Source organism: Streptomyces sp. NBC_00440, assembly GCF_036014215.1.
Taxonomy (GTDB): Bacteria; Actinomycetota; Actinomycetes; order Streptomycetales; family Streptomycetaceae; genus Streptomyces.
Genome location: NZ_CP107921.1, coordinates 346,030 through 459,418, shown reverse-complemented (window position 1 = coordinate 459,418; position 113,389 = coordinate 346,030). Strand labels below are relative to the sequence as shown.

General features: G+C 70.5%; 101 protein-coding genes and 2 pseudogenes (2 of these 103 running past the window's edge). 57 read left to right on the top strand and 46 right to left on the bottom strand.

Annotated elements, in window-relative coordinates; translation table 11 throughout:
* The 3 genes from OHB13_RS02060 to OHB13_RS02050 all read right to left on the bottom strand — a co-directional run.
* On the bottom strand, positions 1-44 hold the start of the coding sequence (locus tag OHB13_RS02060) for a hypothetical protein (protein ID WP_328375121.1). Its footprint begins 130 nt before the window's first position; only the first 44 of its 174 coding nucleotides appear in the window; the start codon lies at positions 42-44; its stop codon lies off the left edge, out of view.
* 92 nt (positions 45-136) lie between these two features.
* Positions 137-997 (bottom strand): RNA polymerase sigma-70 factor, encoded by an 861-nt coding sequence (locus OHB13_RS02055; RefSeq protein ID WP_328375119.1) that lies wholly within the window; start codon positions 995-997, stop codon positions 137-139.
* Entirely contained in the window at positions 994-1,572 is a 579-nt protein-coding gene (locus tag OHB13_RS02050) for a carboxymuconolactone decarboxylase family protein (RefSeq protein ID WP_328375117.1), read from the bottom strand. The genes OHB13_RS02055 and OHB13_RS02050 overlap by 4 nt, the downstream gene beginning before the upstream one ends.
* A 203-nt stretch (positions 1,573-1,775) precedes the next feature.
* Between OHB13_RS02050 and OHB13_RS02045 the strand changes: the two genes are divergently transcribed.
* Positions 1,776-2,546 carry a class I SAM-dependent methyltransferase gene (locus tag OHB13_RS02045; protein ID WP_328375115.1) on the top strand — a complete coding sequence of 257 codons (771 nt, stop codon included), beginning with the start codon at positions 1,776-1,778 and terminating at the stop codon, positions 2,544-2,546.
* Between the two features lie 298 nt (positions 2,547-2,844).
* On the opposite strand, the gene OHB13_RS02035 is transcribed toward OHB13_RS02045, so the two are convergent.
* Both OHB13_RS02035 and OHB13_RS02030 read right to left on the bottom strand, forming a co-directional pair.
* The gene (locus OHB13_RS02035; RefSeq protein WP_328375114.1) at positions 2,845-3,768 is read right to left on the bottom strand and encodes a CDP-diacylglycerol diphosphatase; all 924 of its coding nucleotides are present in this window, start codon (positions 3,766-3,768) and stop codon (positions 2,845-2,847) included.
* A 486-nt stretch (positions 3,769-4,254) separates the two neighbouring features.
* A complete protein-coding gene (locus OHB13_RS02030) occupies positions 4,255-5,472 on the bottom strand; it encodes a glycosyltransferase (protein ID WP_266859894.1) in 1,218 nt (405 codons plus the stop codon).
* Between the two features lie 97 nt (positions 5,473-5,569).
* Between OHB13_RS02030 and OHB13_RS02025 the strand changes: the two are divergent.
* Positions 5,570-5,788, top strand: a pseudogene (locus tag OHB13_RS02025) (MerR family transcriptional regulator); the annotation flags it as partial.
* Here OHB13_RS02025 and OHB13_RS02020 read toward each other — a convergent pair.
* The 4 genes from OHB13_RS02020 to OHB13_RS02005 form a co-directional block, all read right to left on the bottom strand.
* Positions 5,787-6,401, bottom strand: a complete 615-nt coding sequence (locus OHB13_RS02020) for a cysteine hydrolase (RefSeq protein WP_266859896.1) — start codon at positions 6,399-6,401, stop codon at positions 5,787-5,789. The pseudogene OHB13_RS02025 and the gene OHB13_RS02020 overlap by 2 nt on opposite strands.
* A gap of 165 nt (positions 6,402-6,566) precedes the next feature.
* Positions 6,567-8,828, bottom strand: a complete 2,262-nt coding sequence (locus tag OHB13_RS02015) for a heavy metal translocating P-type ATPase (protein ID WP_328375113.1) — start codon at positions 8,826-8,828, stop codon at positions 6,567-6,569.
* A 111-nt stretch (positions 8,829-8,939) separates the two neighbouring features.
* Complete coding sequence (locus OHB13_RS02010; protein ID WP_328375111.1) at positions 8,940-9,206, bottom strand: heavy-metal-associated domain-containing protein; 267 nt, start codon at positions 9,204-9,206, stop codon at positions 8,940-8,942.
* Between the two features lie 155 nt (positions 9,207-9,361).
* Positions 9,362-10,372: a cation diffusion facilitator family transporter gene (locus tag OHB13_RS02005; protein WP_266859901.1), complete on the bottom strand. Its 1,011-nt coding sequence runs from the start codon at positions 10,370-10,372 to the stop codon at positions 9,362-9,364.
* Positions 10,373-11,269: 897 nt separating this feature from the next.
* Here OHB13_RS02005 and OHB13_RS02000 point away from each other — a divergent pair.
* The gene (locus tag OHB13_RS02000) at positions 11,270-11,920 is read left to right on the top strand and encodes a DUF305 domain-containing protein (RefSeq protein ID WP_328375108.1); all 651 of its coding nucleotides are present in this window, start codon (positions 11,270-11,272) and stop codon (positions 11,918-11,920) included.
* A 109-nt stretch (positions 11,921-12,029) separates the two neighbouring features.
* On the opposite strand, the gene OHB13_RS01995 is transcribed toward OHB13_RS02000, so the two are convergent.
* A complete protein-coding gene (locus OHB13_RS01995; protein WP_328375107.1) occupies positions 12,030-12,236 on the bottom strand; it encodes a hypothetical protein in 207 nt (68 codons plus the stop codon).
* Between the two features lie 290 nt (positions 12,237-12,526).
* Here OHB13_RS01995 and OHB13_RS01990 point away from each other — a divergent pair, with 290 nt between their 5' ends.
* On the top strand, positions 12,527-13,339 hold the full coding sequence (locus OHB13_RS01990) for a hypothetical protein (RefSeq protein ID WP_266859906.1): 813 nt from the start codon (positions 12,527-12,529) through the stop codon (positions 13,337-13,339).
* A 123-nt stretch (positions 13,340-13,462) separates the two neighbouring features.
* Positions 13,463-14,764 carry a PP2C family protein-serine/threonine phosphatase gene (locus OHB13_RS01985; RefSeq protein WP_328375105.1) on the top strand — a complete coding sequence of 434 codons (1,302 nt, stop codon included), beginning with the start codon at positions 13,463-13,465 and terminating at the stop codon, positions 14,762-14,764.
* A gap of 18 nt (positions 14,765-14,782) precedes the next feature.
* Here the strand turns inward: OHB13_RS01985 and OHB13_RS01980 are convergent, their stop codons facing one another.
* A complete protein-coding gene (locus OHB13_RS01980; protein ID WP_328375103.1) occupies positions 14,783-15,493 on the bottom strand; it encodes a DedA family protein in 711 nt (236 codons plus the stop codon).
* A gap of 353 nt (positions 15,494-15,846) precedes the next feature.
* On the opposite strand from OHB13_RS01980, the gene OHB13_RS01975 reads away from it, so the two are divergent.
* Both OHB13_RS01975 and crcB read left to right on the top strand, forming a co-directional pair.
* On the top strand, positions 15,847-16,326 hold the full coding sequence (locus tag OHB13_RS01975; RefSeq protein WP_328380196.1) for a fluoride efflux transporter FluC: 480 nt from the start codon (positions 15,847-15,849) through the stop codon (positions 16,324-16,326).
* Positions 16,327-16,423: 97 nt separating this feature from the next.
* Positions 16,424-16,798: a fluoride efflux transporter CrcB gene (gene crcB, locus OHB13_RS01970; protein WP_328375102.1), complete on the top strand. Its 375-nt coding sequence runs from the start codon at positions 16,424-16,426 to the stop codon at positions 16,796-16,798.
* A 50-nt stretch (positions 16,799-16,848) separates the two neighbouring features.
* On the opposite strand, the gene OHB13_RS01965 is transcribed toward crcB, so the two are convergent.
* From OHB13_RS01965 to OHB13_RS01955, 3 genes are all read right to left on the bottom strand, one after another.
* A complete protein-coding gene (locus OHB13_RS01965) occupies positions 16,849-17,496 on the bottom strand; it encodes a phosphatase PAP2 family protein (protein WP_266859914.1) in 648 nt (215 codons plus the stop codon).
* A gap of 229 nt (positions 17,497-17,725) precedes the next feature.
* On the bottom strand, positions 17,726-18,454 hold the full coding sequence (gene pepE / locus OHB13_RS01960) for a dipeptidase PepE (protein ID WP_266859916.1): 729 nt from the start codon (positions 18,452-18,454) through the stop codon (positions 17,726-17,728).
* A 73-nt stretch (positions 18,455-18,527) separates the two neighbouring features.
* Entirely contained in the window at positions 18,528-19,340 is an 813-nt protein-coding gene (locus tag OHB13_RS01955; protein WP_266859917.1) for an IclR family transcriptional regulator, read from the bottom strand.
* Between the two features lie 128 nt (positions 19,341-19,468).
* Here OHB13_RS01955 and OHB13_RS01950 point away from each other — a divergent pair, with 128 nt between their 5' ends.
* Genes OHB13_RS01950 through OHB13_RS01940 form a run of 3 tightly spaced genes read left to right on the top strand, consistent with a single transcriptional unit; the run spans position 19,469 to position 23,133 of the window.
* Positions 19,469-20,422, top strand: coding sequence for a DUF1177 domain-containing protein (locus tag OHB13_RS01950; protein WP_266859919.1), 954 nt, complete (start codon positions 19,469-19,471; stop codon positions 20,420-20,422).
* Entirely contained in the window at positions 20,423-21,799 is a 1,377-nt protein-coding gene (locus OHB13_RS01945) for a cytosine permease (RefSeq protein WP_266859921.1), read from the top strand. It begins immediately after the preceding gene.
* A complete protein-coding gene (locus OHB13_RS01940) occupies positions 21,796-23,133 on the top strand; it encodes a M20/M25/M40 family metallo-hydrolase (RefSeq protein WP_328375098.1) in 1,338 nt (445 codons plus the stop codon). The genes OHB13_RS01945 and OHB13_RS01940 overlap by 4 nt, the downstream gene beginning before the upstream one ends.
* A 185-nt stretch (positions 23,134-23,318) precedes the next feature.
* Here the strand turns inward: OHB13_RS01940 and OHB13_RS01935 are convergent, their stop codons facing one another.
* Positions 23,319-23,807: a MarR family winged helix-turn-helix transcriptional regulator gene (locus OHB13_RS01935; protein WP_266859925.1), complete on the bottom strand. Its 489-nt coding sequence runs from the start codon at positions 23,805-23,807 to the stop codon at positions 23,319-23,321.
* A 226-nt stretch (positions 23,808-24,033) separates the two neighbouring features.
* Here OHB13_RS01935 and OHB13_RS01930 point away from each other — a divergent pair, with 226 nt between their 5' ends.
* The 5 genes from OHB13_RS01930 to OHB13_RS01910 all read left to right on the top strand — a co-directional run bounded on the left by OHB13_RS01930 (position 24,034) and on the right by OHB13_RS01910 (position 28,067).
* Positions 24,034-24,225: a ferredoxin gene (locus tag OHB13_RS01930; protein ID WP_266859927.1), complete on the top strand. Its 192-nt coding sequence runs from the start codon at positions 24,034-24,036 to the stop codon at positions 24,223-24,225.
* Between the two features lie 52 nt (positions 24,226-24,277).
* Positions 24,278-25,492, top strand: a complete 1,215-nt coding sequence (locus tag OHB13_RS01925; protein WP_266859928.1) for a cytochrome P450 — start codon at positions 24,278-24,280, stop codon at positions 25,490-25,492.
* Positions 25,493-25,686: 194 nt separating this feature from the next.
* On the top strand, positions 25,687-26,592 hold the full coding sequence (htpX, locus tag OHB13_RS01920; protein ID WP_266859929.1) for a zinc metalloprotease HtpX: 906 nt from the start codon (positions 25,687-25,689) through the stop codon (positions 26,590-26,592).
* Between the two features lie 106 nt (positions 26,593-26,698).
* Entirely contained in the window at positions 26,699-27,286 is a 588-nt protein-coding gene (gene pspAB, locus OHB13_RS01915) for a PspA-associated protein PspAB (RefSeq protein ID WP_328375094.1), read from the top strand.
* Positions 27,287-27,473: 187 nt separating this feature from the next.
* Positions 27,474-28,067, top strand: coding sequence for a pyridoxamine 5'-phosphate oxidase family protein (locus OHB13_RS01910; RefSeq protein WP_328375092.1), 594 nt, complete (start codon positions 27,474-27,476; stop codon positions 28,065-28,067).
* Between the two features lie 63 nt (positions 28,068-28,130).
* Here the strand turns inward: OHB13_RS01910 and OHB13_RS01905 are convergent, their stop codons facing one another.
* The 3 genes from OHB13_RS01905 to OHB13_RS01895 form a co-directional block, all read right to left on the bottom strand.
* Entirely contained in the window at positions 28,131-28,637 is a 507-nt protein-coding gene (locus OHB13_RS01905) for a hypothetical protein (protein ID WP_328375090.1), read from the bottom strand.
* 205 nt (positions 28,638-28,842) lie between these two features.
* Entirely contained in the window at positions 28,843-30,711 is a 1,869-nt protein-coding gene (locus OHB13_RS01900; RefSeq protein ID WP_328380195.1) for an APC family permease, read from the bottom strand.
* Between the two features lie 398 nt (positions 30,712-31,109).
* On the bottom strand, positions 31,110-32,990 hold the full coding sequence (locus OHB13_RS01895; protein ID WP_328375088.1) for a hypothetical protein: 1,881 nt from the start codon (positions 32,988-32,990) through the stop codon (positions 31,110-31,112).
* Between the two features lie 357 nt (positions 32,991-33,347).
* On the opposite strand from OHB13_RS01895, the gene OHB13_RS01890 reads away from it, so the two are divergent.
* Genes OHB13_RS01890 through OHB13_RS01880 form a run of 3 tightly spaced genes read left to right on the top strand, consistent with a single transcriptional unit; the run spans position 33,348 to position 36,225 of the window.
* Positions 33,348-33,806 (top strand): MarR family winged helix-turn-helix transcriptional regulator, encoded by a 459-nt coding sequence (locus tag OHB13_RS01890; protein ID WP_266859937.1) that lies wholly within the window; start codon positions 33,348-33,350, stop codon positions 33,804-33,806.
* The gene (locus OHB13_RS01885) at positions 33,806-35,662 is read left to right on the top strand and encodes an MFS transporter (RefSeq protein ID WP_328375085.1); all 1,857 of its coding nucleotides are present in this window, start codon (positions 33,806-33,808) and stop codon (positions 35,660-35,662) included. The genes OHB13_RS01890 and OHB13_RS01885 overlap by 1 nt, the downstream gene beginning before the upstream one ends.
* Positions 35,659-36,225, top strand: a complete 567-nt coding sequence (locus OHB13_RS01880) for a cysteine hydrolase family protein (RefSeq protein WP_328375083.1) — start codon at positions 35,659-35,661, stop codon at positions 36,223-36,225. Before OHB13_RS01885 ends, OHB13_RS01880 begins: the two co-directional genes overlap by 4 nt.
* 57 nt (positions 36,226-36,282) lie before the next feature.
* Here the strand turns inward: OHB13_RS01880 and OHB13_RS01875 are convergent, their stop codons facing one another.
* Both OHB13_RS01875 and OHB13_RS01870 read right to left on the bottom strand, forming a co-directional pair.
* Positions 36,283-37,275, bottom strand: a complete 993-nt coding sequence (locus OHB13_RS01875) for an MASE1 domain-containing protein (RefSeq protein ID WP_266859943.1) — start codon at positions 37,273-37,275, stop codon at positions 36,283-36,285.
* Positions 37,276-37,335: 60 nt separating this feature from the next.
* Complete coding sequence (locus OHB13_RS01870) at positions 37,336-38,169, bottom strand: PP2C family protein-serine/threonine phosphatase (protein ID WP_266859945.1); 834 nt, start codon at positions 38,167-38,169, stop codon at positions 37,336-37,338.
* 566 nt (positions 38,170-38,735) lie between these two features.
* Here OHB13_RS01870 and OHB13_RS01865 point away from each other — a divergent pair.
* The 3 genes from OHB13_RS01865 (at position 38,736) to OHB13_RS01855 (ending at position 41,361) form a co-directional block, all read left to right on the top strand.
* Complete coding sequence (locus tag OHB13_RS01865; protein WP_164262258.1) at positions 38,736-38,939, top strand: cold-shock protein; 204 nt, start codon at positions 38,736-38,738, stop codon at positions 38,937-38,939.
* 227 nt (positions 38,940-39,166) lie between these two features.
* The gene (locus OHB13_RS01860; RefSeq protein ID WP_328375080.1) at positions 39,167-40,666 is read left to right on the top strand and encodes an MFS transporter; all 1,500 of its coding nucleotides are present in this window, start codon (positions 39,167-39,169) and stop codon (positions 40,664-40,666) included.
* Positions 40,667-40,686: 20 nt separating this feature from the next.
* Positions 40,687-41,361 (top strand): DNA polymerase ligase N-terminal domain-containing protein, encoded by a 675-nt coding sequence (locus OHB13_RS01855; protein WP_328375078.1) that lies wholly within the window; start codon positions 40,687-40,689, stop codon positions 41,359-41,361.
* A gap of 84 nt (positions 41,362-41,445) precedes the next feature.
* Here the strand turns inward: OHB13_RS01855 and OHB13_RS01850 are convergent, their stop codons facing one another.
* Entirely contained in the window at positions 41,446-43,872 is a 2,427-nt protein-coding gene (locus OHB13_RS01850) for a GH92 family glycosyl hydrolase (protein WP_328375077.1), read from the bottom strand.
* A 292-nt stretch (positions 43,873-44,164) separates the two neighbouring features.
* Between OHB13_RS01850 and OHB13_RS01845 the strand changes: the two genes are divergently transcribed.
* Together OHB13_RS01845 and OHB13_RS01840 are read left to right on the top strand one after the other, a co-directional pair.
* Entirely contained in the window at positions 44,165-44,671 is a 507-nt protein-coding gene (locus tag OHB13_RS01845; RefSeq protein WP_328375075.1) for a mycothiol transferase, read from the top strand.
* Between the two features lie 137 nt (positions 44,672-44,808).
* Positions 44,809-46,860 carry a SpoIIE family protein phosphatase gene (locus OHB13_RS01840; protein ID WP_266859953.1) on the top strand — a complete coding sequence of 684 codons (2,052 nt, stop codon included), beginning with the start codon at positions 44,809-44,811 and terminating at the stop codon, positions 46,858-46,860.
* Positions 46,861-46,902: 42 nt separating this feature from the next.
* Here the strand turns inward: OHB13_RS01840 and OHB13_RS01835 are convergent, their stop codons facing one another.
* Positions 46,903-47,538 (bottom strand): TetR/AcrR family transcriptional regulator, encoded by a 636-nt coding sequence (locus OHB13_RS01835; protein WP_328375072.1) that lies wholly within the window; start codon positions 47,536-47,538, stop codon positions 46,903-46,905.
* A gap of 123 nt (positions 47,539-47,661) precedes the next feature.
* On the opposite strand from OHB13_RS01835, the gene OHB13_RS01830 reads away from it, so the two are divergent.
* Entirely contained in the window at positions 47,662-48,723 is a 1,062-nt protein-coding gene (locus OHB13_RS01830; protein WP_328375070.1) for a medium chain dehydrogenase/reductase family protein, read from the top strand.
* A gap of 93 nt (positions 48,724-48,816) precedes the next feature.
* On the opposite strand, the gene OHB13_RS01825 is transcribed toward OHB13_RS01830, so the two are convergent.
* The gene (locus tag OHB13_RS01825) at positions 48,817-49,650 is read right to left on the bottom strand and encodes an aldo/keto reductase (protein WP_266859958.1); all 834 of its coding nucleotides are present in this window, start codon (positions 49,648-49,650) and stop codon (positions 48,817-48,819) included.
* A 222-nt stretch (positions 49,651-49,872) separates the two neighbouring features.
* On the opposite strand from OHB13_RS01825, the gene OHB13_RS01820 reads away from it, so the two are divergent.
* Complete coding sequence (locus OHB13_RS01820) at positions 49,873-51,063, top strand: acyl-CoA dehydrogenase family protein (RefSeq protein WP_328375068.1); 1,191 nt, start codon at positions 49,873-49,875, stop codon at positions 51,061-51,063.
* A gap of 214 nt (positions 51,064-51,277) precedes the next feature.
* Here OHB13_RS01820 and OHB13_RS01815 read toward each other — a convergent pair whose 3' ends face one another.
* From OHB13_RS01815 to OHB13_RS01805, 3 genes are all read right to left on the bottom strand, one after another.
* Positions 51,278-51,988 carry a TenA family transcriptional regulator gene (locus OHB13_RS01815; protein WP_266859962.1) on the bottom strand — a complete coding sequence of 237 codons (711 nt, stop codon included), beginning with the start codon at positions 51,986-51,988 and terminating at the stop codon, positions 51,278-51,280.
* A gap of 140 nt (positions 51,989-52,128) precedes the next feature.
* Complete coding sequence (locus tag OHB13_RS01810) at positions 52,129-52,686, bottom strand: EF-hand domain-containing protein (RefSeq protein ID WP_328375065.1); 558 nt, start codon at positions 52,684-52,686, stop codon at positions 52,129-52,131.
* 491 nt (positions 52,687-53,177) lie between these two features.
* Positions 53,178-53,876 (bottom strand): hypothetical protein, encoded by a 699-nt coding sequence (locus tag OHB13_RS01805; protein WP_328375064.1) that lies wholly within the window; start codon positions 53,874-53,876, stop codon positions 53,178-53,180.
* A 106-nt stretch (positions 53,877-53,982) separates the two neighbouring features.
* Between OHB13_RS01805 and OHB13_RS01800 the strand changes: the two genes are divergently transcribed.
* Complete coding sequence (locus OHB13_RS01800; RefSeq protein WP_328375062.1) at positions 53,983-54,642, top strand: TetR/AcrR family transcriptional regulator; 660 nt, start codon at positions 53,983-53,985, stop codon at positions 54,640-54,642.
* Positions 54,643-54,817: 175 nt separating this feature from the next.
* On the opposite strand, the gene OHB13_RS01795 is transcribed toward OHB13_RS01800, so the two are convergent.
* Entirely contained in the window at positions 54,818-56,776 is a 1,959-nt protein-coding gene (locus OHB13_RS01795; protein ID WP_328375060.1) for a glycoside hydrolase family 5 protein, read from the bottom strand.
* A gap of 457 nt (positions 56,777-57,233) precedes the next feature.
* Between OHB13_RS01795 and OHB13_RS01790 the strand changes: the two genes are divergently transcribed.
* Positions 57,234-57,449, top strand: coding sequence for a CocE/NonD family hydrolase C-terminal non-catalytic domain-containing protein (locus tag OHB13_RS01790; RefSeq protein WP_266859972.1), 216 nt, complete (start codon positions 57,234-57,236; stop codon positions 57,447-57,449).
* A 120-nt stretch (positions 57,450-57,569) separates the two neighbouring features.
* Here OHB13_RS01790 and OHB13_RS01785 read toward each other — a convergent pair whose 3' ends face one another.
* A complete protein-coding gene (locus OHB13_RS01785; RefSeq protein WP_328375058.1) occupies positions 57,570-58,421 on the bottom strand; it encodes an IclR family transcriptional regulator in 852 nt (283 codons plus the stop codon).
* Positions 58,422-58,496: 75 nt separating this feature from the next.
* On the opposite strand from OHB13_RS01785, the gene OHB13_RS01780 reads away from it, so the two are divergent.
* Positions 58,497-59,447, top strand: a complete 951-nt coding sequence (locus tag OHB13_RS01780) for an amidohydrolase family protein (RefSeq protein ID WP_266859975.1) — start codon at positions 58,497-58,499, stop codon at positions 59,445-59,447.
* 169 nt (positions 59,448-59,616) lie between these two features.
* Positions 59,617-60,093, top strand: a complete 477-nt coding sequence (locus OHB13_RS01775) for an amidohydrolase family protein (protein WP_328375056.1) — start codon at positions 59,617-59,619, stop codon at positions 60,091-60,093.
* A 164-nt stretch (positions 60,094-60,257) separates the two neighbouring features.
* Here OHB13_RS01775 and OHB13_RS01770 read toward each other — a convergent pair whose 3' ends face one another.
* Genes OHB13_RS01770 through OHB13_RS01735 form a run of 8 tightly spaced genes read right to left on the bottom strand, consistent with a single transcriptional unit; the run spans position 60,258 to position 68,546 of the window.
* Positions 60,258-60,938 (bottom strand): GntR family transcriptional regulator, encoded by a 681-nt coding sequence (locus tag OHB13_RS01770; protein ID WP_266859979.1) that lies wholly within the window; start codon positions 60,936-60,938, stop codon positions 60,258-60,260.
* A complete protein-coding gene (locus OHB13_RS01765) occupies positions 60,938-61,819 on the bottom strand; it encodes an amidohydrolase family protein (protein ID WP_328375055.1) in 882 nt (293 codons plus the stop codon). Before OHB13_RS01765 ends, OHB13_RS01770 begins: the two co-directional genes overlap by 1 nt.
* A complete protein-coding gene (locus tag OHB13_RS01760; protein WP_266859982.1) occupies positions 61,816-62,754 on the bottom strand; it encodes an aldo/keto reductase in 939 nt (312 codons plus the stop codon). Before OHB13_RS01760 ends, OHB13_RS01765 begins: the two co-directional genes overlap by 4 nt.
* Positions 62,751-63,539 (bottom strand): ribonuclease activity regulator RraA, encoded by a 789-nt coding sequence (locus OHB13_RS01755; protein ID WP_328375052.1) that lies wholly within the window; start codon positions 63,537-63,539, stop codon positions 62,751-62,753. The genes OHB13_RS01760 and OHB13_RS01755 overlap by 4 nt, the downstream gene beginning before the upstream one ends.
* 1 nt (position 63,540) lies before the next feature.
* Entirely contained in the window at positions 63,541-65,484 is a 1,944-nt protein-coding gene (locus OHB13_RS01750; protein ID WP_328375050.1) for a hypothetical protein, read from the bottom strand.
* Between the two features lie 2 nt (positions 65,485-65,486).
* The gene (locus tag OHB13_RS01745) at positions 65,487-66,323 is read right to left on the bottom strand and encodes a carbohydrate ABC transporter permease (protein ID WP_266859988.1); all 837 of its coding nucleotides are present in this window, start codon (positions 66,321-66,323) and stop codon (positions 65,487-65,489) included.
* Positions 66,320-67,300 (bottom strand): carbohydrate ABC transporter permease, encoded by a 981-nt coding sequence (locus OHB13_RS01740; protein WP_328375047.1) that lies wholly within the window; start codon positions 67,298-67,300, stop codon positions 66,320-66,322. Before OHB13_RS01740 ends, OHB13_RS01745 begins: the two co-directional genes overlap by 4 nt.
* The gene (locus OHB13_RS01735) at positions 67,287-68,546 is read right to left on the bottom strand and encodes an ABC transporter substrate-binding protein (protein ID WP_328375046.1); all 1,260 of its coding nucleotides are present in this window, start codon (positions 68,544-68,546) and stop codon (positions 67,287-67,289) included. Before OHB13_RS01735 ends, OHB13_RS01740 begins: the two co-directional genes overlap by 14 nt.
* 306 nt (positions 68,547-68,852) lie before the next feature.
* Between OHB13_RS01735 and OHB13_RS01730 the strand changes: the two genes are divergently transcribed.
* The 10 genes from OHB13_RS01730 to OHB13_RS01685 all read left to right on the top strand — a co-directional run bounded on the left by OHB13_RS01730 (position 68,853) and on the right by OHB13_RS01685 (position 81,147).
* The gene (locus tag OHB13_RS01730; RefSeq protein WP_328375044.1) at positions 68,853-71,009 is read left to right on the top strand and encodes a right-handed parallel beta-helix repeat-containing protein; all 2,157 of its coding nucleotides are present in this window, start codon (positions 68,853-68,855) and stop codon (positions 71,007-71,009) included.
* A gap of 211 nt (positions 71,010-71,220) precedes the next feature.
* Positions 71,221-71,979, top strand: coding sequence for an SDR family NAD(P)-dependent oxidoreductase (locus OHB13_RS01725; RefSeq protein ID WP_328375043.1), 759 nt, complete (start codon positions 71,221-71,223; stop codon positions 71,977-71,979).
* Positions 71,980-72,056: 77 nt separating this feature from the next.
* A complete protein-coding gene (locus OHB13_RS01720; RefSeq protein WP_328375041.1) occupies positions 72,057-72,800 on the top strand; it encodes a FadR/GntR family transcriptional regulator in 744 nt (247 codons plus the stop codon).
* A complete protein-coding gene (dgoD, locus tag OHB13_RS01715) occupies positions 72,797-73,942 on the top strand; it encodes a galactonate dehydratase (protein ID WP_266859997.1) in 1,146 nt (381 codons plus the stop codon). The genes OHB13_RS01720 and dgoD overlap by 4 nt, the downstream gene beginning before the upstream one ends.
* A 5-nt stretch (positions 73,943-73,947) precedes the next feature.
* Entirely contained in the window at positions 73,948-74,832 is an 885-nt protein-coding gene (locus tag OHB13_RS01710) for a hypothetical protein (protein ID WP_328375038.1), read from the top strand.
* Complete coding sequence (locus OHB13_RS01705) at positions 74,820-75,467, top strand: bifunctional 4-hydroxy-2-oxoglutarate aldolase/2-dehydro-3-deoxy-phosphogluconate aldolase (protein WP_328375036.1); 648 nt, start codon at positions 74,820-74,822, stop codon at positions 75,465-75,467. The genes OHB13_RS01710 and OHB13_RS01705 overlap by 13 nt, the downstream gene beginning before the upstream one ends.
* On the top strand, positions 75,464-76,333 hold the full coding sequence (locus tag OHB13_RS01700; protein ID WP_328375034.1) for an SMP-30/gluconolactonase/LRE family protein: 870 nt from the start codon (positions 75,464-75,466) through the stop codon (positions 76,331-76,333). The genes OHB13_RS01705 and OHB13_RS01700 overlap by 4 nt, the downstream gene beginning before the upstream one ends.
* Before the next feature lie 5 nt (positions 76,334-76,338).
* Positions 76,339-77,331 carry a sugar kinase gene (locus OHB13_RS01695; RefSeq protein ID WP_328380194.1) on the top strand — a complete coding sequence of 331 codons (993 nt, stop codon included), beginning with the start codon at positions 76,339-76,341 and terminating at the stop codon, positions 77,329-77,331.
* Positions 77,332-77,980: 649 nt separating this feature from the next.
* Positions 77,981-78,928, top strand: a complete 948-nt coding sequence (locus OHB13_RS01690; RefSeq protein WP_328375033.1) for an oxygenase MpaB family protein — start codon at positions 77,981-77,983, stop codon at positions 78,926-78,928.
* Positions 78,910-81,147 (top strand): serine/threonine-protein kinase, encoded by a 2,238-nt coding sequence (locus OHB13_RS01685; protein WP_328375031.1) that lies wholly within the window; start codon positions 78,910-78,912, stop codon positions 81,145-81,147. Before OHB13_RS01690 ends, OHB13_RS01685 begins: the two co-directional genes overlap by 19 nt.
* 167 nt (positions 81,148-81,314) lie before the next feature.
* Here OHB13_RS01685 and OHB13_RS01680 read toward each other — a convergent pair whose 3' ends face one another.
* Both OHB13_RS01680 and OHB13_RS01675 read right to left on the bottom strand, forming a co-directional pair.
* Entirely contained in the window at positions 81,315-82,046 is a 732-nt protein-coding gene (locus OHB13_RS01680; protein ID WP_266860009.1) for a DUF4232 domain-containing protein, read from the bottom strand.
* 222 nt (positions 82,047-82,268) lie between these two features.
* Complete coding sequence (locus tag OHB13_RS01675; protein ID WP_328375028.1) at positions 82,269-84,131, bottom strand: serine hydrolase; 1,863 nt, start codon at positions 84,129-84,131, stop codon at positions 82,269-82,271.
* A gap of 171 nt (positions 84,132-84,302) precedes the next feature.
* Between OHB13_RS01675 and OHB13_RS01670 the strand changes: the two genes are divergently transcribed.
* The 4 genes from OHB13_RS01670 to OHB13_RS01655 all read left to right on the top strand — a co-directional run bounded on the left by OHB13_RS01670 (position 84,303) and on the right by OHB13_RS01655 (position 89,805).
* Positions 84,303-85,409 carry an NAD(P)H-dependent flavin oxidoreductase gene (locus OHB13_RS01670; protein WP_266860013.1) on the top strand — a complete coding sequence of 369 codons (1,107 nt, stop codon included), beginning with the start codon at positions 84,303-84,305 and terminating at the stop codon, positions 85,407-85,409.
* Positions 85,409-86,971: an acyl-CoA synthetase gene (locus OHB13_RS01665; protein WP_328375025.1), complete on the top strand. Its 1,563-nt coding sequence runs from the start codon at positions 85,409-85,411 to the stop codon at positions 86,969-86,971. Before OHB13_RS01670 ends, OHB13_RS01665 begins: the two co-directional genes overlap by 1 nt.
* 83 nt (positions 86,972-87,054) lie before the next feature.
* The gene (locus tag OHB13_RS01660; protein WP_328375024.1) at positions 87,055-88,152 is read left to right on the top strand and encodes a calcium:proton antiporter; all 1,098 of its coding nucleotides are present in this window, start codon (positions 87,055-87,057) and stop codon (positions 88,150-88,152) included.
* Between the two features lie 111 nt (positions 88,153-88,263).
* Positions 88,264-89,805: a fatty acyl-CoA synthetase gene (locus OHB13_RS01655; protein WP_328375022.1), complete on the top strand. Its 1,542-nt coding sequence runs from the start codon at positions 88,264-88,266 to the stop codon at positions 89,803-89,805.
* A 125-nt stretch (positions 89,806-89,930) separates the two neighbouring features.
* Here the strand turns inward: OHB13_RS01655 and OHB13_RS01650 are convergent, their stop codons facing one another.
* Positions 89,931-90,404, bottom strand: a complete 474-nt coding sequence (locus OHB13_RS01650; protein ID WP_328375020.1) for an ArsI/CadI family heavy metal resistance metalloenzyme — start codon at positions 90,402-90,404, stop codon at positions 89,931-89,933.
* Positions 90,405-90,482: 78 nt separating this feature from the next.
* Here OHB13_RS01650 and OHB13_RS01645 point away from each other — a divergent pair, with 78 nt between their 5' ends.
* Together OHB13_RS01645 and arsB are read left to right on the top strand one after the other, a co-directional pair.
* The gene (locus OHB13_RS01645) at positions 90,483-90,881 is read left to right on the top strand and encodes an ArsR/SmtB family transcription factor (protein ID WP_328375018.1); all 399 of its coding nucleotides are present in this window, start codon (positions 90,483-90,485) and stop codon (positions 90,879-90,881) included.
* Positions 90,878-91,969: an ACR3 family arsenite efflux transporter gene (gene arsB / locus OHB13_RS01640; protein ID WP_328375016.1), complete on the top strand. Its 1,092-nt coding sequence runs from the start codon at positions 90,878-90,880 to the stop codon at positions 91,967-91,969. The genes OHB13_RS01645 and arsB overlap by 4 nt, the downstream gene beginning before the upstream one ends.
* Here arsB and OHB13_RS01635 read toward each other — a convergent pair whose 3' ends face one another.
* Positions 91,970-92,464, bottom strand: a complete 495-nt coding sequence (locus tag OHB13_RS01635; protein ID WP_328375014.1) for an SRPBCC family protein — start codon at positions 92,462-92,464, stop codon at positions 91,970-91,972.
* A 47-nt stretch (positions 92,465-92,511) separates the two neighbouring features.
* On the opposite strand from OHB13_RS01635, the gene OHB13_RS01630 reads away from it, so the two are divergent.
* Positions 92,512-93,120 (top strand): TetR/AcrR family transcriptional regulator, encoded by a 609-nt coding sequence (locus OHB13_RS01630; protein WP_328375012.1) that lies wholly within the window; start codon positions 92,512-92,514, stop codon positions 93,118-93,120.
* A 133-nt stretch (positions 93,121-93,253) separates the two neighbouring features.
* Here OHB13_RS01630 and paaK read toward each other — a convergent pair whose 3' ends face one another.
* Positions 93,254-94,564 (bottom strand): phenylacetate--CoA ligase PaaK, encoded by a 1,311-nt coding sequence (gene paaK, locus OHB13_RS01625; RefSeq protein ID WP_328375010.1) that lies wholly within the window; start codon positions 94,562-94,564, stop codon positions 93,254-93,256.
* Positions 94,565-94,972: 408 nt separating this feature from the next.
* Between paaK and OHB13_RS01620 the strand changes: the two genes are divergently transcribed.
* Entirely contained in the window at positions 94,973-96,187 is a 1,215-nt protein-coding gene (locus OHB13_RS01620; protein WP_266860072.1) for an NAD(P)/FAD-dependent oxidoreductase, read from the top strand.
* A gap of 132 nt (positions 96,188-96,319) precedes the next feature.
* On the opposite strand, the gene OHB13_RS01615 is transcribed toward OHB13_RS01620, so the two are convergent.
* Entirely contained in the window at positions 96,320-97,627 is a 1,308-nt protein-coding gene (locus OHB13_RS01615) for an MFS transporter (RefSeq protein ID WP_328375008.1), read from the bottom strand.
* A 70-nt stretch (positions 97,628-97,697) separates the two neighbouring features.
* Between OHB13_RS01615 and OHB13_RS01610 the strand changes: the two genes are divergently transcribed.
* Complete coding sequence (locus tag OHB13_RS01610; protein WP_328375006.1) at positions 97,698-98,792, top strand: GlxA family transcriptional regulator; 1,095 nt, start codon at positions 97,698-97,700, stop codon at positions 98,790-98,792.
* Here the strand turns inward: OHB13_RS01610 and OHB13_RS01605 are convergent.
* Positions 98,753-100,375 carry an acyl-CoA synthetase gene (locus OHB13_RS01605; RefSeq protein WP_328375004.1) on the bottom strand — a complete coding sequence of 541 codons (1,623 nt, stop codon included), beginning with the start codon at positions 100,373-100,375 and terminating at the stop codon, positions 98,753-98,755. The genes OHB13_RS01610 and OHB13_RS01605 overlap by 40 nt on opposite strands.
* A 206-nt stretch (positions 100,376-100,581) precedes the next feature.
* On the opposite strand from OHB13_RS01605, the gene OHB13_RS01600 reads away from it, so the two are divergent.
* From OHB13_RS01600 to OHB13_RS01570, 7 genes are all read left to right on the top strand, one after another.
* Entirely contained in the window at positions 100,582-101,382 is an 801-nt protein-coding gene (locus OHB13_RS01600) for a crotonase/enoyl-CoA hydratase family protein (RefSeq protein ID WP_266860080.1), read from the top strand.
* A gap of 109 nt (positions 101,383-101,491) precedes the next feature.
* A complete protein-coding gene (locus OHB13_RS01595) occupies positions 101,492-102,469 on the top strand; it encodes a Zn-ribbon domain-containing OB-fold protein (protein ID WP_328375002.1) in 978 nt (325 codons plus the stop codon).
* A complete protein-coding gene (locus tag OHB13_RS01590) occupies positions 102,469-103,515 on the top strand; it encodes a thiolase domain-containing protein (protein WP_328375000.1) in 1,047 nt (348 codons plus the stop codon). Before OHB13_RS01595 ends, OHB13_RS01590 begins: the two co-directional genes overlap by 1 nt.
* Complete coding sequence (locus OHB13_RS01585) at positions 103,512-104,711, top strand: thiolase domain-containing protein (protein ID WP_328374998.1); 1,200 nt, start codon at positions 103,512-103,514, stop codon at positions 104,709-104,711. Before OHB13_RS01590 ends, OHB13_RS01585 begins: the two co-directional genes overlap by 4 nt.
* A 128-nt stretch (positions 104,712-104,839) precedes the next feature.
* Positions 104,840-105,082 carry a DUF397 domain-containing protein gene (locus tag OHB13_RS01580; RefSeq protein WP_266860088.1) on the top strand — a complete coding sequence of 81 codons (243 nt, stop codon included), beginning with the start codon at positions 104,840-104,842 and terminating at the stop codon, positions 105,080-105,082.
* Positions 105,083-105,272: 190 nt separating this feature from the next.
* Complete coding sequence (locus tag OHB13_RS01575) at positions 105,273-105,773, top strand: hypothetical protein (protein ID WP_266860089.1); 501 nt, start codon at positions 105,273-105,275, stop codon at positions 105,771-105,773.
* Between the two features lie 241 nt (positions 105,774-106,014).
* Positions 106,015-107,346 (top strand): N-acetylmuramoyl-L-alanine amidase, encoded by a 1,332-nt coding sequence (locus OHB13_RS01570; RefSeq protein WP_328374995.1) that lies wholly within the window; start codon positions 106,015-106,017, stop codon positions 107,344-107,346.
* Between the two features lie 164 nt (positions 107,347-107,510).
* Here the strand turns inward: OHB13_RS01570 and OHB13_RS01565 are convergent, their stop codons facing one another.
* Entirely contained in the window at positions 107,511-108,650 is a 1,140-nt protein-coding gene (locus OHB13_RS01565; RefSeq protein WP_266860092.1) for an aminoglycoside phosphotransferase family protein, read from the bottom strand.
* 233 nt (positions 108,651-108,883) lie between these two features.
* Between OHB13_RS01565 and OHB13_RS01560 the strand changes: the two genes are divergently transcribed.
* Entirely contained in the window at positions 108,884-110,383 is a 1,500-nt protein-coding gene (locus OHB13_RS01560; protein WP_328374993.1) for a DNA-binding protein NsdB, read from the top strand.
* A 53-nt stretch (positions 110,384-110,436) separates the two neighbouring features.
* Here OHB13_RS01560 and OHB13_RS01555 read toward each other — a convergent pair whose 3' ends face one another.
* Positions 110,437-111,885 carry a PP2C family protein-serine/threonine phosphatase gene (locus OHB13_RS01555; RefSeq protein WP_328374991.1) on the bottom strand — a complete coding sequence of 483 codons (1,449 nt, stop codon included), beginning with the start codon at positions 111,883-111,885 and terminating at the stop codon, positions 110,437-110,439.
* 654 nt (positions 111,886-112,539) lie between these two features.
* Here OHB13_RS01555 and OHB13_RS01550 point away from each other — a divergent pair.
* Positions 112,540-112,932: pseudogene (locus OHB13_RS01550) on the top strand (hypothetical protein); the annotation flags it as partial.
* A 154-nt stretch (positions 112,933-113,086) separates the two neighbouring features.
* Here OHB13_RS01550 and OHB13_RS01545 read toward each other — a convergent pair.
* Positions 113,087-113,389, bottom strand: the 3' end of a protein-coding gene (locus tag OHB13_RS01545) for an NAD(P)-dependent alcohol dehydrogenase (RefSeq protein ID WP_328374990.1). Its footprint extends 738 nt past the window's final position; 303 of the gene's 1,041 nt are visible here — the last part of the coding sequence; its start codon lies off the right edge, out of view — the gene reads right to left on this strand; its stop codon occupies positions 113,087-113,089.

The window sequence follows — 113,389 nt, the reverse complement described above, 5'->3', positions numbered from 1 at the left end:
CCGATGGCGAGCGAGCCGTTGACGAACGGCGAACCAAGTGACAAGTGGGGTGCGGGACATCGGCAGCGTCCCGGAGGACAACGGAGCCGGCGCGGGTGTTCCGGGTACGCCATGCCCGCAACACCCGCGCCACGGTCTACCTGGTGAGGTCGGCCGGTTCATCGAGTCGCGTCAGCTTCTCCGGGTTGGACGTCGCGTAGATCCGGGTGATGCGCCCGTTCTCGACCACGAGACTGACCGCGGCCCGCCCGCTGTCGGATTCGATCCGGATCGCCGAGGCGCCGTTGAGCCACACCGCCGTGGTCTCCGAGGCGGTCCGGTCGGTGCCGGCGAGCATCGTCGCCACGAGGTCGGCCCCGTGGATGGGGGCCAGTGCGGCGCCGGACAGCCCGCCGCCGTCCGCGATGAGGACCACGTCCGGCGCCATGATCTCCATCAGGTCCTGGATGCGCCCGGTGTGCAGCGCGGTGACGAACCGGGCCACCACGGCCTTGTGCTCCGACCGGCTCACGCTGACGCGTGACTGCCGAGCGGCGATGTGGCTCCGGGCCCGCCGGGCGATCTGCCGAACCGCGGCAGGGGTCTTGCCCACGGCCTCGGCGACCTCCTCGTACGGGACGTCGAAGACTTCGCGGAGCACGAACACGGCCCGCTCGGTGGGGCCGAGCGTTTCCAGGACGGTCAGCATCGCGATGGAGACGCTTTCCGCGAGTTCAACGTCGTCGGCGACGTCGGGGTGGGTCAGCAGGGGCTCCGGCAGCCACTCGCCCACATAGTCCTCGCGGCGGCGGGAGAGTGTGCGTATGCGGTTGAGCGCCTGCCGGGTGACGGCCCGGACGAGGTACGCCCGCGGGTCCTGGACCTGCGACCGGTCGACTTCGGCCCACCTCAGCCAGGTCTCCTGCAGTACGTCCTCCGCGTCGGCCGCGGAGCCGAGCATCTCGTAGGCGACGGTGAACAGCAGGCTGCGGTGGGCGACGCACGGGTCCACGGTCATGCCGTGGACCCGACGCGGGACGTCGCCGGGCGGTTGGCCAGCGGGATCTCGCAGGCGTCGGAGAAGCCCTGCGAGGTGACCCCGTTCGCCACGTTGGCCCTGGTCGCCAGGTTGACGTAGGCGATGAACGCGGTGAGCTCCACCATGGCCGGCAGCCCGAGCCGCTCAAGAAGGGCGGCGTACTGCTCGTCGGTGACCGTCGGCGGAGTGTTGGTCATCGCCTCGGCGTACCCCATGACGTCGCGCTCCAGCGCAGTGAACACGTCCGCCTCCCGCCACCGCGGCACCTGGCTCGCCCTGGCCAGGTCCAGCTTCTCGTTCTGTGCCTGGAAATAGCCGACGTCCAGGCACCAACTGCAGCCGACCTGCGAAGCGACGGCCATGTGCGCGAACGATTTCAGGCCCGGGGCGACCGCATCCCACGCCCCCACCTTGGCTCCGAACTCCAGGTTGTCCTGGGCCGCTCGGGGGCTGTGCCACAGCACCTCGACATTCTCGGGCACGACGCCCAACTGCTTGATCATGTTCTCCTTGAGGTCGGCGGGGAGCTCGGTCTTCGGCAGACGCAGCGTCATGCTGTTCTCTCCTCGATATGCGCCCCTTGTGGGGCTGTTAGGCATGAAGACACCGCCCGGCCCCCGCGTGTGACAGCCACCGTCGCCCCCGCATGCCCCCTGGCCCGTCCACGTCCGCGCCTCCTTCTCCCTTGGGCACAGAGCCCCATGTCCATCGAGCACAGTGGTGATCATCGTCTCCGGCGCATCAGTAGTCTCGGGCCATGCCTGAGATGCCTGTGGCGCACTTCTACGACGATCTCGCTGACGACTACCACCTGATCTACTCGGACTGGGACACAAGCGTCCGCCGGCAGGGGGAGGCTCTGGATGTCCTGATCGGCCCGGATCGCGCTACGGTGCTCGACTGCTCCTGCGGCATCGGCACGCAGGCCATCGGCCTGGCGCTGCGCGGGCACCGCGTCACCGGGACCGACCTCAGTCCCCGCGCCGCCGCCCGCGCTGCCCGTGAGGCCGGCCGGCGGAACCTGAGTCTGCGCACGGCCGCCGCCGACATGCGACGCCTCCCGTTCCCCGACGGCCGGTTCGACGCCGTCGTCTGCGCCGACAACTCACTGCCTCACCTGCTGACGGAGCAGGATGTGCACGCCGCTCTCGCCGAGATGCGCCGCGTACTGTGTCCTGCCGGTCGCCTGCTGGTGAGCACGCGCTCCTACGACGACCTGCTGCGCGACCGCCCTGCTTCCACGCCGCCACAGGTCCACCGGAACACCGGCGGCGCCGGCGACGAGCGAACGGTCACCTTCCAGCTCTGGCACTGGCACGACGACGGCGAACACTACGACTTGGAACACTTCCAGCTCATCCCGGCAGGGGGAGAATGGCGAGTCCAGGTCCGCCGGACCACCTACTGGGCGCTTGGCCGGGACCGGCTGGCCGCCCTCGCAGCCGAGGCCGGGTTTGTCGACGTCGGGTGGCGACTGCCCCAGGAGACAGGCTTCTTCCAGCCGCTGCTCGTGGCCCGCGCCGGATGAGCGCCGGACGCGACACACCGGGAGTGCAGCCGTCATTCACAGTGCACGGATCACCCAACCTGAACCGGAGCCGCTTTACCTGATCGTTTCGGAACGAGTTCAGCTGCGGGTCTCGTGCTCGATGATCTTGGTCGGCAGGGCGTCCGGAGTGCGTGCTGATCTTGTTCCTGACGATCTGTGGGAGCGGGCGGCCCCTCACCCGCCGACCGCGCCGCCCCGGCTCCGAGCATCACCTGATCGTCGACCGCCAAGGGACCCCGCTCGCCGTCACGCTCATCGGCGGGAACCGGCAGAGGGCTCAGCTGTACACGAGCAGGTGGTCACATGTATTCGTGCCGTCGTGGAGCGAAGAGTCGCTGTTGAGGACGTAGAAAGCCCCGGCGAATCCCGTAGCCGTCATCTTCGGCACCACGATCAGTGTCTGGTTCGCCATGCTCAGCCCGTTCGGCTTCACCACGTACTGTTGCAACTGCGCGAAGAGATTCACCCCGAGACTGGGCAGCCTGAGGGCCCGGTACGTACGGTCCCCCGTCCCGTCCGAGCCCGTGACCGGTACCTGGTACTTCACGGCGGCCCATTGCGCGGGGTTGGTGGCCATGCGTCCCGTCATCTCCAGTTGCTGCAGCCGCCGTTGCGTGCTCGCCCGGACGCCGGCCATGTGAATGTGCAACTGGTCGAGGAACCGGGCGCTCTGCGAGTTGATCCCCAAGCCGATATTGGGATACTGCACGGGGACGCTCCCTCCGCTCCGGGCGTTCTCCCATGCGTCGTTCCAGTAATTCGGCGCGCCAGAGGTCTCGATGAACGGGCATTCGATACCGGTGATCCTGCAACTGGGGGTCAGGAGAAAGTTGTGCTGGCTCGACGGCCTGCCGTGCAGTACGACGTAGTCCGAGGTCACCTTCAGGCAGTCGGGAGGGAACTGCCCGGGGGGCAGGGGTTTGCCCTGCGTGCAGTACTGGACGTCCCGCCACAGCGGATCGTTGTCGGAAGGGCTTCCGCAGAGGGGCTGGAGCTGAGCAGGGGGGCAGGTCGGGGTGCCGCCGGGAGGTGGAGTGGGGCACGTGTCGGGGGCGGGGTCCGCGTGCATCGGGGAGGCTGCCGAAGCGGTGCGTCCGGCCGCCGCTTCCACGCCGGTCAGGAGCGTCGCCGCACCGATAAGGCCGGAGAACGCCACGAACCGACGCCGAGGCAGGTCGTTCGAAGTCTTGTCGTCATTCATGCGTGCTCTCCGATGGTGATGTCCACTGCATGGAATTCCCGGCGCGAGTCAGAAAAGGCGGCCTGCCCCATTCTGGCCTCGCCGATTCGCTCACAGGGTAGGGAGCGAGGTGCGGGTTGCCTATCGACCGGCCCGGTCAGAGTCAGGCGTTCCGCCATTCAGCGGCCATCCCGTTCAGCCTTCTCTTTCTCGGTGGATTGTCGCTGGAGACATTGCCAAACGGTCGATGCCGGTGGAATGCAAGAAGGCTGATCCGCCTATGAGAGGCCCTGGCAAAGGCGTTGGACGTGGTGGTGGGTGATGAGGCAGGTGGTACGGCCGAGGAGACTTCGCGGATGTCGTCGTGTCGCTCTCGGCGGATGCGGAGACGCGGAAGCCGTGGAACCTGGCGATCGAGCCCTCGACGACCATCGGTGAACTCCGGGGCCGGAGCCGTGCAGTACTCCGCGGCGGGCGATGGGGATGCCTGTGAGGGCGTTCTCGGTTTCATCCGTCGGACGCGACGCCGATGCGGGCCAGCACCGCGGCGGTGCCGTCCTCCGTGGCGATACGGCGCGCGAGTTCGACCGCTCGTTGCCGGTGGGCCGGATCGGCCATGCAGGCTGTGATCGCCCCGGCGAGGGCTTCGGCGGTGAGCTCGTGGAACGGCAGCGGTCGCGGGGCGACTCCGAGCCGGTGCAGCCGGGCTGCCCAGAACGGCTGGTCGGCCATGGCAGGTACCGGCACGGCGGGCACCCCGGCGCGCAGTCCGGCCGCTGTGGTGCCCGCCCCGGCGTGGTGGACGACGGCGGCCGTGCGAGGGAACAACCAGTCGTGCGGGAGGTCACCGATCGCCAGGACGTCATCGCCGACCGCGCTCAGGCCGGCCCACCCCGCCTGCACCACCGCGCGCACCCCCGCCCGAGCCACTGCCGCCGCCACCAGCTCGCCCAAGCGTTCCCCCTGGCCCGGTGCCATGCTGCCGAACCCGATGAACACCGGGGGCGGACCGGCTTGGAGGAAGTCGACCAGTTCGGCCGGCGGCCGCCAACCTCGCGGCCGGGCAGGCCACCAGTAACCCGTCACGTCGACCTCGGACGGCCAGTCCGCCGGGCGCGGTACCACCCGTGGGCTGAAGCCGTGGAGGACCTGCCGGATCTTTCCTGCCCCCGACGGCCCCTCGGCGACGGGCAGCCCGAGCCGGGTGCGCAGCCTCGTCAGGACCCCTTCCTGGAGCGTTCCGGCCTGCGCCAGCAACGCCCGGCCCGTGGCGAGGTTGACGTCCGGCCCCAAGTCGTCGGCGCCCGGCACGCCGGGCAGCGGGAATTCCCTCGTGGCAACGGCCGGCGCGAGATAGGTACCGACGACGGGGATGGCAAACGCCTCCCCGGCAGCCTGGCTGAGTGATGCGGGGCCGAACGCGGTGAGCACCAGGTCGGTGCCCTCCGCCACGGCCGCCACCACCCCATCTGCCAGCCGGTCCAAGAACGCCGAGGTCACCGCCCGCGCCTCCTCCGGTGACGTCGCCAGAGCGCGGGCGCGGATCAACTCCTGCGGATCCCCCGGCAGAAGTCGGTGGTCGAGGCCGCACTCGGCTACGAGTCCTGCGAAGGGCAGGTGCGCGGCTACGGCGGCTTGATGCCCGGCGTCCAGCAGACGCTGCCCCAGGCCCGTGAACGGTGCGACGTCCCCACGCGAACCGGCGGTGACGATCAGTATCCGCATGTGATGATCCTTCTCGGCAAGCGCTGCCCCGGGCGCCCGGACGGCGGCGGTCGCCGTGGACGCCAACGGCTCCTGCGTGGTGGAGGTTCAGCCAGCTGTGAGGCACGGCATACATGGAGAGAACACGGTGGGCATCGGCGAGCCGGCCGCGCGCACCGGGCTGCCGGTGAAGACCATCCGCTACTACTCCGACATCGGGCTGCTGCCCGAGAGCGGACGCAGCCGAGGCGGCCACCGCAGGTACACCGCGGACGCGCTGTCCCGGCTCCGGCTGATCCAGCGCCTCCGCGCGCTCCGCCCCCCGCTGCGTACCGTCAGAGGCCGGCGATGACTTCGGCCGACGTCATGGGCATGGAGAACATGGGGTAGTCGTAGGTGATCGCGTTCTCGTGCTCCTCCTGGGAAGTGGCGGCAACGCAGTCGGGCAGCGTGATGACCCGGAAGCCGTTCTCGTACCCGGTGCGCATCGTTGACTCGACGCAGCAGTTGGTGAGGAAGCCTCCGAGGACGATCGTGTCGATTCCCTTGTTCCGCAGGATGAAGTCGAGGTTCGTGCTCGCGAAGGTGTCGAGGCCGCGCTTGCCCTCGATCACGATGTCACCTTCGGCCGGGGCGAGGTCGTCCACGATTGCCGCGCCCCAGGTGCCCTTGACGAAGGCCGAGCCCTCCACGACCCCCTTGAGGATGCCGTACGGGTGCCGGGACAGTTCGCCGTAGCCGGGGGCGAAGGTGATGGGCGCGTGCATGATGGTGACGCCCGCGGCGCGCGCGGCTCCGGCCAGGGCCACGGTGTTCGCGAGCATTCCGGTCTTCTCCATCACTCCGGCCACGGCGCCGTTGAGTGCCCCGCCCTCGCTGGTGAAGTCGTTCTGGTACTCGATCAGGACAAGTGCGGTCTTCGCCGGATCAAGGTGGAAGGTCTCGGACATGACGGCTCCTTGGTGAGCTGGGACATATCAGCGGCATGGACAGCTTGCCTGACGAGGGGGCAACCGGACAGTGGGAAGCCGGATCAGCTGTCCGACACGGTGAGCCGGTCCCCTAGCGCCGGGCGCCGACGCCCGGCTCCGGGAGAGGCCGCCGTGCGGCCGGGGTTACCTGAAGGAGCGCAGCCGGAGGCTGTTGGTGACCACGAAGACGGAGGAGAAGGCCATCGCGGCCCCGGCGATCATCGGGTTCAGCAGCCCGGCGGCGGCCAGCGGCAGCGCCGCCACGTTGTAACCGAAGGCCCAGAACAGGTTTCCCCTGATGGTGCCGAGGGTCCTGCGGGAGAGCCGGATCGCGTCCGCCGCGACGCGCAGGTCGCCGCGTACCAGCGTCAGGTCCCCGGCCTCGATGGCTGCGTCCGTACCGGTGCCCATCGCCAGGCCCAGATCCGCCGTGGCCAGGGCGGCCGCGTCGTTCACACCGTCGCCGACCATCGCGACCGAACGGCCTTCGCCCTGCAGGCGCTTGATGACGTCCACCTTGTCCTGTGGCAGTACCTCGGCGATGATCTCGTCGATGCCCACGGCCCGGCCCACCGACTCGGCCACCGCCTTGTTGTCGCCGGTCAGCAGTACGGGGGTGAGGCCGAGCGCGCGCAGCAGGCCGACCGCTTCGGCGCTGGTCTCCTTGATGGCGTCGGCGACGGTGAGGACGCCCCGGGCCTCGCCGTTCCAGGCCACGACGACCGCTGTACGGCCCTCCGCCTCCGCCGCGGCCTTCGCGTGCCCCAGTTCGGGCGGCAGTTCGATGGCCCACTCGGCCAGCAGTTCCTCCCGGCCGACGAGCACCGCGTGACCCTCGACGACGCCCTGTACGCCGAGACCGGCGACGTTCTCGAACGTCTCGGCTACGGGGAGAGGCCCGGCCACTCCTTCGGCGCCCGCCGCGACGGCCTGGGCGATCGGGTGCTCGGACGCGTGCTCCAGGGCGCCGGCCAGCCGCAGCAGTTCCTTCTCCGCCACACCCGGCGCGGTGAAGACGTCCTGGAGGGCCATCCGGCCGGTCGTGACGGTGCCGGTCTTGTCGAGCACGACGGTGTCGACCCGGCGGGTGGACTCCAGTACCTCGGGGCCCTTGATCAGGATGCCCAGCTGTGCGCCGCGCCCCGTACCGACCATCAGCGCGGTCGGTGTGGCCAGGCCCAGGGCGCACGGGCAGGCGATGATCAGCACGGCGACGGCTGCGGTGAACGCGGCTGTCGCGTCCCCGGTCGTCAGCAGCCAGGTCAGCAGTGTGCCCAGTGCGATGACCAGGACGACGGGCACGAAGACGCCGGAGATCCGGTCGGCGAGGCGCTGCACCTCTGCCTTGCCGTTCTGTGCCTCCTCGACCAGCCGCGCCATCCGGGCCAGCTGGGTGTCCGCACCGACCCGGGTGGTCCGGACGACCAGCCGTCCCGAGACGTTCACGGTGGCCCCGGTGACGGCGTCGCCCGCCTTCACATCGACCGGTACCGACTCGCCGGTCAGTGTCGACGCGTCGACGGCCGACGCACCTTCGGTCACGGTGCCGTCGGCGGCGATCTTCTCCCCGGGGCGTACGACGAAGCGGTCGCCGACCACGAGCCCGGAGACGGGGATACGGGACTCGCGGCCGTCCCGGAGCACGGTCACGTCCTTGGCGCCCAGTTCGAGCAGCGCGCGCAGCGCGGCGCCGGCCTTCCGCTTGGACCTCGCCTCCAGATAGCGGCCCGCGAGAATGAAGGTGGTCACCCCGGCAGCGGCCTCCAGATAGATGGAGGACGAGCCGTCCGCGCGCGACACGGTGAACTCGAACCCGTGCCGCATACCCGTCATCCCGGCTGTGCCGAAGAACAAGGCCCACAGCGACCAGCCGAGCGCGGCGAGAGTGCCGATGGACACGAGGGTGTCCATGGTGGCGGCGCCGTGCCGGGCGTTGGTCCAGGCGGCCCGGTGGAACGGCAGCGCGCCCCAGACCACGACGGGCGCGGCAAGCGTGAGGGAGAGCCACTGCCAGTTGTCGAACTGCAGGACCGGCACCATCGCCATCAGGACGACGGGTACGGAGAGAGTCAGGGAGACGAGCAGCCGCTGCTTGAGCGAGACCGGTTCACCGTCGGCGGCCGGGGGCCCGGATTCCGCGCCGCGGTCCGCGGTGGCCGGCGGCGCGGGCCGCACGGCGGTGTAGCCGGTTCTCTCGACGGTGGCGATGAGGTCCGCGACGTCCGTTGCCCCGCCGTACGAGACCTTCGCCTTCTCCGTTGCGAAGTTGACCGTGGCGGTGACCCCGTCCAGCCGGTTGAGCTTCTTCTCGACGCGTGCCGCACACGACGCACAGGTCATTCCGCCGATGGAGAGCTCGACCTCGGTGGCCGGGGCCACCGCTTCCTCGTAAGCCGTACTGGTCATTGCGTGTCTCCTGGGGGAGGCCGGTACGTACGGCTTCCGTATGAGCGGGGCGGTGCGTACCGGCGTGGGATCCGCGGCCCGGGGCGGAGCGGCCCCGGGCGGGAGGGAACGTCAGAGACGGCCGGCGAGCTCGTAGCCCGCCTCGTCGACCGCTGCGCGGACGGCTCCGTCATCCAGTGCCGCGGAGGAGATGACCGTGACCTGGCCGGTGGAGGCGACCGCCTTGACCGAGGTGACACCGTCGATCGCCGAGATCTCCTCGGACACCGCTCCTTCGCAGTGGCCGCAGGTCATGCCCGACACCTGGTACGTGGTGGTGACGGGGCTGCCCATGACGTCGGCTGCGGCGCCGGAGCGGGAGTCTGCCTGGGAGGTCATCGCATCGTCCTTATGATCGCTGTGTGTGGAGCAGTCGGGCGGAACAGGGTTTTCCTGTCTTCCCGACAGTGGGAACACCATACCCAAGGGGGGTATTCCCTCGCTTGTCGGCCCATCCTGCTGAGCGTTGCGCCCCCGGCGTTGCCTCCGGGGGATCAGTGGTCGTGCGGACCCGCGTGGTGTGTGGGGCCGTGAGCGTCCTCGCAGTGCGCGCCGGCGGGCGGAGGGGCGGAGCCGATGGTGAGGCCCTGCCCGGCTGCGGCCGTGTGGGCGTGGTCGACCTGGAGGGTGGTGTGGGTGATCGCCCACTGGTCCGCGAGGAGGCGTTCGAGGTCCCTGCGCACGGCGTGGCAGTCGCCGGCGGGGATGACCAGCACATGCGCGGACAGGGCGGTCTGCTCGGAGCTGATCTGCCAGACATGCAGATCGTGGACCTCCACGACGCCTTCCTGGGCCGCGAGTTGGTCGCCGAGCGCATCGGGGTCGGTGCCCGCGGGTGCGGCTTCGAGGAAGATACGGCCCGAGGCCCGGGCGAGGCCGATACCGGCGCGGAGCATGAGCACAACCACGACCAGGGTGGCGATCGCGTCGGCCCTGGCGAACCCGGTGGTCAGCACGACCGCACCGGCGACGGCGGTGGCGATGAAGCCGTACAGGTCGGTGAGGATGTGCTGGTAGGCGCCCTCGACATTGAGACTGGTGCGGTTGGCCCTGGAGATGCACCAGGCGGCCAGGAGGTTGATGGCGACCCCGACGAGCGCGGTGACCAGGACCGGTCCGCCGCTGACCGGGGGAGGGTCGATCAGGCGTCGCACGGCTTCGTAGGCCAGCCACGCGGCGAGTACGAGCAGGGTGATGCCGTTGGCCTGGGCGGAGAGGATCTCGGCGCGTTTGAGGCCGAAGGTGTAGCCGCCCCTGGCGGGACGCGCGGCCAGCCGCATCGCGACCAGCGCCAGGACGATGGATGCGGCGTCGGTGAGCATGTGGGCCGCGTCGGAGAGCAGGGCCAGTGAGTGCGATGCCAGCCCGACGACGACTTCCCCGGCCATGAAGGCGAGGATCAGGGTGAGGGCCGCGCCCAGCCAGCGGCGGTCCGCGTCCTGGGCCACGCCGTGGCTGTGCCCATGGTCACCCGAGCTCGGATGGTCGTGATCGTGGCTGCTCACGGTGCTGCCCCCTGTGCGGTCGGAGACGGGCAGTGAACCTCAGTACGGGCCATTGGTGCAAAGGCTGCATCGATGTCGGTTACCAGTGTCGTTACCGGCCGCGCCGGCACGCGGTCCGAGGGGCCCGGAAGGACGGCCGCCGCATCGCTCGCCGGGCACCCGGTGGCGGGACCCGGCCGGGTGCGGGATACCAGGCCGGGGTATCGTCGGGCCGGGCGGCAGCCGGAATGCCGGAAGACGCACGGGCACAGGGCACAGGACGGGGACGCGGGTGAGCAGCGGAGCGGCACGCGGACGGGCCACGGCCCGACTGGCCGCGGTGTGCGCGGTGCTGTTCGGCCTGTTCCTCATGCATGGCGCTCCAGCCTCCGCGGCCGGCGGTTGTCACGGCTCCCTCCCCTCCCTCTCCATGAACGCTGCGATGTCCGGCGGTACGGACACCGCGATGCCCGGCGGGATGAACGCTTCGATGCCCCGCGGGGCGGACGCCGTGACGATGCCCCACGCCCACGGTGATTCCGTGCCGGCGTCCGCAGCCGGCCACCCGGTCACCGCTCATCCCGGGCCCGCGTTCCGGGCCGGGACCGTGCCGGGAGCGCACGGGGCGGTCTGTGTGTCGACCCCGGCACGTGATCGCACCCTGTTCGGGCCGGCCGGCCTCGGTGGTCTCGCCGTCCTCGCGCTCCTGGCCTTCCGGCCGTCGCGTGGCCGGCCGCTGCCCCCGGGCCGGACCGGGCGAAGAGGGTCGCCGAGAAGCGGGCGAAGTCTGCTGCTGCAGGTGTGTGTCGCGCGGGCGTGACAGGACCGCGCCGGACCCGGCCGAAACGGCCAGGACGTCCGGCACGGGTTCCCGCTCACCCGCGCGCCATGGGGCGCGCCCATCCGGAAAGACCTGACATGTCTGTTCTCCCGTACCCCTCCGTGCACCGTCGCGCCGTCGTGGCCACCGGTGTCGTCGCCGTTCTCGCTCTCGGGCTCGCGGCCTGCGGCTCCGGCGACAAGCACACGTCCGCGCCCGCAACGCACCACGGAAGCAGCCACTCCGCCTCCGCCTCCGCGTCGGGGGACTTCGACCAAGCGGACGTGACGTTCGCGCAGATGATGATCCCGCACCACCAGCAGGCCGTGTCCATGGCGAAACTGGCCGACGGCCGGGCCTCCGACCAGGAGATCAAGACCCTGGCCGCGGACATCGAGAAGGCTCAGGGCCCAGAGATCAGCACGATGCAGGGCTGGCTGGCGTCATGGGGCAAGTCCGCTTCCCCGTCCATGGACCACAGCATGCCGGGCATGAGCCACGGCAGCGGCGCGTCCATGCCCGGCATGATGTCCGGCAAGGACATGACCGGACTCAAGGCCGCCAAGGGCAAGGACTTCGACAAGAGGTTCACCGAGATGATGATCGGGCACCACAAGGGCGCGATCACCATGGCCGAGGACGAGCAGAAGAACGGCCGCAACCCCGCGGCCAAGAAGCTCGCCGTTGCCGTGGTGAAGAACCAGCAGGCTGAGGTCGACAAGATGCACAAGATCCTCGACCGGCTCTGAGCTGCGCCGCTGAGTGATCGGTACGCCGTAGTCAGTCCCTCGTAACCCTGTTCCGGGCTCTCCTTGAGGAGGGCCCGGAACAGCGCCGGCGGGCAGCTGTGCGCTCCCGTCAGGTACCGGCTGCCGTCCGGCCGGACAGGAGCCGTGTCTCCGCCCGGTGCGGGCGCAGGTCCCTGAGGACGGACTCGACTTCGACGAGGAGGGCTTCGTAGGAGACCAGGCGCTGCCACTCGGGGTCGGGCACACCCGGCACCGTGGCGCCGCGTGCCGTCCACTGGGCGGCCAGCTCGGAGTACAGCGGAGTCCGTGCCTCCAATCGCCCGAATGCGTGCGCCCTCGAATGCCTGCCCGGTGGCGGGGGAGGGACTTGGGGCGCCATCAGCTGCGGCGGGGGTACCCGCTGGGCCTGTGCGGGGGGCGGAATGAAGACCCCTGAGCCTCTGGCCGTGGTGGTAGCGGGCGCGCGTGCGTTCATGACGGGGGTAACGACCGCCGCCCGCCGGGGTAACTCCGAACGCGACAGAACGATAAACTGTGATTTCACCTTTTGCGGTGCAATTCATTGTGAAGTCGCTTCAAAACGGGCAATGCGGCGTTGGTGCGGGCATGGATCCCAGGGAGCTGTGGGAGCGTCATGCCGTCCTGGCACAGGCGTTCTGCGCGAATGACGAAGAGGTGCGCCGTGCGCAGGGCGCGCTGGACGAAGGGCACGCGGTGCGTACGCGGACGCTTGCCGCGTTCGCGGTGACGCTGGGGAGCGACGGGACCGTCGCGGGGCTGCTGGGGCTCCCCGAGCGTGAAGTGCGCCTCGCCCGGCGCACTGTGGGCAAGGACGACGCCCGGGCGGTGGCACAGGCGCTTCTGGCGGAGCACACGGCCGAGCAGCTCCCCGAGCCGTCTCCGATGGACTGCGCGGACAGCGTTCAGCTGCAGCCGGAACCGGACGTCGCTCAGCCATTCCACACGACCATCCCGGGGCCGCGCCCCGCGCAGGTCCCCGGAGCCGCTCCCGTTCCCGAGGAGCCGCTCCATGAGCCCGTCGCGTCGCCAGCCGTGGACGCCGTGCTGGTCGGTGCCTGGAGTACCGGGGTCGATCTCTCCGTACTGGCGAACGAGCTCGGTCTCGATCTGGCCCACCTGGTCGCCAGGGCGCGCTTTCTGGAGACCCAGGGCCGTCTCGCGTACGCCCCGCAGCCTCCCGCCGACCGCTCCGGGCGCCACCGCCGCTCCGGTGCCGAGGCGGCTGCCGCCGCACCGTCCCAGCAGTGGTACCACCCCGCCCAGCACCAGCCGGTCCACCAGCAGAACCCCTGGGACCCGCAGCCCCCGCTCGCCGATTTCACCACCGGTCAGATGCACGACTGGGACGGCATCCTCAACCAGTGGGACGCGAACTCCAACCCGACGATCAGCTGGTGACGGCGCGCACCGGGGGTGTCGGACGCCGTCCGCGTACCGCGGCGGGTGACCGGGTACGGGCAGCCGGAGGCGGTCCGGTGCCGTCCAGGTGGTGGTGCGGTGCGTCTCGTGCAGACTTGCGGTGTGGCCACAGACGACGCGGAGGACCGGCTCGCGGCGGTCAGACAGGATCTGGAGCGGGCGACCGCCCGCCTGCGGCTGCTCGCTGATGCCAGTACCGCCCTGTCGAGTGTTCTCGACGCGGACGAGGCGCTCAACCGGCTGGCACGGCTGATCGTCCCTCAGGTGGCCGACGCGTGTGTGGTGGATCTGGTCGAGGACGGCGGGGTGCGGCGGCTGGCCGCCGTGCACCGCGACCCGGCACGGGAGCTGCCACCGGCGCCGGAGAGCCTGCCCTGGTCCGACGAGTTCTCCGCACCGCTGGCCCGGGTGCTGCGCGGAGCCGGACCGGTGACGGTGACGGACTTCGGAGCGCACGCGGCGGCCGGCTCCCTCCAGTCCGCGCAGCTGGAGCTCTACCGTGCCCTCGAAGCCAGGACGGTGCTGATCATGCCGCTCCAGGTGCGCCGGGAGGTGTTCGGCGCCCTCAGCCTCGTCCGTACCGGCTCCACCGAGCCGTTCGGGGAGGAGGAGATCTCCCTCGTGGCCGACCTGGGGCACCGGGCCGGGCTCGCCGTCGAGAACGCCCGGCTGTACGCGATCCAGCTGCGTACGGCTGAGCAGTTGCAGCTCTCGCTTCTGCCCGATCTGTCGGGAATCGAGCACCTGGAACTCGCGGCCCGGTATGTGCCGGCCCGGGAGGGGGCTGAAGTCGGTGGTGACTGGTTCGACGCCTTCAGGCTCTGCGACGGCTCGACCATGCTGGCCATCGGTGACGTCGTCGGACACGATCTCACCGCCGCCGTGGGAATGGGGCAGCTGCGCAACATGCTGCGGTCACTCGCGTACGACAGCGGAGACTCGCCCGCAGGGGTGATGCGCCGTCTGGACAATGTCATGCAGGGGCTGAGCAACACCGAACTGGTCACGGGCGCCATCGCACGCGTCTACACGCCCCCGACCGGGCCGTGGTTCGTGCACTGGACCAACGCCGGGCACCCGCCCCCCGTGCTGACCAGCCCCACGGGCAGCAGCAGACTGCTGGAGGAGGGGCTGGCCCCGGTCCTCGGAGTGGATCCCGCCATCGAGCGGGAGGACGCGCTGGCCGTACTGGAACCGGGCTCCACCCTGCTGCTGTACACGGACGGGCTCATCGAACGCCCCGGCGAGGACATCGACCGGGGATTCACCAGGCTGCGGCAGCACACGGCGAGCCTGGCCGGCGAGCCGCTCCAGACCTTCTGCGACGAACTGCTGGTACGGCTCACGGACGGCCACTTCGACGACATCGCGGTACTGGCGCTGCGCGTTCCCCCGGCGCCGTAGGACGCCGGCCCCGGGTGCTCAGTCGTCGTGGCGCGCGGTGCCGTCGCTGTCGGCGCCGCCGTCCTCCGGCTCCCCGGACGTGCCACCGCCGACGTGCTCGTCGCCGGCGGCGGCATCGCCGTTCTCGCTGTCCCTGCGGCGCCGCCGGACGTGCCTGACCACCAGCACGACGACGACCAGCGCCACGAACACCAGGGCGGCGCCCCGGCCGACGAAGTGCTCGATGCTGCTGTACGCGTTGCCCGCGGCGTAACCGATCAAGGTGAAGCCGACACCCCAGACGAGGCCGCCCAGCGCGTTGAAGAGGAGGAAGGTGCGGTAGGGCATGCCCGATGCACCGGCGAGCGCCGGCATGACAGCCCGGAAGAACGCCACGAACCGGCCCAGGAAGACGGCCACCGGCCCCCTGCGGCGGATCAGGTCCCGGGCGGACTCGATGCTGTTCCGGTGGCGGCGCAGCGACCGCGCCGCCAGCAGCCGCGGCCCGAATCTGCGGCCGATCTCATATCCGACGGAGTCTCCGGCGACGGCCGCTGCCACCACGATGAGGGCGAGCCAGTAGATGGACACCTGGTGCCGTGCGGCGAGTACGCCTCCGATCACGGCAGCGCTCTCGCCGGGGATGACGAAGCCGAAGAACAGCGCGTCCTCGCAGAAAACCAGACCGGCGACGACGGCGTAGACAGCGGCGCCCGACAGCCCGGACAGCCAGTCGGTGATCGTGCCCACCGGGTCTCCTCCCTGCCGTCGCGCTCGTGGTGCGGTGCTCATGGTCCCGGATCCGACGCGTGCTCACGGCCTCGGAACGATCGAGGGTCGTGGTGTCCGAGGCTTGCAGCCGACACGGTGTTCCGCACCACGGGGGCCGCCACCACGGGCCGCCGGCGCCTGGAGCGGGCCAGGGGCCGCACGGTATGATCCGGAGGAGCGAGGGGCCGGTGGCCTCACGCGCGGCGGTGGGGCCCGCCGTACCCGAACTGCGGCGATCGTGCCGCCAACGGTCCCTACTTGCGATGGTGCGCGCCCCGGTGCGCGCGGTGACCGCCGAGTAGGAGAACCACGTGGCAGAGGCCCCCGTCCCGATGAAGGACGACCCCGTCAGTTCCGGCCCCGACGCGGGCCTCCCCGTCCCCGTGCAGCGTGGACCGGCCGCTGGGCAGCCGATCGCGCAGTGGCCTGTCGTGACGGCGGTGTCACTCGGCGGCATCGCCGGGGCGTCCTCACGGTACGGCGCCGGGCTCCTGTGGCCCACGGCCGGCGGGGCCTTTCCCTGGACGACGTTGGTGGTCAACACCGCGGGCTGCGCGGTCATCGGGGTGTTCATGGTACTCATCGCCGAGGCCCGGTCGGTCCACCGGCTCGTACGCCCCTTCTTCGGCACCGGGGTCCTGGGCGGCTTCACCACCTTCTCCACGTACACCGTGGACATCCAGGGGCTCGTCAACGGCGGACACGCCCGCACCGCGCTCGCGTATCTGGCGCTCACGCTGCTCTCGGCGCTGGCGGCCGTCTGGGCCACGGCGTCCCTGACCCGCCGCTTCGTCGCAGGGAGGCGCTCATGACCGGGCCCGTGACCGCGGACATCCGTGCGGACGCCGGCACCCAGGGGAGCGCGGGCGCCGGTGCGAGCGCCTGCCGAACCAGCTGCGAGGAGGAACGTTGAACTGGCTGCTCGTGATCGTGGGGGCGGCCGTCGGCGCCCCGCTGCGCTATCTCGCCGACCGCAGGGTCCAGGCGTCGCACGACACCGTCTTCCCCTGGGGGACCTTCGCCGTCAACGTCTCCGCCTGCCTGGTCCTGGGCCTTGTCACCGGCGCGGTTGCCGCCGGGGCCGCGTCGTCCCAGGTGCAGCTGCTGATCGGGACGGGGCTCTGCGGGGCGTTGTCGACGTACTCGACGTTCTCGTACGAGACGCTGCGCCTGGCGCAGGACGGGGCCCGCTTCTTCGCCGCGGTGAACGTCACGGCGAGCGTGGTGGCGGGGCTGGGCGCGGCGTTCGCGGGCGCCTCACTGGCCCAGGCGTTCTGGGGCTGAGGGCGCCGCACGCGGACGGTCGCCGGGCGGTGTGCCAGTGGGCCGGTGTGTCAGCCGGCCGCGTGGGCGCCGGCCGGTCCCGCCGTCAGGACGGGAGCCAGGACTCCGGTACGCAGCCGCTCGACCAGCGGGGTGGCCAGGCGGCGCAGGGCCAGGCTGGTCAGGAATGCGATGGGCAGGGCGAGGAGGGCCGAGCCGAGGACGTCGTGGGGGTAGTGCGCGCCGACGTAGACGCGGGTGAAGCCCTCGAAGAGCGCGAAAAGGGCGGCGATGGCGCACAGCTTCCGGTTCAGCAGGTAGAGGGCGGCGACGGTCGCCGCTGCCGTCGTGGTGTGACCGCTGGGGAAAGCGAAGTCGGACGGGGCCGGGCAGGTCTCGACGATGAACGCGTGCGGCATCGAGCGGCAGGGCCGCACCTCCGACACGAGCTTCTTGACCACCTCGGCCGCGGCGAAGGCGACCACGACGCTCACCGGCACGGCCAGGGCGAGAGCCATCGACGCGCTGTCGCGGCGCCGGGCCTGCCACCACCCGACGATCATGAGGATCGCGAACACGCCCAGACCGATGTTGGTCCACGATTCCAGCGGCGCGTTCAGCCACCGGGTGTCACGTGCGAAGTCCGTGACGGTGGTGAACAGCGAACCGTCGATGTGAGAGCCGTTGAAGGCCAGCGGCATCGGGGAGACAGCAGTCATCAGGCGGGAACTCTCAGCTCGGTCGGGGCTGCCCGCTCCGCGGGAGACGTGCGGCATCCACGGTCTGACATGTATCTACAGGACTGTAGACGGTGCCCTGGGGGGAGCCAAATCATGGGCAGCGGGTGACTTCCGGCTGAACGGCGGGTGGTACCGGGGGCGGCGGGGCGCGGTCTGCGGCCGGGCGGCCGGTGCCGAGCCCCGCCGCCGCTTCAGCGTGTGGTGTCTCTCACGCCGCCGGTGAGTCGAACCGCGGCTCGGTGCCGAGCAGCCCGGAGACATCGCTGTCCACCGGCAGCTCCCGGGCGGGCGCACCCCGGGTGAACAGGACACCGGGGCGTTCCCCGGCGAGCGTGGCCACCGCTCCGTCCACCCGCAGCCAGCTGCCCTCGCGCAGCCCCAGCACGGGCACGTCGTTCTCCTCCAGGAACTCCGTCAGACGCTCGGCGCGCGTCTCGCCCTTGTGCGTGCTGCCCGGGTCCGGGTCGAGGTAGTGCGGGTTGATCTGGAAGGGCACAAGGCCGAGCGCGTCGAAGGACGGCGGCTGCACGATGGGCATGTCGTTGGAGGTACGGAGCGTGGGCGCGGCCATGTTGGTGCCCGCGCTGGCACCCATATAGGGGAGCCCGCCGCGCACGGCGTCGCGTACCGCCTCGCGCAGACCCGTACGGTACAGGGCGCTCAGCAGGCGGAAGGAGTTCCCGCCGCCGATGAACACGGCGTCCGCTGCGGCCAGTTCGGCCAGCGGGTCGCTGTTCTCGTGGACACCGCGCACGGAGATCCCGGCCGGTTCCAGCGCGCCGCGCACCCGTGCCGTGTACGTGTCGTGGTCGGCCAGGGCATAGGGGACGAAGGCGAGCCTGGCGCCCTGCGGCAGGAAGCCGGTGACGGTGTCCAGGGCGTGTTCCAGGTAACCGCGTCCGTACTGGGTGGAGTTGGACAGCAGCAGGAGATTCACGGTGGCGCTCTTTCAGTGAAGGGGCAGTGTTCCGGGGGAGGTTCGGTTCTCTCCGGAGGGAGGGGGGAGGGGGTCAGGCGCGTGGGCGCCGGGTGCGCTGGGGCGGGTGGGTGAGCCGCTTCTCCAGGAGCTGGGCGGCCTTTCTGAGACTGTCGAGGCGGGGCTCGGGGCCGTCGGCGAAGCGCTGCTCGGCGCCGCCCAGGCTGAGACTGCCGTACGGCTCCCGGCCGAGGAACACCGGGACGGCGAGCGTGGCGATCCCGTTGTCGTATTCGCCGACCGTCCAGGCGTATCCCTGGGCACGGATGCGCCGGAACTCCTCCTCCAGGAGGTCGGCGTCGGTGACGGTGCGGTCGGTGAAGCGGGCCATCGGGCGGGCGCGGAAGAGCCGGTGGCGCTGGTCGTCCGGCAGGAACGCGTAGTACGACTTGCTGGTGGCGCCCGCGTGCGCCGGATACAGCTCGCCGACCAGCGGGTAGTACCGCAACGGTCCCGCTTCGCCCTCCTCGGCCGCCACACAGCGCATATGGAAGCTGTCCGGCAGGCAGAAGAGCACGGTGTCACCGGTGGTGTGGCACAGCTCTTCCAGCACCGGCCCCGCCAGCAGTTCGAGGGAGCCCGAGCGCTCCCACTGCCGGCTCAGCCGCAGCACGGCGGGGCCGATGCGGTAGCGCCTGGTCGCCGGGTCGGAGACCAGGAAGCCGCGGCCGGCCAGCGTCGACAGCAGGCGCTGGGCGACGGAGGTGTCCCAGCCGAATTCGGCCGCCACCTCGGTCACCCCCCAGTCGGGCCGGGTCCGCTCGAAGGCCAGCAGGACGAGCAGCGCCCGGTCGACGGTCTGCAGCGCGCCCGCGGGCTTGCGACGGTCCAGGTCGATCTCGGCCATCGTCATCTCACCATCCAGACCCGAATTGCAAATAGAGGGAAACAGTTGCGCTCAACGCTATCGGATCCCGAATCTGCTGTCAGCACCCCCGGAACTCAGCGGGTGCGACGCAGCGAGAAAGGCCCCTCATGTTGAAGTACGTCCTGGACATCGTGGATCTGCTGGACGATCCCGCGGCCGACGGAAAGCGCGTCGTCGAGTACCTCGACGCGGTAGCGGGTCCCGAGGGGTCGGGCGCCGGGATCACCACGGTGGCCGGTGAGCGCGGCTCCACCGACTTCGTACAGATCCGCATCCCGGGCAGCCACGGCCGGTCCTCGGGCGGTACGGCCCGCACCCTCGGTGTGGTCGGCCGGCTCGGGGGAGTGGGCGCCCGGCCGGAGGTGACGGGACTCGTCTCGGACGCCGACGGAGCCGCCGCCGCGCTGGCCACGGCCGCCAAGCTGCTCGATATGCGCCGCCGCGGCGATGTCCTGCCCGGTGACGTGATCGTCGCCACCCACATCTGCCCGGACGCGCCCACCGAACCGCACGACCCGGTGCCGTTCATGGGCTCGCCGGTGGACATCGCCACCATGAACCGCCACGAGGTCACGGACGAGATGGAGGCGGTGCTCTCCATCGACACCACCAAGGGCAACCGCATCATCAACCACAAGGGCCTCGCCCTGTCGCCCACCGTCAAGGAGGGCTGGGTGCTGCGGGTGAGCGAGCAGCTCGGTGAGCTGCTCGCCGTCGTGACGGGTGAGCCGTTGGTCACATACCCCGTGACGACACAGGACATCACTCCGTACGGTAATGGGGCACACCACATCAATTCGATTCTGCAGCCCGCCACGGCGACCGCCGCTCCGGTCGTCGGCCTCGCCATCACGTCGGCTGCCGCGGTGCCCGGTTGCCAGACGGGCGCGAGCCACGAGACGGACATCGCTTCCGCCGCCCGCTTCGCCGTCGAGACCGCCAAGGTCTACGCCGCCGGGCAACTCGACTTCCACGACACGGTGGAGTTCGACAACCTCGTCAACCGCTATGGGTCGCTGTCGCACCTGCAGACCCTCGGCCGCCAGCCCAGGGAGTCATGAATGGCAACTTCACCACCCGCTGACGAAGCCACCACGGGCATCGGCAGCGACGACTACGCACTGTCCCGCGTCCCGCGCGACAAGCGCTTCGGCTTCGGCAGCATGCTGCTCCAGTGGCTGGCCCAGTCGGGGTCCATCTCCCAGTTCACGCTCGGCGCCACCATCGGTGTCGGCATGACGTTCGGCCAGGCGTTCCTCGCCTTCACGCTCGGCGCGGTGACCCTGGAGATCGTGATCTTCGCCATCGGCCTGGCCGGAATGCGCGAAGGTCTCGCGACCCCGCTGCTCACCCGCTGGGTCGGCTTCGGCCGCAACGGTTCGGCGCTGGTCAGCTTCGTCATCGCGGTCAGCCTGGTGGGCTGGTTCGGCGTACAGAACACGATCTTCGGGGACAGCGTCTCCTCGCTGGTCGGCGGCCCCTCCTGGATGTGGTGCGTGCTGGCCGGGCTGGCCGTCACGCTGCTGGTCATCTTCGGCTTCAAGTACATGGCCGTCTTCGCCAAGATCGTCACGCCGCTGTTCTTCGCGCTGGTCGCCTGGTCGGTCATCTCGACCCTGACCAAGCACTCCTTCATGGACCTGGTCCACTCGCCGGCGCCGGCCCAGCACATATCGCTGGCGGTGGCCGCCACCGCCATCGCGGGCGGCTTCATGACGGGTGCGATCGTCGCGCCGGAGATGACCCGCTTCAACAAGAAGGGCTCGCACGTCTTTCTGCAGAGCGCTTCGTCGATGATCCTCTCCGAGTACATCGTCGGGATGACGGGCGTACTGCTCGGCCACCTCGTCAAGAGCAACCAGGTCTCGCAGATCGTGCTGAGCACCTCGGGCGCGGTCGGCGTGGTCGTGGTGCTGATGTCCACCGCCAAGGTCAACGACTGGAACCTGTACGGCTCCTCGCTCGGCGTCGTCAACTTCTTCCAGGTCGTCTTCGGCAAGCGTCTGCACCGCGGCGCGGTCACCATCGTGCTGGGGCTCGCGGGCACCCTGCTGTCGGCGGTCGGCATCATGACCCACTTCACGGACTTCCTGTCCCTGCTGGGCGTCGCCATCCCGCCGATCGGCGGGATCATCGTGGCCGAGTACTGGATCGTCCGGAGGATGCGCAAGCCACTGGACGAGACCCGCGAGGCGCAGACCCTGCCGGCCACCTCGCCCACCTGGGTCCCGATGTCCCTGGTCATCTGGATCGCGGCGTTCTGCGTCGGCAAGTTCTACGACGGCGGCATCCCCGCGCTGAACTCCCTGATCACCGCATTCGTGCTGTACGCGGCGCTCGGCCTGCTGGGCTGGATCAAGCCGTACGGCACATCGGCGGTGGAGGCCTCCCCGGACCTCCCCGTCGCCGACAACAACACCCCCGTGGGAGCGGCATGAACACCCCTGACCCCGACACGAACGCGTCCGGACTGGTCCCCGCCTCCGAAGAGGCACAGCGCGAAGTGGTCGACCTCTGTGCCGAACTGATCCGCTTCGACACCTCCAACCCCATCAGCAATGAACGCGCCTGCGCCGACTGGGTCGTGGCCAGGCTGGCCGAGGCCGGTATCGAGTCCGAGCTGATCGAGAGCGCGCCAGGACGGGCCAGCGTCATCGCCCGTATCGAGGGCGCGGACCGTGAGCGCGGTGCGCTGATGGTCCACGGCCACCTCGACGTCGTACCGGCGGACGCCTCCGAGTGGCAGGTGCCGCCGTTCTCCGGAGAGATCCGCGACGGCTACCTCTGGGGCCGCGGCGCCATCGACATGAAGGACACGGTGGCCGTCATGCTGGCCACCGCCCGCCACTTCGCCCGGACCGGCACCCGACCCTCCAGGGACCTGGTCCTGGCCTTCCTCGCGGACGAGGAGGCGGGCGGCAGGTTCGGCGGCCACTGGCTCGTCGAGAACCGGCCCGAGCTGTTCGACGGGGTCACCGAGGCGATCGGCGAAGGCGGCGGATTCTCCTTCGCCATCGACGACACCCGCAGGCTCTACCCGATCGAGAACGCCCAGCGCGGGATGGCCTGGATGGAGCTGACCGCCACCGGCCGGGCCGGTCACGGCTCGTCGCCCAACGACGAGAACGCCGTCACCGATCTCGCCGAGTCGCTCACCCGCATCGGGCGCCAGACCTTCCCCATCCGCCTCATCGAGCCGGTGCGGGCCCTGCTCGCCGAGGCCGCCCGGCTGTACGGGGTCGAGTTCGACGAGGACGACATCGAGGGCAGTCTCGCCCGGCTCGGCCCGGTCTCGGACTTCATGCAGGTGGTGCTCCGCAACTCCGCGAACCCCACCATGTTCCAGGCCGGCTACCAGACGAACGTCATCCCCGGCCGGGCCACGGCCCGGGTCGACGGCCGCTTCCTGCCCGGCCACGAGCAGGAGCTGATCGACACCATCGACTCCCTGCTGCTGCCCTCGGTCAGCCGGGAGTGGGTCAACCACGACCTCGCGATGGAGACCACGTTCGACGGCCCGCTGGTGGACGCGATGTGCGACGCGGTGCGCGCCGAGGACCCGGACGGCCACCCGGTGCCGTACTGCAATCCGGGCGGTACGGACGCCAAGGCCTTCACCCACCTGGGCATCCGGTGCTTCGGCTTCAAGGGGCTCAAGCTCCCGCACGACCTGAATTACGGGCGGCTCTTCCACGGAGTGGACGAGCGGGTGCCGCTCGAAGGACTGCGGTTCGGTGTACGGGTGATGACCCGGCTCTGGCAGAGCGCCTGACCGCCCTGCCACGGGACCCCCACCGGTCCGTATACGCGTACGCCCTCGACGTCACGGACGCCGGGGGCGTACTGCGTGCACCCGGGGCGAGGGGGCGAGGGGGCGCGGTGCGGGGGGAGTGGGCGAGACCCCGTAATCGCGCCATTCGTCCGCGCCGCCCGGGGCCGCGCGGCTCCCGGCTGTGCTCAGGGATTCTGCGCAGGAGCCTCTGCTCCGGGGTTGCGGTACGCCTCGACGACACGGCTGATCACCGCGGCCGCCGTGATCAGCTCGTGCGGGGCGAAACCCTCCAGGGCGTCGTCGAGCCAGCGCCGGCCGGCCTCCTCGGCGCGTTCCACGACCTCACGGCCCTCCTCGGTGACGGCGATACGGCGGGCCCGGTGGTCGCCCGGTTCCCGGACCGTGCGCACCAGGCCGCGCTCCTCCAGGCTGCGGATCTCCCGGGTGACATGGGGCGCCTGCACCAGCAGGGCCTGCGCGATCTCGCCCATCCGCAGCGGGGACGGCGCCGCTGTGAGGGTACGCAGCAGGGCGAGGGAGGCGCGGTCGACCGCGACTTCCGCCTGGACGCGGAGCCGCATGTGCGCACGGTTCCCGGCCATGGTGTAGGCGAGGTCGGCGAGTGATCTGTAGAGGTCTTGGGCGGCGGAGCCGCCGGGTTCGGGATGGGCCACGCCACGATGATCCCGTACGCCGCATGTTCCGGCTCCCCACTCGCACGGACTGACCGGGACCGATGGTGCGTCCGGGCTGTCCCGGTGGCCGGTCCGGGAAGTGGCCAGAAAGATGCCCCATGCATGGACCGGGGGTTCCCCGGGAGGTGAACGGAGTACTACCGTCCGCGATGGGAAGTTACTTTTGTTAAGTAACGCGCCCATCCCCTAGTGCTGGAGGAACGACGTGCAGATCACCGTGGACACCGACAAGTGCTGTGCTGCGGGCCAGTGCGTACTCGCCGCCCCCGACGTGTTCGACCAGCGGGACGAGGACGGGATCGTCGTCGTACTGAACAGCAGCCCGCCCGCCGAACAGCACGCCGCAGTGCGGGAGGCCGCGCAGATCTGCCCGGCCGCCGCCATCACCCTGTCCTGACCGGACGGCCCGGCTCCCGGAACACCTCACACCCCACTGTGGAAGGACGACGATGACCGAGGTCCCCACCGCATCACCCGCGTACACCACCCGCCGCGCCGCCGGATGCCCCTTCGACCCGCCGCCGGAGATGGCCGGGCTGCTCAGCTCGGAGCCGATCTCCAAGGTCACACTCTGGAACGGCGCCACGGCCTGGTACGTCACCCGGCACGCCGACCAGGTGGCGCTGCTGCGCGACGAGCGCATCAGCGCCGACAACAGGCGGCCCGCCTACCCGAGCTTCAGCGCGGGCAGCGAGGCGACCCGCGCCCACAACCGCACGTTCATCACGATGGACGAACCGGAACACAACGAGCAGCGCAAGCGGTTCACCGGTGACTTCACCATCAAACGGACCCAGGCGCTGCGGGAGCGCATAGAACGCATCATCGGCGAACTGCTGGACGACATGGAGAAGACCGGGCCGCCCGCCGACCTGGTCACGTCCTTCGCGCTGCCGCTGCCCTCACTGGTCATCTGCGAGCTGCTCGGCGTCCCGTACGAGGACCACGGGTTCTTCCAGCGGGCGAGCGCCGTCATCGTCGACACCCGCAGCAGCGCGCAGGACGCCCTGGACGCTTCGCAGGAACTGGTCGACTACCTGGGCGACCTGGTGCAGAAGAAGGCGGAGCACCCCGGCGACGACCTGCTCAGCCGGCTCGCCGCGGACTATCTGGTCACCGGGATCAGCACCCGTGACGAATGCGCCAAACAGGCGCGGCTGCTGCTGGTGGCCGGGCACGAGACCACGGCCAACATGATCGCCCTCGGTACCTGCGCGCTGCTCCAGAACCCCGAACAGCTGGCCGCCGTGCGCGACGGCAGCCCCCAGCGGGTCGCGGGCGCGGTCGAGGAACTGCTGCGGTATCTGTCCATCACCCACCTGGGGCGGCGCCGCGTCGCCACCGAGGACATCGAGGTCGGCGGGCAGCTCATCAGGGCCGGTGAAGCGGTCATCTGCGCCACCGATGTCGCCAACCGCGACCCGGAGGTCTTCGAGGAGCCCGGCCGGCTCGACATCGACCGGCAGGCCCGCAGGCACCTCGCGTTCGGCTCGGGCCCCCACCAGTGCCTCGGCCAGAACCTCGCCCGCGTCGAGCTCCAGCTCGCCTACCCCGCTCTGCTGCGCCGTCTGCCCGGCCTGCGGCTCGACCGCCCGCTCGACGAGATCAACTTCCGTACCGACATGGCCGTCTACGGCGTCCACGAACTGCCCGTCGCCTGGTGACACCGCCGGTGCCGCGGACCGTCCCGACACCTGGGGTGGTCCGCGGCACCGGCGTGCCCCGGCGTTCGTCCGGCGCCGCTGCCGGGGGCCGGGTATCCGGCAGAACGGAGAATTACCAGAACCCGCCGCATACCCTGTCTTTACGCGGAAGGAGGACAATTGACGAAGGGGGAGAACCTCTACAGGAGACAAAGATGACCCGAAGCCGCTACACCCTCGACCGCGGTCTCACCACGCGCATGGTGACCACCATGTTCCTGATCGGACTGCTGTACGTCGTCCTGGTCGGCGTGCTGCTCGTCCTGCTGCACGGTGCCTGGGTGGTCATTGTGGCGGTCGCGGGTGCGCTCTTCATCGCTCAGTTCTGGTTCAGCGACAAGATCGCCGCTGTCACCATGGGGGCGCACGAGGTCACCCCCGAAGAGGCCCCCGAACTGCACGGCGCCATCGACCGGATCTGCGCGCTGGCCGACATGGACAAACCACGGGTGGCCATCGCCCGGAGCGATATCCCGAACGCCTTCGCCACCGGCCGCAGCGAGCGCACCGCACTGGTCTGCGCCACGACCGGTCTGCTGCGCCGGCTGGAACCCGAGGAGCTTGAGGGCGTTCTCGCGCACGAGATGTCCCACGTCGCCCACCGCGACGCCGCGGTGATGACGATCGCCTCGTTCCTCGGCGTGCTGGCCGGACTGATCACCCGGGTCGCCCTGTGGAGCGGCCTGGCCCGCAGTGCCAGGAACGCGGGACCGCTCGGCCTCGCGATCGTGCTCGTCCCGCTGGTCAGCGCCGTGGTGTACGTGATCAGCTTCATGCTGACCCGGCTGCTCTCCCGCTACCGGGAGCTCTCCGCCGACCGGGCCGCCGCCCTGCTCACCGGCCGCCCGTCGGCTCTCGCATCGGCGCTCACCAAGGTGAACGGCCAGATGGCGCGGATCCCGACCGAGGACCTGCGGAAGGCGGAGCCGTACAACGCCTTCTACTTCATGCCCGCGTTCTCCTCGCAGGAGAGCCTGAGCCGCCTGTTCTCCTCCCACCCGACGCTCGAACAGCGGCTGGACCAGCTCGCCCGTATCTCCACCGAACTCGCCCGCCCGTGACACCGCGGCCCGCGGCTCGTCGTACGGGGCCCGGCGCATCCGTCCGTGACCGAAGAGCGCTGGGCGTCCGGCGTCCGGCCGTGTTGACCCCGTAGGAGTACGTCTCGTGGGATTTCTCGACAGCATCCTCGGCCGGAGCAAACCGGTCCGCCCCGATCTGGACCAGCTGTTCGCCCTGCCGTCCGCCGCACTCACCCTTGAGGCGGGTGCCGGATTCACCCCCACAGGGATGGGGTCCGTCTGCTTCGCAGGTGTCGAGGGCGGCGGCTTCGCCCGCATCAAGCAGGACGTCGAGGAACTGCTCGACGCGGACACCGGGCGCGGCGGCTCCCCGGTCCGGTTCAGCCAGGACTCGTACGGCTACACCTGGCTACTGGCCCAGCAGCCGCCCGACGACATGGCAGGGCTCGTCAACGACCTGCACGCGGTCAACTCGCTGCTGGAGGACGGCGGGTTCGGCCCGCAGCTGCTCTGCTCGCTGCTCGCGTTCAAGGACGGCGAGCAGCGTCCGCTCGCGCTGGTCTACCTGTACAAGCGGGGCACGTTCTTTCCTTTCGCGCCGATGCCGGACGGTACGGAGAAGCGGAACAGTGCACTGGAGCTCCAGGTCAAGGCGGTCCTGGGGGACGACCTGCGCATCGAGCCCGACCTCGCCCGGTGGTTCCCGGTCTGGGGTGCGCCCGGAATGGGATGAGCCAGTTGTAGGACGACCGGCTGACTCCATTTCCGGGGGTGAGCCGGTCGTCCTACAACTGGCTCATCCTGTCGGCTCACGGCTGGGGGAGACCGGAGACCCCGTAGTCCCAACCCAGGGGGCCTGGCGTGGCCTGATTCCTGCATCTGCCCTGAGCGGGGGACCGCAGGCCCGCCATAATCGACCCATGGGAAAGAGCTACGAGCGGATAGACGGCAGGCTGCGTGACTTCATCGAGGCGCAGCACATCTTCTTCACCGCGACGGCGCCGCTGGACGGCGATGGCACCGTCAATCTTTCACCCAAGGGCCTGACAGGATCGTTCGCGGTGCTCGACGAAGTCACCGTGGCCTATCTCGATTTCGCCGGCAGCAATGCCGAGACGATTGCCCATCTGCGCGAGAACGGCCGCATCACCTTGATGTGGTGCGCCTTCGACGGCCCGCCCAACATCGTGCGTGTGCACGGCCGCGGAGAGCCTGTCTTCCGCGACGATCCACGGTGGCGCGAGCTGCTGGGGTACTTCCCGGACATCGACCCGACCCGGCACGGCCTGCGCGCGATCATCGTCGTGACCGCGGAGAAGATCCGCGACACCTGCGGGTACGCCGTCCCGTTCCTGACTTATGACGAGGACCGGCCGCTGCACGCGTCGCGCTTCGCACGTGAGACCGATGAGTCGCTCGACGCGTACTTCCATAAGAAGGAGCACGTCGCGACCAGTATCGACGGCCTGCCGGGGTTGCCGTTGCCGCTGCCGGCGCTGTCGCGTGCCGACTGACACGTCGCGTACCGAATAGCATCCAGCCGCTGGAGCGGATGCCGCCGGTCCGGACCGCGCCTGTCAGCGGCGCCACCAGCGGCCCTTCGGCCTGCGGTGGTCAGGCGGACCGGCCGGCCGGTCCGCCGCCGGGGGCGGGGGAGCGGGAGCACCCGGGATGTCCGACGGAAGATCCGGCTCGCTCACGCCGCCCGCGTCGGTGCCTGTGCCTGTGCCCGCGCCTGCACTCGCAGCCGTCCCGGTGCTCGTACCTCTGCCGGTCTCGGTCTCGGACCTGGTCGGTGGGCGGAGGCCCTCCGTCGAGTAGCTCGTGGTCGCGATGGCCTCGACGAACTGCTGCTCGGTGAAGTCCTCCGAGCCTCCGATGTGGGGGACGAACCCCACCAGCATCCCGTCGCTGAGCACCTGTGCGTCGAGCCCCGCCGCCCCGTCCGTGTCCCAGAGCGCCTCGATGTTCCAGTCGATGACGACGCGGACCCCGAACTGGTAGACACCCACCTCGGCGACATGCGCCATCACCCCGCGGGCGCGCAGCGCGGTCACCAGCCGTTCGGCGCGTTCGGAGTTCATTGGTGGCACGACCTCCCTGGGCTGTAGTCCCGGGAACCGGGAGCAGCCTCAACAGGCAGACAAAACGGATAAATCATTACCTCGATTCCACTGTATTCCCCGCACGACGGCAACGGCAGCGCCGCGGACCTGGACCTGGACCTGGACACAGACCCGGACTCGGATGTGGACCCGGACTCGGACGGATACGGGCTGGGGCACAGACTCAGATGTGGAAGGGCACCGTCGTCACCACGATCTTCGGCAGGGGCCGCAGCGCACGCCGCAGCCGCCCGCCGAGCGGGCTGTGCAGCAGGCGGTGCCGCCAGTGGCGTACGACGATCTCCGGCAGGATCACCGTGATGGTCAGGTCCGGGCGCTGATGGTGCAGCGACTCGATGTAGCCGATGAGCGGAGCGACGGTCGCGCGGTACGGCGAGATGACGATCCGCAGCGGAAGGTGGTCGCCCCACAGGAGCCAGGCCTCGCGGAACCGTTCGGCGTCCTCGTCACCGGCGCTGACGTGCAGCGCGAGAACCGGCTGCTGCAGGGAGGCGGCATAGGCGAGCGCGCGCATGCTCGCCTGGTGCAGGGAGTCGAGCAGGACGACGGAGAGATGGCTGATCGACTCCGGTGAGTCCTCGGACTCCCGGTCCTCCTGCGCGGCCCCGGCCGCCGGCTCCGCCGTACCCGGTGGGCTGAGGGGCCGTACGGCGGGCAGCGAACTCCCGGAGCGCGGCGTGATCGTTCGGCTGGGGACCTCGATCGTCTGCGGGTGCAGCCGCAGCGCCTCGCCCACCCTGTCGTAGTGGCGGCGGATCCGCGTGGTCACCAGCAGGAACAGTGCCACGGTGACCAGCGCCAGCCAGGCGCCCTCCGTGAACTTGGTGATTCCGGCCGTGATGAAGACGACGGCGGACAGCAGCGCGCCGGTGGCGTTGAAGCACAGACTCTTGCGCCAGTGCCGGCTGCGGGCGCGCCACCAGTGCACGACCATGCCGCTCTGGGAGAGCGTGAAGGCGAGGAAGACCCCGACGGCGTACAGCGGAATCAGCGAATCGGTCTTGCCGTCGAAGGCCACATAGACCACCGCGGCGGCCACGGAGAGCAGGATGACTCCGTTGCTGAAGGCCAGCCGGTCGCCGAGCCGCAGGAAGACCCGGGGCGCGTGATGGTCGCGCGCGAGGAGGAAAAGCACCCGGGGGAAGTCGTTGTACGCGGTGTTCGCGGCGAGAAGGAGCACCAGCGCGGTCGCCACCTGGGTGAAGACGTACATGCCGCCGGACCCGAAACTGCGGTGGGCCAGCTGAGAGAGCACGGTCTCCCCGGACTCCGGAACGACGCCCTCCAGATGGACCATGGCGACCGTCCCGGCGAAGAGGGCGACCAGCAGGCCGATCATCCAGGAGAGCGTGGTGCGTGCGTTGCGCCAGGGGACCGGCTGGAAGGCCGGTACGGCGTTGGAGATCGCCTCGATACCGGTCATGGCCGTCGAACCCGATGCGAAGGCCCGCATCACGAGCAGCAGGCCGACCCCCTCGACCGCGTGCTGCGGGGGCGTGGGCACCGGGGCGAAACCCCGGCCTGCCGCGTGGTAGAGACCGAATGCGACCAGCGCGGCGATGGCGATGATGAAGGCGTACGTCGGCGCCGCGAAGAGGGCACCCGCCTGCCGGACACCGCGCAGGTTCCCGGCGAGCAGCAGGGCGACGACCAGGACACCGATCGGTACGGCATCGCCCGCGAGCCCCGGCAGCGCCGAGGTCACAGCGGCCACACCGGACGAGATGGAGACGGCGACGGTGAGGATGTAGTCGGTCATCAGACCGGCCGCCGCCACCAGTCCGGGCAGCCGGCCGAGATTGTCCGTGGCGACGATGTACGAACCGCCGCCCTGCGGATACGCGCGGATCGTCTGGCGGTACGAGACTCCGACGGCCAGCATCAGGAAGACGATCGCCAGCGCCACCGGAACCGAGTACCGGAGCCCCGGCGCGCCGGCCAGCACCAGCACCGCCAGCAGCGCCTCCGGGCCGTACGCCACCGACGACAGCGCGTCCGCCGACAGCACCGGCAGCGCCACCAGCTTGCGCATCCGCTCGCGCGCGACCGCCGAACTCCGAAGCGGCGCACCCAGCACCGCGCGCCGGATCCGGGCGCGTGTCCTGCCCGTATCGCCGGCCCCCTCCCAGCCGACCTCGACCTCGCGGGCGCCCGAACCGGCCGGCCGGCCGACAAGGGGAGCCACCGGCACGAAGCGGCCGAAGCGGGCCGGTACGATCTGCGCGGGCTCCGGGAAACTGCCCACATCGGGATCGACGGGCAGAGCATGGCGCCAGGCCGCGGGCTCCGCGGACACCCGCCCCCACTCGTGCCCGACCAGCCGCAGCAGGGTCGACTGTTCCTCGCTGAGCTCGGGGACCGACACCAGTGAACTCGACGGGCTGTCCTGTTCCCGGCGGTCCGGCCGGGGCCCCCGGCGCCGCGCTCCGCTCACAGTGGCCCGCCCCCACCGCCCGCCGGGCAGGAACGCATCCGCCCAGCCCGGTCCGTGCCGCACCCGCCGATGCGCCCGGGGGCGGCGTACGCGGGCGGCCCGGGGGAGCGGACCGGCTGCGGGGCTGCGGCGGAGGGGGCCGAGGGCAGTGCGGCGGTGGTGATGGTCATCGGTTTGTCGCTCACCGCGATCAGATAGAACCGGGCGCCGTTGCGGGGCAGCCTGCGGAAACCGCCCGGCGGGCTGACGACATACGAGGCGGAGGCGTGCGGGGCGATGGTGGCCGGGCCCGAGCGGATGGTCCACCAGCCGGACGCCCCCTGACCGGTACGGCTGGCGAAGTGCGGCGAGATCGCTCGCCCCGTCGTGTTCACCGCCTGCACGAGCACCGATGTGATGCCCCGGTGGGGCCGGTCGGTGAGCCGCGGTGTCACGCTCATACGCAGCGGCGGAGAGCTCGCCGCTGCCACCGTCAGGCAGAGCATGGACGGTACGACCAGCACGGTGGCCACCACGGCCTTGGCCCGGAGCGAGCACACGCGCGGGATTCGCGGCTGCCAGGCGGTCGCGAGCGCGGAGGCCGGGACGGTGGCGGCGGCCGCCAGCCACAGCGGGGTCATCAGCAGGAAGTAGCCGTCCTGGGAACGCGTGGCGAGGTAGAAGGACAGCCAGGGCAGCACGGTGAGGGCGGGACCCAGCCGCCGTACGAAGAGCAGGGTGGCGCCGAGCAGCCCCAGGAGCAGCAGCAGACTCGCGTAGGAGTAGAAGTCCAGGCGGCTGCTGCCGTCGGTGAAGTAGTAGGAGATGCCCATGGCGCCCTGGCCGTGCAGGATCGCGCCCTGCGTGATGGGCAGCAGCGATCCCTCCAGCCAGCCGTGGAAGTTGTCAACGGCGAAGTAGGCGTTCAGCACGGCCCAGGTGAGGACGGCCGTACCGGCGTAACGGGCGACCACACGGAGTGCCGCCCGCCCGCCCAGCTCGCCGCGGCGCACGGCGTGGATGCCGATCAGCAGGAACGGCAGGATGAACCACGCCAGTTGCTGTCCGGCGCAGGCCGCGCCGAGGCAGATCGCCCGGAACACTCCGTACCGTCCCAGGCGTCCGCCCGCGCCGGTGTCGGGCCAGCGGACGACGACCGGGACGAGGAAGGCCAGCGCCACGACGGCCGGATAGCCCGAGCTCGCATAGCCGGGCAGCAGGCCGAAGCCCAGGCAGACAGCGGTGACCGCCGGACGCCACGGCGCGGGGAGCAGGGCCCAGAGGGTGACTGTGCCGACGAGCAGCGCCGCCGTGGTCACCAGGGTCGCCGCGGCCGTGGAGTGCACCACGGCGTGGACGGGAGCGGCGATCAGCGCGGTCAGTGGCGGATAGGCGTAGGTGTAGTCGGCGCCGCCCGACATGGTTTTGGTGACCCCGACCTTCGGCGTGCCGAAGAGCCACGGCCATGGCTGGCCGTAGACCGGCCGGCCGTGCAGGATCGCGTTCGCGGCCTGAGCGGTCAGCACACCCTCGTCCGAACCGGCGTGATTCAGCCAGTAGTGGCAGAGCACCAGGGCGATCGCGAGACCCAGTACCGCCAGGTCCACCTTCGTCAGGGCACGGCGCCCGCGTACGGCGAGGGCGAGGACGCCGCACGTCAGGATCCCCGCGTAACAGACCGTCACGATCGCCGCGACGACGGGGTGTGAGGTGGTGGCCTGGGTCCAGAGGGTGCGGGTGCCGATGAACAGGCTGGTGATCGCGACGACGGTCAGCCCGCGGTGCCACTGCGGGGGCGCCGCGTCCGGCAGCCGTTGCGCCCGCGGCACCCGGACAGGACGGCCCACCGGCCGGCGCGTTCCGGTGGCCGGGCCGGGCGTGGGCAGGCCGTCGTCCATGGCAGTTTCCTTCATGGTGAACCCGGACCGGAAAGCAGCGGCAGTTGTCGCGCGGACGTGGGTACCTCGTCGGCGTCCGCCGCGTGGCCTTGTCGTTCGAAGGCTAGGACGGGAGCCGGCGCCACGAGCTGTGACGTCTGGTGGCCGGCACTGATTCCGGGACGCAAAAGGCCAGGTGGGAGGGGGGAAAGCCGTCCAGCACCGCATTGCGCCGAACGGCTGTCCTCGGGTGCCAGGACCCGAACTGCCCAGTTGTTATGACTGCTTGATAAGCCTATTGTTATTATTTCGACCTGCATGACGTGGACCGGCAGGACGTGGACCGGCAGGAGCCGGAACGACAACGGGGGTGATGGCGTGACCGGGACCATGGGGGACAGCGCGGAACCGGCGGACGCCGCCGCGGCGGCGGCGTCCATACGGCTGGCGGTGGCCCGGATCGCCCGCCGGCTCCGGCAGGCCCACCGGGTCGGCGACGTGACGCTCTCCGAGGCGTCCGTGCTCTCCCGGCTGAGCCGGGACGGAGCGGATTCCCCCGGATCGCTCGCCGAGCTGGAGCGGGTGCGCCCGCAGGCGATGGCATCGACGCTGGGGGCACTGGAGGAGCGCGGACTGGTGAGCCGCGAGCCGGACAGCCGTGACGGACGGCGCGCGGTGATAGCGGTGACCGACGCCGGCCGCAAGGTGCTGATCGATCGCAGGTCGGAGTCCGTCCAGCGGCTCACCGATGTCCTCGACGGGGAGTTCACGCCCGCCGAGCGGCAGCGGCTGCTCGCGGTCGTGCCGCTCCTCGACCGGCTCGCGGAGCGGCTGTAATGCCCGCGAGCCGGAGCGGCAGCCCGAGCCGCAGCCGGAGCGCCGAGGCGGCAGGGGAGCGCTACAAATGGATCGCGCTCTCCAACACCACGCTCGGCGTACTGATCGCGACCATGGACGCCTCGATCGTGATCATCTCGCTGCCCGCCATCTTCCGGGGCATCGGGCTCGACCCGCTCGCCCCGGGGAACATCGGCTATCTGCTCTGGATGATCCTCGGCTATCTGCTGGTCTCCGCGGTGCTGGTGGTCGCGCTCGGCAGGCTCGGCGACATGTTCGGCCGGGTCCGGATGTACAACATGGGCTTCGCGATCTTCGCGTGCGCCTCGCTCGCCCTCTCGCTCGATCCGCTGAAGGGCGGCCCCGGCGCCCTGTGGCTGATCGGATTCCGTGTCGTGCAGGCGGTCGGCGGCTCGATGCTGACCGCGAACTCGGCAGCCATCCTCACCGACGCGTTCCCCGCCCGGCAGCGCGGCATGGCCCTGGGTGTCAACCAGATCACCGCCCTGGCCGGGCAGTTCCTCGGCCTGCTGGCGGGCGGCCTGCTGGCCACCATCGACTGGCGCGCGGTGTTCTGGGTCAGCGTGCCCATCGGGGTGTTCGGCACGATCTGGTCGTACCGCAGCCTGCGTGAGACCGGCGCCCGCACGGCGGGCCGCATCGACTGGGCAGGCAACCTCACCTTCACGGGCGGCGCCGGCCTGCTGCTCGCCGCCATCACCTACGGAATCCAGCCCTACGGCGGCCATCCGACCGGCTGGACCAACCCCATGGTGCTGGGCGGGCTCGGCGCCGGAGTGCTGCTGCTCGTGGCCTTCTGCCTCATCGAGACCCGGGTCGCCGAACCGATGTTCCGGCTCGGCCTGTTCCGGGTGCGTGCCTTCGCCGCCGGGAACCTCGCCGCCCTGCTCACCGCCATCGCCCGTGGCGGGCTCCAGTTCATGCTGATCATCTGGCTGCAGGGCATCTGGCTTCCGCTGCACGGATACGAATTCGAAAGCACCCCGCTCTGGGCAGGCATCTTCATGCTGCCGCTGACCGTCGGATTCCTCATCGCGGGGCCGCTCTCCGGCTTCCTCTCCGACCGCTACGGCGCCCGGCTGTTCTCGACCACCGGACTCCTTCTCGTGGCCGGCGGATTCGTCGGCCTGCTGTTCCTGCCGGTGAACTTCTCGTACCCCGGATTCGCCGCTCTGCTGTTGCTCAGCGGCCTCGGCCAGGGGATGTTCTCCGCCCCGAACACCTCGGCGATCATGGGCAGTGTGCCGCCGGAGCAGCGCGGAGTCGCGTCGGGGATGCGCTCCACCTTCCAGAACTCGGGCACCGCCCTGTCGATCGGCCTCTCGTTCTCCCTGATGATCTCCGGCCTCGCGGGGACACTGCCGCACGCGCTGAGCAGCGGTCTGCAGGGGCAGGGTGTCCCCGCGGGGACGGCACAGCAGGTGGCCGGACTGCCACCGGTGAGCACGCTGTTCGCCACCTTCCTCGGCAAGAACCCGATCAGCCACCTCCTTGAACCCAGCGGGGTGCTGGACAAGCTGCCCACGCACAACGTCATGGCGCTGACCGGCAAGGAGTTCTTCCCCGAACTCGTCTCCGGCCCGTTCCACCACGGGCTCGTCACCGTCTTCGGCGTCGCCACCGTGATGGCGCTGGTGGCCGCGCTCGCCTCGCTGCTGCGCGGCCGTCACTACAAGGCCGGACCGGGTGGCCGGCCCGCAGGCGCCGGGAGCCCGGCCGGCTCCGGCGCGCCCGACCACACCGTGCGCACCTCCGGCGGAGCCCCTGAGGCCCCGAAGCATGAATCCCCCGGGTCCCCGGAACCCGGCAACACCGCGAAAGGTAAAGAGACATGACGAACAGCGCACTCCTGGTGATGGATGTCCAGCAGGGCATCGTCGAGCGGCTCGGCCAGGACCCCGGGTATCTGCCACGGCTGGGCCGGGCGATCGATGCCGCGCGTGCGGCAGACATGCCGGTGATCTACGTGGTCATCGGATTCCGTACCGGACATCCCGAAATCAGCCCGCGCAACAAGACGTTCAGCGCGCTCGCGGGCGCGGGCGGTCCCGCCTTCGCCGAGGGTGATCCCGCCGCCCGGATCCACCCCGGTGCGGCGCCCCGGGACGGCGACGTCGTGGTCACCAAGAAGCGGGTCAGCGCTTTCGCCGGGAGCGACCTCGACTTGGTGCTCAGGGCCCGCGGGACGGACAGCCTCGTCCTCACGGGGATCGCCACCAGCGGCGTCGTGCTCTCGACCCTGAGGCAGGCCGCGGACCTGGACTTCGGTCTGACCGTGCTGGAGGACTGCTGCCTCGACGGAGATCCGGAGGTGCACCGGGTACTGACCGAAAAGGTGTTCCCCCGTCAGGCGGACGTGGTCGGCACGGACAAGTGGGTCGCGGACCTCGGTCAGTGAGCCGCCCCCGGCGCGACAGCGGCTGAAGAGGTGGTTCGGCAGCCGGAACCCGCCTCCTCAGCCGCTGTCGCGCCGGGTGTCCGACGACGGCCATCCGCGCCGCTGCTCCGCGGGCGCGAGCTGGTCGACCACGTCGGCCAGTTCCTCGCAGGCCCGCTCGATCCGGCGGCGGACGTTGTTGTGCTCGGTGACGATCGCGGCGAGCAGCAGGCCGGTCAGCGCCACTGACCCGTTGAGCGCGGTGAGGTCGATCATCGCTTCGAACAGCGTGAGGCCGGTGAAGGACCCCGCGCGCCCGGTGGCCGCGACGACCGCCAGCACGGCCACCAGGAGCGCACAGGGCGCGCTGCCCGCCAGCTCGAAACGGAGTGCCGCCCAGATCAGCAGCGGGAAGACCAGGAAGAGCAGGGCGTAGTGGCTCCCGGTCGCCACCGGGACCACCACGGCGGCGGTCACCACCAGCGCACCGCCCTCCACCCATCGGTCCGTACGCCGGGGCATCCGGGCCCGCCGCAGGAGCAGCAGCATCGGGGTCACCATCAGCACACCCATCGCGTCCCCGGCCCACCACGCGAACCAGACCGGCCAGAAACCGCTCTTGGGGAGTTTGTCGTCAAGGAGCAGCATGGTGCTGCCCATGGTCGCGCTGATGAGCATGGAGCCGAGCGCCCCGAGGAAGATCAGGGCGATGCCGTCCCGCAGCCGGGACAGGTCCATCCGGAAGTCCGCCCGGCGGAGCATCAGCAGGGCGCACACGGGGGCGAGCGTGTTGCCCGCGATGATGCCGATGTCGGCGAGGTCGATCGAGGGGCCGGTGGACGCGACGGCGAGCAGGGCACCGACCGCGATGCCGGGCCAGACCCGCAGGCCCCAGTAGAGCAGGCAGCCCAGCGCGACGCCCGTCGGCGGCCACAGCGGTGTGACCACCGCGCCGTGGACGGTCACCTGCCGCAGCAGTCCGATCCGGCCGGACACGTAGTACGCGATGGCGACACCGAGAATCCGCAGGGCGGTTACCGTCGCGCCTCTGGCTGTCTCACTGCGGATCACGGCGCCTATCAGACACCGTGTCCCGAGCCCCGGCCGGGCAAGACACGCCTGGCCCGGCTGTCACGCGGTCCTGCCGGGTCCGCTGTCGTGGCACAGCACGAGCACGGCGGCGTCGTCCTGGTGTCCCGTGAGCGCGGCGGCCTTGATGATCTCGTCAGCCAGTACGTCGGCGTCGGCACCCGCATGGGCGCCCGCCCGGTGCATGACGGCCTCAAGGCCCTTCTCGATGGGGAAGGACGGTCCCTCGATCACCCCGTCGGTGATCAGTACGAACGCACCCACCTCGGTCAGCCGCCGCCGGGTGACCGGATAGTGCTCCTTCTCCTGGACGCCCAGCGGCAGGCCCCCTTCGTCATCGATGATGCCCGTCCGCCCGTCCGCCGAGGCCCAGACCGCCGGGACATGTCCGGCGCGGGCACTGTCGATCTCCCAGGTGACGGGGTCGAAGCGCAGGAAAGTGCAGGTCGCGAAGAGCGTGGAGTTCACCGAGAGCAGCAGGTCGTTGGTCCGGCCGATGATCTCGCCGGGGTCTGCCGCGGTCCTGGCGATGGCCCGCATTCCGATCCGGATCTGGCCCATGAAGGCGGCTGCCTCGACGTCGTGTCCCTGTACGTCGCCGATGGCGAACCCGAGCGAACCGTCCGGGAGCGGAAACCCGTCGTACCAGTCGCCCCCGATGTCCAGCCCGCTGCGGGCAGGGGTGTAGCGGGCCGTGGTACGGAGGCCGGGCAGGCCGGGGAGGCTGGCCGGGAGCATCTCGCGCTGCAGTGCCTCGGCCAGTTCGACCCGCGCCTGATGGAGCTCCACTTCCCGCCGGGCCCGGGCAGTGAGCTGGTGGAGCGTGGTGAGGAGCTCGTCGGCGCTTGCGGAACGAGGAGGACGACGCCGGTTCATGAGCGGCTCCGCGGTGCGTTTGTTCCCGGACCGCGACCGGGGCCCGTGGTCGCGGATCAGGCCGTGTACCGGCCCGTCGGGCCTCTCCTCTCCGACGGTCACGGTTCGTGGGTCCGGAGACCGTTATCTGCATTTTATTTCCGAAGCCGGGATCCCGCAGCCTCCGGCGGCGGAGCGTAGCTGCCGATCAGGTCCATGCCAATGATGAGGGCTTACCCGGGCACGTCGTGGAGCGCGACGCGACGGTGCGTGAATTTCTTCTGTACTGATCTTCATTCGCACTTTCGAGTGCCCGGAGGCGGGGGCGAGTGGGACATTGATCGTCATATCGAACGCAATGAAACGGCCGGATGTGTGCCAGGAGGGGCTCAACGGATGAGCCGACGGGGTCACCGCGCGTTCGGCCGTGTAGCGTCTCACCCAGCTGTCGTGGTTCCGAAGTACCTCTCGCCCGTGCGTACATGCACGGGCGGGTCTGCTGTTCGGCGTCTCCGAGGACCAGGGCGATCACCTCACGGCTCCCGCGAAGTGCGGGAGCCGACTTCGAGTCCCCTTGGAGGGCAATCATGGCCAGTGGCACCGTTAAGTGGTTCAACGCGGAAAAGGGTTTCGGCTTCATTGAGCAGGATGGTGGGGGCCCGGACGTCTTCGCCCACTACTCCAACATCAACGCTCAGGGCTTCCGCGAGCTGCAGGAGGGCCAGAAGGTGAACTTCGACATCACGCAGGGCCAGAAGGGCCCGCAGGCGGAGAACATCGTCCCCGCCTGATCCGGCGGTGTGCCCGCCTCCGGCCTGTGCCGGAGGCGGGCACTGTCGTTTCCGGATCTTCACGGTGTGTTCGCCCTTGACGGGGCCGTCACACCGGGGCGTGCGCCGGTGCGCACTGGGCCGTACGGGCGTGTTCCGAAGGCGCGCTCCCCTGTTTGTGTGGATGATCTCCTGGGCAGCGAATGAACCCCGGCTGTCCCGGAGCCGCCGCACGCAGGAGGAATCTGATGAGCAGCGCCGGAGGCCCCGCCATCGGCACCATCACCACCGAGGTGCCAGCGCGGCTCGACCGGCTGCCCTGGTCCCGCTGGCACTGGATGATCGTGATCGGGCTCGGAACGGTCTGGATCCTCGACGGTCTCGAAGTCACCGTGGTGGGCAACATCGCCAGCCGGCTCTCGGAGAGCGGCAGCGGACTGTCCATCAGCGACTCCCAGGTCACCGGGCTCGGAGCCGCACTCTATGTGGCGGGTGCCTGCTCGGGTGCGCTGGTCTTCGGCTGGCTCACCGACCGCTTCGGCCGCAAGAAGCTCTTCCTCATCACCCTCGCCGTCTATCTGGCGGCGACCGCGATGACCGCGCTCTCCTTCTCGGCCTGGTGGTTCTTCCTCTTCCGGTTCCTCACCGGCTTCGGCATCGGCGGCGAGTACGCCGCCATCAACTCGGCCATCGACGAACTGATTCCCAGCAAGTACCGCGGCCGGGTCGACCTGATCATCAACGGCAGCTACTGGCTCGGCGCGATGGCCGGCGCCCTGCTCTCGGTGCTGGCCCTCGACACCGGCATCTTCCCCGAGAACATCGGCTGGCGCCTCACGTTCGCGCTCGGCGTCGTACTCGGTCTGGTGATCCTCCTGGTGCGCAGGCACGTACCGGAGAGTCCGCGCTGGATGTTCATCCACGGACAGTCCGACGGCGCGAACGCGATCGTCGACGGCGTCGAGAAGGAGATCGAGAAGGAGACGGGCGCGCCACTGCCGGAAGCGGGCCGGGCCATCACCATCGAGCAGCGCAGAAGCGTCAGTTTCGTCGAGATCGGCCGGACGCTCTTCCGCGCCTACCCCAAGCGGGCGACGCTCGGCTTCTCGCTCTTCATCGGCCAGGCATTCCTGTACAACGCCATCACCTTCGGGTTCAGCTCCATCCTGGTGAAGTTCTTCGGCGTCTCCAGCGGTACGACGGGGTACTTCTTCGCGGTCATCGCGTTCGGGAACTTCCTCGGCCCGCTGCTGCTCGGCAGGCTCTTCGACACCATCGGGCGCAAGAAGATGATCTCGGGTACGTACATCCTCTCGGGGCTGCTGCTGTTCGTGACCGCCTGGCTCTTCGACCAGGGGTGGCTCAACGCGGCGACGATGACGGTGTGCTGGTGCGTGGTGCTGTTCTTCGCGTCGGCCGGGGCCAGTTCGGCCTACCTGACAGTGAGCGAGATCTTCCCGATGGAGACCCGGGCTCTGGCGATCGCCCTGTTCTACGCGCTCGGCACGGCGGCAGGCGGTATTTCCGGGCCGCTCGTCTTCTCCGGTCTCACATCGAGCGGTGTGGTCTCGGACGCCGTCATCGCGTTCTGCATCGGTGCCGCGCTGATGGTCGCCGCCGGGGTGGTGGCCCTGTTCTTCGCGGTGGACGCGGAGGGCAGGTCACTGGAGGACATCGCGCGCCCGCTCTCCCAACAGGGCCCGGCCACAAGCGGACCGGCCGCGCCGTCGGGCGCCCCCGCCGTATGAACGCGAGGAAGGCACCGGACATGAGCGACGACGAACCTCTGGAAAAGTACCGCGGCAAGCGGGACTTCGGGACGACGTCGGAGCCTCGCGGCGGGACGCCGGGGCAGGGTGACGCACCCTGCTTCGTGGTGCAGATCCACGACGCGCGCCGGATGCACTTCGACTTCAGGCTCGAAGTGGACGGCGTACTCAAGTCCTGGGCCGTGCCGAAGGGGCCGTCCGCCGAGCCGAAGGACAAGCGGCTCGCCGTACCCACCGAGGACCACCCGCTGGAGTACCGGGAGTTCGAGGGGGTCATCCCGAAGGGCGAGTACGGCGGCGGCACCGTCATCGTCTGGGACGAGGGCACCTACCGGCCGCTCAGCCACGACCGCCGGGGCCGCACCGTTCCGTTCGCGGAGTCCATCGAGCGCGGGCACGCGACCTTCTGGCTGGACGGGACCAAGCTGCACGGCGAGTACGCGCTGACGCGTTTCCACGGAGGCGGTGACAGCACCGACCCCGAGGCCTGGCTGCTCATCAAGGCGAGGGAGAAGACCGGCACGGCGCGGGACAGGACCGGCGGGCGGCCCCGGACGGCGGCCCCGGAGAGCCACGGCCCGACGGATCCCCGCCGGGCGCGCTCGGTCCGTACCGGACGAACGCTCCAGCAGGTCGCCGAGAGCGCGGAGGACGACGACAGCGGGAAGCCCTGAGCGCAAGCCCCGTACGGGGTGCACTGAAGGCCTTGGACCGGGCCGGGGCCACGGGCCCGCTGCCGTCGTCGGCGTATCGCGCGGTCAGTGCGGAAGGCTGCCGGGAGCAGTGGCCCAGGTGGTGTCGGGGCGGTCCGACAGCCGGTAGGCCAGGCTTCCGCCCGAGGTGACGAGATGCGCGTCCGTCCAGGAACGGTCACTGCCACGGCCGTTGACCGAGAGCCCGCTGACATACGGATGAGACGCGTCCGCCGCCGGCGCGTCGAGGGTGATGTCGCCCCGGCCCGCACGGCTGACGACCGCCTTCGGGAACAGCGGTGCGCCCACCAGCATCACGGCGCTGCCCGGCGTCTGCGGATACAGACCCAGCGCGGAGAACACGTACCAGGCGGACATGGTGCCCAGGTCGTCGTTGCCCGGAAGTCCGGCCGGACCCGTGCCGTACACGGTGTCGAGGATCTGCCGGACGGTGGCCTGCGTCTTCCAGGGCTGTCCGAGCGCGTTGTAGAGCCACGGGGCGTGGATGCCGGGCTCGTTGGTCGGGTCGTAGCGCAGTGCGTCGCCGCCCTTGACCGACCATGCGCCGTCCGCCGTGTGGAAGAAGCCGTCGAGCCGCTCGGCCGCGGCCGGCCGGCCGCCCATCGCGGCGGCCAGTCCCTGGACGTCCTGCGGCACCATCCAGCTGTAGGTCGCACTGGTGCCCTGGGCGAACCCGAGGTCGCTGCCCGCGCTGAACGGCGTCACCCATGAACCGTCCGCGTTGCGTGCCTGGATGTAGCCGGCGTCCGCGGTGGCCTGCGGGTTGAAGACGTTGCGCCACCACGCACCGCGTGCGGTGAACCGGGCGGCCTCGTCCGTCCGGCCGAGCAGCTTCGCCCACTTCGCCAGTGCCGAGTCCGCGACCGCGTCCTCCAGCGTCTCGGCGGCGCCGCCCCAGCAGTGGCAGACGTCCTGGGGCGCGTAGTGCGAGACCAGATACTGGGCGAGGTTGGGGCGCTGGCCCGTGCACTGTCCGGGGCACCCGGCGTCCGACAGGTCGTCCGGCCGGGGAACGGTGGCCTGGCGCACCAGGGAGTCGAAGGCGCCCCGGTAGTCGAAGTTCCGTACGCCCATGGCGTAGAAGGTCGCCAGGGTCGCCGCGGTCGGGTCGCCGGTCATCACATGGGTGGCCCCGCTGATGTGCACCCAGCGGTCCCACACACCGTCGTTCTGCCGGGAGAAGTTGTACAGCGACTGCGCGAAGTCACCGGCCACCTCGGGTTTGAGGACGGCGAGCAGCTGTATCTGCGCGCGGTACTGGTCCCAGCCGGAGAAGTTGCTGTACTGCGCCCGCTGCCCCCGTTCGATCCGGTGCGGGGCGCCGTCCATGCCGGGGTAGCGGCCGTCGGTGTCGCTGATCAGGTTCGGCTGCATCAGCGAGTGGTAGAGCGCCGTGTAGAACGTGGTGCGCTGCGCGGTGCTGCCGCCGCCGGTCCGTACCGCACGCAGCTCGCGGTCCCAGGCGCGGCTGGTGCTCCGCGCTACGTCCGCGACGCTCGCACGGGGCGCGATCTCCTCGCGCAGGTTGGTCTCGGCGCCCCCGAGGCTGACGTACGAGATCCCGAGACGCATCCTGACATCGTTGTCGGACGAGGTGTCGAAGCCGACCCAGCCGCCCGAACCGCGGCCCGCGCGGTCCGCTCCCGTCGCGTAGCCCTCGCCGCCCGAACCGGAGACGGACCCCGGCGAGAGCGTCCCGTCCCGCCAGGTCCCGTGTGTGGAGAAGGCCCGGTCGAAGGAGGCGCTGAAGTACAGCTTGTAATAGCTCTTGCGGTTGTTGGTGCCGCCGTTGGCGCGGCGGCCGCAGAAGGCGCCGGTGAGCACCCAGCCGGTCACCTTGCGGTGGGCGGTGTCGATGTCGACGTGGGCGTCCTCGCTGCCGTTGAGCGAGTTGGAGACGCGGAAGAGCAGACTGGCGGGTTTCCCTGCCGGGAAGGCGAAGTCGGCCACGCCGGCCCGCGGGCTGACGGCGAGGTCCGCCGACGCGCCGGAGTCGAGCCCCACCCGGTAGCGGCCGGGAGTGGCGCTCTCGTTCTCGTGCTTGAAGCCGGAGGCGTAGACCGCGTCCTTCGTGTCGGCCGAGGGGGAGGACGTGACGTCACCGACGAACGGCATGATCGGTACGTCGCCCGCGGCGCCCGGAGCGCAGCCGGCGCCGTTGACATGGGTGAGGCTCAGCCCCCGCATCCGCGTCGTGTTGTAGTCGTAGCCGTTGGCGGCCGCGGTGTCGGTCTGGTCGCCCTTGGTGCTGGTCGGGGACCAGCCGATCATTCCGTACGGGGCGGTGGCTCCGGGATAGGTGTTGCCGCCGTTGGCCGAGCCGATCAGCGGGTCGACGTAGGCGGTCGGCCGCTGCACCATCGGCGCGGCCCCGGCCGGCGGCGCGAGCAGGGCGGCTGCCAGGGCGGTTGCGACTCCCACGGCTGCGGCCGACGCGCGGGTCCGGCGGGAGGGGGGCGGTCTGAAAAGCATCGAACGGGCCTTCCTTCGGGGGTGGGTGGACGGTGCCCGTGCGCCGGCCGGTCCTCCTGCCGCCACGCGGGGGCGCCGCGATCATAGGTCGCCCGAGCGGTACGGGACATGACACGGACGGCCCGTTCGGTGAACGGCGGGTGAAGGGGCCCGGACGGGTTGTGCGCCGCGGTGCGTGTCGAACACTCTGCCGGGACCGGAGACCCGCGAAGGTGGAGGGCAGGGAGACAGGCAAGACCGTTCCGGCACGGCCGGCCGGCGCGGTCCCACTCGTACGGCCGAGGAGCAGCGGATGAAGACCGCAGAGGTGCTGGCAGACGCGTTCGACCGTATCCAGGAGTCCGTGCACGAGGCCGTCGACGGCCTCCCGGCCGAGGATCTCGGCGTGCAGCTGGACAGCGGGGCGAACTCGATCGCCTGGCTGGTCTGGCATCTGGCCCGGGTGCAGGACGACCATGTGGCCGACGCGGCCGGTCTTGAGCAGGTGTGGCTGGCGCAGGACTGGGCCGCCCGCTTCGGGCTGCCCTTCGCCGACACCGAGACCGGTTACGGCCAGAGCGCCGGGCAGGTCGCCCAGGTGCGGGCCGACGCCGCCCTGCTGACCGGGTACTACGACGCGGTCCACGAGCAGACCGTGGGCTTCGTCAGGGGACTCGACGACGCCGCACTCGACCGGGTGGTGGACGAGGCGTGGTCGCCGCCGGTCACGCTCGGGGTCCGGCTCATCAGCGTCATCGGCGACGACCTGCAGCACGTGGGCCAGGCCGCCTTCGTCAGGGGAGCCCTGGAACGCCGGTAACGCGGCCCGGCAGCCCCCTGCGTCCGGGCCGTCCCGCTCCGGGAGCCCGGACGCACGGCCCGGACAGCGGCCCTGATGCGGGGCCCACCGCGAAAAGTTAAGCTTTGGGCACCTCAGCCCTCCTCCGGAGCGACCGTATGGCAGGACGAGATCTTCCCCTGATCGGGCCGGGCGAGCGGCTGGCCCTCAACCGCATGGGCAGTTTCGACTGGGACCTGCGCAGCGGGACGCTGGAGTTCGACGGGCCCGGTCTCGCGGTGTTCGATCTGCGCCCCGGCGAGTTCGACGGCCGCCCCGAGTCCCTGGGCATCCGCATCCCGCCCGAGGAGGGCAACAGGCTCGACGCGGCGCTGACGCAGGCCATCCGGACCGGCCGTTCCTCGTACGGGGTGTACTTCCAGCTGCGGCGCCGCAACGGGGTCCGGCAGTGGACCCACACCCGCGGCCGGATCCTGCGGGACGAACAGGAAACCCCGTACCGCGTCATCGGGATCGTGCGCAACGCGACGACCGAACTGACCGAATTCGTCACCGTCAGCCCCGTCGAAGCGGGCCGCCGACGGGTGACCGCCATGGTCCAGGGCACCACCGACGCGCTCTCCCGGGCGGTCACCGTCGACGATGTGACGGCAGTCCTGACCGGCGACAACGGGCTAGAACGCTTCGGAGCCGACGGGCTCGTCCTCGGCCTGGTCGCGGGCGGGGCACTGGAACTCGTCGCGATCTCCGGGGACACGATGCACGTCCTGGACGACCTGAGGCGCCACCGGCTCGACGACTCGCTGCCGCTGGCCGACGCGATCCTGTCCCAGCAGCCGCGGTTCGTCACCTCGCTGGCCGATCTCTCGGAGGAGTACCCCCGGCTGCGTCCGTACACCGAGGGGATGGGGCTCGACGCTGCGGCCTTCCTGCCGCTGATCGCGCAGGCCCGCTCCATCGGCTGTCTGGCGCTCTTCTACCGGGGGCGCAGCCGCTTCTCGTCGGAGGACCGCAACCTCTGCCTGGGCCTTGCGGGCATCGTCGCCCAGTCCCTGCAGCGCGCCGTTCTCTTCGACCAGGAAAGGGAGTTCGCCACCGGGCTCCAGTCCGCCATGCTGCCCCGGCGCATCCCCGAGTTCCCGTCCGCAGAGATCGCCGTGCGCTACCACTCGGCGTGGAGCGGCCGGGAGGTCGGCGGCGACTGGTACGACGTCGTCGCCCTGCCGCGCGGCAGGGTGGGCATCGTGGTCGGTGACGTCCAGGGCCACGACACACACGCGTCGGCCATCATGGGCCAGCTCCGTATCGCACTGCGCGCGTACGCGGGGGAGGGGCACGCCCCGGGCACCGTGCTGGCGCGCGCCTCCCGCTTCCTCGCCGAGTTGGACACCGACCGCTTCGCCACCTGCACCTACGCCCAGGTCGATCTGGCGTCGGGTGCGATCAGGGCGGTCCGCGCGGGGCATCTCGGACCACTGATCCGCCACACCGACGGGCGGGTCGGCTGGCCGAACGTACGCGGCGGCCTCCCGCTCGGCCTGGGCACGGAGTTCGGGCAGGAGGAGTACCCCGAGACCCGGCTCGACCTGGTGCCCGGTGAGACCCTCCTGCTCTGCACCGACGGCCTGGTCGAGGAGCCGGGTACCGACATCGGTGTCGGGATGGACGCGCTCGCCGACGCGGTGCGTCAGGGTCCCGAGGGGGCGGAGGCGCTCGCCGACGACGTGGCCACCCGGCTCTGGGAGCGCTGGGGCACCAGTGACGACGTCGCCCTGCTGGTACTGCGCAGGGCGCCCGACCCGGGGACCCCGCAGGCACCCCGTATCCACCAGTACATCCACCAGGCCGACCCGGAAGGGCTCGCCGAGGCCCGCGCCGTCCTGCGCGGCGCGCTGGAGGCCTGGGGGCTCGAAGAGCTCGTCGACGACGTGGAGCTCGCCGCGGGGGAACTCCTGGTGAACGTGCTGCTGCACACGGAGGGCGGCGCCGTCCTGACCCTCGAAGTGCTGCCCGAGCCGGTGCGGCGGATCCGGCTCTGGGTCAAGGACCGGTCCAGCGCCTGGCCGCGCCGCCGCACCCCGGGGGAAGCGGCGACCTCGGGGCGCGGCCTGATGATGATCGACGCGGTGTCGGCCCGCTGGGGTGTCGAACCGCGCGGGGACGGCAAGGCCGTCTGGTGCGAGTTCGAGCCGTCCGGCAACGGCACCTGAGTAAGTAACTTCCGTACTCGTCGGGGGTGTTGAGGGCGCGGATTACCGGATGAGGCTTTCGACCTCATCGGAGAAGAGCTGGTCCACGTCGAAGTCCATGCCGTCGAAGTGGCCCGCGACCTCCAGGCCGACCAGCCCGTGCAGCCGGGTCCAGGCCCGCAGCGCCCGGTGCTCCGCCGTTTCCGCCGGGTCCAGACCCTCGCAGGCGGACACCGTGGTCCGCATCATTCCGGCCGCGATGGTCCTGGTCTCCTCGGGCGCGCTGTATCCGGGGACCGGGGTCCCGTAGATCAGCAGATAGCGCTCCGGATGCTCCTTCGCCCAGCCGCGCCAGGCATGTGCCAGCCCGCGCAGCCGCGCTCCCCGCACGCTCTCCGTGACCCCTTCCGGAGTGGTCCGGCCGTTGGTTTCCTGTGCGGCGGCCCGGGTCAGTGCGGCGGCGAGGCCGGTGTACGCGTCGGCGATCAGCGCGGTCAGGAGTTCGTCGCGGCTGGCGAAGTAGCGGTAGAGCGCGGGGCCCGTCATGCCCATCGCCTTGGCGATCGCGTTCACCGAGATGCCGGCCGGCCCTGTCCTGGCCAGCTGCTCCAGGGCGATGTCCTTGGCCTCCCGCCTGGTCTGCTCCCGCAGACGTGCGCGCCGGTCGGGCGGCGTGGAGGGCGTGGTCTCTTCGCTCATACGGAGTCCTTTCGTGCCGCGCCTGTGGCAGTGAACCGCGCTTGACAATCAATCGTAACAGCTTCACTCTTCAGTTAGAGGTTATAACTAACAAGTGAAGTGATAACGAAAGGCAGTGGAGTGATGACGAACGCCGAGAACCCCAGCTTCCTCAGGAACGCCACGGTCACCGAGGTCGTCCTGCCGGGTGCCGTCGAGCCGGAGGGTCTGGAGGTGCGGACCCGGCCGGCGCCCGCCCCCGGGCCCGGTGAGGTGCTGCTGGAGATGGAGGCCACCGGCGTCTCGTTCGCCGAGCAGCAGATGCGCCGCGGCAAGTACTACGACCAGCCGGCGTACCCCTTCGTGCCGGGCTACGACGTGGTGGGCACCGTCGTGGAGGCGGGGCCGGGCGTGGACTCCGGTCTGGTGGGCAACCGGTTCGCCGCGCTGCTCAAGACCGGGGGCTGGGCGGACCGTCTGCTGGTCCGCGCCGCTGATCTGGTCCCGGTGCCCGCCGGTGTCGATCCGGCCGAGGCCGAGACCCTCGTCGTCAACGGGATCACCGCCTGGCAGATGCTGCACCGCGCCGCCCGGGTCCGCGCCGGGCAGACCGTCCTGGTGCACGGTGCGAACGGCGGGGTGGGCTCCACGCTCGTACAGCTGGCCCTGCTCGCCGGGGCGCAGGTCATCGGTACGGCTTCGCCCCGCCACCATGAGGCCCTGCGCGCCCGGGGTGTCGTCCCCGTCGACTACCGGGCGCCCGGTCTGGCGGACCGGCTGCGGGCCGCCGCCCCGCACGGCGTGGACGCCGTCTTCGACCATGTCGGCGGTGACGGCGTCGTCGACTCGTTCCGGCTGCTGGCGCCGGGCGGCACCCTCGTGTCGTACGGCACCGCGGCCACCCGGGACACGCCGGGATCCTCCAGGCTGCCGGTGCTCCAGCTGATCGGGCGGCTGGCCCTCTGGAATCTGCTGCCCAACCGCCGCCGTGCCACCTTCTACAACATCTGGGCGGGGAAGCGGCGCGCCGCGGAGTTCCGGGCGCGCACCCGGTCCGATCTGATCCAGGTACTGGATCTGCTCGCCGACGGCTCGCTCACCGCCCCGGTCGCAGCCCGCATCCCGCTGGACCGCGCGGCCGAAGCCCTGCGGCTGGCCGAGTCGGGAACGGTCGCGGGAAAGGTCGTCCTGACCCCGGTTCCGTAGCCGATGGGCCCGGGGGCCGCGGGAGCGGTACGCCCGCGATGGTCCGGGGCCGCGGATATCCGGCGGCCCCCGAACCCTCGCGGCTCCACCGTGCTACGGGACGTAGTTGAAGGTGTCCGGGTCTGGGCCGGTGCGCTCACCGCGATCCAGGCCGGTGATGGCGGCCATGTCGGCCTCGGTGAGCTCGAAGTCGAAGAGTGCGAAGTTCTCCTCGACGCGCGAGCGCGTGACGGACTTCGGGAACACGATGTCGTTCCGCTGAATGTGCCAGCGCAGGGTGACCTGGGCCGGGGTGCGGCCGAGCCGACGGGCGATCCCGGTGATCGTCGGGTCGTCCAGGACCTTGCCCTGGGCGATCGGCGACCACGCCTCGGTGGCGATCCGGTGCCCGGCGCCGAACGCGCGCACCTCGTCCTGCGCCAGATAGGGGTGGACCTCGATCTGGTTCACGGCCGGCACGATCTCGGTCTCCTGGAGGAGCCGCCGCAGATGGTGCGGCTGGAAGTTGGAGACCCCGATCGCCTTCGCGCGGCCCGAGCGGTAGATCTCCTCCATGGCCGTCCACGTCTCGACGAAATCGCCGACGCCGGGCAGCGGCCAGTGGATCAGGAACAGGTCCAGATAGTCGAAACGCAGCTCGCTGAGTGTCCGGTCGAAGGCCTTGAGCGCGTCGTCGTGGGCGTGGAAGCCGTTGTTCAGCTTGCTGGTGACGAAGACGTCCTCGCGGGCCAGACCGGAGTCGCGTACCGCCTGCCCGACCTCCTTCTCGTTGCCGTACATCTCGGCGGTGTCGATGTGCCGGTAACCGGTCTCCAGAGCGGCCAGCGTCGCCGCGACGGTGTCGGCCGGCTCGATCTGGAACACACCGAAGCCCAGCTGGGGGATCTGGACGCCGTTGTTCAGGCTGATGGTGGGAACCGCGTTCACAATCATTCCTTGCCTCGTCCGGATGATGCCTCGGTCAGGGGGCGGCCCGCGCCGCACCCTGGAACCAGGGTGCAACGGTGCGGGCCCCCTGTCGCATCGGCTGCCCGGCACAGCCGCCCCCATGCGGGGGCGGCGGCGAAGACAGGACGGTCATCGCCATTCCAAAAGAATGGAACACGTTCTACTGTGCCCCTCGATCCGACGCCGCACCGAGGAGGGGCCGTGCACCTCGAATACACCCCCGAACAACAGCAGTTGCGTACCGAGCTGCGCGCGTACTTCGCCGACCTGGTACCCGACAACGCCTACGCGCGGTACGCGGACCCGGCGGCGCAGAAGCGCTTCTACCGGGAGACCGTCCGCCGTCTGGGCGGTGACGGCTGGCTGGGTGTCGGCTGGCCGAAGGAGTACGGCGGACGCGGGCTCTCCCCGATGGAGCAGTTCATCTTCTTCGACGAGGCGGCGCAGGCCGGTGTGCCGCTGCCGCTGATGGCGCTCAACACGGTCGGCCCGACGATCATGCAGTTCGGCACCGATGAGCAGAAGTCGTACTTCCTGCCGAAGATCCTCAAGGGCGAGATCGACTTCGCGATCGGCTACAGCGAGCCCGACGCCGGCACCGACCTCGCCGCGCTGAAGACCCGCGCCGTGCGCGAGGGCGACGAGACCACCGGCCATTACACGGTGAACGGCCAGAAGATCTGGACGACCAACGGGGACACCGCCGACTGGGTGTGGCTCGCCGTCCGCACCGATCCGGCGGCCCCCGCGCACAAGGGCATCACCATGCTGCTGGTGCCGACGGACGACCCCGGCTACTCCTGCACCCTCATCAACACCCTGGCCTCCCACGACACCAGCGCCAGCTACTACGAGAACGTCAGGGTCCCCGCCTCCCGCCGGGTCGGTGAGGAGAACAAGGGCTGGCGGCTGATCACCAACCAGCTCAACCACGAGCGGGTCACCCTCGCAGCCCACGGCACCATGGCCATCCGGGCCCTGCACAACGTCCAGCGGTGGGCCGCGGAGACGGAGATTGACGGCGGGCGCCGGGTCATCGACCTCGGCTGGGTGCGCGGCCGGCTGGCCCGCACCCACACCCGGCTCGACGCGATGAAGCTGCTGAACTGGCAGATGGTCAACGCCGTACAGAACGGCACGCTCACCCCGCAGGACGCGTCCGCGGTCAAGGTGTACGGGTCGGAGGCCCGCAGGGACGCCTACGCCTGGCTGATGGAGGTCATCGGCGCGGCGGGCCCCCTCAAGGAGGGCTCGGCCGGCGCGGTGCTCCACGGCGAACTGGAGCGCGGCTACCGCTCGGCCGTCATCTTCACCTTCGGCGGCGGCAACAACGAGATCCAGCGGGAGATCATCTCCTGGATCGGGCTGGGGATGCCGCGGGTGCGGCGGTAGCCCCGCCGTTTCACCTGGGTACGGCGGCTGGTGGCGAAAAGGCGAAAGTGGCGGTGATGCTCGCCAATGGCGGCGAGGCCATCGCGGATCCGGCCGTACTGCGGGACAGGCAGAGGCGTTCGGCCCCGTCGCTTCGACACCGACGGCCTGGCGGCTGCTCGCCGACGTTGACGAATTCACCGCGCTCGCAGCCTTCCTGCTCGCCCAGCCGTGATCAGTTTTGCTGTGAACGACCCAGTTCGGACAGATCGGTGTAGAGGCGGTTCAGCGCGTACGCGCCCAGGCCGAGGCCCTGGTCGATTCGGCGTCGTGCGGCTGGGTTCCGGTAGTGGGGTTCCAGCAGCAGGAAGAAGTCCTCTGCGTGTTGTTCGTCGATTTCGGAGTGGAGGCCGTAGTGCATCAGGTCGGCTTGAGCGACCCAACCCCGGTTCACAGCCGCGTTGCCCGTGATGGCCGATACCGAGGCGAATGCGTACTCGATCGCGCCCATGCAGCCAATTCCTACCTGCGGATCCTCCCACGTACACACCGCACTGAGAACGCTGTTGTACGCGTGGACGGCCGGCATCATCGTCAGGCCGTTCAGCCGTACGGTGTCGCTGCCGATGCTGGCCAGAAATCCGCGGAAGGTCTCGTGATGGAATTCCTGAGGGCGGAATCCGCCGTGTTCTTCCACGACATTGCCCAGGATGCCGACGCGATCCGCGGGGTGCTCGATCCGGGACACCAGCGCAGCCATCGGACGGGCGAAGTAGGTGACGGCGAAACCTAGTTGCTCCTGGCTTGCGCGGAAGTTCTCCAACGACATGCTTCCGTCTACCAGCGTTCGGAAGTACGCATTGTTCAGGACACCGGTCTCGGCCACGATGCGCTTGGCGTGCGCTGTCACCAGCGGGGCCTTGGTTGTCCGCGGATGGGTGGTCACGGTCGGTTCTCCTGGCGTGTTGTTCGTGAGCGCGGCTCGATGCGGGACCGGCGGAGCCCCTCTGATCGCCGGTGCCGAGAGGAATCAGCACCCGACGGCGAGGGGCTCTGGACGAGAGGACCCTGTCCAGTTCTGCCGGCTCAGGAACGCAGGGGCCCCAGGAGGCGGTGGCCTCGGTCGTTCGGATCAGTACTGCTGTGGAACACGCGAATGGCCGCTCTCAGCTCGTCAGTTGAGATGGAGCCGGAGCTGTCGGTGTCGATGTCGGCGAACGACACGTCGATGTCTTCGTCGCTCAGCGCGAAAGAGGACTGAAACAGGCGCTTGAACTCGGACTTGTCGAGTTCGCCGTCTCCGTCGACGTCGGCGGTGGCCACGAAGACCTTGGCGGACGGCGTGACAATCCGCGCGTAATCATCCGGCCTGTCCTCCAGGCTGACAAATCCGGCCAGGAATTCTTCGCGTGATACGACGCCGTCCCCGTCTGTGTCCATAGGGACAAACAGTCTCTTCCAGTACTCCAGCAGGGATTTCTGCAGCGCGCTGGCGGGGGCGGTTCCTGGCGTGAGTTTGAATTCCTGCGTCGTGCGGCCCACCCAGGCGTACACGTCGGTTTCGCCGACCCACCCGTCGCGCTCGTGATGGAACACGTTGTAGTAGTGCTGGGCCTTGCTGTGGATAATGGATTCTTCCGCCATGCGAAGACCTCTAATTTCCTTGTGCAGTGGGCGAATCGAGTACCCACTGCGACCCGGTCCACGAGCAATGACTCGTGAACTCAGGGTGGCAGCGTTTCCCTTCCCGGGCGCCGGCGCCAAAGCTTCACCACTCATTCGAGTGAGTAATTCGACCTGGCAGTTTCAGCCCGGTTCAAGGGCGTGGCGCCGGCGCGACCGCGATCCGGCGGTGGATGTCCTCAAGCAGATTCCGCATCGCTGTGCGGAAGGTTTCAGTCCGGTGGGCCCGCTGTCTCGTGGTTTCTGTGTCTTCTGCTGTGCGCGGAGGGGCGAGCCCTTCTCGGCCGGGTGGTGGCGTACGCCAGTGACGCGGACTGCCCCCATGCGGTGGGCAGTCGAGCAGCCGAGCAGCCGGTTCAGTCGGACGCCGGGCCGAACGGCGCTGCCGAGGCCGCGAGGGCCCGGTGCCCGGCTGAAGAGTTCAACCGACGGTGAGCGAGACCGGCAGTTCCTCAGGCCTGGGCAGCCGCAGCGGCGATAATCCAGTTCCTGAACTCGACGGCGTAGTGCCGGAGGTGGTGGTCCAGGACCTCGTCCGGGCAGGTGACGGGGAAGTAGACCGTCAGGTTCGCCGTGAAGCCGTCGGGGGTGTCCCCGAACTGGATCAGCGCCCGGCCGACGACGGTGCTGTCCTCCAGGAAGAGGTTCGAGGACATCTTGCGCGGGAACTCGGACTCCGGGAGGAGCTCGGCGGCGTCCGCGGCCCAGGCCATCGCGTCCGTTCCCCAGCCGCCCATGTAGAAGGAACAGACGTGGGGGCCGATGTTCTCCACCACGCGCGCCCCGATGGCATCGGTGCCCATCGCGTAGTGCTCGGGGTGCGCGGCGAGGAGTACGCGCTCGTCGTCGCCCGCGAAGGCCCCGTCCATCCAGGCCAGGAACTCGCCCGAGGTGAGGCCCTGCGCGGCGAGCACCGTCGTGCCTGCCTTGAAGTTGCCGTCCGATGCGCGGGCGCTCTCGCGCAGGAAGGCATTGCCTTCCTCGATGTCCGCCGCCAGGAGGTCGAGCAGGCCCTGGCGTCCCAGCCGCGTCCGGAAGCGGTCCAGGGCACGGCGGGCGTAGAACAGCTCGAAGTCGTCGATGCTCCCGGCTCCGGTGGGCCCCGACTTGAGCGTCACGGTCACAGGCGGGGACGTCTGGGTGTCAGTCATGTGCACCTCTCATAGGATGCGAATGTAAGTTCACGTTCGCATTTGAAGGTTACTCAGAGGGACGCCCCACTTGTCAAGGACACCTGTCGAGACTGCCGCCGATACCATGAGGGACGTGACTGATGAGCCGGGCCGCCCAGCGCCCTACAGGGAGCCCCGGCAGGCGCGCAGTGCCGCGACGCTGGCGCGCGTGCTGCGGGCGGCCGAGGAGATCGCCTCGTCGGCCGGCCTGGAAGAGATGACGATCACCGGCGTCGCGGAACGCGCCGGGGTCTCGGTGGGCACGATCTACCGCCGCTTCGAGGACAAAGAACAGCTGATCACCGCCCTGGCCGAGCGGATGCTGGAACGCCGTGAGCAGTACATGGCCGAGCGGCTGGACGCGGCCGAGCCTTCGCTCTCCGGCGTCATGGACGCCTACGCGCACGCACTGCTGGAGTCCTTCGCCGACAGCAACAGTCTCTTCCCCGAGCTGCTGCGGGTGCGGGGGGTCAAGTCCCTGGACCGTGGCGCCCGCACCATCACCGAAATCCACCGCCTCCTGCTCGAAGCCGCGGCCCCCTACGTAGGCCAGATCCGGCGCTCGCATCCGGAGGCGGCGCTGGACACCGCGGCCCGCGCCATCCTCGGCGCCTGCTTCCACAACTCCGTACGCCCCGACCCCGCCACCGGCGAGACGGCGCTACGCCGGTACGGGGACGAACTCAGCGACATGGCACTCGCGTACCTGCTGACCCCCGACCGCCGCCGCGCCGCCTCCGCCTGAGCAGCTCTCACCCGGGCGGGGCGAGCGGAGATTCCACGGGAGGGAGGTCTCGATCGTGTTCAGCCCATCGGGCGCGCCTTGCGAAGCCGGTCGGCTCCTGTTTCGGATGGATCCGGAACTCCTCGATGGCGGGGCTGAGGGAACTGAGGGAACTGAGGGAACTGATGCCGGTGGGTCAGCTCAGCGGACGGCAGAGCAGTACGTCGGGGACCCCGCCGTGGTTCCGCTGCCAGGTGAAGGCGACGCCTGCGATGTACTCCTTGTCGGTGCACTGGCCCTTGTAGTAGCCGGGAGCCCAGTCGCTCTCGACCGAGCCGCCCGTGGCCGGGCGGTTGTCGCCCTGGTCGAACCAGACATTGCGGCCGGTCAGTGGCAGCGGTGCGGCGGACGGCGCGCAGAGCAGGCCGGCCATGGAGTTGCCGTTGACGCTGTAGCCGACGGCGAAGGTGTTGTCGGGGCACTGGAGTTTGTTGTAGCCCGAGGCCCAGTCGCCGTGGGTGACGTAGCGGTCGTCATGGACTGCCACCCAGTCACCGGTGCCCTTGGCGGGCTGGTTCGCGTCGGTGCACAGGCCGCGCTTGTCGCTGCGGCCGAGGCCGGTCAGGCGCTGACTGTCGGGGCAGTCGCCCTTGCGGTAGCCGGGGCTCCAGTCGCCCTGGGCGAGCATGTGGGACGAGACGTGATGGTCCCGGAAGTCGAGGTCGAGCATGTTCCAGTGGGCGACTTGTGCGACCGGACCTGAGACGCCGCGGGCATTGACCAGCTTGTTCCAGTCGGCGGACCGCCAGTCGCCGGGGTCGCTGAGGCTCTGCCGTTTGCCGGCGGCGTCGTAGGAGATCAGGGCCCAGTTGTCCTGCGGCGTGCCGTTGGCGTCGGTCCATCCGACCATCGGCCAGATCGCGAAGTCGGTGTCGTTCTGGACCAGGATGTCGGTGAAGTTGTCGAACCAGGTCTTCTCCTTGGCATCATCCGACCCTCGGCCGGCCGCACCGAACTCGCTGATCCATACGGGGGCGGTGAAGTGCTGGCCGGACTGGGTGACGAACAGGGCTTCGTCGTGCACCAGTTGCTTCAGCTGGTCGAGCGGGAAGTCCTCGTACGGCCAGTCGTTGGTATGCCCAGGTCCGCTGTCGGCACCCGTGTAGTTCGGCCCGGTGTAGCCGTAGAAGTGCGCGGCGTAGACCAGCTTCCCCGAGGAGATCAGGGTGTTGGAGAGGTTGCGGACCGGGGTCAGCATCGGCCTGCCGTAGTTCAGCCCGTTCAGCGGGATGCCCTGCCAGTTGATGCCCTCCATGATGATCAGCATGTCGGGGTCGGCTCCCAGGATGCGGGTGCCCGCCAGCTCGAAGGCCGCGTACGCGTCGTGATCGTCGCCCTGGCCCCAGTTGGGGTTGTCCCAGGTGTCGCGGCGGATCTCGTTGCGCAGGTCGGCGCCGACGACACGCTTGTTCGCCTTGTAGCGGTTCACCAGGAAGAGCCAGTCGTCCTGCCACTGCTGGGCGGTCTGGCCGCTGTTCCAGCGCTCGTTGCCGTCCAGGCCGCAGCAGAAACGGTAGGTGGTTGTGTGGTTGTTGAGGATGACAGCGAACCCCTCGGCGGTCAGCGCCGCCACCACCGCGTCGTACACCTCCAGCGGGGTCTTGCCCTTCAGTTGCGGGTTGGCCGCGACCGCGGAGTCCGGTACGACCGTGGAGTCGTGCATCATCGCGTTGGCGAACGGCAGCCGGATGCTGTTCAGGCCGAGCTCGTGGAAGTCGTCCGTGATCTGTTTCAGCGGCGCGCGGTCCAGGCCCAACGGGATGTTGTTCGACATCTGGTTCGCCTGGTGGTTCGCGGGGTCGTTGACGTCGCCGCTGCCCTCATAGGTGCCCTGGGCGCCGGACCAGTTGCCGGACTTCAGCTTGAAGCGGTTGCCGTTGGCATCGACGATGTACCGTCCGCGGGTACTCAGCGGCCCCGTCCAGGAGGCTGCCAACTGCGGTCCGGTCAGGGGAGTGGCCGTGGTGGTGGCGCTGGGGGGCGCCGCGACAGAACCGGAGGTTCCCGCGAGAACGAGGGTGACCGCGGCTGCAGTGGCAGGCAGGATTCGGGAGAAGAACTTCCTGACGGCGGGAGCCGGCCCAGTGGATCTCAAGATTGTCCCCTCCAGGGGCGAGGTGGGTGTGGGGGGTGGATCTCCAGGTGGTGCGGCCCGGACGGGTTCTCCACGGTGACGGCCGGGCTGGTTGTCCCGGCGAGGCTGCCGGTCAGCGGCAGGGCTACGACGGCGGCTTCGGCCGGTGCGGTGACCAGTGGTCGCGAGTGGTTTGGAAACACGGCGGCAACTTACCGGGAAGTAATAACTTCGTCCAGAGCTAATCTTCGTGTTCGGCCGGTCCTGCGTTCCGGCCCAACTTCCGTCAATTCAAACGTTGTTCGGCGTAACGGTTGCCCGTCGGCGCGGATGGCAGCCGCGGCATCTGCACTGCGCCGGGGACGACGCCGGCATCGACCACCTTCCGTCCGACGAAACCACCCGTCCGACTGATGTGGCCGCACCTTCATCGACCTTCGGGCTCCAGGGAGGACTGTCGCGGATTGCGCCATGGTCGATGCGCCACCTGGACGAGAAGCTGTCGACCGAGGACATCCCGGCCCACACCTTCGACCGGGGCGAGAAGCTCTCACCCGGCGAGATCGTCGACGTCGAGATCGACCTGCTCCCGGTCGGGCTCACCTTCCACCCCGGTGAACAGCTCCGCCTCGTCATCAGCGGCCGGTCGCTCCTGGGCACGATGATCCCAGGGCGTCGCCCTTCTACGGCCTGACAGTGGACCGGGCGGAGTTGGTCGCCCGGTGTGCCCGGCTCGGCGCGTCGGCGCTGACGCACATCGGCATGAGCGTGACCAGGCGACGCCGACGGCGTGGCGCATGTCGGCTCACCGACCTCACGGAGCGGTGCGGGTGTTGCCGGGACGCGTCGTCCGCCGGCTGTCCTCCTCAAGCCGGCGGGAGACCGCACGGGCCGTAGCCCGCACCGCCGGGCCGTAGCCCGCCTCCGCGAAGCCCGTACTGGGCGCCACGACCGACAACGCCGCCACCACCTCACCACCGTCCCGCACCGGCGCAGCCACGGTGTTCAAAGGCCAGGGATGGCTCTGTCGGCCGAAGACGTGGTCACCGCGCCGTACCTCCGCGAGCACACGGCGCAGGTCGGCCGGGGTGCAGATGTCGTCATGGCCCTGTCGGGGACGGCCCTGTTCCGGCTCGTAGGTGGCGATGGCGTGGTCCTGGACGGTTGTCGGAGCGAAGGCGAGCAGCACCAGTCCGACGCCGGTGGTCGTGAGCGGAAGGCGTCCTCCCACCCGGTAGTGCACGGGACTGGCGTCGAGCGCCGAAAGCCGCTCGACGAGCAGGGCCTCGTGCTGCTCGCGCACAGCGAGCAGCACATGCTGTCGCGTGACGTGGAAGAGATCTTCCATGAACGGCATGGCCACGGACCGCAGCCCGTGACCACGCGGTGCCAGTGACGCGGTCTCCAGCAACCGCAGCCCCACGACGTAGCGGCCGTCGTCGAGTCGCTCCAGTGCACCGGCATGGACCAGCGACCGGGCGAGCCGCAGAGCGCTGCTACGGGGGATCCCGCTTCGCTGCGCGAGTTCGCCGAGGGTCTGCGCACGATGGTCACTGTCGAACGCGCCGAGCAGGGCGAACGCCCGATCGATGACCGGTTGCCCCTCAGCGGGCTTCCCACCGCGCCGTGGCCGGGCGCCGTCACCAGAACTCGGTGTTTCATTCATCGGCATCACCCATGCCATTTTACGGCGCCGTTCCTACGCTCGTTCAGGTCTCGACCCGCAAGCCAGGGAGCCCACATGACCCAGACCGGCCTCATCGACGTCCACGCCCACTTCGTCACCGACAGCTACGTAGCCGCGGCCCGGTCCGCCGGCATCGAGCACCCCGACGGGATGCCCGGCTGGCCCTCGTGGAGCGTCGAACAGCATCTCGGCCTGATGGATCGCTCGGGAATCGAGAAGTCCTACCTGTCGATCTCCTCTCCGGGGGTGCACTTCGGGGACGACGACGCGGCCCGCGCCCTCGCGCGCCAGGTCAACGAGTTCGGCGCAGGCGTCCGCAGCGAGTGTCCTCAGCGGTTCGGCCACTTCGCCTCCCTGCCCCTGCCCGACGTCGAGGGCTCGCTCGCCGAAGCGGCCCACGCCCTTGGCGTGCTCGGCGCGGACGGGGTGGCCGTGGAGACCAACCACCACGGGATCTACCTGGGCGACCCCCGGTTCGAACCGCTGTGGGAGGACCTCGATCGCCGCGGCGCCCTCGTCTTCGTCCACCCCACGTCACCGCCGCACGCCGAGGAGCTTTCCCTGGGCCGGCCGCGGCCGATGCTGGAGTTCCTCTTCGACACCGCCCGCACCGCGAGCGATCTGCTCCTGCGCGGCGTCCTCACTCGCTATCCGCGGATTCGCTGGGTGTTGACCCATGGCGGGGGAGCGCTGCCGCTGCTCGCCGACCGGATGGATATGTTCAGCGCGGTGGTGGGGGGCGGCCCCAAGGACGCGCCCAGTGCCCTGGAGCAGTTCGGCCGCCTCTGGTACGACATGGCCGGGACGCCCTTCCCACGCCAGATCCCGGCCCTGGAAGCCGCGTTCGGCACCGAGCAGCTTCTGTACGGCAGTGACTACTGCTGGACACCCGTGGGAGGGGCGCTCGCCCAAGTCGCGTCCGTCGACGCGGCGGCGCAGCCGTCCGACACCGACACCTGGCGGGACCTCACCACCCGCAACGCGCACCGGCTGTTCGACGCGTGACGGCAACCCGAAGAGCGAAGCCCGAAGGCCGGGGCTGCTGAAGTCCCGGAGTCAGGGCACGCTTCCGCAGCCGACCGGCGCCCCACCGCTCAAGTCGACCCTGATCCGGGTCCACACCCAGCAGTTCGCCGACTCACCCGAACATACCCAGGACCCGAGGCGCCGCTACATGGCCCCCGAGGAACTGCGTACCTGGGACAAGTCGGCGAAGAAGTTCGCCAAACTCCCCGACCTCACCCGCAACGCCCTGCACAACCACTGGTCGGCGCAGCTGAGGATGACCAAGACCTTCGCCGACGCCGGAGTCCCGATGGTCGCGGGAACCGACGCGTGTGGGGCCGCGGGAGTCATCCCGGGCTTCGCTCTCCACGACGAGTTCGACCACCTCGCCGAGGCCGGACTCGACCCACTGACCATTCTTCGGACGACGACCACGGAGCCGGCCCGATTCCTGGGCGAGGAAGGCCGGTTCGGTCGTGTGGTGACCGGTATGCCTGCCGACTTGGTGCTGCTGGACGAGGACCCGCTGGAGGACCACACCGCTCTCCGTGAGATCGCGGGAGTGATGAGGGACGGGTCCTGGTGGTCCCGCGCCGAACTCGACGCCATTCTGGAACGCATCGCCGCCAGGCCAGGCGCCCACTGATCGCAGCAGGCCCCCTGCTCCCCACCACCGGGGCTTCGGCGATGACGACCCGGGGCACACCGGTTCTACGTACGCCGACAGCTCCCCGTACCGTCCACCGCGGACCTGGGTGAACACGGTCGCGGTACGGGTCGCGCCCGCCTGCCGCACGCAGCCGGATGGTCCTATTCGTCGTGCTGCGAAGGCCCGGCCGTGCCGGTCGCGTGGCGGCGGAAGGCCTCCGCGGCCTCGTCCTCCCGGCCGTTGACGAGGATGTCGAGCAGGCGGGCGTGTTCGTCGACGAGCTTGTCGCGGCTGCCGGTGTAGAACGGGTTGGACACCACGCGCAGGGTCCAGAGACTGGGCTCCATCACCTCCCACAACCGCGGCAGCAGGTGGTTTCCGCTGGCCTGGCAGACGAGGCGGTGGAAAGCCATGTCGCTGTCGCGGAAGCTGCTCGGGTCGTCGTGCAGGGCTGCCCGTCGCATGTCGTCGATCACCGAGTTCAGCTGGTCGACGTAGCCCTCGGCGCGGCGCTCGGCGGCGGCCCGGGCGGCGAACTCCTCCAGCAGACCGCGCAGTTCTCGTGCCTGCTCAGCCTGCTCGATCGAGATACTGGCGACCCGGCTGCCCAGCCGCGGCACATGAGTGACCAGGCTCTCGTGCACCAGCCGCTTGACGGCCTCGCGCACCGGAGCCTGGCTGATGCCCAGGCGTTTGGCGATGTCGGATTCGACGATCCGCTGATCCGGCGCCATCTCGCCGCTCAGGATGGCCGAGCGCAGCAGCCGGTACACGCGGTCGGACAGCAGCCCGCCGGACGTCATGCCCTTGTTCTGTTCGAGCAGATCGTTCAGACCAGTCATCAGTGCTCCCTCTGCCGGATCATTGTCATCCTGTCGCCGGCGGACGTGTCCGCCGGCTCAAGTCCGTAGGCCCTGACGGCCGTTCCGCCCAGGACCGCGGCGGCTTCGTCGGGTTTCAACCCGTCCAGCACCCGGGCCGTGGCCCCGGCCACGTCCTCGTACGGCGACCACTGGGTGCTGACCGGCCAGTCGGACCCGAACATCAGCCGGCGCGGCCCGAACACGTCGAGCAGTACCCGGGCCACGGCGTCCGGGCGCACTCCGCCCGGTTCGGCGGTGGCCCTGCCGAGTCCGGACAACTTGCACACCACGTTGGGCAGCCGGCCCAGTGGCGTCAGCTGCGCGGCCCATTCGCCGAGGCCCTCGCGCCGCACGTCGACGGCCGAGATGGCGGCGTGGTCGACGACGAACCGCACCTGCGGCAGGTCCCTGGCCGCTGCCTGTGCCTCGTGCAGGGTCCCGTGCCCCAGCAGCAGGTCCATCGTCAGGCCCCGCTCACCGAGGGCCGCGAGCGAGCGCCGCACCTGGGGCAGTCCGAGGCGGGCGCCCTCGCCCGCCCCGACCGGGTCGCGGACTCCGACCAGTGCCGAACTCCCGTCCTCCGCACGGAGTGCGTCGATCGTGTCCACAGCGGCCGGATCGGCGAGATCCGCGTGGACGACGACGCCCGCGAGCCGCGCGGACCGCGCCGCCAGGCCCAGCAGCCAGCGGGCCTCGTCCACCGTCCGCCCGGCCTGCACGACAACAGCCGTCACCGATCCGGCGGCCGCGGTGAGGTCGTCGAGAAGGAAGGGGCGATGCAGGTCGCCCGCGGACCGCAGCCACGCGTGGTCGTGCAGGCCGGGGTCCCACAGGTGGACGTGTGCGTCGATGACGGTCACGGCGTGGGCACCTCCTGCGGGAGCAGCCCCGCCGCGCGCAGCTCCGCCCACAGGCCGGCGGGAACGGTGGTCTGCGCCATGGCGAGGTTCTCCCGCACTTCATCGGCCGTCCTGGCTCCGACGACCAGAGCGGACACGGCAGGATGCCCCCACGCGAACCGCAGGGCCGCCGCCTTCATCGGCACCCCGTGACGGGCACAGATCTCCGCGATGGCCAGCGCGGCGGCAACCTGGTGCGGCTCGGCTGTCCGGTAGTCGTACCTCGCACCGGGCCGCGGATCGGCCAGCAGGCCGGAGTTGTACACCCCGCCCAGCACGACCCCGACACCGCGGGCCTCGCACGCAGGGAGCAGGCCCGTCAGAGCTTCTTGGTCGAGGAGAGTGTACCGACCGGCCAGCAGCACGCAGTCCACGTCGGCCCGCGCGACGATCCGTTCCAGCATGGCGCTCTGGTTCATGCCCGCGCCCACCGCCGACACCACGCCCTGCTCCCGCAGTTCGACCAGGGCGCGGAAGGCCCCCGCGAGGGCCTCCTGCTCATGGTGGTCGGGGTCGTGCACATGCGCGATGTCCACCCGGTCCAGGCCGAGCCGGGTCAGGCTCTCCTCCAGGCACCGCATGGTGCCGTCATAGGAGAAGTCCGGCTCGGCGCCGTCGTCGGTGAGCAGGTATCCGACTTTGGTCGCGACGACGACCTCGGACCTGGGCACCCCGGCCAGTGCCTGGCCGAGGCGCTGTTCGGACACGCCGTTGCCGTACCGCGGGGCGGTGTCGAACAGGCGCGTCCCGCCCGCCAGCGCGGCACGCACCGTGCCGGCGGCGTCCTGCTCCGGAACCGGTTCGTACAGGTTGCCCAGGGGCGCGCAGCCGAGGCCGAGCCTGCCGACCGTGAGTCCGGTGCGGCCCAGCACACCCGGGCCCGAGACATGGTTCATCGCTGGGACGACCGCTTCTGGTCGCGCCACTGCTCGTACTCCGCGCGCGACTCCGACGTCAGCGGGTAGTAGTGGCCGAGCCGGGCGCCCTGGTCCAGACGCATCCGGCTGAACACCTCCCACTCCTGGTGGTCCTGGGCGGTGGCGACCACCTCCGGCGCGGTCGCCTGCGGGACGACGACGGCGCCGTCGTCATCGGCGACCACGATGTCCCCGGGCAGACACAGCACTCCGCCGGCGGCAACCGGCACGTCGTACGCCCAGGGGAACAGCTCCGACTGGGAGGCGTAGTGCGGGGTGGTGCCGGTGCACCAGATCGGCACGCCGAGCTCGCGTACCCGCGGCGCGTCCCGGATCCGGCCGTCGACGACGATCCCGGCGCCGCCCTTGCGCTTGAAGTAGCGGACGAGCATGTCGCCGACGCAGCCGCTGAACGCCGACCCGTACGCCTGGATGACGAGGACGTCGCCGGGCTGCACCGCCTCCAGCACCGCCCACAGGGCGGTCTGGCGTTCGACGGCCTCCTGGGCCAGGCCGCTCGCTATGTCCTCGCGCTGCGGCATGAACTGGAGCGTCAACGCCGACCCGGCGATCTTCTGCCCGGTCGCGAGGGGCTGCGGCCCCTCCATCCACGTGCGCCTGATGCCCAGGCCGTGGAGCTTCGCGCAGGCGGTGGCGCTGCTCACCTGGCCCATCTGGTCCACCAGCTCCGCATCGGCACGCCGGTATGTGTCGCCGCGCACCGGAAGGGAGAACACCGGCTGGGCCTGCTCATCGCTCATCATTCTACTTCTCCTGGTATCGGTCGAACGTCGGGTGGCTCGGGGTGAACTGACGGCGCCTCACCTGCATGGTCAGACCGAGCCGGGTCCCCGGCGGCAGGGTCACCAGCAGGTGGCTGTCGCGCACGTCCGTGCGCCGGGTACTGGTCGTGAACTCGTCCGCCCGGTAGGCGCGGTTCGGGCCGGGATAGCCGCTGTCGAGTTGGTCCACCACGACATGGTCGATGCCGTCCTCGGCGAACGCGCCGGCCTGCACGACCACACGCCGCTCGCGCGTATGGCTCAGGTTGACCAACTGGACGCAGACCCGGGTCTCGTCGAGCCCCTCGACGAGGGCGGCGACGTCGGCCGGCAGGCCGGGACGGCCCCGGTCGGCGTCCCAGTAGCGCACCCGGGCCTGCTGGAGCCCCCCGTTGTAGGGGGTGGCGGGAGCGCCCGTGGTCAGCTGCACCAGAATCTCGGTCACCACGGGATTGAGCCGCTGCCACCAGTGGATGTCATCGGTGCGGGCGGTGGTCGTATCCTCGCGGACGAGTGCCATCCTGCGGGCGACCTGCCCCAGCGCCATGCCGAGGGCCCGGGCCGGGTAGTCGGGGTTGCGACCGTCGAGGTAGGCGAGCCACGGCGCCTCGTGTCCGGCCTCCTCCTTGTCGCGAAAGGCGTGCACGGTCGTCCAGTCGTAGCCGCAGTCCCGCTCCACGCGGTCCAGCCGCTGCCGGTCCTGCGGATCGCCGGAGCACCACCAGATCCAGGCCGGGAAGGCGATCTGCAGCGGCTGGTGGTCGAACCAGCCGTGCAGGCCGTACCGGTAGGGCACCAGTTGCAGGTCGCTGCCGGCATCGGGCCCGAGACGCTGGAGCCAGGTCATGGCCATGCTGGAGTCACCGTCACGGACCGGCCCGCGCGTCGCCTCTTCCAGCACCCGGTCCAGCGGGGCGCGGGCCAGGTCGAACCACGCGTTGTCGCCGGTGACCAGAGCGGCGTTCATGGCAGCGACGACCGCGACCGCGCCGACGCTGTGCAGACCGTGCGGCCAGGTCCAGCCGTACGGGCCGCCGTACCAGCGGCCGTCGTGCAGCTCACCGACCTCGCCGGAGGGCCCCACGTTGTCGGGGATGACGCCGCCCGCGGCGGCGGCCCGGTCCCGCCAGGCCTGCACGTAGTCGACGAGCCAGTCGCGGTACCGGTCCTCGCCCGTGTACAGCCACGCGTTGGCGATCAGCGAGGTGGACGCGAGATTCACCGCGACATCGCCGTCGCCGAGCCGCCGGTTCATCGCCTCGCCCATACGCCGCGCGTTACCGGGGTCGGCCAGATCGTCCCAGGTGTCGATCCCGGGAAGGTCCTCCAGGGGCAGGCCGTACGGCTTCATGTTGGTCAGCTCCGCGCCGAACCCCTGCGCCCATGCGTCATCCACGCCACGGCGCGGCCCGCCGGCCCCGGTGTGCGGAGCCCGGATGATCCGCTGCGAGCCGTCGACGTTCCCGACGGGCGAGGTGGGCAGGTAGAGGTCGGCGAAGCGCAGCGCCCGCCGGCGGAACGCGTCGTCGGACGGGTCGGCCGCGCAGATCCCGTAGAACATCAGCAGCGACTCGCCCTGGTGGAACCAGTCGTACCCGCGCTCGTACTCGTCGACCAGGAACCCGGCTTCGGAAAGCTGCCGGGTGATGCCGTTCCAGTGTTTCTTGCTGGCGTCGAGCAGGTCGTCCGCCCCGCCGAGCAGGTACAGCATCGGCCAGTTGAAGAACGGTTCGTAGAAGTCGTCCGCTCCGTCACGGCCTTCCAGGACCCCGTCGAAGCGCAGCCCGCCGTCGGAGTGACAGTACCGGTCCTCGAAAACCCGCCATGCCTCGTCCAGTACCGAGAACAACTGCCTTTGCAGTACGGCCCAGGCGGGCGGTTCACCGGCCGGCACGGACGCCGTCACGCTCACCATGTGCTTGCCCACGGTCACCCCTTCGTCGCGCCGGCGGTGAGGCCACCGACGATCTTGCGCTGCATGATCACGAAGAAGACCAGCACCGGTGCGATCGCCAGCAGCAGCGTCGGATAGACCACGGACAGGTCGGTGGTGTGGAGGCCGATCGCGGAGTACACCCCGGTCATGACGGTATACAGGCCCGATGTCGGGCCCAGTACGATCTGCGGGTTCACGAAGTCCGTCCAGACCCCGATGGTGTGCAGGACGATCGCGGTGACCACGACCGGCCGCATCAGCGGGAAGATCACTTGCCAGAAGGTGCGCAGCCGGCCCGCGCCGTCGATCTGCGCCGCCTCGTCGAGCTCCCGGGGGATGGACTTGATGTAGCCCACGAACAGGAACATCGACAGCGGCAGGGTCAGCGTCGCCTCGTACAGGACGAATCCGGGGATCGTGCCCATCAGGCCCGTGAAGCGCAGTACGTAGATCACCGGGATGACCAGGACCTGCCCGGGGATGAACAGCCCGGCCAGGAACACCAGCAGCATCCCCTTGTGCCACCGGCGGGTACCCCGCGCGATGACGTAGGCGGCCGGACCGGCCAGCGCCAGGGACAGCACGTTGACCAGGACCACGAACATCACCGTCACACCGAACGACTTGACGATGTTGTAGTCCGGTGACGACAGCGCCGCTCGGAGATAGTCCGTGGACAGCAACCCCGGGGCGGCGGAGAACGGCCGTTGACGGATCGCCGACTCCGGTTTGAACGCGTTGACGATCACGAGGTACAGCGGCGCCAGCATGACCAGGGCGAAGAGGCCCAGCATGACCGAGCCGACGCGGCTGCCTGCAGTGCGGTTCACTGTTCCACCGCCTTCTCGCTGCGCTGGCGCAGCGCCACGATCACGACGGCGAGCACCGTGATGACGATCATGAGGACGATGCTCTGGGCCGAGGCGTAGCCGATCTTCCCGTTCAGGAACGACTCCGAAAGCACCAGGTACGCGTACGTCTGCGTGTGGCCGGCCGGACCCCCGTCGGTCATCGCCAGCACCAGGTCGTAGACCCGCAGCAGTTGGACGAGTACGAGGACCACGTTGATCGTCACGCTGGGTGCCAGCATCGGCAGCACGACCTGGCGGAACGTCTGCCAGCGTGAGGCGCCGTCGATACGCGCCGCTTCCAGGAGCGACTCCGGGATCGTCTGCAGCCCGGCGAGGTAGAGAACCACGTTCACGCCGAACGTCGACCAGACCACCACGAAGACGACCGCTGCGAGCGCCCACTGCGGATCGGACAGGAACGGGATCTTCGAGCGGTGTGCCGCTGTGAGGAGGGTGTTGACCGCTCCTTCGCTGCTGAGTATGGCCGACCACAGGAAGCCGATGATGACCGCGCCGAGCACATGCGGGTAGAAGAACAGGCCCCGCAGTACCGCTTTGGCGCGCCCCTTGCCGTTGAGCATGACCGCGAGGCCCAGGCCGAGGACATTGCAGGCCAGGGTGCCGACCACCGCGATCACGAGCGTGACGTACGCAGCGTTCGCCACGCCCGGATCGTGGAACAGCTGAACGTAGTTGTCCAGGCCGAGGGACTTGTAACTGTCGGAGAAGCCGTCCCAGTCGGTGAGGCTGAGCCGTCCGGCGACCACGACGGGGATGAGGATGAAGGCCACGACCGCAGCCAGTGCGGGGCCGACCATGAGGATGCTGGGCAGGCTGCGGGCGGCGCGTACGCGCAGCGGGCGCGGGGGAGTGTGGTGAGTGCGACGGGGGCGCTCTTGGACCGGCGGGTTGTCCGGTGGTCCAGGAGCGGTGAGCGTCACGTTACTTGGGCGCATTCGCGGCCCACCACTTGTCCATGGTCCGCGCCACCTGATCGGCTGTGGTTCCCAGATACATGCTCTGGACCTGGGTGTTGAACTCATCGGGGAAGCCCGCAGGGGATGAGTTGTCGCCCAGTCCCGGGCCGATCGCGACGGTCTTGCCGCCGGCCTTGTCGAGGAGCTTCGCGATGTCGTTGGTCAGCGGGGTGGTCTTGTAGCTGTATCCGGTACGGAAGTTGCCCTCCGCGCTCAGCGCCTTCGTGATCGCCTTCTTGTCGCTGACCAGGTACTTCACCAGGTCTATCGCCGCGTCCGCGTGCCTGGAGCTCTTGAGCACCGAGTACGGCATGGCCGGGTTGGCGGCCTGCGGCGGCGTGGAGCCGTCGAACGTGGGGACCGGGAACACGCCCGTGTCGAAGCCCGGCTTCGCTCCGGCGAGCGAGGCCGTCAGCCAGTTGCCCATCACCATCGTCGCCGACTTGCCGGCCGTGAAGTTGTTGATCATGTCCTGGTACTTGATGCCGTTGGCGTCCTTGGGAACCAGGCCGTCCTTGATCCAGGACTGGTAGACGTCCAGGTACTTGGCGTAGTTGCTGCCGGCGAAGGTCACGGAGCCCTTGTTCCGCTTTGCGTACCACTGCGGCTCGGTGTTCATCACGTTCGGGTTGGCCATCATCAGGGCCTGCGCGCCGGTGGTCCACTCACCGCCGGTCTGCATCGGCGTGTATCCGGCGCCCTTCAGCTTGCGCAGCGCGGCGGTGAACTCGTCGAAGGTCTTGGGCGTCCCGGTGACACCGGCCTTGGCGAAGGCGGCCTTGTTGTAGAAGACCAGCGACTGGAGCTGGACGCCGGTACCGGCCATCCACACCTTGCCGTCGAGCTTGGACGCCTCCGCGAACGGTGCGTCCTTCACCCACTGTGCGTCGGGCAGCGGCGCCATCTGCGCGGCGAGAGCCGTGTTCTGCCCGCCGGCGAGGACGTCGGGCGGGCTGCCCGCGGCCAGTTGCTGCTTCAGCGTGTCCTCGATGCCCCTGCCGGTGGGCGCCTCGATCGTGACCTTCACCCCGGGGTGGCCGGCGACGTACCCCGCCACCAGGTCCTTGTAGAACTGCTTGGTCAGCACCGGAGTGATGTTGACCAGCATGCGGATGTTCCTGTCGCCGCCTGCGGAGTCCGTGCCGGTCGAGCAGCCCGTGAGCAGTGCGGCGGATACGGCGATGGCACCCAGCTTGACCAGATGCCGGCGAGAACCCGAAACCATCGAACCCTCCATCGATCGCTAATCGCTTATCGCTTATCGATAGCGACCTCACCATCGGGGACCTGTCGGCCGGTGGTCAAGGGTCGGCAACGGCAGCGTTACCGGTTCGCAACCTGCGAGGCGCATGAACTCGGTTTCTTGCGGCGGGATTTGAAGGATCCCTTGACACTCGCCACTGCCGACCCACTACTTATCGCTCAGCGATTATCGATAGTCGGAGCATCCCGCAACGAAGGCTCGGCCCGGAGGCGCTGTTCGCCCGGACCGAGGGCCCGGTTCCAGTAGGTACCTACGAAAGGGCACTACATGTCCAGATTCTCGCGACGTGATCTCTTCAAGGCCGCCGGGGCCGTCGGGGCCGGTGCGTCGGCAGCCCTCATCGCCGGGCCGGCCTACGCCGGTACCGGTGACCGGCGGGACCGGGCCGAGGAGCAGAAGACCTTCTTCGTGGCAACGGACGGGAAGGACTCGAACCGGGGCACGAAGGCCGCGCCGTTCGCGACGCTGGAGAAGGCGCGCGACGTGATCCGGACCTGGCGGCGGGCCGCGCCGGGCCGTGCCGCTCAACCGGTGACCGTCTTCCTCCGGGGCGGCACGTACCGGCGGACGCGGAGCTTCACCCTCGAAGCGCAGGACTCCGGTGCGCCGGGCCGCCCGGTCACCTACGCCGCCTACCACGGCGAACAGGTCCGGCTCGTGGGTGGCGTGGACCTGCCGGCTACCGGTTTCGGGCCGGTCGGCGACCAGGCGATACGGGACCGCCTCCCGGCCGGGTCGCGCGACACCGTCCGCGAGTTCGACCTGAAGGCGCTCGGGATCACCGACTACGGCCAGATCGTCCAGACCGGATACGGCCTGCCGCGCGCGGTCACCCCGCCCGAACTGTTCTTCAACAGCGAGGCGATGACCCTCGCCCGTTACCCGAACACCGAGTTCCTCGCCGTCGGTCAGGTCATCGACCCGGGCGGGAACCCCCGCAGTGTCCTCGGCGACCCCGACAAGATGGCCGCCGAATTCGCCAAGGGGGCCACGTTCACGTACACCGACCCCCGGCCGTCGACCTGGGCCGACACCAGCGACGTGTGGATGCAGGGCTACTGGTTCTACGAGTGGGCCGACGGCAACCTTCAGATCAAGGCGATCGACCCGGCGGCGCAGACCATCTCCACCAGGACCGCCAGCATGTACACCGTCGGGGCGGGCCGGCGTTACTACTACTACAACGTGCTGGAGGAGCTCGACTCGCCGGGCGAGTGGTACCTCGACCGGGCCACCGGGAAGCTGTATCTGTACCCTCCGGGCGACCTGTCCGGCGCGTCGGTGCAACTGTCGCTGCTCGCCGACCCGATGGCCGTCCTCAATGGCTGCTCGCACGTCACGTTCTCGGACCTTGTGTTCGAGGGGTCGCGCGGCGACGGCATCGTCATCACGGACGGCACGTCCAACACGGTCGCGGACTGCACCCTGCGGCTTCTGGGCGGTCGCGCGGTCGCGATCGGCGACTCAAGCGTCTCGGCCGGCCCGCACGGCGGATCGGGGAACGAGGTCCGCGGCTGCCACATCCAGGCCACCGGCCAGGGTGGCATCGCCCTCGCCGGCGGCGACCGGGCCACCCTCACCCCGGCGCGCAACCGGGCGGTCGGCAACGAGATCCACGACTACAGCCGCCTCCAGCTGACGTACAGCCCCGCGGTCGAACTCGCCGGTGTCGGGAACCACGTCGCCAACAACCACATCTACGATGCGCCGCACGTCGCCATCGTCTTCCGGGGCAACGACCACGTGATCGAGTACAACGAGATCAACGATGTGGTGAAGGAGACCAACGACGCCGGCGCCATCTACGCGGGACGGGAGTGGACCGGACGCGGCACGGTCATCCGCTACAACTTCCTGCACGACATCGTGGGAAGCGGCGGATCCCTCTTCGCCTCGGGCATCTACCTCGACGACTGCTTCTGCGGAACGACGGCGTTCGGCAACATCTTCTACAAGGTCGACACCGCCTTCCAGATCGGCGGGGGCCGGGACAATGTCATCAGCAACAACATCATCCTGTCGTCCGTCCATTCGGTGACGCTCGACGAGCGGGGACTCAACTGGGCGGCGGGGGACGTGGCACCCGGCGGCGCGTGGGGGATGTACGACCTGCTGGCCGCCGTTCCCTACCGGAAGGAGCCGTGGCGCTCGCGCTATCCGCACCTCGTGAACATCGCCGACGACCAGCCGGCCTACCCGAAGTACGACGTCGTCGAGTACAACGCGCTCTGCGGTGTCGCCGCGCTGGACATCGCCCCGTCCGCGCGCACGTACGGAACGGTCGACCGCAATCTGACGCTCACTGCCGACCCCGGCGTCGTGACGGTCGTGGACGGGAAGCCGACCCTGGGCAACGACGACCTGATCGCCGCTCAACTCCCGGGCTACCAGCCGATACCCATGAGCCGGATCGGTCTCTCGTGACCCGCCCGGCCGAGAGCTGCGGGGCAGGGGACCGGCCCGGTCAAGCCAGCATATAAATTAGTAATTAATCTTGACGGTGGCCCGCTCGCCCCGTCACTCTGTATCAGCCGAACGAGGGCCCGGCCGCCTGGGTCAGGAGGCCGGGCCCTCGTTCCGTGGGCGCGCGTGCGGAATCGCCGACAGCTTCACCACCCGAGGAGCCGACAGACCCATGAACGGAAACACCCGCTTCGCCGACAAGGTGGCAGTGGTCACCGGAGCCGCGTCGGGCATCGGCGCGGCCACCGCCGAACGGCTCGCCGCCGAAGGCGCCGCGGTGATCCTCGCCGACATCGCCGAGGACGCGGGCGAGTGTGTCGCCGGGGGCATCCGGGCGGCGGGCAGCCGGGCCCTCTTCGTCCGGGCGGACGTCGCGGACGAGGGCGACTGGGGGCGGATCGTCTCCGCGGCGCACACGTTCGGCGCCGTCGACATCCTGGTGAGCAACGCCTTCACGGTCGACGTCACCCCCGCGCACGAGATGACCGTCACCTCGTGGGAGCGCCAGCTCGCGGTGAACCTCACCGGAGCATTCCTCGGCTTCCGTGCGGTCCTTCCCGACCTGCGTGAACGCCGCGGCGCCGTGGTGCTCACCTCCTCGGTCCACGCCCACAAGGGCATCCCCGGGCATCCCGCGTACGCGGCGTCCAAGGGCGCCCTGCTCTCTCTGTGCGGACAACTGGCCGTGGAGTACGGACCCGAGGTGCGAGTCAACGCGGTCCTGCCCGGCCCCATCCTCACCGGGGCATGGGACCGGGTTCCGGAGGATGACCGGAGGCAGAGCGTCGCCGAGACTGCCGCCAAGCGTTTCGGTACCCCCGGGGAGGCCGCGGCGGCGATCGCGTTTCTCGCCGCCGACGAGGCGTCCTACATCACGGGATCGAGCCTGCTGGTGGACGGCGGCTGGTCCGTCGTCAAGGCCTCGGCCTGACCCTCTCCGTAGCCGTAGCGCAGGACCTGACCGTCTCCGTACTCATCGTCAATCGCACACCAGGAAGGCACACAGACATGACGCCATACGCGCGCCGCGGAGTGCACGGCCAGACCGTGGAGACTCTCGCGCGCCGGGTGCTGAGCGGCGAGATCCCCGAAGGAGCGACCCTCGATCTCGTGGCGCTGCAGGCCGAGTTGGACGTCAGCCTGACCGCCTTGCGGGAGTCCCTGAAGGTCCTCGCCGCGAAGGGGATGGTCGACGCGCGTCAGAAGCGCGGCACCTTCGTCAGAGCCCGCGCGGACTGGAACCTCCTCGACGCGGACGTGCTGCGCTGGCAGTTCGCGGGTGGCACCGGCTCCGGCACCGACCTGGCACTGCTGCACAACCTCGGCGAGGTGCGCGGCATCATCGAGCCGGCCGCTGTCCGGCTGGCCGCCGCCCGACGCACCGATGCCGACCTGGACGCACTCGAAGCGGCCCTCGCCGCGATGGGTGAGCAGGCGGGCGGCGCGGCCCACGCGGTCGAGGCGGACCTCGCCTTCCACCGCGCGCTCCTCGCGGCCACCCACAACGAGTTGCTCGAACGCATGGAGATGGTCATCGAGTCGGGCCTCGCGCACCGCGACGAGATCGTGCACAGCTCGCCGCACGGCGAGGACCCCGTACCCAGCCACCGGGCTGTGCTCGACGCCGTACGCGACCAGGACCCGGCTGCTGCCGAAAGCGCCATGCGGGACCTGCTCGACCAGGCCGTACGGGACCTCGACCGGGCCCACGGCACCCGGCCGGCCACCGACGAGGGGACCGCGAACCGGTGAAGATCACTCGTATCGAGACCTTCCTCGTACCGCCACGCTGGCTGTTCTGCCGGATCGAGACCGACGAGGGCATCGTCGGCTGGGGGGAGCCCGTCGTCGAGGGCCGGGCCGAGGTCGTACGCGCCGCCGTCGATGTCCTCGCCGAATACCTGATCGGCAAGGACCCGCTGCGCATCCAGGACCACTGGCAGGTGCTCAGCAAGGGCGGCTTCTACCGGGGCGGCCCGATTCTCTCCAGCGCCGTCGCCGGTATCGACCAGGCCCTCTGGGACATTGCGGGCAAGGCCTACGGCGCGCCCGTGCACGCGTTGCTCGGCGGTCCGGTCCGCGACGAGGTGCGGGTCTACGCCTGGGTCGGCGGCGACGAACCCGCCCAGCTCACCGAGGAGATCACCGCCCAGGTCGAGGCCGGCTTCACCGCCGTCAAGATGAACGCGGCGGGCCGCACCACACCCCTCGCCACCCCCGCGGAGACCGCCGCCGTCGTCGATCGGGTGAGCGCCGCCCGTGCGGTCCTCGGCCCCGGCCGTGATGTGGCCATCGACATGCACGGCAGATTCGGACCGGCCGGCGCCCGCCGGGTCCTGCACGCCATCGAGCCGCTGCACCCGCTGTTCGTGGAGGAACCGCTCCTTCCGGAACAGGGGCACCTGCTGCCCGCCCTCGTCGGCGCCACCTCCGTACCCATCGCCACCGGCGAACGGCTGTACGGGCGGGCCGACTTCCTGCCCGCCCTCACGGCCGGCATCGCGGTCGCCCAGCCGGACCCCTCGCACGCCGGAGGCATCTCCGAGGTCCACCGCATCGCCTCGCTCGCCGAGACCTACGGCGCGCAACTCGCCCCGCACTGCCCCCTCGGCCCCATCGCACTCGCCGCCAGTCTCCAGATCGCCTTCGCCACCCCGAACTTCCTCATCCAGGAGCAGAGCCGGGGCATCCACTACAACAAGGACGCCGACCTGCTCTCGTACGTCGTGGACACCGAACCCTTCCGCTTCGTCGGCGGACGGGCGCGGCGCACTGCCCTGCCGGGGCTCGGTGTCACGGTGGAGGAGAGCGCCGTACGCGCGGCCGACCGGTCCGGGCACGCCTGGCGCAATCCGGTGTGGCGGTACGACGACGGCGCCTTCGCCGAGTGGTGAGCACGATGCCCACCATCAGAATCGAGACCGACCCGGCCTGCGGCGGGAGGTGGACGTCGCTGCGGGCGGCCGGCCGCGAATGGCTCTGGCACCGTGACGAGCCGCGCCGCCCCGGCGCCATCCCGGGCGACGCCTTCGCCGACGCCGGTGGCCTGGAGGAATGCGTACCGACCGTACGCGGCACACCTGACCACGGCGCTGCCTGGACCCGGCCCTGGCAGCGGGCCGGTGGCACCGAGTCCGTCGACTGCCCGGACTTCCGGCTCAGCCGCCGGATTCGCAGCGACGGGGACCGCGCGGTGGCCGACTACCGGCTCACGGCCGAACCCGGCTACCGCTTCCTGTGGGCCGCGCACGCGCTGTTCGATCTCTCGGAGGAGGCGCACATCGGGATCAGGGACGGCACGCCGACCCGCTTCTATCCCGACAGCGGCGCCCGGTGGACCCCTTGTTCCTGGCCGTCGCAGCCGGGGCGGACGGCAGGGCTCGACCGTCTCGGGCCGGATGACGGGACGGCGGTCGGCGCCGTCGTCGACACCCCACAGGTGTACGTCCGCGATGGCGCGGCCACGTTGCGCATGGCCGTCGAGGCCGAAGGCCAGCCGGTGTCCGTGGCGGTGTGGCGCAACCTCGGCGGCTTCCCCGAGCGGGAGCCGTACCGGTCCGTGGGCGTCGAGCCCATGCTCGGCCGGGTGTTCGACCTGGCGGCCGCGCGGGACGGGGACGCCGCGTGCGTTCCGCGCAGCGGCGAGGTCCGCTGGCGTCTCACCCTGGCTGCACAGGCACCGGAGCCGTGGACACAACCAGCGCCACAGACGGAGCCGGAATCCGAATCCGGCACGGCGCCGGAAGACACCGACAGGAGGGGAACTCACCCGTGGATCTGCTGACCGCGCTGCGCACCCACCGGATCGTCGCCATCGTGCGCGGCGCCGACGCGGACGCCGCGCTCAGAACCGTACTGACCCTGGCGGAGGAGCACCTCCCGCTCATCGAGGTCTCTCTCAGCGGCAAGGACGCACTCGACGTCATCCGCCGGGCCCGCGCCGCGCTGGGCCCCGGTGCGCCGCTCGGTGCGGGCACCGTGCTCACCGCCGAGGACGCACACGCGGTGCGGGACGCGGGAGCCGGCTTCGTCGTCACCCCTGCCGTCTGCGAGGCCGTCACCGAGGCCGGGCGCCTCGGGCTGCCCGTCCTGGCAGGGGTGATGACCCCCACCGACATCGTCGCCGCGCGGCGGCTCGGTGCGGACGCGTTCAAGATCTTTCCCGCTGCGCAGGCCGGTGGCCCCGGATATCTGAGGGCACTGCGGGGCCCGTTCCCGGACGCGCCGTTCGTGCCGGTCGGAGGGGTGGACGCCGACGCGGCCGGGAGCTATCTCGCGCACGGGGCCACCGCGGTGGGTGTCGGCTCGCCGCTGATCGGCGACGCGGCCGACGGCGGCAGCACCGCAGCACTCCGCGAGCGGGCGCGCGCCTTCCGCGACGCCGTACGCGCCGCCGCCTCCGCGGACACCGTCCGATGACCGCCGGCACCCCGGCCGTCTGCTGGCAGGACCGGCTCGGGCTCGGCGAAGGAATACGCGCGGTCGACGGCGGCATCGTCCTCGTCGACATCCTCACCGGGCGGCTGCTGGCCGGACCAACGGACCGCTCAGCTCCGCTGACGCAACTCGCCCGGCTGCCCGTGCCCCTGGGCGCGGTCGCCCCCGTACACTCTCGCCCCGGAACCTGGATCGCGGCCGCCGGAACCGGTATCTGTCTGATCACCGCGCACGGGCGGACCGAGTGGCTCGCGCGCCCCGAGGACGGGGCCGCCACGGCCATGCGGATGAACGACGCGACCGCCGATCCGTACGGCAGGTTCTGGGCGGGCAGCATGGCCTGCGACGCCGAGGACGGCGCGGGCTCCCTCTACCGTGTCGACCACGACGGCACGGTGATCCGGGTGCTGGACGGCCTCACCGTGCCCAACGGCCCGGCATTCTCCGCGGACGGCACCGTGATGTACCTCGCCGACAGCGCCAAGGGCATCATCCGCCGGTACCCGGTCGATCCGGACACCGGACTGCCGGGTACGCCGGACACTTTCGCCGTCTTCGACCGCGGCAGCCCCGACGGTATGACGGTGGACGCCGAAGGCGCCCTGTGGACTGCGGTCTGGGGTACCGGCACCGTCCACCGCTACCGCGCCGACGGCACCTTGGACCGGCAGATCCGCATTCCGGCGACGCAGCCCGCCGGGCTGTGCCTCGACGGGGACAGCCTGTACGTCACCAGCGCGCGGCACGGTCTCGCCGCACCCGGACCGCTGGACGGCGCGGTCTTCGCCACCCGGGCCGGCGTCCGGGGCCTGCCCACGTGTGCCTACCACCCCGGGAGAACCGAGTGACGTCGATGCACAGCTCCCACGGAACCGGCCGGCGGCCGGTGACCGGGCCGGTGACCTGTATCGGTGAGACCATGGCCGCGCTGATCCCCGAACCCGCCGCCCCGCTGGACGGCGCCGGTCTGCTCGGGATCCGGATCGCGGGCGCCGAGTCCAACGTGGCGATGTACCTCGCCGACCACGGGGTGCCCAGCCGTTGGGTCTCCGCGCTCGGTGACGACCCGTTCGGACACCGGATCCGCGCCGAGGTGGCCGCGGCCGGTGTCGACATCAGCGGCGTACGCACCGACCCGCACCGCCCGACCGGACTCCTCGTCAAGGACCCCGGCACCGAGGGCACCCGCGTCCACTACTACCGCCGCGGCTCCGCCGCCTCGGCCCTGACCCCGGACCTGCTGGACGACGACGCCGTGCGCTCCGCAGGCCTCATCCACCTCAGCGGCATCACCCCGGCGCTCTCGGCGGGCTGCCGGGACCTGGTCCTCGCGCTGCTCCGGCCCGACATCGCTGAACGCCCGTGCCCCGTGAGCTTCGACGTCAACCACCGGGCCGCTCTGTGGGCGGACGGTGCGGCGCCCGCCGTGCTGCTCGGGCTCGCCCGAAGGGCGGACATCACGTTCGTGGGCCTCGACGAGGCGCAGGCGCTGTGGGGAGACGAACTGGCCGACGCCTTCGCCGTACGGGAGTTGCTGCCACAGCCGCCCGTCCTCGTCGTCAAGGACGGTGCCCGGGCCGCCACCGCCTTCGACGGCCCCCGGGCTCACACGGTGCCCGCGCCCCCGGTCGAAGTCATCGAACCGGTGGGCGCCGGCGACGCGTTCGCTGCCGGGTTCCTCGCCGGGCTGCTGCGCGGCGAAGAACCCGTACGGGCGCTGCGGTTGGGGCATCTGACGGCGGGCGCCGCACTGCGGGTGACCGGCGACCACGGCCCCCTGCCGGACCGCGCCCGCCTCGCCGAGCTGCTCGACGCGGCGCCGGCGGAGTGGGCAGAAGGTGGGTGACCCGGCGATCCGGCCGCTGTGCTGGACGCACAGGCCACAAGTCGCGTGTGCGTGCCATGTTAATCTGACGGATCATCGCACAACCGACCGCCTGACCAGCGGAGAGTTGCCAACTGACGGATTCTGCCAGCTGGTTGAGGTGCTGAGGGGAACCTATGAACAACGGTAAGAAGAAGCTGATCGCTACTGCTCTTTCAGCAGTGCTTTCGTTGTCGGTGCTCGGCCTGGCCTGGCAGGCGGCGGCTGAGTCTCCTGGGAGCACCAGCAAGACCGTGGCAACCCAATGGCCCGGGGCGCAGGGCTCTTCGGTGTCTCATGGGGCCAACGGAATGACCCCGGCCACTCAGTGGCCCGGGGCGCAGGGCTCCTCCGTCGAGGCCTAGGACATTTCTTCCGGATCGCTTTGCTGCTGACCGGACCCTCCCGGCCGGGCCGGGCAGCGAGGGGAGCGCATCGCTCTCCCGCGGCGTTCGTCCGGGAGGGAACCCGCACGCTCAGCACGGAGTGGCGCGCTGCGAACCGGGGCATCCCGTACGTGGGGGACATGTGACCCAGGAGGTCCGGCCCGGAACCGGTCCGGGAACGGAGACGGCCGGTCGGTAGCAACCAGCGAGCTGCCCGGCAGGACAACGAGCGGCGGCGGAGCGGCATGAGCGACAGACCGCGTACGGCGGACCGACCGGACCCCGGCCTCTTCGGCCCCGGATCGGTGACCTGGCAGGCACACGCGGACCCGGTCATGTGGATCGCCGGTGTCCGCGCCCTCTACCTCCAGGCGCTGCACCCCCGCGCGGTCCGCGGCGTCATCCAGAATTCGGACTTCCGCCGGGACGCCTGGGGGCGGCTGCTGCGCACCGCGAGCTTCGTCGGCACCATCACCTACGGCACGACCGAGGCCGCCGAGCAGGCGGGCGCCCGGGTCCGCCGGATCCACAGCTTCCTCGGTGCCACCGATCCCGTGACCGGGGAGCGGTACGGCGTCGGTGAGCCGGCGCTCCTGCTCTGGGTGCACTGCGCCGAGATCGACTCGTACCTCGGCGTCCTGCGCCGCTCCGGCGTCCCCATCGGCGACGCGCAGGCCGACCGCTACATCGACGAGAACCGCGAGAGCGCCCGGCTGGTCGGGCTCGACCCGGCGGAGGTGCCCGCGGACCGGGCCGCACTCGCCGCGTACTTCGAGTCGGTACGCCCCGAACTCGCCGCCACCGCGGAGTCCCACGAGGTCGACGCGTTCCTGCGCAGGCCCCCCGTTCCCGCCGTTCTCGCTCCGGCGCGCGCGGCGCTCTGGCGGCAGGTGGCCGCTCTCGCGTACGCCTCACTGCCTCCGTACGCCCATGAGCTCTACGGGAGACCGGCACCCGGCCCGGAGACCGTGAACCGTCGGCTCACCGCCACCGGCAACGCCCTGCGCTGCATCCCCGACCGGCTGCGCTGGCAGCTGCCACCTGGCCATATTCTGAAGGCAATGGCGCGCTTGGGCCCGGGCAGCCGTCCGGCACCGTACAAACTCCGGACACCGGACGCCATACTGGACGGGCCGGGGACGGTGCAGCGAGGCGACGGGGGCGACAGCACGAGATGGCGGACACCAGGCTGATCCACGGCCGGTACCGGCTGCTCGAAGCGATCGGGCGCGGGGGCATGGGCGAGGTGTGGCGGGCGCGTGACGAGTCCCTGGGCCGCCATGTCGCCGTCAAGTGCCTCAAGCCGCTGGGACCCCAGCACGACCAGTCCTTCACCCGGGTGCTGCGCGAGCGCTTCCGCCGCGAGGCGCGGGTCGCGGCCTCCCTCCAGCATCGCGGGGTCACCGTCGTCCACGACTTCGGTGAGTACGAGGGCGTCCTGTACCTCGTCATGGAGCTGCTCGACGGCCAGAACCTCAGCCAGCTCCTCGTCGCGAACGAGCAGCGGCCGCTGCCGGTGCCCGACGTCGTCGACATCGCCCGGCAGGTCGCCTCCGCCCTCGCGTACACCCATGAACAGGGCATCGTCCACCGGGACCTGAAGCCCGCCAACATCATGCGGCTCACCGACGGCACGGTGAAGATCTGTGACTTCGGCATCGCCCGCCTGGGCCACGACATCGGCTTCACCTCCCGGCTCACCGGTACCGGCATCGCCATGGGCACCCCGCACTACATGTCACCCGAGCAGATCGGCGGCGGTGAGATCGACCACCGCAGCGATCTCTACTCACTGGGGTGCGTGCTGTACGAAATCGCCACCGGGGCACCGCCGTTCGACCTCGACGACGCCTGGGCGGTGCTCGTCGGACACCGGGACACCGTGCCCGAACCACCGCGCAGCCACCGGTCCGAACTGCCGGAGTTCTTCGACCGGGCCGTCCTCGACCTGCTCGCCAAGACCCCGGACGAGCGCCCCGCGGACGCCAGGGAGTTCGGCCTGCTGCTCGGCCCGGAGACACCGGCGGCAGGGCTGGCCGCGACGGCCGTGCCGGGGCCTGCGGTCCAGCTGCCCCCGCGGCTGCCGCCGCTGCCGCCCTGGACCCGGTCCATGACCACCGGCCACAAGGCCACCGGGACCTGGACGGTCACCTCCACCCCCACCGACCGGGCGACGGCGCTCACCGGTGAGTGGACGACCGCCGGACCTCCGCGCGGAGCCGCTGCCGTCCCTGTGGTCTCCACCGGGCAGCGGCCCACCCCGCCGCCGGATCTGGTCGCCGCGCTCGCCGGCCGCCACAACGCCGGGCTGAGCCTGAGCAGGCTGGGCCGCTGGGCGGAGGCGGGGGAGGTGCACCGGGCCGTGGCGGCCGAGCGTGAGTACGTCCTCGGCCCCGGCCATCCGGACACCCTGGCCAGCCGTTACGAGGTGGGCTTCACACTGAGCCGTACCGGGCGAGCGGCCGACGCGCTGCGCGAGTTCACCCGGGTCGCCGACGGCCGGGAGCGGGCCCTGGGCGCCGACCATCCCGAGACCCTCGCCGCCCGGCAGGAGACCGCGTACGTACTGGGTCAGCTCGGCCGCCACTTCGAGGCGCACCAGGTGTACGCGTCGGTGCTCGCCGCCCGGGAGCGCACCGTCGGTCCTGACCACCCGGACACGCTGCGCTGCCGGCACAACCTCGCCTTCAACCTGAGCAGGCTGGGGCGGCTGGAGGACTCGCACCGGATGGCGTGCGAGGTCGCCGCTGCGCGTGCCGCCGTGCTCGGCGCCGCGCACCCGGACACCCTGGTGACCCGGTACGAAGTCGCCTACGCGCTGGGACAGTTGGGGCGCTGGCCGGAGGCGCTGGAGATCTACCGGGAGGTGGCCGCCGCCCGTGAACAGGCGCTGGGCGCCGATCACCCCGACACCCTCGCCACCCGTTACGAGGTGGCCATCAGCCTGGGCCGGCTGGGCCGCAGCGCGGAAGCCCTCGAACGGTTCGGCGCGCTGGTCGGCGACCGCACCCGGGTCCAGGGGCCTGCCGACCCGGAGACCCTGCGGGCCCGCCACGGCCTGGGGGTGAACCTCGGCCGGCTCGGCCGGTGGGACGAGGCGCTCGCCGAGGCGCGCGAGGTCTGCGCACTGCGCGAACAGGCGCTGGGCGGCGACCACCCGGACACCCTGGTCAGCCGCCGCGAAATCGCTGTCGGGCTGGGCTGGCTGGGCCGCTGGGCGGACGCGCTCACCGTCTACCGGGCGGTCGCCGCGGCCCGGGAGCGGGTGCTCGGCCTCGACCACCCGGACGCGCTGGCCAGCCGCAACGACGAGGCACACTGCCTGGAGCAGCTGGGCTGCGGGGACGAGGCCGCGGAGCTGTACCGCCAGGTCGCCGCGCGCCGGCAGCAGCGGAGCGCGCCGGGGCTGTGAGCCGCCGCTGTGCGGGGCGGCAGGTATCAGTCCGGCGGTATCAAAAGAACGGGGCCCTGTCCGGCCCGCGACGGTCTCACGGCCTTACGGTCCGCGAAGACCACGAAGAACTGCGAAGAACTTTCGACGATCGCGTGGACCGTGAAGAGCCGGACAGGACCCGGGTGTCAGGACCCGATCGGGTTGACGTACGTCGCCGGGTGGGTGGCGCCGTCCTGCTTGGTGACAGCGCCACCGAACGGCCACTTCAGCGCGAACTGGGTCTTCTCGTTGGGCGGGGTGATCCGCACCAGACCGGGCTGGAAGCTGCCCGAGCCCTTCTCCGTGGTCGCGCCGAGCGTGATGCTGAAGTCGGTGGTGTCTCCGGGCGACAGCGAGACGGTGGTGGTCGGCTTCGAGGAGCGCGCCAGCGACCAGGTGCCGTCGGACGCCTGGTCGCCGACCATGTCGACGCCGGCGAAGCCGGTCAGCGTGCAGGTGCTCTTGCCGATGTTGGTGAACGCCACCGAGGCCTGCGTCTGGTTGTCGGACTTCATGTCGGGCACGGCGTCGCCGCCCGTGGCGAAGGCCGCCTTCAGATCGGCGGTGTGGCAGCGCGATCCCGCTGAGCTGCCCGCCGCCGCTCCCTTGCCGCCACCGGTGGAGGAGCTCTCCGTCGCGTTCGTACCGCTGTTGGACGCAGTGCCGCTGGAGTCCTTGCCGGAGGCCGAGCTGCTGGAGCTGTCCGAACCGGCCGTCCCCTGGCCCGACGTGGCGCTCTCGGACGAGGTGGCCGATGAGGAATCCCCCGATGCCTTGTCGTCGGACGACGACGAACAGGCGGCGGCGCCGAGGCTGAGCGCGGTGACAGCGAGAAGGGCTGCCATCCGGCGGGGGAGTCGGTTCAGCTGTGTGGTCATGAGTGTGGGGCCCCTGGAATCGTGCGTAAGTGATCTACGCGTGAGTAAGCGATCTGTAAGTGATCTCCGAACCGATATCACGTCCCGGGCATCAGATCGGTTGCAGAGGAGGCGGGAATCCCTGTATGTGACATGAATCTCTGTGCGATTTCTGTACGATCTCCGCGGGCCGGATGAACCGGTCGTGCGCCGAGACCTCCTGACCGGGTGTCACCGGCCGCGTCAGTCCGCGGAACGCACCCAGCCGGTCGCCTCGATCCGGGCCGCGTCCGACGCCCGGGCCTCGTCGAAGACCGTACGGCGGCCGTCCCCGACCACGATGCCGGTGACGTACGCCCCGCGGCCCACGTACAGCTGATCGGTCGTGTAACGCCAGCGCAACCGCACCGCCTTGCCGCGCCACGCTGTCAGATCCGCCTCCAGCCGGTGCCAGACGCGGCCCGACCAGCCGTCCACGGAGCCCGCCGGACGGTTCTCGGGTCGCTGCCCCTCGGCGGTGGTGGAGAAGGGCACCGGCTGCCAGGCCGCACCGGTGTCCGCCGACGCCTCCAGGAACAGGAAGTCGGCGTGCGGTTCGCTGTCCCACCACACCGAGGCGCCGAGCCGTGCCCGCCCGGACGCCGGGACGACGGCGGGCAGGGTCAGGGTGGCCGTCGTCGCACTCGCCATGCCGGAGAACCAGGCCGTACGCCCGTGCGCGGGACGCACCGGCACCGCCCGCGCCAGGCTGTTGCCCGCCTGGACCCGGGGGGCGCTCCCCGTACGCCAGTTGCGCACCGGGTGGACCGAGTTGCCCAGCATGATCAGGAAGGAGTCGGTTGACGGGTCGAGCACCAGGCTGGTTCCGGTGAACCCGGTGTGGCCCGCGGTGCGTGGGGTGGCCATCGCGCCCATGTACCAGTGCTGGTAGAGCTCGAAGCCCAGACCGTGATTGTCGCCCGGGAACGCGGTGTTGAAGTCGGTGAACAGCAGACCGACGGAGTCGGGACGCAGGATGCGGGCGGGTCCGTACGCGCCGCCGTTCAGCAGGGTGCGGGCGAGCACCGCCAAGTCCCAGGCGCAGGAGAAGACTCCGGCCTGACCGGCGACCCCGCCGAAACTGTAGGCGTTCTCGTCGTGCACCTCTCCCCAGACCAGCCCGCGGTCGAGGCCCGACCAGGGCCGCCTGGCGTCCTCGGTGGCCGCGATCCGCGGCTTCCAGGCGGCGGGCGGGTTGTATCGCGTGCGGTGCATCCCGAGCGGTGCGGTGATCCCCTCACGGACCAGCACGTCGAGCGTGCGCCCGGTGATCCGCTCCAGGACCAGCTGCAACGAGATGAGGTTGAGGTCGGAGTAGAGATACGCGGTACCGGGGGTGTTGATCGGCGCCTCGTTCCACAGCATCCGCAGTCTCCCCTCCCGCGTCGGCTCCTTGTACAGCGCCAGCGTCGCGCGGAATCCGGAGGTGTGCGTGAGGAGCTGGCGTACCGTCATGTCCCCCTTGCCGGCCGCGCCGAACTCGGGGAGGTACGAGGCGACCTTCGCGGTCAGCTCCAGCGTGCCCCGTTCGATCTGCTGCACCGCCACGAGGGACGTGAAGAGCTTGGAGACGGAGGCCAGGTCGTAGAGGGTGTCCCGGTCTGCCGCGATCTGCTCATCCGCGGGGAACTCGACGCCGGTGTCGGACTTCTCGTCGTACGCCGAGTAACGCACCGCGTGTCCGATGGGCTCGTGCAGCGCCACCGTGCCGCCGCGCCCGGCGAGCAGAACGGCGCCCGCGTACCACGGGTGGGTGGGGGAGGGGCCGAGGAACGCCCGGGCGTCGCTGACCAGTTGGCGCAGTGGGTCCGGCAGCAGACCGGCCTGCTCGGCGGTGCCGCGGCGGAGCGTCGTACGCCCGGAGCCGGAGCCGGAGTTCGAGTTCGGGCCCGAGTTCGGAGCGCCTGGGTCCGCGCCGTGCCCGGATCCGGAACCCGCGGCCGGTCCCGCGGTCGCGGCGGCCGGTCCCAGCGGGAGCGAGGCCAGGGCGAGTGCCCCTCCCAGGGCCAGCATTCCGCCGCCCAGCCCGCGCCTGCTGATGTCCCCGCCCGCCGCGTTGCCGCTCATCCCAGCACTCCTTGAAAGTATCTTTCGGGGCCTTGATCGACTGCGGAAACTTTCTGCCATCGGTACGGGGGTGTCAACCCTCGTACCGCGTGTCCCCGGCGCTCCAAAGAATCTGACACAGCATCAGAAAATCTCTTCCCTCGGCTGCTCCGCTGGGGCATCCTGCGCCCCATGGAGACGGAGCTGAGCAAGAAACTGGGGATCGAGCACGCAATCTTCGGCTTCACGCCCTTTCCCGCCGTGGCCGCCGCCATCACCCGGGCCGGCGGATTCGGGGTACTCGGAGCGGTCCGGTACACCGCCCCCGACGAACTGGCGCGTGATCTCGACTGGATGCAGGAGCACACCGGCGGGCTGCCGTACGGCCTCGACGTCGTCATGCCCGCGAAAAAGGTGGAGGGGGTGACGGAGGCCGAGGTCGAGGCGATGATCCCGGAGGGGCACCGCCGGTTCGTGGAGGAGACCCTCGCCAAACACGGGGTTCCCGCGTGGCCCGAGGGGGAACCCTCCGGCTGGCGGATCACCGGGTGGATGGAACAGGTCGCCCGCAACCAGCTCGACGTCGCCTTCGACTATCCGATCAAACTGCTCGCCAACGCCCTCGGCTCGCCGCCCGCCGACGTCATCGAACGCGCCCACCGCCACGATGTCCTGGTCGCGGCACTGGCCGGCAGTGCCAAGCACGCCCGCCGCCATGCCGAGGCCGGCATCGACATCGTCGTGGCCCAGGGGTACGAGGCGGGCGGCCACACCGGGGACATCGCCTCCATGGTGCTGACACCCGACGTGGTCGATGCCGTGTCCCCGCTGCCGGTGCTGGCCGCCGGCGGGATCGGCAGCGGGGAGCAGATCGCCGCCGGTATCGCGCTCGGCGCCCAGGGCGTCTGGCTCGGCTCGCTCTGGCTCACCACGACCGAGGCCGAGATGCACTCCCGCGCCCTCACCCAAAAGCTCATCGAGGCGGGCTCCGGCGACACCGTGCGCTCCCGCGCGCTCACCGGAAAACCCGCCCGTCAGCTCCGTACCGAATGGACCGACGCCTGGGACGATCCCGCAGGGCCCGGCACTCTGCCCATGCCGCTCCAGGGTCTGCTCGTCGCCGACGCGGTCTCCCGGATCCAGAAGTACGAGGTCGCGCCGCTGCTCGGCACCCCGGTGGGCCAGATCGTCGGCCGGATGAACTCCGAACGCGGTGTCCAGGAGGTCTTCGACGAACTGACCCGCGGCTTCGAGCGGGCCGTCGACCGGATCAACCGCATCGCAGGACGGAGTCACTGATGGCAGCGAAGGACAGCGGAACCCCCAACGGCTTCTGGGCCCAGGCCACCGCCGACCCCGGCCGCACGGTCGTGATCGCACCCGACGGCGAGGAGTGGACCGCCGGACGGCTGCACACGGCCGTCAACCAGCTGGTGCACGGACTGCGCGCCGCCGGTCTGGAGCGCGGGGACGCCTTCGCGGTCGTCCTGCCGAACAGCGTCGAGTTCCTCACCGCGTATCTGGCCGCCTCGCAGGCCGGTCTCTATCTGGTCCCGGTCAACCACCACTTCGTGGGTCCTGAGATCGCCTGGATCGTCTCCGACTCGGGGGCCAAGGTCCTCATCGCCCACGAGCGGTTCGCCGAAGCGGCGACCACAGCGGCGGACGAAGCCGGGCTCCCCGCGACCCACCGGTACGCGGTCGGCGCCATACCGGGCTTCCGTCCCTACGGCGAACTCCCCGGCGGGCAGCCGGGATCCGTACCGGAGGACCGCACTCTCGGCTGGGTGATGAACTACACCTCGGGCACCACCGGACGGCCCCGCGGCATCCGCCGGCCGCTGTCCGGCAAGCTGCCCGAGGAGACCTACCTCGGCGGGTTCCTCGGGATCTTCGGGATCAAGCCCTTCGACGGCAACGTCCACCTCGTCTGCTCGCCGCTCTACCACACCGCCGTGCTCCAGTTCGCCGGCGCTGCCCTGCACATCGGCCACCCCCTGGTCCTGATGGACAAGTGGACGCCCGAGGAGATGCTGCGCGCCATCGACGCGCACGGATGCACGCACACGCACATGGTCCCGACCCAGTTCCACCGCCTCCTCGCCCTGCCGGACGAGGTCAAGGGGCGGTACGACGTGACGTCGATGCGCCATGCCATCCACGGCGCCGCGCCCTGCCCCGACCACGTCAAGCGGGCGATGATCGAGTGGTGGGGCCACTGCGTCGAGGAGTACTACGCGGCCAGCGAGGGCGGCGGCGCCTTCGCCACGGCCGAGGACTGGCTGAAGAAGCCGGGCACCGTCGGCAAGGCCTGGCCCATCAGCGAACTCGCCATCCACGACGACGACGGCAACCGGCTGCCGCCCGGCGAACTCGGCACCGTCTACATGAAGATGTCCACCGGCGGCTTCAGCTACCACAAGGACGAGGCCAAGACGGCGAAGAACCGCATCGGCGACTTCTTCACCGTCGGCGATCTGGGCCTGCTCGACGAGGACGGCTACCTCTTCCTCCGCGACCGCAAGATCGACATGATCATCTCCGGCGGGGTCAACATCTACCCGGCCGAGATCGAGTCCGCGCTGCTCACCCACCCCGCGGTCGCCGACGCCGCGGCCTTCGGCATCCCGCACACCGACTGGGGCGAGGAGGTCAAGGCCGTCATCGAACCGGCCGAGGGCGCCGAGCCCGGCGATGCGCTCGCCGCCGAGATCCTCGCCCACTGCGAGTCCCGGCTCGCCGGGTACAAACGCCCCAGGACCGTCGACTTCATCGAGACGATGCCTCGCGACCCCAACGGCAAGCTCTACAAGCGGCGGCTGCGCGAACCGTACTGGGAGGGCCACGAGCGCGCCGTCTGACCTCTCCGGGCGGAGCCCTGCCGTCCCGCCCGGCAGGGCGGGCTCGCCGGGCAGCCGCTGATCATCTCTGCCAGCGTGGCCCCATGAGAGCGCCGAGCCGGGCCCTGGCGGCACAGTGGACCACCGCGGTCCCTGTGGTCGCTGTCGTGGCCCTGATCCTCAGCTGGGGCCGCGATCTGCCGGTCTTCGCCGTGGTCCTGGTGGCGCTCTGCCTGGCCGGAGCGGTGCTGGCCGCCGTGCACCACGCCGAGGTGATCGCCCACCGGGTGGGGGAACCCTTCGGGTCACTGGTGCTGGCGGTCGCCGTCACCGTCATCGAGGTGGCGCTCATCGTCACACTGATGGCCGACGGCGGCTCCAAGTACTCCTCACTCGCCCGGGACACCGTCTTCGCCGCGGTGATGATCACCTGCAACGGGATCGTGGGTCTCTCCCTGCTCGTCGGCGCGGTACGCCGCGGGGTCGCCGTCTTCAACGCCGAGGGATCGGGCACCGCGCTGTCCGCCGTGGCGGCGCTCGCGACCCTCACTCTGGTCCTGCCGACGTTCACCAGGACGCCGGGACCGGAGTTCAGCGGCCCGCAGCTGGCCTTCGCCGCCATCGCCTCACTCTGCCTGTACGGCCTCTTCGTCGCCGTCCAGACGGTGCGTCACCGGGACTACTTCCTGCCCGTCACCCAGGAGGGCGAGATCCAGGACGAGGACGGCCACGCGGCGCCGCCCGGCCGACGGGCCGCCCTGCTCAGCCTCGGGCTGCTGCTGGTCGCGCTGATCGCCGTGGTGGGCAACGCGAAAGCCATCTCGCCGACCCTGGAGTCGGGCGTCGCCGCGGCGGGGCTGCCCCACGCGGTCGTCGGCGTGGTGATCGCGCTTCTCGTGCTGCTGCCCGAGACGCTCGCCGCGGTAAGGGCGGCGCGCCGCGACCGTGTCCAGACCAGCCTCAATCTGGGGCTCGGCTCGGCCATGGCGAGCATCGGACTGACGATCCCCGCCATCGCGCTGGCCTCGGTCTGGCTCACCGGCCCGCTGCTGCTCGGCCTCGGAGCCACCCATATGGTGCTGCTCGCGCTGACCGTGGTGGTCGGCGCGCTGACCATCGTCCCCGGCCGGGCGACCCTGATGCAGGGCGGTATCCACCTCGCGATCTTCGCCGCCTTCGTCTTCCTGGCCGTCAGCCCCTGAGCCGGGGCGCGCTGTCGCCGGGAGCCGACGGCCGGCCGCTGGTGGTCCCGCCGTTCACTCACCCGGGACGGCTCCCTTGACCGGGCCCCCGGTGAACCGCAGGATCACGCCATGACACAGGACCACGCCACGACACACGCCACGACAGGTGTACGCGCCAGCACGGTCGACGGAATCCTGCGCCGCAGCGCGCGGCGGGTGCCCGGGCGTACCGCGGTCCGGTACGGGGACCGCTCCTGGACCTACGCGGCCCTCGACGAGGCCGTCAGCACGGCGGCCGCCGTCCTGACAGGACGCGGGCTGCGGACCGGCGACCGGGTCGCCTCCTACGGCAACAACTCGGACGTCTATCTCATCGGCTTCCTCGCCTGCGCCCGGGCCGGGCTGATCCATGTCCCGGTGAACCAGAACCTTTCGGGTGACGAACTGGCCTACATCCTGGGCCAGTCGGGCAGCGCGCTGGTACTCGCCGACCCCGGCCTCGCCGACGCCGTACCGGACGGGTTCCCGGTGCTCCTGCTGCGCGGGGGCGACGACTCGCTGCTGACCGCGCTCGGCGCTCCCCGCTCCTTCACCCCCGAGCGCCCACCCGGCTCCGAGGACCTGGTGCAGCTGCTCTACACCTCGGGCACCACCGCACTCGCCAAGGGCGCGATGATGACGCACCGGGCGCTCGTCCACGAGTACGTCAGCGCCATCACCGCCCTCGGCCTTCAGGAGTCGGACCGACCGCTGCACGCGCTGCCGCTGTACCACTCGGCCCAGCTGCACGTCTTTCTGCTGCCGTATCTGGCGGTGGGAGCCGAGAACACGATCCTGGACGCTCCGGACGCGGCCGAGGTGTTCCGGCTGGTCGAGGCCGGGCTCGCGGACACGCTCTTCGCGCCGCCCACCGTGTGGATCGGCTTCTCGCACCACCCCGGCTTCGCCACCCGCGATCTGAGCGGGCTGCGCAAGGCGTTCTACGGCGCGTCGATCATGCCGGTACCCGTCCTGGAACGCCTGCGGGAGCGGCTGCCCGGTCTGGCCTTCCACAACTGTTTCGGCCAGAGCGAGATCGGCCCGCTGGCCATGGTCCTGGGGCCGGACGAGCACGAGGGGCGGATGGACTCCTGCGGCCGGCCCGTTCTCTTCGTGGAGGCCATGGTGGTCGACGAGAACGGCGACGAGGTACCCGACGGCACGGCGGGCGAAGTCGTCTACCGCTCACCGCAGTTGTGCGAGGGCTACTGGGGCAAGCCCGAGGAGACCGCGGAAGCGTTCCGCGACGGGTGGTTCCACTCCGGCGATCTCGCGGTGCGCGACGCCCAGAGGTACTTCACCGTGGTCGACCGGCTGAAGGACGTCATCAACTCCGGAGGCGTACTGGTCGCCTCACGCCAGGTCGAGGACGCGCTCTACACCCACCCCGGGGTCACCGAGGCAGCGGTCGTCGGACTGCCCGACGACCGCTGGATCGAGGCGGTCACGGCCGTGGTCGTGGTGTGCGACGAGATCACCGAGGCCGAACTGCTCGCCCACGCCCGCGCATCCCTCCCGCACTTCAAGGCCCCGAAGCGGGTCCTGTTCGTGGACTCGCTGCCGCGGAACGCCAGCGGGAAGATCCTCAAGCGCGAGCTGCGGGACCGCTTCGCGGATCCACGATCCGCTTGAACGTGCCCGCCGGCCGTTCGAGCGTTTCGGGGTCAAGCCGGCAACTTTCCAGGGCGATGCCGGGTTCGAGCCGGCGGCCTTCGAGAGCAGCGCCAGGTCATTTCACAGTCCAGGAGGGCGATGAGTCAGCTGCCGCATGCGCAACCAACTGCTGCAGGGGAGGGATCCGTAGGAGCGGGCTCGCTGCTGCAGCACGCGTTGCCCTCCAGGACAGGACTCTTGCCCAGCTGGTCTGCGTCGGCCTTGACAACGTAGACCTCCCACGGCTCCTTGCCGGGGGCGTGCACCCACACCTTGTCCTGTAGGGCGTAGCAGCACGAGGTGTCGTTCTCCTCGAAGGTGGCCAGGCCGGCGTCCTTGAGACGAGTCGTTGCGGCGGTCACCTGCTCGGTGGCTTCCACCTCTACGCCGAGGTGGTCGAGGCGGGTCTCCTGTCCGGGCTCGCCCTCGATCAGGACGAGCTTGAGCGGCGGCTCCGTAATGGCGAAGTTGGCGTATCCCGCACGCCGCTTGGACGGTTCGGTGCCGAACAGCTTCGAGTAGAAGGTCACCGACGCTTCAAGGTCGCTGACGCGCAGGGCGAGCTGTGCACGGGACATGGCAGGGCTCCGATCGGCTGTATTGATGTCCATCGATTCAAGGTTGCATCTTGAATCGATGGACGTCAACATAGAAGCATGTCGAAACAAGAGCTTGCGGTGCTCGGCCAGACCGACGAGACCGGCGCCTGCTGCCCCGGGCTGCTGGCCGCCCCCCTCAACGAGGGACAGGCCGTGGAACTGGCGAAGGTCTTCAAGGCGCTGGGCGACCCGGTGCGGTTGCGCCTGCTGTCGCTGATCGCCTCGCGCGCCGGCGGCGAGGTCTGCGTCTGCGACCTGACCCCCGCCTTTGACCTGTCGCAGCCGACGATCTCGCATCACCTCAAGCTGCTTCGGCAGGCCGGCCTCATCGACTGCGAGCGCCGCGGTACGTGGGTCTACTACTGGCTGTTGCCCGAGATGACGGACCGCCTCGCAGGCATCCTGACCCGCCCCGCCGGCGAACCCCTGCCCACGCCCGCCGAGGTGACCGCGTGAGCCCCGCGCCCGAGCGGGCGGTCGCCGGCCGCCTCTCCTTCCTCGACCGCTACCTCGCCGTGTGGATTCTCGCCGCGATGGCGCTCGGCCTCGGTCTCGGCCGCATCGTGCCCGGCCTCGGGGACGCGCTCGCCAAGGTCACCGTGACCGGCGTATCACTGCCGATCGCGCTCGGCCTGCTCGTGATGATGTACCCGGTCCTCGCCAAGGTGAGGTACGACCGGCTCGACACCGTCACCCGCGACCGCCGCCTGCTGCTGCCCTCACTGCTGCTGAACTGGATCGTCGGACCGGCGCTCATGTTCGCGTTGGCGTGGCTGTTCCTGCCCGACCTGCCCGATTACCGCACGGGTCTGATCATCGTGGGGTTGGCACGCTGTATCGCCATGGTGATCATCTGGAACGACCTCGCCTGCGGTGACCGCGAGGCCGCCGCCGTCCTGGTGGCGCTGAATTCGGTGTTCCAGGTGATCGCGTTCTCTGCCCTCGGCTGGTTCTACCTGTCCGTGCTGCCGGGATGGCTCGGCCTCGAACAGGCCGGCCTCGACGTATCCGTGTGGGAGATCGCCCGAAGCGTACTGATCTTCCTCGGAATCCCGCTCGTCGCCGGTTACCTCACGCGCCGAATCGGCGAGAAGGCCAAGGGCCGCGCCTGGTACGAGGCGAAGCTGATCCCGCGCATCGGGCCGTTCGCCCTGTACGGGCTGCTGTTCACGATCATCGTCCTGTTCGCGCTGCAAGGCGACGCAATCACCTCGCAGCCGCTCGACGTCGTCCGCATCGCGTTGCCGCTGCTCGTGTACTTCGCGATCATGTGGGCCGGATCGATGGCGGTCGGCCGTGCCGTGGGACTCAACCACCCGCGTGCCACGACGCTCGCGTTCACCGCCGCCGGCAACAACTTCGAACTGGCCATCGCGGTAGCCATCGCCACGTTCGGCGCCACGTCCGGGCAGGCACTCGCCGGTGTGGTCGGCCCGCTCATCGAGGTACCCGTACTGATCGGCCTCGTGTACGTCGCGCTGTACGCCCGCCGCTTCTTCACCGCCCCCGCGCCCCTGGCCGAGGAAGACCGCGCCCCTGTCTGACTACGCATGCCCTCCGTGTTGTTCGTCTGCCTCCGCAACGCCGGCGGGCACGTGGTGCGCCAACTCGGTGGCCAGGCGTCGCATGGCCACCGAGTTGGCGCGCCGCATCATGGTTCGAACGGCGGGGGCCAGCAGCCGGTCGGCGAGAGGGGCGTGCACCCACCTGTAGGTGAACGAGATGTGGGTCCCGCCGGTTCGCAGCGGTTCCATGGCATAGGTGCCGTGGGCCACGCGCCGGCCGGCCGCGCTGACGTTGCGTTCGACGATGCGCCGCGGCACATCGGCCTCCACGACCTCGATGGTGACGTCGCTCTTGGTGCCGCCCAGAGCGGCGGTCACCGTCACGCACGATCCGATGCCGCGGGCAGGGCCGTTGTAGCGCCAGTCGGTCAGGTAGTGGTTGGTGAACCGCTCGTGGTGAGCCATGACATCGAGGAAGTCGTAGACCTGCTCCGGCGTCTGAGGTACGTGGATCGACACGGTGACAGACTTCATGTACCACACGGTACATGCGGCATGTACCGATTGGTACACTCGCGGCCGTGGTGAATACGGACGACTCGCATCCCGGCGGCAAGGCCGGGCAAGGCACCCACGGGGACCGGCGCGCACAGCTGGTGGACGCGGCCGTCGATCACGTCGCGGCACACGGCATCGCGGACCTGAGCCTGCGCCGCCTGGGCGCTGCGATCGGCGTCAGTCATCGCATGCTGATCCACTACTTCGGCTCCAAGGAACAGCTGTTCGTCGAGATCGTCCGGACGTCGGAGCGACGTCAGCGCGATCTTCTGTCCCGGCTCCGCCTGGAGCCCGGTCTCTCGCCCGTCGGCATCGCGCGCCGGCTGTGGCAGCAGCTGACGGACCCTCGGCTGGCCGGTCAGGAGCGGCTCTTCTTCGAAATCTGCGGGCAGGCGCTGCGAGGCCGCCCCGAGGCGGCTCCGGTTCTCGAAGGGCTTGTGAAGGACTGGCTGGAGCCGCTCGTGGCCGCCGAGGTCAGCGCGGGAGCGGACCCTGCCGTGGCCCGGAGACGCGCCAGACTGGGACTCGCCACTGTCCGCGGTCTACTGCTTGACCTGCTCGCCACCGGTGACCGTGCCGGCGTCGACGCGGCGATGGAGGAGTTCCTCCGGCTGTACTACGGCTCGGAGTGACGGACACCGAACGGCTGAGCGGGACCGTGCACCCCCGCTGAACCGTCGTTTCCACCCACGGGGTGGGGAAGAGCCCCGGTATCGCAGCCCCGGAAGCCTTCGGCACCGGGGCTGTGCCACCCTCCGATCCACTTCACGCGCCGCGCGGTGACTCCACGGGACCGCTCCGCAGGTCCACGATCCGCTTGAACTTGCCCACCGACCTCTCCAGCGTGTCGGGGTCGACCACCTCGACCCCGACCGAGATCCCGATGGAGTCCTTGACGCCGGCCGCGACCGAACGGGCCGCGGCCTCCCGTGCCTCCGGCGTGGCGTCCGGCCTGGCTTCCGCCCGTACGGTCAGCGCGTCCATCCGGCCCTCGCGGGTGAGGCGCAGCTGGAAGTGCGGGGCGAGGCCGGGGGTGCGCAGCACGATCTCCTCGACCTGGGTGGGGAAGAGGTTCACCCCGCGCACGATGACCAGGTCGTCGCTGCGCCCGCTGATCCGCTCCATCCGCCGGAACACCCTGGCGGTGCCCGGCAGCAGCCGGGTCAGGTCCCTGCTCCGGTAGCGGATCACCGGCATGGCCTCCTTGGTGAGCGAGGTGAAGACCAACTCCCCCTGCTCGCCGTCCGGCAGGACCTCACCCGTGACCGGGTCGACCACTTCCGGGTAAAAATGGTCCTCCCAGATATGGAGGCCGTCCTTGGTCTCCACGCACTCCTGGGCCACGCCGGGCCCCATGACCTCGGAGAGGCCGTAGATGTCGACGGCGTCGATCGCGAAGCGTTCCTCGATCTCGCGCCGCATCTCCTCGGTCCATGGTTCCGCGCCGAAGATACCGACCCGCAGTGAAGTGGACCTGGGGTCGATGCCCCGGCGCTCGAACTCGTCGAGCAGGGTGAGCATGTAGGTCGGTGTCACCATGATGATCTCGGGGCGGAAGTCCTGGATGAGCTGCACCTGGCGGGCCGTCATCCCGCCGGAGGCGGGGATCACCGTGCACCCGAGGCGTTCGGCGCCGTAGTGGGCTCCCAGGCCGCCGGTGAACAGCCCGTAACCGTACGCCACATGGACCTTGTCGCCGGGCCTGCCGCCCGCCGCGCGGATGGACCGGGCCACCACGTCCGCCCAGGTGGACAGGTCGCGCTCGGTGTAGCCGACGACCGTCGGGCGGCCCGTCGTGCCGCTGGAGGCATGGATGCGCCGTACGTCGGACTGCGGTACGGCGAACATCCCGAACGGGTACTGGTCGCGCAGGTCGGCCTTGACGGTGAACGGGAAGCGGGCCAGGTCGGCGAGTGTGCGGCAGTCCTCAGGGCGCAGCCCGGCCCTGTCGAAGGACTCACGGTAGAAGGGCACGTTCTCGTACGCGTGCCGGAGCGTCGCGCGCAGCCGCTCGGTCTGAAGCGCTTCGAGCTCGTCGCGGCTGAGCCGCTCACCCGCGTCCAGCAGGGCTGTCATGTGGTCACTCCCGTCCCGATGTCCCCGACCGGCCAGCCAGCCGACCGATCATTCGGTCGCTCTGCTGTGATCAGTAATTCAGGAGCGGGCCGGAGCGTCAAGAGGTGCGCGCGGGTGAATGCCCGGCCGGGCACGGGCTCCGGAGGCAGGCATTCGACGGCGCCCGGCCGCCGTGGCCCCAGGGGTGGCCGAGCCTGAAGCAGGGGCCGTCCGCGGTCCCCGGAGCGCCAACTCCCGGGCAGGGGTGCGGGGTGGCATTGGCGAGGTCGGGGCACGGGTGTAAATTTTCGGACGTTCACTCACCGTGGTGTACGGCGCGGCGCCGGGCACCGTGACGATCGGAGCGGCCATGCGCATCACCACCGAAGAGGACGGGCGCCGCGGCGCCGGACTGCCCGGGGCCCTCGCGTGAGCGGTCCGCGCCGGGTCGTGGTCGTCGGCGCGTCCGCCGCGGGCCTCGCCGCGGCGGAGGGGCTGCGCCGGTCCGGTTACGACGGTGGGCTCGTGCTCGTCGGCGAGGAGGCGCACCTTCCGTACGACCGCCCGCCGCTCTCCAAGCAACTGCTCGCCGGTGAGTGGGCGGCCGACCGGGTCCTGCTGCGGAGCGCCGATGCGCTGGCCGACCTGGACATCGAGCTGCGCTCCGGCACCAGGGCCCGGGCCCTCGACCCGGCCGCCCGGGAGATGGACACCGGCGAGGGCGGCACCATCGGCTATGACGCGCTCGTCATCGCCACCGGAGTCCGGCCCAGGGTGCTGCCGGGCACGGACGGCATCGCGGGGGTTCATGTCCTGCGCACGCTGGACGACGCGACAGCCCTGCGCGAGTCGCTCGCCGGCCGCCCGCATCTGGTGATCGTCGGCGGAGGCTTCATCGGCGCCGAGGCCGCCGCCGTCGCCCGGGAGGCCGGCTGCGAGGTCACGCTGGTGACCGACCGGGCGGTGCCGCTCGCCGACGCGGTCGGCCACGACATCGGGAGCATGCTGACGGAGGTGCACCACGAACACGGTGTACGGACCGTGACCGATGCCCTCGTCGAGAGCATCGTCACCGATGGCGGCCGTGCGACGGGCGTACGCCTCTCCGACGGCCGCACCCTCGCGGCTGACGCCGTGCTCGTCGGCATCGGGGCGCGGCCCAACACCGAATGGCTCGCGGGAAGCGGGCTCCGCCTCGGCGACGGCGTCGAGTGCGACGCCACCCTCCGCGCCGCCGAGCACATCTGGGCCGCCGGCGACGTGGCGTCCTGGCCCGACGCGGTGACCGGGGAGCGGCTGCGGATCGAGCACCGCACCAACGCATCCGAACAAGGCCGCGCGGTCGCCCGCAACATCCTCGCCGGAGAGGCGGCCACCGCCTTCACCACGGTGCCCTTCGTCTGGTCGGACCAGTACGACCTCAAGGTCCAGATCCACGGCAGGACCCGGGGCGCCGACCAGGTGCACATCGTCGAAGGGAGCCTCGCCGAGCGGAAGTTCACCGCACTGTTCGCCCGTGCGGGACAGGTCTGCGGCGCGGTCGGTGTGAACATGATCCGTCCGCTGCGCACCCTCCGCCCCCTGGTCGCGGCCCGCACACCGTGGGCGGAGGCACTCGCACCGCAGGGAGCCGGGGCCGCCTGATCCCCGTCCGCCGGGGGCGTCGCGCCGCCCCCGGCGGACCTTCCGGGGACCGTGGCTCCGACCGCCACGGCGCCGTACCGGGCCACGGTCACCGGAACTCCGCCCCGCCACCGGGCCGTACCGGAGGCTGGGTCACCGGAACCCCGGGCCCGACACGGTGCCGCACCGGCCGGCGGGCCGCGCGATCACCAGCGCGAGCAGCGCACCGGCGCCGCAGACCGCGCCGATCGCGACCCACAGCGGGTCGTACGAACCGAACGCGTCCCGTGCCACCCCGCCGAGGAACGCGGCAAGCCCGGCGCCCAGTTGGTGCGCGGCGGCCACCCAGCCGAAGACGATCGCACTGTCCGCCCCGTACAACTCCCGGCAGAGCGCGAGAGTCGGCGGCACGGTGGCCACGTCGAGCAGCCCGAAGAGCCCCACGAAGGCGACCATCGGCGGCTGGACCGTGGCCGACATCAGCACCGGCAGGCAGAGCAGCGTCACCCCGCGCAGCGCGTAGTACACGGCGAGCAGCCTGCGCGGGTCGAGACGGTCCGTCAGCCAGCCGGAGAGGACCGTGCCCGCGACGTTGAAGACACCGATCAGCGCGAGCAGCGAGGACGCGGCGGTCGCGGGCATCCCGTGATCATGGGCGGCCGGTGTGAAGTGCGTCCACATCACGCCGTTGGTCGAGGCGCCGCAGATCCCGAAGGTGGCCGCGAGCAGCCAGAACGGGGCACCCCGCGCCACCGCGCCCAGGACCCGCACCGTACGGGCGGCCGCACCCGGCAGGGCGGCCGGCTTCGGGGTGAACCGCTGGGCCCCGTAGGCCCGTACGCCCGCATCGGCGGGGTGGTCCCGCAGCAGCACCAGCGCCAGAGGCAGCGCCGCGCACGCGACCAGTGCCAGCAGCACCGCGGCCGTCCGCCACCCGTGGCCGTCGACCACCCACGAAAGCACGGGCAGGAAGACGAACTGGCCGAAGACCCCGGCGGCCGTGAGCACCCCGCTGACCAGCCCGCGACGCCGGACGAACCAGCGCTGGGTGACGGTCGCCGCGAAGGTCAGCGCTATCGCACCGGAGCCGAGTCCGATCAGCAGGCCCCAGGTCAGTACGTACTGCCAGGGGGCGCTCATCGCGGTGCTGAGCAGGGCGCCGACGGCGACGGCGGCCAGCGCCGCGCCCACCACCCTCCGCATCCCGAACCGGTCCATCAGCGCGGCCGAGAACGGGGCGACGACCCCGTACACCACCATGTTCACCGAGGCCGCCAGACCGATCTCCCCGTGCGACCAGCCGAACTCCCGGCGCAGCGGCTCCGTGAACAGCCCCGCCATCGTGGTGAACGCCCCCGCCGCCACGATCGCCAGCGCCGCAACGGCCGCGACCGGCCAGGCGGGATGCAGCCGCCCGCGCCTCGTCGGGCCACCCGTGTACTTCGTCGCGATATCAGCCATGCACCGACCCTGCGCCCCTGCCACGACCGGTACCAGTGGCGAGATGGACATGATGTGCAAGGATCTCGCCATGACTCTCTTCGGTGACGGAGCAGGCCCCGGCGGGCGCCACCGGGTGGCCGTCCTCGTGCGCCACGGGATGCTGCCCATGGAGCTCGGAATCGTCCACCGGCTGTTCAGAGGCGCGGTGTCGGCGGCGGGCGAGCCCCTGTACACCGTCCTGACCTGCACGGTCGAGCCGGGGGAGATCCGGACCGAGGCCGATGTGACCGTCAACGTCACCCTCGGGCCGGAACTGCTCACCGAGGCGGACACCGTGGTCGTCCCGGCATCGGACGAGGACTACTCCCCGCGCGAAGCCCCGTATCTGCCGCCCGCGCTCGCCGACGCCTTCGCGCGGATCCGCCCCGGGACCCGTCTCGCCTCCATCTGCACCGGCTCCTTCGTGCTGGCCGCGGCCGGATTCCTGGACGGCAGGCGCGCCACCACCCACTGGCGCTCGGCCGCCGATCTGCGGCGGCTCCACCCGGCGGTGGACGTCGATCCCGATGTGCTCTACACCGACGACCGGGGTGTCCTCACCTCGGCCGGCGTGGCCTCGGGCATCGACCTCTGCCTGCACATGATCCGCAGCGACCACGGCGCCGCCGTCGCCAACGCGGTGGCCCGCGCCACGGTGGTTCCGCCCCACCGCGAGGGCGGCCAGGCGCAGTTCGTGCCCTGCCCGGTCCCGGCACCCGCACCGCTGCCGACCGGCGCGGCGCGCGCCTGGGCGCTGGAGCACCTGGGGGAGCGCATCACCCTGGACGCGCTGGCGGCCCGCGCCTCGATGAGCACCCGCACCTTCTCGCGCCGCTTCTGCGAGGAGGTCGGCCTCACCCCCGTCCAGTGGCTCACCCAGCGCCGTGTCGACCTGGCCCGACAGCTCCTGGAGGAGACCGACCTGCCGGTCGACCGGGTGGCGGCGGACGCCGGGTTCGGGACCGCTGCCTCCTTCCGCAACCATCTGCACGAGGCGCTCGGGGTGTCCCCGAGCGCCTACCGTGCCACCTTCCGCGGTTCCGGTTCCGGTCCCGTCCGGCCCGGTCGCCCGTACGCGGATCAGCCGGCTCGCCCGGACACGCTTCAGTCGGCGGCGACCGCCACCCCGCGCGCCCAGCGGTAGTCGGCCTTGCCGCTCGGCGAGCGCTGGATCTCCGGGGCTATCACCAGCTGCCTGGGCACCTTGTACCCGGCGATCTTGCTGCGGCAGTGTGCCTGGATGTCGTCCAGGCTGGGTTCGTCCGCCCCCGGGCGTACCTGCACCACGGCCGCCACATGGTTGCCCCACCGGGCGTCCGGCACCCCGGCGACCAGGGCGTCGTACACATCGGGGTGGGACTTGAGCGCCTGCTCGACCTCTTCCGGATACACCTTCTCGCCACCGGTGTTGATGCACTGCGAGCCGCGCCCCAGGACGGTGACGATGCCCTCCTCGTCGACGGTCGCCATGTCGCCGAGCAGCACCCACCGCTCGCCGTCGCTCTGGAAGAAGGTCTCGGCGGTCTTCTCCGGGTCGTTGTAGTAGCCGAGCGGGACATGCCCGCGCTGCGCGATCCGGCCGACCTCGCCGACGGCCACCTGCCGGCAGGTGGCCGGATCGACCACCGCGGTACGGGAGTTCATCCGCAGCCTGAACCCCTTGTCGGGGCCGGAGTCGGGGGTCGCCGTTCCGTTGAACCCGGACTCCGACGAGCCGAAGTTGTTCAGCAGCATCGCCGTCGGCACCAGCTCCTGGAACTGGGCGCGCACCGTCTCCGACATGATGGCGCCCGAGCTGGAGACGCTGAACAGTGAGGAGCAGTCGGTGCCGCTGAGCGGGCCGCTGAGCGCGTCGATCAGCGGTCGCAGCATCGCGTCGCCGACCAGCGAGACACTGGTGACCTTCTCCTTCTCGATGGTGCGGAGCACCTCTTCCGGGGCGAACTTCCGGTGGATCACGATCCGCTGGCCGAAGTTGAAGGCGATGAAGGCGGTCAGGGTGGAGGTGCCGTGCATCAGCGGGGGAGTGGGGAAGAAGGTGATCCCGTCGCCGCCCGCGGCCACCCGCTCCGCCAGTTCCTCCGGCGCGCCGACCGGCTCGCCGGTGGGGGCGCCGCCGCCGAGGCCGGAGAAGAACAGGTCCTCCGCACGCCACATGACGCCCTTCGGCATCCCGGTGGTGCCCCCGGTGTAGATGATGAACTGGTCGTCGGCCGACCGGGGCCCGAAGCCGCGCTCCGGGGATCCGGCGGCCTCCGCATCGGCGTACGCCACCGGCCGGACGCCGGGCTCCGGCGCCCCCTCGGGGGGCTCGCCGACTCGTATCAGATGGCGCAGCTTCTCGGTCTTCGGCAGCGCCGCCGCGACCCGCTCGGTGAACTCGCCGTCGAAGACCAGCGCCGCCAGATCCGCGTCCCGGTAGAGGTAGACCAACTCCTCTTCCACATAACGGTAGTTGACATTGACCGGCACGACACGTGCCTTGAGGCAGGCGAGCACGGTCTGCAGGTACTCCACCCCGTTGTACAGATGCAGCCCCAGGTGCTCGCCCGGGCGGATACCGCTGTCGGCCAGATGGTGCGCGATCCGGTTGGCCGCCTCGTCCAGCGCGGCATACGTGAGCCTGCGCTCCGCGCCCGTACCGGGATGGTCGATGAACACGAGCGCCTCGCGGTCCGGGACCGCGTCGACGACGGACTCGAACAGGTCGGCAAGGTTGTACTCCACCACATCTCCTGACGCCGGCGTCCAATGACCCGGCGTCATTACAGCGCCGCGCGCGGAAAGTGGGAAGGCCCCCCGCGAAGAAATCTGACTGACTGTCAGAAAACTATTGAACTGCAACCCCGCCTCCTGCAACCTGTCTACGCGCCGCTCACCGATCCGGCTCACATCCTCTGAGGGCGCCCAGGTCTTGAAACGGGAGGACGGTCATGGGTGGTACGGAACACCTCACCGTGCGGCGCGAAGGCGCCACGCTGGTGCTCACTCTGAACAGGCCGGAGGCGAAGAACGCGCTCTCGCTGCCGATGCTGGTCGGGCTCTACGACGGCTGGCTGGCGGCCGACGAGGACGACGAGGTCCGCTCGGTGGTGCTCACCGGAGCGGGCGGCGCCTTCTGCGCCGGCATGGACCTCAAGGCCCTGGCCGGCGCGGGGATGGAGGGCGAGCAGTACCGCGACCGCCTCAAGGCCGACCCCGATCTGCACTGGAAGGCGATGCTGCGCCACCACCGGCCCCGCAAACCGGTGATCGCCGCGGTCGAGGGCCACTGCGTCGCCGGAGGCACCGAGATCCTCCAGGGCACCGACATCCGGGTCGGGGCCGAGAGCGCCACCTTCGGCCTCTTCGAGGTCAGGCGCGGACTCTTCCCGATCGGCGGCTCCACGGTGCGCCTTCAGCGCCAGATCCCCCGCACCCACGCGCTGGAGATGCTGCTCACCGGCCGCCCTTACACCGCGGCCGAAGCGGCGGCCGTCGGTCTCATCGGCCATGTGGTGCCCGACGGCACCGCGCTGGAGAAGGCCCTGGAGATCGCCGCGCAGATCAACGCCTGCGGGCCGCTCGCCGTGGAAGCCGTCAAGGCCTCGGTCTACGAGACGGCCGAACTGACCGAGACCGAGGGGCTGAAGGCCGAACTGGACCGTGGCTGGCCCGTCTTCGACACCGCGGACGCGAAGGAGGGCTCACGCGCCTTCGCCGAGAAACGGCCGCCCGTCTACCGCAGGGCCTGACCGTGCGCCGCATTCCGCACCGGCCCCCGGCCGGCACCGGTTCCCCTTCCGACGCTCCGGCACCCGCCGGACGAGCCCCCGCCCGCAGCGGAGAATTTGGAGCCCACCCATGACAGCCGCTCCCTCACCGGAGGTGCTCCGCGCCCCCCTCGTCGTCGAGTTCCCCTTCACCCGCTCCCTCGGACCCGTGCAGAGCGCCTTCCTCACCGGGCTGCGCGAGCGCACCGTCCTGGGGGTGCGGACCGGCGACGGCACGATCCTCGTCCCACCCGTCGAGTACGACCCCGTCACCGCCGACGAGATACGCGACCTGGTCGAGGTCGCCCCCACCGGCACCGTCACCACCTGGGCCTGGAACGCGTCCCCGCGCCGCGGCCAGCCACTCACGACCCCCTTCGCCTGGGTCCTGGTGAAACTCGACGGCGCCGACACCGCACTGCTGCATGTCCTCGACGCCCCGGGACCCGACGCCGTGCACTCCGGGCAGCGCGTACGCATCCGCTGGGCCGCCGAGCGCACCGGAGCCATCACGGACATCGCCTGCTTCGAGCCGTATGAGAGCGAGAGCGAGAGCGAGGGCGCGGGCGGGACCGCCGCGCCCGCACACAGCGGACTGTTCGACGACCTCGTCACCGGCATCACCGCCCCCGCACGCCTCGACTACGTCTACAGCCCCGGCCGCGCGCAGACCGACTACATCAACGCGCTCGCCGACCGGAAGACCGTCGGCGAGCGCTGCCCCTCCTGCGCCAAGGTCTACGTACCCCCGCGCGGCGCCTGCCCCACCTGCGGAGTCGCGACGACCGACCGGGTCGAGGTCGGCCCCGCAGGCACCCTCACCACGTACTGCATCGTCAACATCAAGGCCCGCGGCCTCGACATCGAAGTGCCCTACGTCTACGGGCACATCGCCCTCGACGGCGCGGGCCTCGCGCTGCACGGCCGGATCGGCGGCATCCCGTACGACCAGGTGCGGATGGGACTGCGCGTCGAACCGGTGTGGACCGAGGGCGCCCGCTTCCCCGACCACTACCGGCCCACCGGCGAGCCCGACGCCGACTACGACACGTACAAGGAGCTGATCTGATGCGGGACATCGCGATCGTCGCCTTCGCACAGAGCGACCACCTGCGGCGCACCGACGAGTGCTCCGAGGTCGAGATGGTGATGCCGGTCCTGCACAGCGTGCTCGCGCAGACCGGGCTGAAAACCAGCGACATCGGCTTCACCTGCTCCGGGTCGAGCGACTATCTGGCGGGCCGGGCCTTCTCGTTCACGATGACGCTCGACGGCGTCGGAGCCTGGCCCCCGATCTCCGAGTCCCATGTGGAGATGGACGGGGCCTGGGCGCTGTACGAGGCGTGGGTGAAACTGCTGACCGGCGAGGCCGACACCGCCCTCGTCTACTCCTACGGCAAGTCATCGCCCGGATCGGTCAGGGACGTACTGACCCGGCAGCTCGACCCCTACTACGTCGCCCCGCTCTGGCCCGACTCCGTCGCGCTCGCCGCGCTCCAGGCGCAGGCGCTGATCGACGCCGGCGAGACCGACGAGCCCGCGCTCGCCGGGGTCGCCGCCCGCAGCCGCGGCGACGCGGCCGACAACCCGCACGCCCAACTCCCGGGCGCCCGGCCGCAGGGCGACTACCTCGTGCAGCCGCTGCGCACCGGCGACTGCCCGCCCATCGGGGACGGCGCGGCGGCCGTCGTGCTGGTGGCGGGCGACCGGGCACGCGACCTGTGCGAGCGTCCCGCCTGGATCCGGGGGATGGACCACCGCATCGAGGCCCACAGCCTCGGCGTACGCGACCTCACGGACTCGCCGTCCGCCCGGCTGGCCGCCGAACGGGCCGGGGCCTTCGAGCGCCCCGTCGACACCGCCGAACTGCACGCGCCCTTCACCTCCCAGGAGGTCGTCCTGCGCAAGGCGCTCCGGCTCGGCGACGACGTACGCGTCAACCCGTCGGGCGGCGCCCTCGCCGCCAACCCCGTCATGGCGGCCGGGCTCATCAGGCTCGGCGAGGCCGCGGCCCGGATCCAGCGCGGTGAGTCCGACCGGGCCCTCGCGCACGCCACATCCGGCCCGTGCCTGCAACAGAATCTGGTCGCCGTCCTCGAAGGAGAGGCCCAGTGAGTAACCAGCCCGCGAACAACCGAGGCGCGACCGGCAAGGAGCCCGTGGCCGTCGTCGGTATCGGCCAGACCCACCACGTCGCCGCCCGGCACGACGTGTCCATCGCCGGCCTCGTCCGCGAGGCCGCCGCGCGTGCCCTGAACGACGCCGAACTGACCTGGGCGGACATCGACGCCGTCGTCATCGGCAAGGCCCCGGACTTCTTCGAGGGCGTGATGATGCCGGAGCTCTATCTGGCGGACGCGCTGGGCGCCGTCGGCAAACCCATGATGCGCGTGCACACGGCCGGCTCGGTCGGCGGATCGACCACGCTCGTCGCCTCCAACCTGATCGCCTCCCGGGTGCACAGGACGGTACTCACCCTCGCGTTCGAGAAGCAGTCCGAGTCCAACGCCATGTGGGGCCTCTCCCTCCCCGTACCGTTCCAGCAGCCCCTGCTCGCCGGAGCCGGCGGGTTCTTCGCCCCGCATGTGCGGGCCTATATGCGCAGGGCCGGGGCGCCCGACACGGTCGGCTCGCTCGTCGCGTACAAGGACCGCCGTAACGCGCTGAAGAACCCCTACGCGCATCTGCACGAGAAGGACATCACCCTGGAGAAGGTCCAGGCTTCCCCCATGCTGTGGGACCCGGTCCGCTACTCCGAGACCTGCCCGTCGTCGGACGGAGCGTGCGCGATGGTCCTCACCGACCGTACGGGGGCGGCCCGTTCGCCACGGCCGCCCGCCTGGATGCACGGCGGCGCGATGCGCAGCGAGCCGACCCTCTTCGCGGGCAAGGACTTCGTCTCCCCGCAGGCGGGCAAGGACTGCGCCGCCGATGTCTACCGGCAGGCCGGGATCACCGACCCGCGCCGGGAGATCGACGCCGTCGAGATGTACGTCCCGTTCTCCTGGTACGAGCCGATGTGGCTGGAGAACCTGGGCTTCGCGGACGAGGGCGAGGGCTGGAAGCTCACCGAGTCCGGCGCCACCGAACTGGACGGCGACCTTCCGGTGAACCCCTCGGGCGGAGTGCTCTCCACCAACCCCATCGGCGCCTCCGGCATGATCCGGTTCGCCGAGGCCGCCCTCCAGGTGCGCGGCGCGGCCGGGGAGCACCAGGTGGACGGCGCCCGCAAGGCGCTCGGGCACGCCTACGGCGGCGGCTCGCAGTTCTTCTCCATGTGGCTGGTCGGCTCCGAACCGCCCACCGGCTGACGGCTGGGGGCTGACGGCTGGAGGCCGGGGGCATTCGATCGGATCAGGCACCGAACAGCTGTGGCCTGTCCGTCGCCCGTACGGATCGCTAGGGTGGCCACGGACGACGAACCGGGAGGAGCACGGACGTGGGCGAGAGCACCACCCCTCAGCGGACCCTTGCGGGCTGGGACAAGCCGGACCTCGATCTCACCGACGCGGACTGGCAGTCGGGGAGCCAGGGGCGGGGCGACGTGCAGATCGCCTTCGTGGAGGGCTTCATCGCGATGCGCAACAGCGGTAAACCGGGGAGCCCGTCACTGATCTTCGATCCGGGCGAGTGGCGGGCCTTCGTCCTGGGCGCCCGGGAGGGCGACTTCGACCTGACCTGACGGCCGCCCCGGTGCCCGGGTCCGCAGTGTGCCGGTGCGGGCCGCAGGCGCCCGTGGCACCCGGTGCACAGGGTGTGCCCACCGGCCTACGCTGAGCTTCGCCGCGGGAGGGTGTCAGGACGATCAGGGCCGGTCCGCACAGCCCCGGCCCCGGCTTCGCCGGGCCGGCGGGGCCACGTACCATGGCTGTATGTCCTTCCTCCGCCGCCGCAGCGCCGCCACTCCCGCGGGCCCGGACTTCGACGTCCTGGCCATGGACCCGGGTGACTGGCCCGGAAACCTCGGCGCCGGACTCCTTCCCGCACCCGACGGGACCTGCCAGGGCGTCTTCCTGCGGTACGACCTCTTCGGCGGCCGCGGCCCGGCGATGATCATCGGGAATCTGCCGGAGGGCTCGCCCGCCCGTGAGGTCGCCGATGGCCAGATCCCCTTCGAGGTGGCGCAGCTGCTCGTGGCCCTGGAGAACGACGAGCCCATCGAGGTGCTCGACACCGAGGACATGCCGGTGATGCAGGGCGACAACCTCCTCATCGTGCGGCGCCTGAAGCTCTCGGAGAGCCGGATCTCCTGCGTCCAGTTCGACCGCAGCGACAAGGTCCTGGTCACCATCGCCAGCTGGGACCGGCCGATCACCGACGACCTGTACGCCCTTCTGAAGCCGCTGCCCGCGGAGATGTTCCAGCAGGGCTGAGTCCCGCGCGCCAGGACCGGCAGGGACGAGCACCCCCGTACGTAAAGGTCCGGTAACACGGCTCTGTCAGAGCCTGGTTGCCGCGCCCTTCGCGCTGGTCATCGGCCATGCCAGTGGTCTGGACAACTGTTTCAACAGCCGCCCTGTGCGGCGCTCTTGACGTGCCATCACTCACGTCGGAGAGTGCGCCCATACCGTTCGAGAGATCACCACGGCGCAACTCCCGGCAAGAAGGGCCGTCATGACGTCCAAGCAGCGGATCAGACTCGCGCTCGCGCTGACCACCGCGAGCACCTTCGGCCTCGCCCTGATCGGCCCGGCGGCGCAGGCGAGCCCCCCGAGCACCCGGCCGGAGTGCCCCCGCACCCTCGACTGCGAGTGGGCCCCCGCCGCCTATCAGCAGACCGGGGATCCCGCCGACAAGGAGACGTACGGCAACTACGACACCGCGGACCGCCCGCACACCGGGAAGATCAAGTACATCGTCCTGCACGACACCGAGGAGACCTTCGACAAGACGCTGCAGATCTTCCAGGACCCGCACAGCCAGACGTCCGCGCACTACGTGGTCCGCTCCGGCGACGGTCATGTGGCGCAGATGGTCAAGGACAAGGACATCGCCTGGCAGGCGGGCAACTGGTACATCAACCAGCAGTCCATCGGGATCGAGCAGGAAGGCGTGGCGGCCGACGGCTCCACGTGGTTCACCCCGGCGATGTACCGCTCGACGGCCGCCCTCGTACGCTATCTCGCGGCCAAGTACGACATCCCGCTGGACCGCCAGCACATCATCGGCCACGACAACGTCCCGCCCACCAGCACCGCCGGGACGGCGGCCATGCACTGGGACCCCGGGACGTACTGGGACTGGGACTACTTCATGAAGCTGGTGGGCAGGCCCACCGTCCCGACCGCCTCGCCCCACAGCCAACTCGTCACCATCAGCCCGGTGTTCAAGGAGAACATCCAGGAGTTCCGCGACTGCGAGAAGAACGTGGACCTCCCGGCGCAGGCATCGAGCGCGGTGCCGCTCCACACCGGGCCCTCCACCGGATCACCGCTCTTCTCGGACCCGGCACTGCACACCGACGGCAAGCCCGGCACCAACTGCATCGCCGACTGGGGCAGCAAGATCAGCGCATCGCAGCAGGCCGTGGTCGCCGGCCACGCGCCCGGCTGGACCGCGATCTGGTGGTACGGCCAGAAGGCCTGGTTCCAGAGCCCGGCGCACACCAGGACCACCACACCGACCTCCGGATACGTGGTCAGGCCGAAGGCCGGCCGGACCGATGTGCCGGTGTACGGGGTGGCCTACCCCGAGAAGAGCGAGTACCCGGCGGACTTCACCGCCGCCCGCCTCGGCACGCCCCTCCCGTACACGATCAAGCAGGGCCAGGCCTACCCCGGCGGCGGCGAGGCGCCCACCGGCTACTACTACGCCCCGACGATCGACGCCTCCTACCCGTACGACCACACGTACTTCCCCGGCGCCACCAAGTACGTGACCGTGCAGATCGGACACCGGGTGGCCTTCGTCAAGGCGTCCGACGTCGACATCGTGCGCACCCACTGACGACCACTCAGCTCCGTGCGCACCCACTGACGGCCACTCGGTTCGGCGGCCGGCTCCGGCGGAGACCGCACACGAACAGCACGGTGCGCGCCCGGTGTGTCGGCACCGGGCGCGCACCGTGCTTCCCCCTCACCCCTCAGGAGCCTGGCGTCGGGCCCCGCGGTTCAGCGGGTCCCGACAGCCGCGCGGACGGCGCGGCGGGCCAGGGCGCAGTCGTCGTGCAGCCGCCTGAGCAGCAGGCGCTGCTCCTCGCCGTGCGAGAGCACGCCGGGCTGCGGCTGATGGCCCGCGCCGGTGGGCGCGGCCTCGCGGATGGTGCGCTGGACGGCCGTCTCGTACGTACGGATCTCACGGGTCAGCACCAGCATCAGGTTCACCAGGAAGGCGTCCCTGGCCGCGGGGCCCGCGGCCTGCGCCAGCTGGCTGATCTGACGCCGTGCCACCGGCGCCTCGCCCAGCACGGACCAGAGCGTCGCCAGGTCGTACCCGGGCAGATACCAGCCCGCGTGCTCCCAGTCGACCAGTACCGGGCCCGCCGGTGACAGCAGGATGTTGGAGAGCAGCGCGTCACCGTGGCAGAACTGGCCCATGCCCTGCCGGCCGCCGGAGTACGCGAGACCGTGCAGCAGCTTCTGGAGGTCGCCGAGGTCCCGGTCGGTGAAGAGACCGAGCTCGTGGTACCTGGCGATCCGGGAGGCGTAGTCGAGGGGCTGGCCGAACAGCCCGCCCGGCGGCCGCCAGGCGTTCACCCGGGTCACCGCGCCGAGCACGGCCCGCAGATCCGCACGCGGCGGGGTGTCCACGGGGTGGCGCTGAAGTGCCGCAGCCCGTCCGGCCATCCGCTCGATCACCAGGGTGCAGTTCTCGGGATCCGCGGCGATGAGCCGCGGAACCCGGACCGGTGGGCGGTGCCGGACGAACGTGCGGTATGTAGCTATTTCGTGGCGGAAGCTCTCCGCCCAGGCGGGGGACTGGTCGATCAGACACTTGGCAACTGCCGTCGCCCGCCCGGTCGTTCCGACGAGTAGAACCGAACGGCTGCTCCGGCGCAGTATCTGGACGGGGTTGAACTCCGGGCAGATGCGGTGCACCGAAGCGATCGCCATCCGCAGCTGCGCACCCTGGGGGCCGGACAAGTCGAGCCTCCCGCTGAGCGGTTGGGTGCCCGGTCCCGCCGCCCGCCGGATCCGCCCGGTGCCGAGCGCCGCAGCGGCGTGGGAGGGATCCAGGAACGGTCCGCCACCGGCAGGGAGGGAACGGTGCGGCCGGGATGGGGCGGACACGGAGGACGATGCTGTGTACATGGGGAAGACAGATCCCTTCGTGTGCCGACGGGTTACGTGCGCTGCCCGCCCCGGTGGCCGGTGCGTACCCTGGGGAGTACGGTCCGGCCACCGGGTCGGGGTGGCGCGTTCCTACCTCACAACGGCCTGCGGGTGGCACACCATCTGGCGGACCCTGGCGGACCCTGGCGAATAGTCGCAAGGCATCTGACACAGGGTTACTGTCGAACCAGCCGAGAACCTGGGGGCTTGACGTGACCGGAGAACCCAACACCCGCCTGGCAGACCTGTTCGGCCTGGCCGGCTGGTCCAAGGGCGAACTCGCGAGACTCGTGAACCGGCAGGCGGCCGTCATGGGCCACCAGCAGCTGGCGACCGACACCTCGCGGGTCAGGCGCTGGATCGACATGGGCGAGAGCCCGCGCGACCCGGTACCGAAGGTGCTGGCAGCCCTGTTCACCGAGCGGCTCGGCCGTGTCGTGACCATCGAGGACCTCGGGTTCGTACGGCCTGGGCGCGCTGGGAAACGGCAGACCGTCGGGAACGCGGAAGAGACAGCGAACCCGGACGGCCTCCCGTGGGCGCCAGAACGGACGGCTGCGGTCCTCACCGAATTCACGGGAATGGACCTCATGCTCAACCGACGCGGCTTGGTGGGCGCGGGCGCTGCGCTTGCCGCAGGCTCCGCACTCAGCAGCGCCATGCACGACTGGCTCCACACCGATCCGGCCCTCGCTTCGGACGCCCCACGCATCGACCGCCCCCTGCACGCCGAGCCCGCCGCCTCCGACCGCTACGAGGCCGCGCCCATCGGGTCGCAGGAGATCGAGGCGCTGGAGCACTCCGTCGAGATCTTCCGCGCCTGGGACGCCTCACGCGGCGGCGGACTCCAGCGCAAGGCGGTCGTGGGCCAGTTGAACGAGGTGGGAGGCATGCTCTCCTACCACCACCCCGACTCCCTCCAGCGGCGCCTGTGGGGTGTCGCTGCCAACCTCGCCGTACTCGCGGGCTGGATGTCCCACGACGTCGGCCTCGAACCCACGGCCCAGAAGTACTTCGTCATCGCCGCCCACGCGGCGCGCGAGGGCGGCGACCGCCCACGTGCCGGTGAGGCGCTGTCCCGCGCCGCCCGCCAGATGGTCCACCTGGGCCGTCCCGACGAGGCGCTGGATCTGATGAAGCTCGCGCAGAGCGGCTCCGGCGAACGCAACCTGCCGCGCACCCGCGCCATGCTGCACACCATCGAGGCCTGGGCGCAGGCTTCGCTGGGCCACGGCCAGGCCATGCGGCGCACGCTCGGTGAGGCCGAGGAGCTGTTCGTCTCGGACCGCGGCGACGAGCCCGCACCGAGCTGGATGCAGATGTTCGACGAGGCGGATCTCCACGGGATGCAGGCGCTGGCGTACCGCACACTGGCGGACCACGATCCGTCCGCTGCGGCCATCGCCCAGGGCCACGCCAAGCGGGCGCTCGAACTGCGGATCAACGGCCGCCAGCGCTCGAAGATCTTCGACTACATCTCGCTGGCCTCCGCCTGCTTCATCGCGGACGACCCCGAACAGGCCGACCGTTACGCCCGGCTGGCACTGGTGTCGATGGGGGAGACCTCGTCGCACCGCACCTGGGACCGGCTGCGTGAGATGTACCGGCTCACCGGGCAGTACGCGCGCCACGGGAGCATCCAGGAGCTGCGGGAGGAGATCCGGCTCGCCATGCCCCAGCAGGTGAAGCGTCCCCGGAACGCCCAGGCGTAGCCGGGCGACGGGGAGACGGGCGGAAGGCGGCGGAGCGAGGAGGGGGTGTTCCCCTACGGGGTGCCGACGCGGGCGATCAGCACACAGGAGTCTTCCTGGCGTTCCGTGTGGCCGTACTGCTCGACGATCATCCGCATGCACTCCTGTGCGGTGCCGGCACCGGCGAACCGCGGTGCCAGTGCGAGCAGTCCGTCCTCGCCCGGTGCGTCCGCGCCGTGCGCGGTCAGTCCGCCGGTGTGCAGGACCAGTACGTCCCCGGTCCGCAGCTGCTCCTGCGCCTGTCCGTACGCCGTCCCGGGCATCGCTCCGAGCAGCACTCCGCTCGGCGGCGTGAGGGCGCACCCCGTTCCCCCGCGGAAGAGCAGGGGGGCGGGGTGCCCCGACTGGGCCCAGGCCAGGGTCTGTTCGACGGGGTCGTAACGGCAGCACACCGAGCTGCCCAGCGCGGGCTGCGCGGACGCTTCCAGAAGTTCGTTGAGATGACCCATGAGGGCGCCGGGGGCGATCCCGGCCACCGCCATTCCCCGCAACGCGCCCAGCAGCATCGCCATCGCGGAGGTGGCACCCACGCCGTGGCCTGTCAGGTCCCCCACGGTGAGGAGCGACTGGCCGTCGGGGAGTGCCATCGCGTCGTACCAGTCGCCGCCGATACGGGAGGGCGCGGCGGACGGCAGATAGTGCGCCGCCAGGTCGAGTGCCGCCGGGCCGCCCTGCGGAAGCCGTACCGGGCCGCGCCAGGGCGGCAGTACGGCCTCCTGTAACTCGACGGCGACCTGGCGCTCGGTGCTGGCGATCCGCTCCCGGCGCTGGAGCGAGTCCTCCGTCTCGCGCACCGTGCGTTCACTGCGCCGCAGATCGCTGACATCGCGCAGCACGGCCCACATGGACGCCGTGCAGCCGTCGCTGTCGAGAACGGGCTCGCCCATCATGTGCAGGGTGCGGACGGTCGAGTCGGGGCGCCTGATCCGGAATTCGCCGTCGATCGGCTTCCCGTCGACCAGGCAGTCGGTGACCATCGCGGTGAGCCGCGTCTGGTCGTCGGGCAGTACCACGGAGGGGAGTTCGTCCAGGGAGAGCGGCCCGCTCTCCGGCGGGCGGCCGAAGATCTGGTACAGCTCGTCCGACCAGCTGACCTCGTCGGTGAGGAGATTCCAGTCCGCGCTGCCCACCCGGCTGAGCAGCGACGCCGGCCCGCCGCCGGACCCGGGGTGGGCATGGGCGCCGTGCCCGGAGGGTTCACCGGCGAGCGGCTCCGCCCCGGCCGCCGGCAGCCCTTCCTTGAGCTGTCCCAGATGCGTGCCCAGATCGTCGAGGTGGTGGACGGCCAGGTCGCACAGCGCGCGCTGCCAGCGGCCCTGCACATCGTCGTCGTCCGCTCCGGCGTCACGCCGTACGGCGTCCATGTCCCCGCGCAGCAGGCGGGTCCGGGTGATGAGCGCGTCAACCGTGCCCCGCTCGGGTGGCTGGGGGGCGGGACGGTCCGCGAACACATGGGACGGCATGACGTACTCCGATACGGGCGCGGCGCGGCCAGGGCTGCGGGATGGACCGGTTACGACTGTTGCACAGGGAGCGAAGGCCCGTAAGGGAATTGGCAACACTCGATGCGGTGGTGCTTCTGGCATATGTCACCGGCTCGACGGGGGTGGAGCGGTGCCGGGGCGGGCCTCCGGGGCCCGGCGACGCCGGGTGTCGCGTCTCACATACTCTGCCCGGTTGGGGATGGAACATCCAGGCTTGGTTCCCCGTTCCCCTTTATGTGGGAACGGAGCGGAGCGCCCAGGCGCCGACCCTCCGTCACCGCGTACGGACCGCCCCGGCTGGCCTCCCCCGACCAGCCGGGGCTCTTCTGTATCCGGCGCGGTATCCCGTTGCCTGTCCCCTTGCGTGTCCCGGTGCTGTATCCCGTTCCGCATGGCGTTCCGTATGGCGTGCGACCGGAATCATTTCGGCCATGGTCGACAGGGAATATGCCAGAGATATGGCCAGAACCCTATGGTGACAATGCGCCCGGAGTGACGATACTCGTTGACTGTGAAGGTTGAATTCCGCTCGATTCAACCGTGATCCACCAGCGAAAGGCCCGCACTTTCCGGCCGGGGATCGACCGGTCCTGGAGTGGGGCCCTGGCCGCGAACTGCCCTGGGGGAGTGGCTGTGCACGACGAATTCCTGTGCCATGTCACCGCGTACGGAGTCTGCGGTGGACGACGCGTCGGTGTGCCGCTCGGCACCTATCGCGCGCCCACTCTCCCGCTGGCCCTGTGGTGGCTGCGGGACCGGGCGACCTGGATCGCGGAACGGCTGGATCCCAGCCCCGGCCGTGACTGCTTCCCGGCCCGGGCGCTCTTCGAACTGCCCGCCGACGCCCCCGACGTACCGGGCGCTCTCCGCGCCTGGCGGGACGGCGGACCGCAACAGGACAAGGCCGCCGAAGTGCTGGCCGGCGGCGGTCTCATGCGATTCGCGATCAATGACGACACCACCGAGTACGAACTGCTCGCGGAATCGGTCGACGCACTGCGGATGCAGCGCGCAATTCCTTCGCTCGCCCCGTCGGGAGCCGAATCCGTACCGGAACACCGCAGCCCTCTGTCGGTGCATACGCAGGCCAGAGGGCGCGGTGACTTCGGTAATCCGCACCTGGCGGGTCTTCCCTCGGGGGCCGTTCTGCTGGCCACGCTGGACAGCTCCACCGTGGTCTTCAGCTCTGCGGCAGGATGACCGCGCGTCCCTTGATCTGTCCGGCGTGCAGCCTCTCGTAGGCGAGCGGGGCCTCGTCGATCGAGTACGTCTCCACATGGACGTCCACCGATCCGGCGCGCGCCAGATCGAGCACCTCGGTGAGTTCCGAGCGCGAGCCCCAGTAGGGCGCGGCCACCGACACCTCGAAGGCGAGTGTGCCGAAGCCGACCGGCAGCGTGCCGCCGCCGATCCCGACCAGCGCGACATCGGCCTCGATACCGGCCACCGCACCGGCCAGCGCCACCGTGGCGGGGACGCCCAC

Excerpts from the sequence above, each read along its gene's own strand:
- OHB13_RS01780 (WP_266859975.1), top strand. The coding sequence starts at position 58,497 with ATGACCCAGACCGGCCTCATCGACGTCCACGCCCACTTCGTCACCGAC.
- OHB13_RS01650 (WP_328375020.1), bottom strand. The coding sequence starts at position 90,404 with ATGTCCCGTGCACAGCTCGCCCTGCGCGTCAGCGACCTTGAAGCGTCG.
- htpX (WP_266859929.1), top strand. The coding sequence starts at position 25,687 with ATGACCCGAAGCCGCTACACCCTCGACCGCGGTCTCACCACGCGCATG.
- OHB13_RS01785 (WP_328375058.1), bottom strand. The coding sequence starts at position 58,421 with ATGAATGAAACACCGAGTTCTGGTGACGGCGCCCGGCCACGGCGCGGT.
- OHB13_RS01645 (WP_328375018.1), top strand. The coding sequence starts at position 90,483 with ATGTCGAAACAAGAGCTTGCGGTGCTCGGCCAGACCGACGAGACCGGC.
- OHB13_RS02050 (WP_328375117.1), bottom strand. The coding sequence starts at position 1,572 with ATGACGCTGCGTCTGCCGAAGACCGAGCTCCCCGCCGACCTCAAGGAG.
- OHB13_RS01725 (WP_328375043.1), top strand. The coding sequence starts at position 71,221 with ATGAACGGAAACACCCGCTTCGCCGACAAGGTGGCAGTGGTCACCGGA.
- OHB13_RS01805 (WP_328375064.1), bottom strand. The coding sequence starts at position 53,876 with ATGACTGACACCCAGACGTCCCCGCCTGTGACCGTGACGCTCAAGTCG.
- OHB13_RS02020 (WP_266859896.1), bottom strand. The coding sequence starts at position 6,401 with ATGTCCGAGACCTTCCACCTTGATCCGGCGAAGACCGCACTTGTCCTG.
- OHB13_RS01665 (WP_328375025.1), top strand. The coding sequence starts at position 85,409 with ATGGCAGCGAAGGACAGCGGAACCCCCAACGGCTTCTGGGCCCAGGCC.
- OHB13_RS01690 (WP_328375033.1), top strand. The coding sequence starts at position 77,981 with ATGAGCGACAGACCGCGTACGGCGGACCGACCGGACCCCGGCCTCTTC.
- OHB13_RS01565 (WP_266860092.1), bottom strand. The coding sequence starts at position 108,650 with ATGTACACAGCATCGTCCTCCGTGTCCGCCCCATCCCGGCCGCACCGT.
- OHB13_RS01730 (WP_328375044.1), top strand. The coding sequence starts at position 68,853 with ATGTCCAGATTCTCGCGACGTGATCTCTTCAAGGCCGCCGGGGCCGTC.
- OHB13_RS01700 (WP_328375034.1), top strand. The coding sequence starts at position 75,464 with ATGACCGCCGGCACCCCGGCCGTCTGCTGGCAGGACCGGCTCGGGCTC.
- OHB13_RS02030 (WP_266859894.1), bottom strand. The coding sequence starts at position 5,472 with ATGCGGATACTGATCGTCACCGCCGGTTCGCGTGGGGACGTCGCACCG.
- OHB13_RS01940 (WP_328375098.1), top strand. The coding sequence starts at position 21,796 with ATGAACACCCCTGACCCCGACACGAACGCGTCCGGACTGGTCCCCGCC.
- OHB13_RS01760 (WP_266859982.1), bottom strand. The coding sequence starts at position 62,754 with ATGAACCATGTCTCGGGCCCGGGTGTGCTGGGCCGCACCGGACTCACG.
- OHB13_RS01740 (WP_328375047.1), bottom strand. The coding sequence starts at position 67,300 with ATGCGCCCAAGTAACGTGACGCTCACCGCTCCTGGACCACCGGACAAC.
- OHB13_RS01810 (WP_328375065.1), bottom strand. The coding sequence starts at position 52,686 with ATGGCGGAAGAATCCATTATCCACAGCAAGGCCCAGCACTACTACAAC.
- OHB13_RS02010 (WP_328375111.1), bottom strand. The coding sequence starts at position 9,206 with ATGACCTCCCAGGCAGACTCCCGCTCCGGCGCCGCAGCCGACGTCATG.
- OHB13_RS02045 (WP_328375115.1), top strand. The coding sequence starts at position 1,776 with ATGCCTGAGATGCCTGTGGCGCACTTCTACGACGATCTCGCTGACGAC.
- OHB13_RS01595 (WP_328375002.1), top strand. The coding sequence starts at position 101,492 with ATGACAGCCGCTCCCTCACCGGAGGTGCTCCGCGCCCCCCTCGTCGTC.
- OHB13_RS01895 (WP_328375088.1), bottom strand. The coding sequence starts at position 32,990 with ATGGACGACGGCCTGCCCACGCCCGGCCCGGCCACCGGAACGCGCCGG.
- OHB13_RS01975 (WP_328380196.1), top strand. The coding sequence starts at position 15,847 with ATGAAGGACGACCCCGTCAGTTCCGGCCCCGACGCGGGCCTCCCCGTC.
- OHB13_RS01635 (WP_328375014.1), bottom strand. The coding sequence starts at position 92,464 with ATGAAGTCTGTCACCGTGTCGATCCACGTACCTCAGACGCCGGAGCAG.
- OHB13_RS01755 (WP_328375052.1), bottom strand. The coding sequence starts at position 63,539 with ATGATGAGCGATGAGCAGGCCCAGCCGGTGTTCTCCCTTCCGGTGCGC.
- OHB13_RS01600 (WP_266860080.1), top strand. The coding sequence starts at position 100,582 with ATGGGTGGTACGGAACACCTCACCGTGCGGCGCGAAGGCGCCACGCTG.
- OHB13_RS01945 (WP_266859921.1), top strand. The coding sequence starts at position 20,423 with ATGGCAACTTCACCACCCGCTGACGAAGCCACCACGGGCATCGGCAGC.
- OHB13_RS01860 (WP_328375080.1), top strand. The coding sequence starts at position 39,167 with ATGAGCAGCGCCGGAGGCCCCGCCATCGGCACCATCACCACCGAGGTG.
- OHB13_RS01870 (WP_266859945.1), bottom strand. The coding sequence starts at position 38,169 with ATGAACCGGCGTCGTCCTCCTCGTTCCGCAAGCGCCGACGAGCTCCTC.
- OHB13_RS02000 (WP_328375108.1), top strand. The coding sequence starts at position 11,270 with ATGTCTGTTCTCCCGTACCCCTCCGTGCACCGTCGCGCCGTCGTGGCC.
- OHB13_RS01790 (WP_266859972.1), top strand. The coding sequence starts at position 57,234 with ATGCGCCACCTGGACGAGAAGCTGTCGACCGAGGACATCCCGGCCCAC.
- OHB13_RS01695 (WP_328380194.1), top strand. The coding sequence starts at position 76,339 with ATGCACAGCTCCCACGGAACCGGCCGGCGGCCGGTGACCGGGCCGGTG.
- OHB13_RS01910 (WP_328375092.1), top strand. The coding sequence starts at position 27,474 with ATGGGAAAGAGCTACGAGCGGATAGACGGCAGGCTGCGTGACTTCATC.
- OHB13_RS01770 (WP_266859979.1), bottom strand. The coding sequence starts at position 60,938 with ATGACTGGTCTGAACGATCTGCTCGAACAGAACAAGGGCATGACGTCC.
- OHB13_RS01965 (WP_266859914.1), bottom strand. The coding sequence starts at position 17,496 with ATGACTGCTGTCTCCCCGATGCCGCTGGCCTTCAACGGCTCTCACATC.
- OHB13_RS01775 (WP_328375056.1), top strand. The coding sequence starts at position 59,617 with ATGGCCCCCGAGGAACTGCGTACCTGGGACAAGTCGGCGAAGAAGTTC.
- OHB13_RS01990 (WP_266859906.1), top strand. The coding sequence starts at position 12,527 with ATGGATCCCAGGGAGCTGTGGGAGCGTCATGCCGTCCTGGCACAGGCG.
- OHB13_RS01655 (WP_328375022.1), top strand. The coding sequence starts at position 88,264 with ATGACACAGGACCACGCCACGACACACGCCACGACAGGTGTACGCGCC.
- OHB13_RS01575 (WP_266860089.1), top strand. The coding sequence starts at position 105,273 with ATGTCCTTCCTCCGCCGCCGCAGCGCCGCCACTCCCGCGGGCCCGGAC.
- OHB13_RS01905 (WP_328375090.1), bottom strand. The coding sequence starts at position 28,637 with ATGAACTCCGAACGCGCCGAACGGCTGGTGACCGCGCTGCGCGCCCGC.
- OHB13_RS01685 (WP_328375031.1), top strand. The coding sequence starts at position 78,910 with ATGGCGGACACCAGGCTGATCCACGGCCGGTACCGGCTGCTCGAAGCG.
- OHB13_RS01590 (WP_328375000.1), top strand. The coding sequence starts at position 102,469 with ATGCGGGACATCGCGATCGTCGCCTTCGCACAGAGCGACCACCTGCGG.
- paaK (WP_328375010.1), bottom strand. The coding sequence starts at position 94,564 with ATGACAGCCCTGCTGGACGCGGGTGAGCGGCTCAGCCGCGACGAGCTC.
- OHB13_RS02035 (WP_328375114.1), bottom strand. The coding sequence starts at position 3,768 with ATGAATGACGACAAGACTTCGAACGACCTGCCTCGGCGTCGGTTCGTG.
- OHB13_RS01955 (WP_266859917.1), bottom strand. The coding sequence starts at position 19,340 with ATGGCCGAGATCGACCTGGACCGTCGCAAGCCCGCGGGCGCGCTGCAG.
- OHB13_RS01925 (WP_266859928.1), top strand. The coding sequence starts at position 24,278 with ATGACCGAGGTCCCCACCGCATCACCCGCGTACACCACCCGCCGCGCC.
- OHB13_RS01885 (WP_328375085.1), top strand. The coding sequence starts at position 33,806 with ATGCCCGCGAGCCGGAGCGGCAGCCCGAGCCGCAGCCGGAGCGCCGAG.
- OHB13_RS01880 (WP_328375083.1), top strand. The coding sequence starts at position 35,659 with ATGACGAACAGCGCACTCCTGGTGATGGATGTCCAGCAGGGCATCGTC.
- OHB13_RS01845 (WP_328375075.1), top strand. The coding sequence starts at position 44,165 with ATGAAGACCGCAGAGGTGCTGGCAGACGCGTTCGACCGTATCCAGGAG.
- OHB13_RS01800 (WP_328375062.1), top strand. The coding sequence starts at position 53,983 with ATGAGGGACGTGACTGATGAGCCGGGCCGCCCAGCGCCCTACAGGGAG.
- OHB13_RS01555 (WP_328374991.1), bottom strand. The coding sequence starts at position 111,885 with ATGCCGTCCCATGTGTTCGCGGACCGTCCCGCCCCCCAGCCACCCGAG.
- OHB13_RS01710 (WP_328375038.1), top strand. The coding sequence starts at position 73,948 with ATGCCCACCATCAGAATCGAGACCGACCCGGCCTGCGGCGGGAGGTGG.
- OHB13_RS01835 (WP_328375072.1), bottom strand. The coding sequence starts at position 47,538 with ATGAGCGAAGAGACCACGCCCTCCACGCCGCCCGACCGGCGCGCACGT.
- OHB13_RS01615 (WP_328375008.1), bottom strand. The coding sequence starts at position 97,627 with ATGGCTGATATCGCGACGAAGTACACGGGTGGCCCGACGAGGCGCGGG.
- OHB13_RS01680 (WP_266860009.1), bottom strand. The coding sequence starts at position 82,046 with ATGACCACACAGCTGAACCGACTCCCCCGCCGGATGGCAGCCCTTCTC.
- OHB13_RS01720 (WP_328375041.1), top strand. The coding sequence starts at position 72,057 with ATGACGCCATACGCGCGCCGCGGAGTGCACGGCCAGACCGTGGAGACT.
- OHB13_RS01735 (WP_328375046.1), bottom strand. The coding sequence starts at position 68,546 with ATGGTTTCGGGTTCTCGCCGGCATCTGGTCAAGCTGGGTGCCATCGCC.
- OHB13_RS02055 (WP_328375119.1), bottom strand. The coding sequence starts at position 997 with ATGACCGTGGACCCGTGCGTCGCCCACCGCAGCCTGCTGTTCACCGTC.
- OHB13_RS01865 (WP_164262258.1), top strand. The coding sequence starts at position 38,736 with ATGGCCAGTGGCACCGTTAAGTGGTTCAACGCGGAAAAGGGTTTCGGC.
- OHB13_RS01610 (WP_328375006.1), top strand. The coding sequence starts at position 97,698 with ATGACTCTCTTCGGTGACGGAGCAGGCCCCGGCGGGCGCCACCGGGTG.
- OHB13_RS02015 (WP_328375113.1), bottom strand. The coding sequence starts at position 8,828 with ATGACCAGTACGGCTTACGAGGAAGCGGTGGCCCCGGCCACCGAGGTC.
- OHB13_RS01830 (WP_328375070.1), top strand. The coding sequence starts at position 47,662 with ATGACGAACGCCGAGAACCCCAGCTTCCTCAGGAACGCCACGGTCACC.
- OHB13_RS01950 (WP_266859919.1), top strand. The coding sequence starts at position 19,469 with ATGTTGAAGTACGTCCTGGACATCGTGGATCTGCTGGACGATCCCGCG.
- OHB13_RS01840 (WP_266859953.1), top strand. The coding sequence starts at position 44,809 with ATGGCAGGACGAGATCTTCCCCTGATCGGGCCGGGCGAGCGGCTGGCC.
- OHB13_RS01670 (WP_266860013.1), top strand. The coding sequence starts at position 84,303 with ATGGAGACGGAGCTGAGCAAGAAACTGGGGATCGAGCACGCAATCTTC.
- OHB13_RS01900 (WP_328380195.1), bottom strand. The coding sequence starts at position 30,711 with ATGCGCAAGCTGGTGGCGCTGCCGGTGCTGTCGGCGGACGCGCTGTCG.
- OHB13_RS01675 (WP_328375028.1), bottom strand. The coding sequence starts at position 84,131 with ATGAGCGGCAACGCGGCGGGCGGGGACATCAGCAGGCGCGGGCTGGGC.
- OHB13_RS01855 (WP_328375078.1), top strand. The coding sequence starts at position 40,687 with ATGAGCGACGACGAACCTCTGGAAAAGTACCGCGGCAAGCGGGACTTC.
- OHB13_RS01570 (WP_328374995.1), top strand. The coding sequence starts at position 106,015 with ATGACGTCCAAGCAGCGGATCAGACTCGCGCTCGCGCTGACCACCGCG.
- OHB13_RS01850 (WP_328375077.1), bottom strand. The coding sequence starts at position 43,872 with ATGCTTTTCAGACCGCCCCCCTCCCGCCGGACCCGCGCGTCGGCCGCA.
- OHB13_RS01660 (WP_328375024.1), top strand. The coding sequence starts at position 87,055 with ATGAGAGCGCCGAGCCGGGCCCTGGCGGCACAGTGGACCACCGCGGTC.